Origin of the sequence: Streptomyces sp. NPDC002588 (assembly GCF_040295925.1) — a bacterium.
GTDB lineage: Bacteria > Actinomycetota > Actinomycetes > Streptomycetales > Streptomycetaceae > Streptomyces.
The window spans coordinates 57,672-159,349 of record NZ_JBEOWF010000024.1 but is presented as its reverse complement, the minus strand read 5'-3'; the positions used below and the strand labels follow the sequence as shown (position 1 = coordinate 159,349).

87 protein-coding genes (1 of these 87 only partly in view) are annotated in these 101,678 nt (G+C 72.0%); 48 read left to right on the top strand and 39 right to left on the bottom strand.

The features are described from left to right. Positions 1 to 122: 122 nt before the first annotated feature. Entirely contained in the window at positions 123 to 1,454 is a 1,332-nt protein-coding gene (locus ABT057_RS26965; protein WP_352346169.1) for an ABC transporter substrate-binding protein, read from the bottom strand. A gap of 118 nt (positions 1,455 to 1,572) precedes the next feature. Here ABT057_RS26965 and ABT057_RS26960 point away from each other — a divergent pair, with 118 nt between their 5' ends. Both ABT057_RS26960 and purU read left to right on the top strand, forming a co-directional pair. Beyond that, on the top strand, positions 1,573 to 2,082 hold the full coding sequence (locus tag ABT057_RS26960; RefSeq protein WP_352346168.1) for an SCO4402 family protein: 510 nt from the start codon (positions 1,573 to 1,575) through the stop codon (positions 2,080 to 2,082). A gap of 80 nt (positions 2,083 to 2,162) precedes the next feature. Further along, positions 2,163 to 3,047 carry a formyltetrahydrofolate deformylase gene (gene purU / locus ABT057_RS26955; RefSeq protein ID WP_352346167.1) on the top strand — a complete coding sequence of 295 codons (885 nt, stop codon included), beginning with the start codon at positions 2,163 to 2,165 and terminating at the stop codon, positions 3,045 to 3,047. A gap of 13 nt (positions 3,048 to 3,060) precedes the next feature. Here the strand turns inward: purU and ABT057_RS26950 are convergent, their stop codons facing one another. Further along, positions 3,061 to 4,428 carry a zf-HC2 domain-containing protein gene (locus ABT057_RS26950; RefSeq protein ID WP_352346166.1) on the bottom strand — a complete coding sequence of 456 codons (1,368 nt, stop codon included), beginning with the start codon at positions 4,426 to 4,428 and terminating at the stop codon, positions 3,061 to 3,063. Then, positions 4,425 to 5,003, bottom strand: a complete 579-nt coding sequence (locus ABT057_RS26945; RefSeq protein WP_352346165.1) for an RNA polymerase sigma factor — start codon at positions 5,001 to 5,003, stop codon at positions 4,425 to 4,427. Before ABT057_RS26945 ends, ABT057_RS26950 begins: the two co-directional genes overlap by 4 nt. 340 nt (positions 5,004 to 5,343) lie before the next feature. On the opposite strand from ABT057_RS26945, the gene ABT057_RS26940 reads away from it, so the two are divergent. Beyond that, complete coding sequence (locus ABT057_RS26940) at positions 5,344 to 5,727, top strand: STAS domain-containing protein (RefSeq protein WP_352346164.1); 384 nt, start codon at positions 5,344 to 5,346, stop codon at positions 5,725 to 5,727. 138 nt (positions 5,728 to 5,865) lie between these two features. Beyond that, positions 5,866 to 6,378, top strand: coding sequence for an EF-hand domain-containing protein (locus ABT057_RS26935; RefSeq protein WP_352346163.1), 513 nt, complete (start codon positions 5,866 to 5,868; stop codon positions 6,376 to 6,378). 9 nt (positions 6,379 to 6,387) lie between these two features. On the opposite strand, the gene ABT057_RS26930 is transcribed toward ABT057_RS26935, so the two are convergent. Next, on the bottom strand, positions 6,388 to 7,890 hold the full coding sequence (locus ABT057_RS26930; protein WP_352346162.1) for a class I adenylate-forming enzyme family protein: 1,503 nt from the start codon (positions 7,888 to 7,890) through the stop codon (positions 6,388 to 6,390). A gap of 170 nt (positions 7,891 to 8,060) precedes the next feature. Between ABT057_RS26930 and ABT057_RS26925 the strand changes: the two genes are divergently transcribed. From ABT057_RS26925 to ABT057_RS26910, 4 genes are all read left to right on the top strand, one after another. After that, positions 8,061 to 9,320, top strand: a complete 1,260-nt coding sequence (locus ABT057_RS26925) for an amidohydrolase family protein (RefSeq protein WP_352346161.1) — start codon at positions 8,061 to 8,063, stop codon at positions 9,318 to 9,320. Continuing rightward, complete coding sequence (locus tag ABT057_RS26920) at positions 9,320 to 10,450, top strand: acyl-CoA dehydrogenase family protein (protein ID WP_352346160.1); 1,131 nt, start codon at positions 9,320 to 9,322, stop codon at positions 10,448 to 10,450. The genes ABT057_RS26925 and ABT057_RS26920 overlap by 1 nt, the downstream gene beginning before the upstream one ends. A 1-nt stretch (position 10,451) precedes the next feature. Continuing rightward, on the top strand, positions 10,452 to 11,369 hold the full coding sequence (locus ABT057_RS26915; RefSeq protein ID WP_352346159.1) for an acyl-CoA dehydrogenase family protein: 918 nt from the start codon (positions 10,452 to 10,454) through the stop codon (positions 11,367 to 11,369). A 549-nt stretch (positions 11,370 to 11,918) separates the two neighbouring features. After that, complete coding sequence (locus tag ABT057_RS26910) at positions 11,919 to 12,521, top strand: ATP-binding protein (RefSeq protein ID WP_352346177.1); 603 nt, start codon at positions 11,919 to 11,921, stop codon at positions 12,519 to 12,521. 413 nt (positions 12,522 to 12,934) lie between these two features. Here ABT057_RS26910 and ABT057_RS26905 read toward each other — a convergent pair whose 3' ends face one another. After that, on the bottom strand, positions 12,935 to 13,861 hold the full coding sequence (locus tag ABT057_RS26905) for a cyclase family protein (protein ID WP_352346158.1): 927 nt from the start codon (positions 13,859 to 13,861) through the stop codon (positions 12,935 to 12,937). Positions 13,862 to 13,945: 84 nt separating this feature from the next. Here ABT057_RS26905 and ABT057_RS26900 point away from each other — a divergent pair, with 84 nt between their 5' ends. From ABT057_RS26900 to ABT057_RS26890, 3 genes are read left to right on the top strand one after another with little or no spacing between them, the layout of a single operon-like run. Further along, the gene (locus ABT057_RS26900) at positions 13,946 to 14,860 is read left to right on the top strand and encodes an SDR family oxidoreductase (RefSeq protein WP_352346157.1); all 915 of its coding nucleotides are present in this window, start codon (positions 13,946 to 13,948) and stop codon (positions 14,858 to 14,860) included. A gap of 41 nt (positions 14,861 to 14,901) precedes the next feature. After that, a complete protein-coding gene (locus tag ABT057_RS26895; protein WP_352346156.1) occupies positions 14,902 to 16,056 on the top strand; it encodes an acyl-CoA dehydrogenase family protein in 1,155 nt (384 codons plus the stop codon). Further along, positions 16,056 to 17,108, top strand: coding sequence for a Zn-dependent alcohol dehydrogenase (locus ABT057_RS26890; RefSeq protein ID WP_352346155.1), 1,053 nt, complete (start codon positions 16,056 to 16,058; stop codon positions 17,106 to 17,108). Before ABT057_RS26895 ends, ABT057_RS26890 begins: the two co-directional genes overlap by 1 nt. A gap of 20 nt (positions 17,109 to 17,128) precedes the next feature. Here the strand turns inward: ABT057_RS26890 and ABT057_RS26885 are convergent, their stop codons facing one another. The 3 genes from ABT057_RS26885 to ABT057_RS26875 form a co-directional block, all read right to left on the bottom strand. Further along, the gene (locus ABT057_RS26885; RefSeq protein ID WP_352346154.1) at positions 17,129 to 17,398 is read right to left on the bottom strand and encodes a hypothetical protein; all 270 of its coding nucleotides are present in this window, start codon (positions 17,396 to 17,398) and stop codon (positions 17,129 to 17,131) included. Positions 17,399 to 17,463: 65 nt separating this feature from the next. Continuing rightward, positions 17,464 to 19,797, bottom strand: coding sequence for a sensor histidine kinase (locus ABT057_RS26880; protein ID WP_352346153.1), 2,334 nt, complete (start codon positions 19,795 to 19,797; stop codon positions 17,464 to 17,466). Between the two features lie 93 nt (positions 19,798 to 19,890). Beyond that, a complete protein-coding gene (locus ABT057_RS26875) occupies positions 19,891 to 20,922 on the bottom strand; it encodes a GlxA family transcriptional regulator (protein WP_352346152.1) in 1,032 nt (343 codons plus the stop codon). Between the two features lie 71 nt (positions 20,923 to 20,993). Between ABT057_RS26875 and ABT057_RS26870 the strand changes: the two genes are divergently transcribed. Then, positions 20,994 to 22,304, top strand: coding sequence for an MFS transporter (locus ABT057_RS26870; protein ID WP_352346151.1), 1,311 nt, complete (start codon positions 20,994 to 20,996; stop codon positions 22,302 to 22,304). Positions 22,305 to 22,339: 35 nt separating this feature from the next. Here the strand turns inward: ABT057_RS26870 and ABT057_RS26865 are convergent, their stop codons facing one another. From ABT057_RS26865 to ABT057_RS26855, 3 genes are all read right to left on the bottom strand, one after another. Further along, on the bottom strand, positions 22,340 to 22,690 hold the full coding sequence (locus ABT057_RS26865) for a hypothetical protein (RefSeq protein ID WP_352346150.1): 351 nt from the start codon (positions 22,688 to 22,690) through the stop codon (positions 22,340 to 22,342). 60 nt (positions 22,691 to 22,750) lie between these two features. Then, complete coding sequence (locus tag ABT057_RS26860) at positions 22,751 to 23,368, bottom strand: hypothetical protein (RefSeq protein ID WP_352346149.1); 618 nt, start codon at positions 23,366 to 23,368, stop codon at positions 22,751 to 22,753. Between the two features lie 65 nt (positions 23,369 to 23,433). Beyond that, the gene (locus ABT057_RS26855; protein WP_352346148.1) at positions 23,434 to 24,030 is read right to left on the bottom strand and encodes a flavin reductase family protein; all 597 of its coding nucleotides are present in this window, start codon (positions 24,028 to 24,030) and stop codon (positions 23,434 to 23,436) included. An 89-nt stretch (positions 24,031 to 24,119) separates the two neighbouring features. On the opposite strand from ABT057_RS26855, the gene ABT057_RS26850 reads away from it, so the two are divergent. Beyond that, the gene (locus ABT057_RS26850; protein ID WP_352346147.1) at positions 24,120 to 25,031 is read left to right on the top strand and encodes a hypothetical protein; all 912 of its coding nucleotides are present in this window, start codon (positions 24,120 to 24,122) and stop codon (positions 25,029 to 25,031) included. A gap of 13 nt (positions 25,032 to 25,044) precedes the next feature. On the opposite strand, the gene ABT057_RS26845 is transcribed toward ABT057_RS26850, so the two are convergent. From ABT057_RS26845 to ABT057_RS26825, 5 genes are all read right to left on the bottom strand, one after another. Continuing rightward, positions 25,045 to 25,824 (bottom strand): enoyl-CoA hydratase/isomerase family protein, encoded by a 780-nt coding sequence (locus ABT057_RS26845; protein ID WP_352346146.1) that lies wholly within the window; start codon positions 25,822 to 25,824, stop codon positions 25,045 to 25,047. Positions 25,825 to 25,918: 94 nt separating this feature from the next. Further along, complete coding sequence (locus ABT057_RS26840; RefSeq protein ID WP_352346145.1) at positions 25,919 to 28,144, bottom strand: acetate--CoA ligase family protein; 2,226 nt, start codon at positions 28,142 to 28,144, stop codon at positions 25,919 to 25,921. Between the two features lie 178 nt (positions 28,145 to 28,322). Further along, positions 28,323 to 29,816 (bottom strand): flavin monoamine oxidase family protein, encoded by a 1,494-nt coding sequence (locus ABT057_RS26835; protein ID WP_352346144.1) that lies wholly within the window; start codon positions 29,814 to 29,816, stop codon positions 28,323 to 28,325. A gap of 122 nt (positions 29,817 to 29,938) precedes the next feature. Then, complete coding sequence (locus ABT057_RS26830) at positions 29,939 to 31,138, bottom strand: flavin-containing monooxygenase (RefSeq protein WP_352346143.1); 1,200 nt, start codon at positions 31,136 to 31,138, stop codon at positions 29,939 to 29,941. 246 nt (positions 31,139 to 31,384) lie between these two features. Continuing rightward, entirely contained in the window at positions 31,385 to 32,986 is a 1,602-nt protein-coding gene (locus ABT057_RS26825) for a subtype B tannase (protein ID WP_352346176.1), read from the bottom strand. Between the two features lie 237 nt (positions 32,987 to 33,223). On the opposite strand from ABT057_RS26825, the gene ABT057_RS26820 reads away from it, so the two are divergent. The 3 genes from ABT057_RS26820 (at position 33,224) to ABT057_RS26810 (ending at position 35,258) form a co-directional block, all read left to right on the top strand. Further along, a complete protein-coding gene (locus tag ABT057_RS26820; RefSeq protein WP_352346142.1) occupies positions 33,224 to 33,637 on the top strand; it encodes a Zn-ribbon domain-containing OB-fold protein in 414 nt (137 codons plus the stop codon). A 106-nt stretch (positions 33,638 to 33,743) separates the two neighbouring features. Beyond that, on the top strand, positions 33,744 to 34,346 hold the full coding sequence (locus ABT057_RS26815) for a GNAT family N-acetyltransferase (protein WP_352346141.1): 603 nt from the start codon (positions 33,744 to 33,746) through the stop codon (positions 34,344 to 34,346). A 51-nt stretch (positions 34,347 to 34,397) separates the two neighbouring features. Then, a complete protein-coding gene (locus ABT057_RS26810; RefSeq protein WP_352346140.1) occupies positions 34,398 to 35,258 on the top strand; it encodes a GNAT family N-acetyltransferase in 861 nt (286 codons plus the stop codon). 37 nt (positions 35,259 to 35,295) lie between these two features. Here ABT057_RS26810 and ABT057_RS26805 read toward each other — a convergent pair whose 3' ends face one another. The 6 genes from ABT057_RS26805 to ABT057_RS26780 form a co-directional block, all read right to left on the bottom strand. Further along, positions 35,296 to 35,964 (bottom strand): pyridoxine/pyridoxamine 5'-phosphate oxidase, encoded by a 669-nt coding sequence (locus ABT057_RS26805; RefSeq protein ID WP_352346139.1) that lies wholly within the window; start codon positions 35,962 to 35,964, stop codon positions 35,296 to 35,298. A gap of 24 nt (positions 35,965 to 35,988) precedes the next feature. Then, entirely contained in the window at positions 35,989 to 36,969 is a 981-nt protein-coding gene (locus tag ABT057_RS26800; protein ID WP_352346138.1) for an expansin EXLX1 family cellulose-binding protein, read from the bottom strand. A 167-nt stretch (positions 36,970 to 37,136) separates the two neighbouring features. Further along, a complete protein-coding gene (locus ABT057_RS26795; RefSeq protein WP_352346137.1) occupies positions 37,137 to 39,338 on the bottom strand; it encodes a bifunctional serine/threonine-protein kinase/ABC transporter substrate-binding protein in 2,202 nt (733 codons plus the stop codon). A gap of 12 nt (positions 39,339 to 39,350) precedes the next feature. Beyond that, entirely contained in the window at positions 39,351 to 41,594 is a 2,244-nt protein-coding gene (locus ABT057_RS26790; protein WP_352346136.1) for a bifunctional serine/threonine-protein kinase/ABC transporter substrate-binding protein, read from the bottom strand. Next, positions 41,591 to 42,382, bottom strand: a complete 792-nt coding sequence (locus tag ABT057_RS26785; RefSeq protein WP_352346135.1) for a hypothetical protein — start codon at positions 42,380 to 42,382, stop codon at positions 41,591 to 41,593. Before ABT057_RS26785 ends, ABT057_RS26790 begins: the two co-directional genes overlap by 4 nt. A 110-nt stretch (positions 42,383 to 42,492) precedes the next feature. Then, positions 42,493 to 43,662: a thiolase C-terminal domain-containing protein gene (locus tag ABT057_RS26780; protein ID WP_352346175.1), complete on the bottom strand. Its 1,170-nt coding sequence runs from the start codon at positions 43,660 to 43,662 to the stop codon at positions 42,493 to 42,495. 91 nt (positions 43,663 to 43,753) lie between these two features. On the opposite strand from ABT057_RS26780, the gene ABT057_RS26775 reads away from it, so the two are divergent. Both ABT057_RS26775 and ABT057_RS26770 read left to right on the top strand, forming a co-directional pair. Beyond that, positions 43,754 to 44,932 carry an acyl-CoA dehydrogenase family protein gene (locus ABT057_RS26775; RefSeq protein ID WP_352346134.1) on the top strand — a complete coding sequence of 393 codons (1,179 nt, stop codon included), beginning with the start codon at positions 43,754 to 43,756 and terminating at the stop codon, positions 44,930 to 44,932. Beyond that, a complete protein-coding gene (locus ABT057_RS26770; RefSeq protein WP_352346133.1) occupies positions 44,929 to 45,399 on the top strand; it encodes a nitroreductase family deazaflavin-dependent oxidoreductase in 471 nt (156 codons plus the stop codon). The genes ABT057_RS26775 and ABT057_RS26770 overlap by 4 nt, the downstream gene beginning before the upstream one ends. A gap of 147 nt (positions 45,400 to 45,546) precedes the next feature. Here the strand turns inward: ABT057_RS26770 and ABT057_RS26765 are convergent, their stop codons facing one another. After that, on the bottom strand, positions 45,547 to 46,182 hold the full coding sequence (locus ABT057_RS26765) for a TetR family transcriptional regulator (RefSeq protein WP_352346174.1): 636 nt from the start codon (positions 46,180 to 46,182) through the stop codon (positions 45,547 to 45,549). A 134-nt stretch (positions 46,183 to 46,316) separates the two neighbouring features. On the opposite strand from ABT057_RS26765, the gene kbpA reads away from it, so the two are divergent. Then, positions 46,317 to 47,066, top strand: a complete 750-nt coding sequence (kbpA, locus tag ABT057_RS26760; protein WP_352346132.1) for an AfsK-binding protein KbpA — start codon at positions 46,317 to 46,319, stop codon at positions 47,064 to 47,066. A 214-nt stretch (positions 47,067 to 47,280) separates the two neighbouring features. Further along, entirely contained in the window at positions 47,281 to 49,653 is a 2,373-nt protein-coding gene (afsK, locus tag ABT057_RS26755; protein WP_352346131.1) for a protein serine/threonine kinase AfsK, read from the top strand. Positions 49,654 to 49,757: 104 nt separating this feature from the next. On the opposite strand, the gene ABT057_RS26750 is transcribed toward afsK, so the two are convergent. After that, complete coding sequence (locus ABT057_RS26750) at positions 49,758 to 51,608, bottom strand: glycoside hydrolase family 76 protein (protein ID WP_352346130.1); 1,851 nt, start codon at positions 51,606 to 51,608, stop codon at positions 49,758 to 49,760. Between the two features lie 650 nt (positions 51,609 to 52,258). Here ABT057_RS26750 and ABT057_RS26745 point away from each other — a divergent pair. Next, positions 52,259 to 54,502: a M4 family metallopeptidase gene (locus ABT057_RS26745; RefSeq protein ID WP_352346129.1), complete on the top strand. Its 2,244-nt coding sequence runs from the start codon at positions 52,259 to 52,261 to the stop codon at positions 54,500 to 54,502. Between the two features lie 144 nt (positions 54,503 to 54,646). On the opposite strand, the gene ABT057_RS26740 is transcribed toward ABT057_RS26745, so the two are convergent. Further along, positions 54,647 to 55,687, bottom strand: coding sequence for an SDR family oxidoreductase (locus tag ABT057_RS26740; protein WP_352346128.1), 1,041 nt, complete (start codon positions 55,685 to 55,687; stop codon positions 54,647 to 54,649). A gap of 164 nt (positions 55,688 to 55,851) precedes the next feature. On the opposite strand from ABT057_RS26740, the gene ABT057_RS26735 reads away from it, so the two are divergent. After that, a complete protein-coding gene (locus tag ABT057_RS26735) occupies positions 55,852 to 56,676 on the top strand; it encodes a helix-turn-helix domain-containing protein (protein ID WP_352346127.1) in 825 nt (274 codons plus the stop codon). A gap of 101 nt (positions 56,677 to 56,777) precedes the next feature. Here the strand turns inward: ABT057_RS26735 and ABT057_RS26730 are convergent, their stop codons facing one another. From ABT057_RS26730 to ABT057_RS26720, 3 genes are read right to left on the bottom strand one after another with little or no spacing between them, the layout of a single operon-like run. Next, positions 56,778 to 57,551 (bottom strand): enoyl-CoA hydratase/isomerase family protein, encoded by a 774-nt coding sequence (locus ABT057_RS26730; protein WP_352346126.1) that lies wholly within the window; start codon positions 57,549 to 57,551, stop codon positions 56,778 to 56,780. Then, a complete protein-coding gene (locus ABT057_RS26725) occupies positions 57,548 to 57,964 on the bottom strand; it encodes a Zn-ribbon domain-containing OB-fold protein (RefSeq protein ID WP_352346125.1) in 417 nt (138 codons plus the stop codon). Before ABT057_RS26725 ends, ABT057_RS26730 begins: the two co-directional genes overlap by 4 nt. Positions 57,965 to 57,967: 3 nt before the next feature. After that, the gene (locus ABT057_RS26720; RefSeq protein ID WP_352346124.1) at positions 57,968 to 59,113 is read right to left on the bottom strand and encodes a lipid-transfer protein; all 1,146 of its coding nucleotides are present in this window, start codon (positions 59,111 to 59,113) and stop codon (positions 57,968 to 57,970) included. A 104-nt stretch (positions 59,114 to 59,217) separates the two neighbouring features. Here ABT057_RS26720 and ABT057_RS26715 point away from each other — a divergent pair, with 104 nt between their 5' ends. The 4 genes from ABT057_RS26715 (at position 59,218) to ABT057_RS26700 (ending at position 62,817) form a co-directional block, all read left to right on the top strand. Beyond that, positions 59,218 to 60,807, top strand: coding sequence for a FadD3 family acyl-CoA ligase (locus ABT057_RS26715; RefSeq protein WP_352346123.1), 1,590 nt, complete (start codon positions 59,218 to 59,220; stop codon positions 60,805 to 60,807). A 102-nt stretch (positions 60,808 to 60,909) separates the two neighbouring features. Then, positions 60,910 to 61,563: an RNA polymerase sigma factor gene (locus ABT057_RS26710; RefSeq protein WP_352346122.1), complete on the top strand. Its 654-nt coding sequence runs from the start codon at positions 60,910 to 60,912 to the stop codon at positions 61,561 to 61,563. Next, a complete protein-coding gene (locus tag ABT057_RS26705; RefSeq protein WP_352346121.1) occupies positions 61,560 to 62,621 on the top strand; it encodes a CU044_5270 family protein in 1,062 nt (353 codons plus the stop codon). Before ABT057_RS26710 ends, ABT057_RS26705 begins: the two co-directional genes overlap by 4 nt. A gap of 1 nt (position 62,622) precedes the next feature. Next, on the top strand, positions 62,623 to 62,817 hold the full coding sequence (locus ABT057_RS26700) for a hypothetical protein (protein ID WP_352346120.1): 195 nt from the start codon (positions 62,623 to 62,625) through the stop codon (positions 62,815 to 62,817). 125 nt (positions 62,818 to 62,942) lie between these two features. On the opposite strand, the gene ABT057_RS26695 is transcribed toward ABT057_RS26700, so the two are convergent. Beyond that, a complete protein-coding gene (locus tag ABT057_RS26695) occupies positions 62,943 to 63,110 on the bottom strand; it encodes a hypothetical protein (RefSeq protein ID WP_352346119.1) in 168 nt (55 codons plus the stop codon). Between the two features lie 202 nt (positions 63,111 to 63,312). Further along, positions 63,313 to 66,276 carry an SARP-family global regulator AfsR gene (gene afsR, locus ABT057_RS26690; protein WP_352346118.1) on the bottom strand — a complete coding sequence of 988 codons (2,964 nt, stop codon included), beginning with the start codon at positions 66,274 to 66,276 and terminating at the stop codon, positions 63,313 to 63,315. Positions 66,277 to 66,495: 219 nt separating this feature from the next. Between afsR and ABT057_RS26685 the strand changes: the two genes are divergently transcribed. From ABT057_RS26685 to ABT057_RS26675, 3 genes are all read left to right on the top strand, one after another. Beyond that, entirely contained in the window at positions 66,496 to 67,758 is a 1,263-nt protein-coding gene (locus tag ABT057_RS26685) for an amidohydrolase family protein (protein ID WP_352346117.1), read from the top strand. Between the two features lie 143 nt (positions 67,759 to 67,901). Then, positions 67,902 to 68,879: an LLM class F420-dependent oxidoreductase gene (locus tag ABT057_RS26680; RefSeq protein WP_352346116.1), complete on the top strand. Its 978-nt coding sequence runs from the start codon at positions 67,902 to 67,904 to the stop codon at positions 68,877 to 68,879. Between the two features lie 77 nt (positions 68,880 to 68,956). Beyond that, complete coding sequence (locus ABT057_RS26675) at positions 68,957 to 69,631, top strand: LuxR C-terminal-related transcriptional regulator (RefSeq protein ID WP_352346115.1); 675 nt, start codon at positions 68,957 to 68,959, stop codon at positions 69,629 to 69,631. 6 nt (positions 69,632 to 69,637) lie between these two features. Here ABT057_RS26675 and ABT057_RS26670 read toward each other — a convergent pair whose 3' ends face one another. Further along, complete coding sequence (locus ABT057_RS26670; RefSeq protein ID WP_352346114.1) at positions 69,638 to 70,432, bottom strand: hypothetical protein; 795 nt, start codon at positions 70,430 to 70,432, stop codon at positions 69,638 to 69,640. Between the two features lie 58 nt (positions 70,433 to 70,490). Continuing rightward, entirely contained in the window at positions 70,491 to 71,186 is a 696-nt protein-coding gene (locus ABT057_RS26665; RefSeq protein ID WP_352346113.1) for a hypothetical protein, read from the bottom strand. A 248-nt stretch (positions 71,187 to 71,434) separates the two neighbouring features. Here ABT057_RS26665 and ABT057_RS26660 point away from each other — a divergent pair, with 248 nt between their 5' ends. The 5 genes from ABT057_RS26660 (at position 71,435) to ABT057_RS26640 (ending at position 77,474) form a co-directional block, all read left to right on the top strand. Continuing rightward, entirely contained in the window at positions 71,435 to 72,205 is a 771-nt protein-coding gene (locus tag ABT057_RS26660; protein WP_352346173.1) for an SDR family NAD(P)-dependent oxidoreductase, read from the top strand. Positions 72,206 to 72,304: 99 nt separating this feature from the next. After that, complete coding sequence (locus ABT057_RS26655) at positions 72,305 to 73,423, top strand: LLM class flavin-dependent oxidoreductase (protein ID WP_352346112.1); 1,119 nt, start codon at positions 72,305 to 72,307, stop codon at positions 73,421 to 73,423. Between the two features lie 120 nt (positions 73,424 to 73,543). After that, positions 73,544 to 75,274, top strand: coding sequence for an N-acyl-D-amino-acid deacylase family protein (locus tag ABT057_RS26650; protein ID WP_352346111.1), 1,731 nt, complete (start codon positions 73,544 to 73,546; stop codon positions 75,272 to 75,274). Then, on the top strand, positions 75,271 to 76,731 hold the full coding sequence (locus ABT057_RS26645) for an aldehyde dehydrogenase family protein (RefSeq protein WP_352346110.1): 1,461 nt from the start codon (positions 75,271 to 75,273) through the stop codon (positions 76,729 to 76,731). The genes ABT057_RS26650 and ABT057_RS26645 overlap by 4 nt, the downstream gene beginning before the upstream one ends. Before the next feature lie 194 nt (positions 76,732 to 76,925). Further along, entirely contained in the window at positions 76,926 to 77,474 is a 549-nt protein-coding gene (locus ABT057_RS26640; protein WP_352346109.1) for a DUF3455 domain-containing protein, read from the top strand. Positions 77,475 to 77,546: 72 nt separating this feature from the next. Here ABT057_RS26640 and ABT057_RS26635 read toward each other — a convergent pair whose 3' ends face one another. Continuing rightward, positions 77,547 to 77,942 (bottom strand): nitroreductase/quinone reductase family protein, encoded by a 396-nt coding sequence (locus ABT057_RS26635; protein ID WP_352346108.1) that lies wholly within the window; start codon positions 77,940 to 77,942, stop codon positions 77,547 to 77,549. Positions 77,943 to 78,022: 80 nt separating this feature from the next. On the opposite strand from ABT057_RS26635, the gene ABT057_RS26630 reads away from it, so the two are divergent. Continuing rightward, the gene (locus tag ABT057_RS26630; protein WP_352346107.1) at positions 78,023 to 78,853 is read left to right on the top strand and encodes an endonuclease/exonuclease/phosphatase family protein; all 831 of its coding nucleotides are present in this window, start codon (positions 78,023 to 78,025) and stop codon (positions 78,851 to 78,853) included. On the opposite strand, the gene ABT057_RS26625 is transcribed toward ABT057_RS26630, so the two are convergent. Beyond that, a complete protein-coding gene (locus tag ABT057_RS26625) occupies positions 78,850 to 79,500 on the bottom strand; it encodes a TetR/AcrR family transcriptional regulator (RefSeq protein ID WP_352346106.1) in 651 nt (216 codons plus the stop codon). The genes ABT057_RS26630 and ABT057_RS26625 overlap by 4 nt on opposite strands. Before the next feature lie 514 nt (positions 79,501 to 80,014). Between ABT057_RS26625 and ABT057_RS26620 the strand changes: the two genes are divergently transcribed. Then, positions 80,015 to 81,211 carry an FAD-dependent monooxygenase gene (locus tag ABT057_RS26620; RefSeq protein WP_352346172.1) on the top strand — a complete coding sequence of 399 codons (1,197 nt, stop codon included), beginning with the start codon at positions 80,015 to 80,017 and terminating at the stop codon, positions 81,209 to 81,211. 64 nt (positions 81,212 to 81,275) lie between these two features. Here the strand turns inward: ABT057_RS26620 and ABT057_RS26615 are convergent, their stop codons facing one another. Further along, positions 81,276 to 82,223: an SDR family NAD(P)-dependent oxidoreductase gene (locus tag ABT057_RS26615; RefSeq protein ID WP_352346105.1), complete on the bottom strand. Its 948-nt coding sequence runs from the start codon at positions 82,221 to 82,223 to the stop codon at positions 81,276 to 81,278. A 173-nt stretch (positions 82,224 to 82,396) separates the two neighbouring features. After that, positions 82,397 to 83,887 (bottom strand): CehA/McbA family metallohydrolase, encoded by a 1,491-nt coding sequence (locus ABT057_RS26610; RefSeq protein ID WP_352346104.1) that lies wholly within the window; start codon positions 83,885 to 83,887, stop codon positions 82,397 to 82,399. 131 nt (positions 83,888 to 84,018) lie between these two features. Between ABT057_RS26610 and ABT057_RS26605 the strand changes: the two genes are divergently transcribed. The 3 genes from ABT057_RS26605 to ABT057_RS26595 all read left to right on the top strand — a co-directional run bounded on the left by ABT057_RS26605 (position 84,019) and on the right by ABT057_RS26595 (position 88,180). After that, positions 84,019 to 84,864 carry an LLM class F420-dependent oxidoreductase gene (locus ABT057_RS26605; RefSeq protein ID WP_352346103.1) on the top strand — a complete coding sequence of 282 codons (846 nt, stop codon included), beginning with the start codon at positions 84,019 to 84,021 and terminating at the stop codon, positions 84,862 to 84,864. Positions 84,865 to 84,941: 77 nt separating this feature from the next. Beyond that, the gene (locus ABT057_RS26600; RefSeq protein WP_352346102.1) at positions 84,942 to 87,545 is read left to right on the top strand and encodes a bifunctional FO biosynthesis protein CofGH; all 2,604 of its coding nucleotides are present in this window, start codon (positions 84,942 to 84,944) and stop codon (positions 87,543 to 87,545) included. Positions 87,546 to 87,595: 50 nt separating this feature from the next. Beyond that, entirely contained in the window at positions 87,596 to 88,180 is a 585-nt protein-coding gene (locus ABT057_RS26595) for a L,D-transpeptidase (protein WP_352346101.1), read from the top strand. On the opposite strand, the gene ABT057_RS26590 is transcribed toward ABT057_RS26595, so the two are convergent. Next, positions 88,181 to 88,702 carry a DUF2165 domain-containing protein gene (locus ABT057_RS26590; protein ID WP_352346100.1) on the bottom strand — a complete coding sequence of 174 codons (522 nt, stop codon included), beginning with the start codon at positions 88,700 to 88,702 and terminating at the stop codon, positions 88,181 to 88,183. A 102-nt stretch (positions 88,703 to 88,804) separates the two neighbouring features. Here ABT057_RS26590 and ABT057_RS26585 point away from each other — a divergent pair, with 102 nt between their 5' ends. Beyond that, positions 88,805 to 92,122, top strand: a complete 3,318-nt coding sequence (locus ABT057_RS26585) for a tetratricopeptide repeat protein (RefSeq protein ID WP_352346099.1) — start codon at positions 88,805 to 88,807, stop codon at positions 92,120 to 92,122. Between the two features lie 111 nt (positions 92,123 to 92,233). Continuing rightward, entirely contained in the window at positions 92,234 to 93,352 is a 1,119-nt protein-coding gene (locus ABT057_RS26580) for an ADP-ribosylglycohydrolase family protein (protein WP_352346098.1), read from the top strand. Positions 93,353 to 93,375: 23 nt separating this feature from the next. On the opposite strand, the gene ABT057_RS26575 is transcribed toward ABT057_RS26580, so the two are convergent. Together ABT057_RS26575 and ABT057_RS26570 are read right to left on the bottom strand one after the other, a co-directional pair. Then, positions 93,376 to 94,941, bottom strand: coding sequence for a sodium:solute symporter family protein (locus tag ABT057_RS26575; protein WP_352346097.1), 1,566 nt, complete (start codon positions 94,939 to 94,941; stop codon positions 93,376 to 93,378). A 138-nt stretch (positions 94,942 to 95,079) separates the two neighbouring features. Then, a complete protein-coding gene (locus ABT057_RS26570) occupies positions 95,080 to 95,865 on the bottom strand; it encodes an SDR family oxidoreductase (protein WP_352346096.1) in 786 nt (261 codons plus the stop codon). Positions 95,866 to 95,941: 76 nt separating this feature from the next. Here ABT057_RS26570 and ABT057_RS26565 point away from each other — a divergent pair, with 76 nt between their 5' ends. The 7 genes from ABT057_RS26565 to ABT057_RS26535 form a co-directional block, all read left to right on the top strand. Next, positions 95,942 to 96,076: a hypothetical protein gene (locus tag ABT057_RS26565; RefSeq protein ID WP_352346178.1), complete on the top strand. Its 135-nt coding sequence runs from the start codon at positions 95,942 to 95,944 to the stop codon at positions 96,074 to 96,076. Positions 96,077 to 96,654: 578 nt separating this feature from the next. After that, positions 96,655 to 97,986 carry a transcriptional regulator gene (locus tag ABT057_RS26560; protein WP_352346095.1) on the top strand — a complete coding sequence of 444 codons (1,332 nt, stop codon included), beginning with the start codon at positions 96,655 to 96,657 and terminating at the stop codon, positions 97,984 to 97,986. Positions 97,987 to 98,027: 41 nt separating this feature from the next. Further along, positions 98,028 to 98,558: a helix-turn-helix domain-containing protein gene (locus tag ABT057_RS26555; RefSeq protein ID WP_352346094.1), complete on the top strand. Its 531-nt coding sequence runs from the start codon at positions 98,028 to 98,030 to the stop codon at positions 98,556 to 98,558. A gap of 169 nt (positions 98,559 to 98,727) precedes the next feature. Then, entirely contained in the window at positions 98,728 to 99,441 is a 714-nt protein-coding gene (locus ABT057_RS26550) for a ParA family protein (RefSeq protein WP_352346093.1), read from the top strand. After that, a complete protein-coding gene (locus ABT057_RS26545) occupies positions 99,438 to 100,295 on the top strand; it encodes a hypothetical protein (RefSeq protein ID WP_352346092.1) in 858 nt (285 codons plus the stop codon). The genes ABT057_RS26550 and ABT057_RS26545 overlap by 4 nt, the downstream gene beginning before the upstream one ends. Positions 100,296 to 100,461: 166 nt before the next feature. Further along, a complete protein-coding gene (locus ABT057_RS26540) occupies positions 100,462 to 100,734 on the top strand; it encodes a hypothetical protein (protein WP_352346091.1) in 273 nt (90 codons plus the stop codon). Between the two features lie 256 nt (positions 100,735 to 100,990). Then, positions 100,991 to 101,678: the start of a protein kinase domain-containing protein gene (locus ABT057_RS26535; RefSeq protein ID WP_352346090.1), read on the top strand. 5,660 nt of this gene lie beyond the right edge of the window; 688 of the gene's 6,348 nt are visible here — the first part of the coding sequence; the start codon lies at positions 100,991 to 100,993; the stop codon falls past the right edge of the window.

The following is a 101,678-nucleotide window of genomic DNA, read 5'->3' as shown; positions in this document are numbered from 1 at the left end:
AGGGCCTTTCTGTTGCTGGTGCAGATGTCGCAATCCACACCAGGCCAGAAGGCCCTCACCTATTTCAAGATCCCTCAGCCGAGATCTGCCTCACCCGTCCACAACCTCCCGGGACAGAACACCTAGCCGACGTCGGCGCGCTCCAGGGTCGTCGTCACGTCGACGAAGCCCTTCCTGGCGGCCGCCAGGCGGCCCTGCTTCACCTGCTGGACGGTCACCTCGGCGTTGGTCATGCGGGGGAACCCGATGGAGGCGAGGCGGCCGGTGAACTTCCAGCGCAGGGCGGGGGTGAGCCCGTCCGTGGTGAACGTCCGGCCGTTGTCGAGGGCGCCGCGCACGCTGTCGGCGGTCACCTCGCCGTCGCCGAGCGACTCCACGGCCTGCCGGAAGACGCTGTAGGCGATCCAGGTGGTCTGCACCCCGGTGTCCGCGGGGTCGATGCTGGTGTCGGTGAAGGCGGACTCGCTGATCACCTTCTTCATGCCGTCCCACCGCTTGTCGGTGGCCACGGGGTACCAGCCGGTGACGTACGCCCCCTCGTACGGCCCGGAGCCGCCTCCGCTCGCGTCGATGAGGGTCTGGTCGACGCTGCCCACCACGGTGCCGGTGCTCACGGCGGGGTAGTCCTCGCGGCTGCGGCGGAAGGAGTCCATGAAGGTGCTGTTGCGGTCGCCCAGCGCGGGCACCACGCAGCCCTTCCCGGTGCCGGTCGCGCTGCCGGTGGCCGCGTCCAGCGCCTGGTCGGCCTGCAGGGAGTAGTCGGTGGCGTCCTCCGCCGCCCGCTGGTCGGCGGCCTGGTCGTGGCCGCCGACCTTGAGCCCGGCGTCGAGCATCGGCGGCAGGGCGTCGCCGGCGATGGTGTCGGGCCGTACGAGGGTGACGGGGCCGGTGCAGGTGGTGGCGAGCTGTCTGCCCAGGCCGGCGAGGAGGGCGGGCTGGCCGCCGTTGACGGGGTAGGACAGCGGGCTGGTGAACTCCTCGTTGGTGACGCCGTAGCCGCCTATGTAGGGGATGCCGGAGCCTTCCAGGTGCGGGAAGAACGCGTCGGAGTGCTGGCTGTAGGAGCCGACGACGGCGACCGCCTTCTCCTTGACCGCGCGTCGGGCGCAGGCCGCGGCGGACACCGTCGTGTTGTGATCGTTGCAGGTCAGGACGGTGAGCTTATGGCCGTCGATGCCGCCCTTGGCGTTGATCCAGCGGGCGTAGGCGCGGGCGAAGGCGGGCATGCCGGGCTTGTTCGTCGCGGCGGTCCCCACCGGCGCCCAGGTCATCACGACGATCGGGTCGTCCCCGGAACCCCCCGTGATACCGGGGACGACCCCGCATCCGGCGGTGAGCGACGCCACGGCGGCCAGGGCACCCACCGAGAGGATGGCCGCCCTGGCGGAGCCCCTACCGCGGAGGAACCTGAGGAGGAAGGCGCTTCGCGTGAAGGTGTGTCGACTGCCGGTCATGGACAGGCACGATTCCGCCACATCGCTAACCTGGGAGTGACCCACGGTCAACGACGGGTGACGCGAGGGTGAATTGCAGGGGTCCGTGAGGCTCCGGTGGCGGGAAAACGTACGATCGATGACCGTGCAAGGTTCGGAGAACTCTGAGAACTCTTCCCGCCGCGGCGGTCGCTCCTCCACCATGGGCGGCATGCCACTCAACGACATGCCGTGGTGGCGCTGGCGCAGCAATGTGCGCTCCGCGCTGCACATGCTCTCCGATCCGGTGTTCCAGCAGAACGTCTGGCTGGCCGGCGTCGACGGCTACGGCGACGTCACCGACGCCGTCTACCGTCTCGTCGAGGACACCTGGCTCGACAACTGGTCCGCCGAGAAGTACGTCGGCACGATCTTCCGCGACTCCCAGGAGGCGGCCCTCGTCGACACCGCCGTCCTGCGCGTCCTGCGGATCATGCACCAGGTCGGCCCGGACGCTCCCGTCTCCGCCTACGTCGACCACCCCGCCTGGCCGGAGGCCGTGCACGCGGCACGCGACGCGCACGTACGGATGGCGGCGGCCGACGGCGAGGACCCGGACGCGCCGCCGCGCACCCTGGAGGTCCTGCGGATCATGACCCGGTCCGCGTGATCGGGTGGGCGTGGCCCTCGTAGGTCCGCCCTGCGGACGGCCTTCCGGCCGGCTCACCCGGACATGAGACCCTGTGCTGCATGAACGAGCAGTCCACCCGAGCCGCGGCGGCCCCCGCCGACCAGTACGTCCTCACCCTTTCCTGCCCGGACAAGCCGGGCATCGTGCACGCCGTGTCGAGCTACCTCTTCATGACCGGCTGCAACATCGAGGACAGCCAGCAGTTCGGGGACCACGACACGGGCCTGTTCTTCATGCGCGTCCACTACTCGGCCCAGGCGCCGCAGACCGTGGACAAGCTGCGCGCGAGCTTCGCGGCGATCGGTGACTCCTTCCACATGGACTGGCAGATCAACCGGGCCGACGAGCGGATGCGCATCGTCCTGATGGTCAGCAGGTTCGGCCACTGCCTGAACGACCTGCTGTTCCGCGCCCGGATCGGCGCGCTGCCGGTGGAGATCGCGGCGGTGGTGTCCAACCACACCGAATTCGCCGAGCTGGTGGGCTCCTACGGCGTCCCCTTCCACCACATTCCGGTGACGAAGGACATGAAGGCGGAGGCCGAGGCGAGGCTCCTGGAGATCGTCCGGGAGCAGGACGTGGAGCTGGTCGTCCTCGCCCGGTACATGCAGGTGCTCTCCGACGACCTGTGCAAGCAGCTCAGCGGGCGGATCATCAACATCCACCACTCCTTCCTGCCGAGCTTCAAGGGCGCGAAGCCGTACCACCAGGCGCACACGCGGGGCGTGAAGCTCATCGGTGCGACGGCGCACTACGTCACCGCCGATCTCGACGAGGGCCCGATCATCGAGCAGGAGGTCGAGCGCGTGGGCCACGACGTCACACCGGACCAGCTGGTCGCGGTGGGCCGGGACGTGGAGTGCCAGGCGCTGGCGCGCGCGGTGAAGTGGCACGCGGAGCGCAGAATCCTCCTCAACGGCCGCCGGACGGTCGTTTTCGCCTGAGAGCGGCCTGTCCCTACATCCGGCTCAGGCTCGCCGCGGCGAACAGCACGTCTCTGATCGCCTCCCGGTCGCCCAGTTGCCCCGCCGCTGCCTCCTCCGGCGACACGTGGCCCGCGGCCAGCCTGCAGAACTCGACGTCGTCCAGCGCCACATGGGCCACCTCGTGGTCGGCGGAGCCCACCGCGCCGGGGGAGTCCAGGGGGATCAGCCAGTGGCCGCCGCCGTCGCCCTCGATCTCCAGGCGGAGGCTGCGGCCGGGGCTCCCGGCGCTCACCAGATGGCGTCGGGAGACCGGGGCGGCGAGTCCCGCGCGCCGGCGGGCCGCGAGGGCCTGCGGCAGCATCCGCGCCGCGAGGTCGATCATGCCGCGCAGATGGCGCGGCGCGGGCGGCGCGTACGGGTAGTCGACCGCCTCCGCGATGTCCTCGGCGTGCACCCAGCACTCGAACGCCCGGTCCAGCATGGCGTCCCGCAGCGGCAGTTCGAAGTCGCCGTAGGAGATCGGCAGGCGGCCGGGGCCGGTGCCGGTGAAGGAGACCGTGCGTACGAGGGCGTGGGTCTGGTCGCGCCAGGGGCCGCGGACCGAGCGGGTGGGCGGGAAGTGCGAGGCCTCCCAGAACGCCTCCGTGCGCTCGGCGGGGGTGCGGGTCTCGTCCGGTTTCTCCTGCTCGCCCGGGTGCAGCGGGTCGTCGAGGCCCAGCCCGACGGCGATCAGGCCGTCCACCGCGAACAGGTGGGCGATGACCCCGGCGACGGTGGTCCGGCGGTTCGCCTCGCCGGTGCCGCCGAACCAGCGCAGCCGCACGGGCGCGTGCCACTCCGCGTCCCCGAAGTCCTGGAGCAGGGCGTCCAGTCGCGCGGTCTCGGCGTCGTACGACGCCGCCCACGCCGGTACCGGGATGCGCGGCGGGCGGTGGTCGAGGCAGGCCTCCAGGACGCGGGTGCGCAGGGCCGGGTCGAGGTCCAGGCTCTCCGGGCGCTGGAGCAGGCCGACCGCCTCGCGCAGCCGTCGGGCCTCGTCCGCGCAGGCGCCGCACTCGCCGAGGTGCTCCTCGACGGCCGCGGTCTCTTCCGCCGAGCAGGCGGCGAGTGCCCAGGCGCCCAGCAGGGCCTTCAGTACGGGGTGCTCGAGGCGCGGCGGCAGGGCGACCGTGAGGCCGTCCAGCGCGGGCAGCGGCAGCCCGGTGTCCTCGACGGAGGCGCGGGGCAGGGGTATGCGGGGCGGGGGCGTGCCGGTGCCGCGCGCGCCCCGGGTCTCCCGGTCCGTGCCGTCCCCGTGCTCCGCGCTCTTCTCGTGCTCCGCGCCCGCCGGGTTCTCCTCGCCTTCCTCGCCTTCGTCGCCTTCGTCGTCGTGGGCCTCGTATCCGTCCGGGCCGTTCACGCCGCACCCCCGTATTCCGGCGGGGCCCCGGAGGAGGGGGCGTCGTGGGCCGTGGACAGCAGTTGCAGGCCGAGGCGGAGGCGGCGGCGGGCCTCGTCCTCGGTGACACCGAGGTCGGCGGCGGTCTGGCGGTAGTCGCGGCGCTGGAAGTACGCCAGCTCCAGGGCGGCGCGCAGCGGGGCCGGCATGGCCTGGACGATGTAGTCGGCGCGGGCGGCGACCGAGGCGTGGCGCACCTTCAGCTCCAGTTCCTCGGTGGTGCCCGGGCCGCCCTCCGCCAGCGCGGCGGTCTCGGTGGCGCGCAGCCGCTGCACGGCGAGGCGGTGGGTCAGCGCGGCGACCCAGGTGCGCAGGGGGCCCTGCGCGGGGTCGTAGGTGTCGGGGTGCTCCCAGACGTGGGCGAAGACGTCGCGGGTGATGGAGTCGGCGGCCCGTTCGTCTCCGAGCACGCGGTGGGCGAGGCCGTGCACGAGCGAAGCGAACCGGTCGTAGAGCTCGCCGAGGGCGGCCGCCTCACCGCGGGCGAGTCGCTGCTGCATCTTGCGGTCCCAGCGGGGCGGTGCGTCCTTCGCCATGCGGCCCCCTCACCGTGCCCGTCCCTGTGTCGGGTCTGCGTCCACTGTCAACCTCGAATGTAGTCGGCACGTCCGACAGTGCACGCCCCATTGTCCCAATGTGCGCCCCCTGCCTACCCGTGGGTGGTATGGAGCCGCCCCTTCCCATGCTCTTTGCGATCAGGCTGGATCGAACGGGGTCCATCTCTGATTGATATGGATCGAACCGGACTCGATGCGATGGAAACAAGCCTCTACCCGCGGGTTCCTGTTTTTTCTGCGGCGTTTCGGGGCAACGCCGCTGGGCAGCCGCGCTGCAAGGAAGCGAAGGGACAGCTTCCGTTTTACGCGAGCGAAAGGCGTGAGGGTGGCCTTCAAAGTGACCGGCGGCGAGCGGGGCGGGTGGGCCGTGCTCCATGTGTCGGGCGAACTGGACCTGGTGACGTCGCCGGTGCTGCGGCAGCGGGTGCACGACGAAGTGGCCGAAGGGCGCCACAGTCTCGTGCTGGACCTCTCCGAGGTGTACTTCTGCGACTCCAGCGGCGTCGGCGTGCTCATCGCCGCCCGCCGTCTCATCCGCTCCTGCCGCGGGCGGCTGCGCCTCATCCTGCCCGCGCGCGGGGCCGCGGAGGATTCGCACGTCAACCGGGTCCTGGGCGCGCTGGGCGTCCGCCGGCTCTTCGACGTGTACGTCGACCTCGAGGAGGCCGTGACCGAGGACGGGCCGGAGCCGCTGTCGGCGTGAGCCGTGTGCCACACCTCTGTCCCAGAACGCCTCCGGTCCTGGTACAGCCGCCGTCATCCCGCTGCCGCGGAGCCCCCGGCGTCGTACGCTCCCAGCCGGAAGCACCCCACCTGACGACCTGAAGCGGCCGGAGGAGACATGGTCAGCAGCGAGCACGAACACAGGATCGCCCGCCGGTTCGCCACCTTCGACCAGGACGGCAACGGCTACATCGACCGCGAGGACTTCGGTACGGCGGCCAAGGCGCTCCTCGCCGAGTTCGGCACCCCCGCCCGGTCCGGCAAGGGCCAGGCGCTGTACGCGGGCGCGGAGGCCTTCTGGCAGGGCATGGCGGGCATCGCGGACCGGGACGGCGACCAGCGCATCACCCGGGACGAGTTCGTGGGCGGCGCGGTCAAGCGCCTGCACGACAACCCGGACCGGTTCGCCGAGATCGCCCGTCCCTTCCTGCACGCCGCCCTCGACATCGCGGACCCCGACGGGGACGGACTGGCCACGGTCGAGGACACCGTGCGCGTGCTCAGGGTGCTGGGCGTACCCGAGGACCTCGCCCGCACGATCGCCGGCGCACTGGACACCGACGCGGACGGCAGGATCGGCGAGGCGGAGATCGTGCCCGCCTTCGCCCGCTACTTCACCGTGCCCGAGTGAGTACCCGGCTCACCCGGAGAAGCGCTCGCGCAGCTTGTACTTCAGCACCTTCCTGAGCGTCTCGTTGCGGGGCAGCGCCTCCACCACCTCCAGCTGCTCCGGCAGCTTGTGCACGGACAGCCCCTCGGCGCGCAGATACGACGTCACCGCGCCCAGGGTCAGCGCCTCGGCCCCCGCGGGCTGTTCCACCACCGCGCACACCCGTTCCCCGCGCTCGGCGTCGGGCAGCCCGATCACCGCCACGTCCCCGACGGCCGGATGGGCGGCGAGCAGATCCTCGATCTCCTTCGCCGACACGTTCTCGCCCTTGCGGATGATCACGTCCTTCAGCCGCCCGGTGAGGACCAGGTGCCCCGAGTCCGTCACGTGCCCCAGGTCGCCGGTCCGCAGGAAGCCCTCCTCGTCGAAGGCCTCCGCGGTCTGCGCCGGATCCAGGTAGCCCTGGCACACGGCCTCCCCGCGCAGCCGCACCTCCCCGCCCGCCGCGATCCGGATCTCCATCCCCTCCGGCGGCCGCCCCTCGGTCGTCGCGAGGTTCTCGGCGGTGTCGTCCGGCGCTCCCATGGTGATCATCGGCACCTCGGTCATCCCGTACCCGTGCGTCAGCTGCACCCCCATCTCGCGCACGACCGCGTGATACACCTCGGGCGGCTTCGGCGCCCCGCCGCCCGCGAGGAGCCGCAGCGAGGGGATCACGGGCTCGCCGGGCCGCTTGCGCTGCTCGGCGAGGAACATCGAGTAGAACGCCGTGGACCCGCCCGCCACCGTCACCCCGTGCCGCCGGTACTCCGCCAGTGCGTCGGGCAGGGCGAACTGCTCGAACATGACCGCCGGGAACCCGTACAGCAGCAGCATCACCGTGTAGTCGGGGCCGGCGATGTGGGCGTACGGGAAGGCCATCGAGCCGACGTCGTCGCCGGTCAGCCGCAGCGCGTGGGCGAGGCAGGACCCGCCCGCGATGAGTGAACGGTCGGTGTGCAGGACGCCCTTGGGGTCGGAGGTGGTGCCCGAGGTCCAGTAGATCCAGCGGACCGAGGTGCCGTCCGCGGGCGGTGGGGGCAGCACGGCCGGATCGCCCTCGGGAAGGTCGTCGTACGCCTCGAAGACGCCCTTCGCGCCGAGCCGCACCGCCATCTCGCCGTGGTCGAAGCCGCGCCACACGCCCGGCACCGCGAAGAACTCCGCCTTCGACTCGCGCAGCGCGAACCCGGCCTCGCGGTCCCGGTAGAACGGGATCACGGGGCTCTGTACGGCGCCCAGCCGGGCCAGCGCGAAGGACAGCACGGCCGTCTCGATCCGGGTGGGCAGCTGCCAGGCGACGACGGTGCCCGGCCGGACACCCATGCCGTACAGCCCGGCCGCCGTCCGCTCGGCACGCGCGCGCAGCCCGCCGAAGGTCAGCGTGCGGTCCTCCTGGAGGAGCACCGGCAGGTCGGGGGTCAGGGCGGCCCGGCGGGCCACCAGCTCCCAGAGGGTGCGGGACGCGCTCAGCGCGTGGGCGGTGTCGTTCACGGCGGCCCCCTTCAGCTGACGGTCTGTCAGATGTGGGCAGAGCGTAGAGCCCGGTGCCTTGCTGGTCCAGGGGTGCCGCACTAGCCTTCTTGGTACGCCGAATCTGACGGTCCATCAGATATGAGTGGACCTTGAATGGATTCATGACTGGATTCATGAGTGGGGGTCCCATGACCGAACTGCCCCGCATCATCAGCGTCGACGACCACGTGATCGAACCCGCGCACCTCTTCGCGACCTGGCTGCCGAAGAAGTACCGGGACCGCGGACCGCAGGCCCTCACCGCCGGGATCGGCGAGCTGGCCTACGTCGCAGGCAAGTACCAGATCACGATGGATCCGGACGGCCAGCCCACCGACTGGTGGATCTACGAGGACCTCAAGTTCCCGTACAAGCGCAACATCGCCGCCGTCGGCTTCGACCGGGACGAGATGACCCTGGAGGGCATCACGCGCGCGGAGATGCGACGCGGCTGCTGGGACCCGAAGGCGCGCCTTGCCGACATGGACCTCAACCACGTCGAGGCCAGCCTCTGCTTCCCCTCCTTCCCGCGCTTCTGCGGGCAGACCTTCGCCGAGGCGCACGACAAGGAGGTCGCCCTGGCCTGTGTGCGCGCCTACAACGACTGGATGGTCGAGGAGTGGTGCGGCGACAGCGGCGGCCGCCTCATCCCGCTCTGCCTGATCCCCCTGTGGGACATCGGCCTGGCGGTGGCCGAGATCCGGCGCAACGCGGCCCGCGGGGTGCGCGCGGTCACCTTCTCCGAGATCCCGACCCACCTCGGTCTGCCGTCCATCCACTCCGGCTACTGGGACCCGTTCTTCGCGGTCTGCGAGGAGACCGGGACGGTCGTCAACATGCACATCGGCTCCTCGTCCCAGATGCCGGCCGCCTCCCCCGACGCGCCCCCCGCCGTGCAGGCGTCCCTCTCGTTCAACAATGCGATGGCCTCGATGATGGACTACCTGTTCAGCGGGGTCCTGGTGCGTTTCCCGCGCCTCAAACTCGCCTACTCCGAGGGCCAGATGGGGTGGATCCCGTACGCCCTGGAGCGCGCCGACGACGTCTGGGAGGAGCACCGGGCCTGGGGCGGGGTCCGGGACCTCATCCCCGAGCCGCCGTCGACGTACTACTACCGGCAGATCTACTGCTGCTTCTTCCGCGACAAGCACGGAGTGGCGTCCCTGGACGTCGTCGGGCGGGACAACGCGACCTTCGAGACCGACTACCCGCACGTCGACTCGACCTTCCCGCACACCAAGGAGGTCGCCCTCGACCACGTCAAGGGCCTCGACGACGAGACGGTCTACAAGCTGATGCGCGGCAACGCCATCCGCATGCTCGACCTGGACTTCGACCGCGACCGCGACCTCGGCCGCGATCGGGTCGGCGGTTCCGGCCGGGCTCTCGACCGGGACCCGGCCGCCTGATGGACCTCTCCGACACGCCCGAGGACGCCGAGTTCCGTGCCCGGCTGCGGGAGTGGCTCGGCAAGGCGCTGCCCACGCTGCCGCCGAAGCCGTCCCCCGACGACTGGCCGGGCCGGCGCGCCTACGACCTCGGCTGGCAGCGGATGCTCTACGACGCCGGGTACGCGCACGTGCACTGGGAGGCCTCACCGGGCGTCCGCCTGATCTTCCTGGAGGAGACGGAGAAGGCGGGCGCGCCCTATGTGGGCGCCAATTTCGTCGGACTGCTGCACGCCGGGCCGACGATCGCCGCGGAGGGCACGGCCGCCCAGCGGGAGCGCTGGCTGCCGCCCGTCCTGCGCGGCGAGGAGGTCTGGTGCCAGGGCTTCAGCGAACCGGACGCCGGCTCCGACCTCGCGTCGCTGCGCACGCGCGCGTGGCGTGACGGAGACGACTACGTGGTGATCGGGTCCAAGATCTGGACCTCCCACGCCGAGGTCGCCGACTGGTGCGAACTGCTGGTCCGCACCGACCAGACGGCCCCCAAGCACCGGGGCATCACCTGGCTGGCCATGCCCATGGACGCCCCGGGCATCACCGTACGGCCGCTGCGGACCCTCGCCGGGTCCGCCGAGTTCGCCGAGGTGTTCCTCGACGAGGTGCGGGTGCCGGCCGCCAACCGGATCGGTGACGAGAACGACGGCTGGCGGGTCACCATGGTGACGCTGTCCTTCGAGCGCGGTACGGCGTTCGTCGGCGAGGTCGTCGCCTGCCGGCGGGTGCTCGGCGAACTGGCCCGGGAGGCACGCGCCAACGGCCGCTGGGACGATCCGGCGCTACGGCGGCGGCTGGGCAGGCTGAACGCGGAGTTCCGGGCGCTGTGGCGGCTGACGCAGTGGAACGTGAGCGAGGCGTCGGTGAACGGCGTCCCCGGTGTCGGGGGTTCGGTTTTCAAACTGAGGTACTCGCACGCCCGCCAGGAGCTGTACGACACCGCAGCCGACGTCCTGGGCGACGCGGCCCTGGATCTCGACCGCCCCTGGGTGCTCGACCGGCTGTCGTCCCTGTCGTACACCATCGCGGCCGGTACCTCGCAGATCCAGCGGAACATCGTGGCGGAACGGATACTGGGGCTGCCGAGGGGGCGATGACGTGCGTTTCCAATTGACCGAGGACCAGCGGGCGTTGAAGGCGGGCGTACGGGAGCTGCTGGAGCGGCGGTTCGGCCGGGACGCGCTGCGGGCGGCCGTGGAGCGGCCCGAGCTGGACCGGGCGCTGTGGCGGGAGCTGGGCGCGGCCGGGTTCTTCGCGCTGCGGCTGCCGGAGGCGGACGGCGGGGTCGGACTCGGGCTGCCCGAGGCGGTGTTGGCCTTCGAGGAGGCGGGCCGGGCCCTGCTGCCCGGGCCGCTGGTCGCCACCCATCTCGCGGCGGGCGGTGTGTCCGGAGCGGCCGAGGGGGAGACGGTCGTCACGGCCGTGGACTCCGGCGGGCTGGTGGAGTGGCTGACGGCGGCGGACGTGGTGCGCGGGGTGGGGCCGGGGGTGCCCGGGGCGCCGGGTGCCCCGGACGCCGTACCGCTGCGTTCGGTGGACCCGTTGACGCCGCTGCACCAGGTTCCCGCGCGTGACGGGGTCTCTCCGGCTCCCGATCCCCTCGCGGTGCTCCTCACCGCCGCCGAGCAGCTGGGGACCGCCACGCGCGCGTGCGAGCTGGCCGTGCAACACGCGCGGACCCGGGAGCAGTTCGGGCAGCCGGTGGGCGCCTTCCAGGCCGTCAAGCATCTGTGCGCGGAACTGCTGGTGCGGGTGGAGGTGGCCCGGGCGGCGGTCTACGCGGCCGCCGTGACCGTCGAGCCGGCCGACATAGCGGCCGCCCGGCTCCTCGCCGACGAGGCCGCGGTGCGCGGCGCCCGCGACTGTCTCCAGGTGCACGGCGGGATGGGGTTCACCTGGGAGGCGGACGTCCATCTGCTGCTGAAGCGGGCCTGGGTGCGCACCCGGCGTGCGGGAGGCGGCACGGAGGGTGAGGAGCTGCTCGCGGCGGAGCTGCCGGCCGGCACCGGCCGGTAGCGCGTCTGCCTGCGGCGACGGCAGGGGGCGAGTCGGACTGCCGTGCGGTTGTCGCGGATTGTGGCATACCGGAATCACTGTGCGTTGATATCGGGTTGTGTCCGATGCGTGACCCGTCACGGGCTGGAGTCGGAGCGTCGCTCCGGTACCTTCTGTGGGATGCGAGTGGTTCCGAGCATGAGCCATGCCGGTGGTGCCCCTGGGGCGGTGCCGGATCCGGCGGTGCGCGCCGCCGCTCGCAGGGCGTACGGGCCCCCGGCCCGCGCCTGTTCGACTCCCCGGGGCGGGCGTCGCACAGTATGCCGCACGAGTACTCCTTCGCGCTGGAATATGCCCGAAGCGCTTGTTGAGGTGACTGTCCGTCAATCAAGCTGTCTCGTAAGGGATTCACGTTCCGTCACGCTGCCTCTGGCTGTTGTTCTGGCCATGCAGAAAATGGCTACGATCGTGGCCCCCGTCGTCATGGTGCGCACGCGACTCGCGTGGCTCGCGTGGCGCACGGCCATGTGTCCGCCGGTTCGGATGGTGTGAGCGGTGCAGGTGCTTCAAGTGCAGCTGGAGATCCGGCCCGACCCCGCTGAGGTGGGGCGGGCCCGGAAGTGGGCCCGTTCGCGCCTTGCCGGGTGCGGGATAGGGGACGACGAGCCGCTCGCCGAGACGCTGATCCTGCTCGTCTCCGAACTGGTCACCAACGCCGTGGTGCACACCGGTTGCCCGGCCGTGGTCCGGCTGTCCCTGCCGCTCGGCGGGCCCGGCGCGGCGGACAGGGCGGCCACGGTCCGGCTGGAGGTCGCCGACACCAGCGACCGCGCCCCCGTGCCCCGCTGTGTGGGCGACGACGCCACGGGCGGCCGGGGTCTGGCCCTGGTGGACTGTCTCGCGGACCGCTGGGGCTGGAGTGTGGAGGGCGGCGGCAAGCGCATCTGGTGCGAACTCGACCGCTGCGGGCAGCCCGCCGAGGGCGCCGCGGACCAGGGGAGTGTCGTGGGGCACGGGTCGGGTGCGGTGGCCGGTGCGGGCGGTCGTGGGCGCACGGCCCGACCGGAGCCGGTGTATCCCGAGTCGCCGGTGTGTCCAAAGCCGCCCGTGTATCCCAAGCCGCCGGTGTATCCGGCGCCCGCGTACGAGGGGTTCGCGTTCGAGGCCGTCTGACGGGCGGCGGGCTGCGCTGTGGCGGCCGTCCCGCGGCGGGCGCACGGGTGCGGCAAGCCCGTCGGCGTGCGGTGCACGGGTGGCGGAAAGCGCTGCCGGACAGAGCCGGGGCGGAATCGGTGCGCCCGGTGTGCTTCCGTGCGCGCCCGTTGCAAATAGGGCGTAAGTAATAAATCCCCGTTCGGGTGTTGACGCGGCCTGTCCGTTTGATCACGCTTGTGGTCAGCGATTCGCCGCGAGGGGACGACGAGGGCATCGGTGACGGCAGCCCTCGGCGAGTGTGGGTCGTGATTCGGCGTCGGGTCCCTCAGGGCCGGTGGGGACCCTCGGTACGCCGGAGTCGGATGGCGGCGCGCGGTGCCGTGCTCGGGGCGGGCAGCCGCGCGTCGCCGGCCGACGGGGGGTGTCGAGGTCTACAGGACGGCCACGGGCGCCACCGGGGTTCCCGTGCCGCCGACGAACGGCTCGGGCATCGCCGACAGCAGGAACGCGTACCGGCCGGTTTCTCCACAGGCTGTGGACAACTCTTCGAGATTCCAGTTCTGGCCCTGCAGCATCCCCATCTCCACCAGGTCCAGGGCGTGCACGGGCAGCCACAGATCCTCGATCTCCGGGGGAAAGATCTCGAACGTGAGGGTGTCGTTGGCGACGGCGGCCACATCGCGCGCGTGGAACCACTCCGGGGTGCGCACCGACAGCCCGGGCGACGGGAAGCCGTACCCCTGTTTGTCGCCGGCCAGGTAGACCTGGATCTGCCCCGTCCGTACGAGCACGACGTCACCGGCACGCACGCGCGTACCGGCCAGTTCCTCCGCCGCCTCGAGATCCTCGGGCGTGACGGCGTGCCCGCCCGCCAGCCGGTCCGTGCCACGCGCGCGTGCCACGTCCAGCAGCACCCCGCGCGAGACGATGTGCCGCGCCTTGTCGATCCCGCTGAACTCCGCGCCGCCGTGCGCGGTGACGGTGGTGGCCGGGCGGCCGTTGTAGAGCTTCCCCGAGTGCGAGATATGCGTCAGGGCGTCCCAGTGGGTGGCCGCCTGCAGTCCCATCGTCACGGCGTCGTCGCTGCACGCCACCGTGCCCGGGCCGAAGATCTCCTGGTTGATCTGCACCATGGCGTGCAGGGGGTTGACCCGTCCGGGGATCAGCCCGCTCTGTACACCGTCCTCGCGCAGCGGAAGGGCGAGCGGGACCCGACGGCCCGTGCGGACCTCGGTGACGGCGCCTCGCACCACCTCGTCGGTGATGAGGTTGAGCGTGCCGATCTCGTCGTCGGGACCCCAGCGTCCCCAGTTGTTGACGCGCTTGGCGATGTCGTGGAACGCCTGAGGCAGTGACATCGGTACTCCCCGGGGCTTGTCTCCAAGTATCTGACGGGACATAAAATCTAACGGTCCGTCAGAAACTGCGGGAAGGGGCCGGGCGTGGGGAACTTCTTGGCCGGCAAGGTCGTGGCCGTCACGGGGGCAGGACGGGGCATCGGACGGGCGGTCGCGCTCGCGGCCGCGGCCGAGGGCGCCCGCGTCGTCGTCAACGACTACGGGGTGGGCGTGGACGGCGCGGCACCCACGAGCGAGGTCGCCGAGGCCGTCGTCAAGGAGATCGAGGCGGCGGGCGGGGAGGCCGTCGCGGTCGCCGACGACATCTCCACGATGGCGGGCGGCGGGCGGGTCGTCGACGTCGCGCTGGAGGCGTACGGGCGGCTCGACGGGGTCGTGTGCGTGGCCGGGATCCTGCGCGAGCGGATGCTGTTCAACATGTCCGAGGAGGAGTGGGACCCGGTCGTCGCGACGCACCTCAAGGGCACGTTCACGGTCTTCCGGGCGGCGTCCGCGGTGATGCGGAAGCAGGGCTCGGGCACCCTCATCGGATTCACCAGCGGCAACCACCAGGGGTCCGTGTCGCAGGCCAACTACAGCGCGGCGAAGGGCGGGATCATCTCGCTGGTGCGCAGCGCCGCGCTGGGGCTGCACAAGTACGGGGTGACCGCGAACGCGGTGGCGCCGGTCGCGCGGACGCGGATGTCGGCGGGGGTGCCGATGGAGCTGGCGGAGATCGGGGAGCCGGAGGACGTGGCCGCCATGGTGATCTTCCTCTTGTCGGACCGGGCGCGGGAGCTGGGGATAACCGGGCAGGTCTACACGGTCGCCGGTGCGAAGATCGCGGTGTGGGCACAGCCGCGGGAACTGCGCGCCGCGTACGCCGAGGGCGGGTCCTGGACGCCGGAGCGGATCGCGGAGGCGTTGCCGGGATCGGTCGGGGTGGATCCGATGCCGATGCTGGCGCGGCTGGAGGAGATGCGGCGGGCCGCGGCCGACGGGAGCAGGCCGAACAGCTAGGGGGAGCACCGTCCTCACAAAGCGGGCGTCTGGAGGGCACCGTGGATTTCGAGTTCACCGCGCGGGACGACGAGTTCCGTACTGAAGCACGCGCCTGGCTCGACGCGAACACCGGCGGCGAACGGGACCGCCGAACCTGGGAACGCACCCTCGGCGCCGCGGGCTGGATCGGGCTCGGCTGGCCGGAGGGCGGGTACGGCAACCGCACCGCCACCCTCACCCAGCAGGTCGCCTGGGCCGAGGAGTACGCGCGCTCCGGCGCCCCGCCCCGCTCGGGGCACATCGGGGAGAACCTCCTCGCGCCCACCCTCCTCGCACACGGCACGGACGAGCAGAAGGCCCGGTTCCTGCCCCCGATCGCCGCGGGCGCCGAGCTCTGGTGCCAGGGCTACAGCGAGCCCGGCGCCGGGTCCGACCTCGCGGGCGTCCGCACCCGGGCCGAACTCGCCCCCGACGGGCAGACATACCGTCTGACCGGCCAGAAGATCTGGACCTCCCTCGCCCACGAGGCCGACTGGTGTTTCGTCCTGGCCCGCACCGACCCCGCCTCGACGCGCCACCGCGGACTGACCTTCCTCCTCGTCCCCATGGACCAGCCGGGCCGCATCGAGGTGCGGCCCATCCGGCAGCTGACCGGCACGAGCGAGTTCAACGAGGTCTTCTTCGAGGGGGCACACGCGCGCGTGGAGCACGTCGTGGGCGCCGTGGGCGACGGCTGGCGGGTCGCGATGAGCCTCCTCGGCTTCGAGCGCGGGGTGTCGACGCTCGCCCAGCAGATCGGTTTCGCCGCGGAACTGGGGCGCGTCGTCCGGACGGCCGTCGCGACGGGCGCGGCGGACGACCCCGTCGTACGGGACCGGCTGGTGCGGCTGTGGGCCGAGCTGCGGACCATGCGGTGGAACGCGCTGCGGACGCTCGGGGGCTCCGGCGGACCGGGCGCGCCGAGCGTCGCCAAGCTGCTGTGGGCGGGCTGGCACCAGCGGCTGGGGGAGGTCGCGGTGCAGGTGCGGGGCGCGGCGGCGACCGCGGGCCCCACGGACTGGACGCCCTCCGCACCGTACGAACTCGACGAGACACAGCACCTGTTCCTGTTCTCCCGGGCCGACACGATCTACGGCGGTTCGGACCAGATCCAGCGCACGATCATCGCCGAGCGCGTGCTCGGCCTGCCCAGAGAGCGCAAGGGGGTCGTCTGATGCGAGGCGTGGTGTTCGACGGGAAGCGGGCCGAGGTCGTCGACGATCTCGTCGTACGCGACCCGGGGCCCGGCGAGGTGCTCGTCGCGGTGTCCGCGGCCGGGCTGTGCCACAGCGATCTGTCGGTGGTCGACGGCACGATCCCCTTCCCGGCACCCGTGGTCCTGGGCCACGAGGGCGCGGGCGTGGTGGAGGCGGTCGGCGCCGGCGTCACCCATGTCACCCCCGGGGACCACGTGGCCCTCTCCACCCTCGCCAACTGCGGCACGTGCGCGGAGTGCGACCGGGGCCGGCCGACGATGTGCCGGCAGGCGATAGGACGGCCGCAGAAGCCGTTCACGCGCGCGGGACGGCCGGTGTACCAGTTCGCGTCCAACTCCGCGTTCGCCGAGCGGACGGTGGTGAAGGCCGTCCAGGCGGTCCGGATACCGAAGGACATCCCGCTGTCGTCCGCCGCGCTGATCGGGTGCGGGGTGCTGACCGGGGTGGGCGCGGTGCTCAACCGCGCGCGGGTGGGGCACGGCGAGAGCGTCGTCGTCATCGGGACGGGCGGCATCGGGCTCAACGTGCTCCAGGGCGCGCGGATCGCGGGCGCCCTGCGGATCGTGGCCGTGGACGCCAACCCGGCGAAGGAGGCGATGGCGCGGCGGTTCGGTGCCACCGACTTCCTCACCTCGGCTCAGGGCGTGCGGGACATCCTGCCGACGGGCGCGGACCATGTCTTCGAGTGCGTGGGGCGGGTGGAGCTGATCCGCCAGGCGATCGACCTGCTGGACCGCCACGGCCAGGCGGTCCTCCTCGGTGTCCCGCCCGCGACGGCGGAGGCGTCCTTCCTGGTCTCCTCCCTCTACCTCGACAAGTCCATCCTGGGCTGCCGCTACGGCGCCTCCCGCCCCCAGCGCGACATCGCCCTGTACGCCGACCTGTACCGCGACGGCCGCCTCCTCCTCGACGAACTGATCACCCAGACCTACCCGATCGAGGACTTCGAGAAGGCGGCGACGGACGCGGAGGCGGGACGGGTGGCGCGGGGAGTGCTCACGTTCCGGTGAACCCGGAGGGCGGGCGGCGGTCAGATCTCCTCGGTCCGCCAGCGTTTGGGCAGGACGAGTGTCAGCACCGCCTCGCCCGCGAGGCAGATGGCGAGGCGCAGACTCCAGGCTCCGACGGAGGAATCGGCGACCTCGGCGAGGGCCGGCATCCGGAGCAGTACGGTGCTCAGCACGGCGGCGATGACGACGCCGGCGACCACCAGCCATGCCGGTGGCTCGTTGACGATGGTGACCAGGAGGCCCGCGAGAGCCACGACGAGGCAGAGCACGGTGACCAGTGTGACGTTCATGCACCCCAGTGTTCCGGCGGCCGGCGCGGCTCCCATCCCCTTCGGGGACGAACCCCGTCTGCATCTCAGGATAGAGACGCGACGGGCAGGGAGACCCGGACCGTACCGGCCGCCGGTTCCAGCGTGAGACGCCCCTCTCCCGCGGTCACCTGCACCTTCAGACGTTCGGCCACCGGTCCGACGACGGCGAGGCGGACTCCGCTGATCGTCAGGTGCAGCGTGTCGCGCCGCCGGCGCAGACGGATGCGGGCGTGCTCCCGGTCGCCGGCGCCGAGGGCCGTCTCGACGATGCGGTACACGGACAAGGCGACAGCCGGCCCCATGCCCGCCGCGGCCGACGCGCCCGCCCTGAAGGTGACCCGTCGGCCCGTCGACCGCAGCGAAGCGCACAGCGCCTCGAGGTCGGCGGCCGCCGGCGCCGGCGCGACGGTCTGCTCCGCCGGTACGTCCAGGCTGTGCAGCAGTTCACGCATGGCGCCGAGAGCGGAGCGGGCTTCGGCCGCGACGTCGTCCGCCCGCCCCGCCCGGGCGAGCTCCACGAGACGCTCCGTGCGGTGCAGCACGGCATCGCCCAACCGCGTGGCCAGCAGCTGCCGTTCGGCCCCGGCGGACCGACTCGCCTGCCACGCCGAACTGGCGAGCGCGAAATCGTCCCGCGCCAGCACCCGCAGCCGGCGTCGGCGGACCAGCAGACCGGCGCCCCAGAGGGCCACGAACAACGAGCCCAGCAGAATGCCCGACAGCACGGCCACCACCGCGCCGACGGCCCACGAAGGCCCCGCAGAAGACTCCGGGCCCGTCAGTTCTCCGGCGGCGGCCTCCGACACGGTCAGCACACAGGCACTCACCGTCGCCGCCACCGGCACCCAGAACCAGGTACGCGCCGCGCTGCGACCGTAGGCGCCCAACGCGTACACGGCGAACGGCTCGGCGATCAGGCCGGCGGCGAAGTAGGCGGACAGCCTCGGCGACAGCGGGGACAGCGTGGCCGCCACCGGCCAGAGCGCGGAAGCAGCAAGGACACCCGTGAGCGAAGCCAGGGGCGCCCGCCGCCGCCACAACAGCGGCAGGCCGTGGAGGGCGAACAGGGCGCAGACCAGGACGATGCCGAAGGTCTCGTCGTGTCCGGCCCGCCGGCTCCAGTCCTCGGCCCCGAGGAGCAGGAAGAAGACGGGCACCACCGCCGCGGTGAAGGCGAGGGCGGGATCGACCAGCCGCTGCTCCTGCAGCGGGTCCCGCCGCCATCCCCCCGGTGTCCGGGTGCTGCTGCCGGAGTCCGGCAGTACCGCCTCGACCTTCCAGCCGCCGTCGTCCGTCGGACCGGCGCAGAGCTCGCCACCGACCGCGGCCGCGCGCTGTCTCATGCCTGCCGTGCCACGACCCGATCCCAGGTCGCCGGCCGTGCGTGGTGCCGCCGACCCCGGGGCGTCGTTGACCACCGTCAGCAGCAACCGCCCCCCGTCGCGCAGCACACGGACGCGCACGGCCGCCCCGGGGGCGTACCGGATCGCGTTGGTGAGGGCCTCGCGCACGATTCCGTGCACCGCTTCTCCCGCCGGACCGGTCAGGTCCGGCGGAAGTTCCGTCGCGATCGGGCGGCCCAGCCGGCCGAATCCCGCGACCAGCTCCTGGACGCGGCCCGTGACCGCTTCGGCCTCGCGTGGTTCAGGGGCCTGCATGAGGCCCACCAGCCGCCGCAGCGCCGTCTGCGTCTCGACGCCGGTACGCTCCGCGAACTCCAGGGCCTGGCCCGTCAACTCCGGCCTCGTACCCCCGAGTCTGCGCGCCGCGTCCACGGTGACCACCACCGACGTCAGATGGTGGGCACTCACATCGTGCAGCTCACGGGCGAGACGGTGCCGTTCGTTCTCTCCGGCCCGCCGCCGGTGTTCCTCCGCGCCCGCCAGGCGCCGCGCCGCGGTCAGCCGCCCGGCGGACCACTGCCGTCGTGCCTCGCCGAGACCCGCGCAGAGCACGTACACCAAGGCCGCGACCGCCCAGTCCGCCAGCGGCGCGGTACGGAAACCCGCCTGGACGAAGGAGAGAAGCCACTCGGCGCCGATGCCGACGGCGACGGCCCGCAGGGTCAGGGGAAAGGGGCAGCGGACCGCGACGGAGTACATGGACACCAGGGAACCCAGGGCGAAGTAGCCGTTCCGCCACGCGACAAGGCCCACCCCCATGGCACCGATCGACCAGGCCAGCGAGCGCACGGGGGTCCGCCGCCGCCGGCCGAGCGCCGCCGTCTCCACCGCGAGAGCGCACACGACGGCCACCGTCGCGACCGCTCCCGGGACGTCACCGTCCTGCCAGGGACCCGCGACCCCCAGCCAGCCGAGCTGCGCCGCCGCCAGCACCGCCGGGAGCAGCCAGTCGCGGACCGTCTCTGTCTCAGGCATGACTCCGTTCGCACTCCGACTCGACGGAAGCTCTTTGGGGGCAGAAGCATCTTGGCACGGCGAAACCACTGCGCCACCGTCGTCCCATGACGGTCAGCGCAGGGCGCCGGCCTCGCCGTGGGTCTCGGATTCGCCGCTGCCGAGCCCGGTGCGGAAGGTGCGTCGATACGCGGTCGGGGTGACGCCGAGCGCCGTCTGCAGGTGCTGGCGCATCGACTGGGCGGTGCCGAAGCCGGCGTCCCGGGCGATCTGGTCGATGGACAGGCCGGTGGATTCCAGCAGGTGGCGGGCTCGTTCGACGCGCTGCTGGGTGAGCCAGTGGCCGGGGCTCACGCCGGTCTCCTCGCGGAAGCGGCGGGTGAAGGTGCGTACGGACATCGCCTCCTGCGCGGCCATGTCCCGCAGTTGGATCGGCTTGTGCAGCCGGCCGAGGGCCCAGGCGCGGGCGGCCGTCGTGCCGGACTGCTGGGGGTCGGGGACGGGGCGTTCGATGTACTGCGCCTGACCGCCGTCGCGGTGCGGCGGGACGACCGTGCGGCGGGCGACCTCGTTGGCGACGGCGGTGCCGTGGTCGCGGCGGACCATGTGCAGGCACAGGTCGATGCCGGCCGCGACGCCCGCCGAGGTCAGGATGTCGCCGTCGTCGATGAAGAGGACGTCCGGGTCGACGTCGATCTGCGGGAAGAGCTGTTGCAGGTGCTCGGCCTCGGCCCAGTGGGTGGTCGCGGGGCGGCCGTCGAGACGGCCGGCGGCGGCGAGGACGTAGACGCCGGTGCAGATGGAGGCGAGGCGGGTGCCGGGGCGGATGTGGGCGAGGGCGGCGGCGAGGTCCGGGGTGAGGACGCCCTCCTCGAAGACCGGGCCGAGTTCGTACGACGCCGGGACGATGACCGTGTCGGCCGTGGCGAGGACCTCCGGGCCGTGCTCGACCGTGATCGTGAAGTCGGCGTCGGTCCGCACCGGCCCCGGCGGCCGGATCGAACAGGTCACGACCTCGTACAGATGCCTGCCCGCGGCGTCCTTGGGGCGGCCGAAGATGCGGTGCGGGATCCCCAGTTCGAAGGGGAGCAGGCCGTCGAGGGCGAGGACGACGACGCGGTGCGGGGTCCGGGCACGAGGGCTCATGGCCCGATCCTAGCGAATGCTGTCCTTCGGGCCACTCGCTGTCCGGAGCCGGACATCGGAACCTTTATGGCGTGACCCAGACAAGCGAGGCTCCCGCAGCCATAGAGGAACAGAAGCCCACCCGTACCCGTAAAAGCATCCACCGCGCCTGGTTCGTCGCCGCCGTCACCTTCGTCACGATCATCGGCGCCGCCGCCTTCCGCTCCCTGCCCGGTCTGCTGATCGACCCGCTGCACGAGGACTTCGGCTGGTCACGCGGCACGATCGGCGCGGCGGTCTCCGTCAACCTCGCCCTCTACGGGCTCACCGCGCCCTTCGCGGCCGCGCTGATGGACCGTTTCGGCATCCGCCGGGTCGTCGCCGTCGCCCTCACGGTGATCGCGCTCGGCTCGGGCCTGACCGTGTGGATGACGGCGGCCTGGCAACTGCTGCTGTGCTGGGGTGTGCTGGTCGGTCTGGGCTCCGGCTCGATGGCGCTCGCCTTCGCCGCGACGGTCACCAACCGCTGGTTCACCGAGCGCCGCGGCCTGGTCAGCGGCATCCTCACCGCGGCATCCGCCTCCGGCCAGCTGATCTTCCTGCCGCTGCTGTCCTGGATGATCACGCGCCACGGCTGGCGCCCGGCGGCGGTGACGGTCGCGCTGGCCGCCCTGGCCGTGGTCCCGTTGGTGTGGCTGCTGCTGCGGGACCATCCGGCGGACGTGGGGCAGAAGCCGTACGGGGCCCGGGAGTTCGTCGAGAAGCCCGCACCGGTGACGGGCGCCGCGCGCCGGACGGTCACGGTCCTCCTGCGGGCTGTCCGCACCGGACCGTTCTGGCTGCTGGCCGGCACCTTCGCGATCTGCGGTGCCACGACGAACGGCCTGGTCCAGACCCACTTCGTGCCCGCGGCCCACGACCACGGCATGCCGGTCACCGCGGCGGCCTCCCTGCTGGCGGTCATCGGCGTGTTCGACGTCGTCGGCACGATCGCCTCCGGCTGGTTCACCGACCGCTTCGAGCCGCGCCGGCTGCTGGCGGTGTACTACGCGCTGAGAGGAGTCTCACTGCTCTTCCTGCCTCTGTTCCTCGCCCCGTCCGTGCACCCTCCGATGATCTTCTTCATCGTCTTCTACGGCCTCGACTGGGTCGCCACCGTGCCGCCGACCCTCGCCCTGTGCCGCGCGCAGTACGGCGAGGACAGCGCGATCGTCTTCGGCTGGGTCCTCGCCTCCCACCAGGTCGGGGCGGCGCTGATCGCCTTCCTGGGCGGTGTGGCACGGGACGTCTTCGGGTCCTACGACATGGTGTGGTACGCGTCGGGTGCGCTGTGCGCGGCGGCGGCGCTGATGGCGTTGGTGATCCGGCGGCGGGAGGCGGCCGGGGCGGTGGCGGTGGCCTGAGGGGCGTTCCGCGACGGGCCGCGGTGGCACCCGGTTCACCGGACCGAGCGCGCCCGCGTCCCCGTCCCGGACTGTCGCCGAACCGACGCGGGACCGTCGGTGGGGCGGTAGTCGTCGCGTCCTCCGCCGTTCCCGCCGCCGCCGAAGAAGCTCGAGGCAGTGGTGAGGGTGGCGGCGACCGTGAACCGCACGGCCCATGCGCTGACGGTGCCGTTCCCGACGGCGGAGGCGAGGGTGGGCGTGCCGAGCAGGACGGTGCTCAGGGGCCAGGAGCCCAGACCGGCCAGGAGGCAGACCCACAGCGGAGGCTGGTTGGAGGCGGTGAGGACGGCGGCCGCGATGATCACGACCACGCTGAGTGCGACGGTGAGCGACGTGATGTCCATGGCCGACAGCATTCCGTCGGCCGGTCGGTGAGTCGTCGGCGCAGCGGAGGAGCGGTGCCTCTATCGGAGGGTGGAGATCCGGGGCCGGTCCTGCCTCCGTCTCCTGACGAACCATCCGACCGGGGCCAGAAGGGCCAGTCCGCCTGCCGCCAGCGCCCAGCGGTGCCAGTTCCAGAGCGGGTTCTGCCACCGCCAGAGCGGCGCCGGCGCGGCCTCGACGGGGATCGCCGCACGGTCGTTGCCGGGCACGGGGTCGTTCGGACCGTACGCGGTGACGGAGCCCTTGGCGCCGGGGATCCGCTTGTCGATGCGGATGTGGAAGCCGATGGTGAACGAGGATCCGGCCGATGGCGAGGAGTCGCACAGGAAGAAGTGGTTGTCCTCGTCCTGCGGAGGCCGGCAGGAGTATTTCCGATCGTCGTCGTCCCCCTCCCAGGGAATGGACGTGACGGTGGTCCCTGGCGGCGGTACGACCGCGAAGGATCCGGTGTCGCCGGCGGGGGAACCGGGGCCCAGGTTCGTCACACCGAGCCGGACCACGACGGTGTCCCCCACCCTGCCCTTGACCGTCTCCGTGACGGGGGCGTAGTCGGCGGCCGGCGACGACGGGGACAAGCCGGCGGCGAGGGCCGTGCCGGGGTGTGCCGAGCCGAGCGCCCCGAGCGCGGCCAGGGACACGACGGCAGTGCAGGTCCGGCGCCCGGCAGCACGGCGCAGCCGCGCCGCCGATGTCGTGGCGGGGCTCAGAGGAAGCGGCCCTTGTGGAACAGCAGGGGCGGCTCGTCGTCGTCCGTCGCCCCCAGAGCGTCCACACGGCCCACGACGATCAGGTGGTCGCCGCCCGTGTGGACCGCGTGGATCGTGCAGTCGATCCAGGCCAGGGCCCCGGTGAGGAGGGGAGAGGCGGAGACGGGGGACGGGGTGTGGGCCACGCCCGCGAACTTGTCCGTGCCGCTCCTCGCGAACGCGCGGCACAGTCCGGCCTGCGACGCGCCCAGCACGTTGACGCAGAAGACGCCGGCGCGGGCGATGCGCGGCCAGGTCGTCGAGGTGCGGGCGACCATGAACGCGACCAGGGGCGGATCGAGCGAGAGGGAGGAGAAGGACTGGCAGGCGAAGCCGGCGGGACCGGCGGAGCCGGTGTCGGCCGCGTCGGCGGCGGGGGCCGTGACGACCGTGACGCCCGACGCGAAGTTGCCCAGGACACGCCGGAATTCGGCCTGGTCGACCGGGGCCCGCTCGTCCTCGCGGACACAGCGCAGTTCGGGGCGGGGCAGCGGTTCGACCGGGCCCGCCCTCAGATAACGGACGGCGGCGGCCGCCATCCCCGCATGTCCCATCACGCCTACCATTGAAGCTGACGTCATGTCAGATGGGAAGGGGAGCGGGGCCCGGAAGGCCCCGTCACGCGCGTGCGTACGCTTTCGTCATGGGGGAACGGCAGGGTGACGCGCGTACGAGGGCATGGCTGGAACCTGCCGGGGCCGAGACGACCGCGGCCGCCGCGGCCGGGGCGGCGCAGCTGCCGGCGGTGTTCCTGGTGTGGTACGTCTCCGCCACCGCCCAGGACGACTACGGCGCATCCATCGCCTGGGGCATGGCCTGCCTGGTCGTCCTGGCGCCCCTGTATCTGCCCGTGCTCGGTGTGCTGCACGCGTTCGTGCACGTGCTGCCCGGCGCCGTCCTCGCCGACCGCACCCTCGGCCGGCTCCGATGGCCGGTCCGGGCCCGGCATCTCGTGGGCGCGGCGCTGGTCGGGGCGGCGTGGGCGGCGGTGGCCGCCGCCCTGTGGGACCGGCCGTTCGTCACCACCGGCCTCGTCCTCGCGGGGCTCGGTGTGCTGCCCGTCCTCGCGATGGCGTACGCGCGAGGGCGGAGTCTCGGCACCTGGGGTGTCTGGTGGCGCGCGGGGGTGGTCTCCGTCGCGCTGTTCGTGCTCACCTTCGCGGGCGGGGTGCTGGCCACGGTCACCGGCCTGGTGGAGGAGTACGAGCCTCCGCGGCTGTCCGCCGCCCAGGTCACCGGTGTCTGGCGCGGCGAGGGCGGGGCGGAGCTGAGGCTGCTCGGGGGCGGCCGGGCCGAGGCGGCCGCGCTGCCCGCGGTGAGGGAGAACGCGGGGGTGTGCGACGGCAGCGGCACCTGGGGCTTCGAGGAGGGCGACGCGGCCGGCGAGCGGGACCGCGTCGTCGTACGCCTCGCGTCCGGCAGCGGTGCAGGCAGCGGGTGCGGGGACGAGACGTCCTGGGCGGTGGGCGGCACCGGGCACGCACCCGAGCTGTTCGTGTTCGTCGGGGACCCGGACTCGGGGGATCTGCGGATCCTGAGGCGGACGGCCGGCTGACCTCTGCCCGTCCCTACCGGCCTCTGAACCGCGCTCCCCGCCGCTCCACGAAGCTCGCCACTCCTTCCTTCGCGTCCGCCGTCGTCATGTTGATCTCCTGCGCCGCCGCCTCCGCCGCGAAGGCCGTGCCGCGGTCGGTGTCCAGGGAGGCGTTGACCAGCTGTTTGGTGAGGGCCAGGGCGCGGGTGGGGCCTGCGGCCAGGCGGGTCGCCCAGTCGCGGGCCGTCTTGTCCAGGTCGGCGTCGGGGACGACCCGGTTGACCAGCCCCAGGCGTTCCGCGTCCGGCGCGGTGAGCGCGTCGCCGAAGAACATGAGTTCCTTGGCGCGCTGGGGACCGATCAGACGGGGGAGGAGATACGCCCCGCCGCCGTCCGGAACCAGTCCCCGCCGGACGAACACCTCGATGAACCGGGCCGATTCGGCGGCCAGGACCAGGTCGCAGGCGAGCGCGAGATGCGCGCCCAGGCCGGCCGCCGTGCCGTTCACCGCCGCGATCACCGGCTTCTCGCAGTCGAGGACCGCGGCGATCAGGCGCTGGGCGCCCAGGCGGAGGGTGCGGGCCACGTCGCCGGCCACCCGCTCGCCGGTCGACGACCCGCCCCGCAGGTCCGCTCCCGTGCAGAAGCCGCGGCCGGTGCCGGTGAGCACGACGGCCCGCACGTCGGGGTCGGCGGAGGCTTCGGAAAAAAGTTGGATCAGGCGTTCGCGCTGGTCGGGGGTGATGGCGTTGAGGGCCTCGGGGCGGTTGAGGGTGAGGGTCGAGACGTGATTGTCAGTGGTGTGCCGTATCAATGAGGAAGTGGAACTTTCCGGCTTCTCGGTGGTTCCGGGTGATGCCGACTTACGGGGGTAATCCGGCATGTTCATTTCAGCAGGCATGTTCATCTCAGCGACACACCGCCAACGCGTCCAAGGCCACAGCTCCCTGTCCCCGTGGCAGTACCACCAGCGGGTTGATGTCGAGTTCCGCCAGGTCGTCCCCGAGTTCCAGGGCCATGCGCTGGACCCGGAGGATCACCTCGACCAGAGCGTCCACGTCGGCCGGGGGCCGGCCCCGGACACCGTCCAGCAGGGCCCGCCCGCGCAACCGGCCGAGCAGGTCACGCGCCTGGTCCTCCCCGAAGGGCGGCACGCCCACGGCGACATCGCGCAGGACCTCCACCAGGACACCGCCGAGGCCCACCGTGACCGTCGGACCGAACAGGTCGTCATGGGTCACCCCGACCACCATCTCGACGCCCCGCTCCACCATCTGGCAGACCAGGACGCCGTCGAGCGCGACGCCCTCGTAGCGGGCGATGTCGGTCAGCTCGCGATAGGCGTCGCGGACCTGGCTCGCCGAGGTCAGGCCGATCTTCACCAGCCCCAGCTCGGTCTTGTGGGCGATCTGCGCGCCGGACGCCTTCATGACGACCGGGTAGCCGACGAGTCCCGCCGCCCGTACGGCCGCCGCCGCGCTGGTCACCAGCTGCTCGCGGGGGACCCGGATGCCGTACGCCCGCAGCAGTTGCTTCGCCGCGTGCTCGCTCAGCTGCTGGCCCGGCCGCATCAGCATGCGCGCCTTGCGGAAGGACGGGGACGGGGTGCGCGGGGCCTGGTCGAAGGGCGAGCGGTAGGCGCTCACGAAGCGGTGGTGGTCGAGATGGGCGCGGACGGCCGTGATGCAGTTGGCGAGGGAGCGGAAGGTGACCACCCGGGAGGAACCCAACAGCACCTCGCGGTAGGCCGGTTCGGTGCCCACCGGGGAGCCCCACACCACGCACACCAGCTTGTCCGTCTGCTCCGCCGCGTCCACCAGATCCTGCACCAGGCGGTCGCTCAGTGGCGGGAAGGGGCCCGTGATCGGGCAGATCAGGACGCCCACGGCCGGATCGGCGAGGATCGCGTCGATGATCTTGCGACCGCGCCAGTCGCCCACCGGGTGCCCGCCGTTGTCCACCGGGTTCGCCACGTTCAGGTACTCGGGGATCCACTGGTGCAGCTCCGCCTGCTTGGCGGCGGACAGGGGCGGCAGATGCAGGCCCGCCGCCGTCGCCAGGTCGGCGGCGTGGGCGCCGGTGCCGCCGGAGATGGAGTACACGACCACGCCGTCCGCCCGCGGAGGGCGGGCCCGGGCCAGCAGGGTCGCCGTGTCCTGCAGTTCGTCCAGGCCGTCGACGCGGATCACCCCGTACTGGCGCATCGCCGCGTCCACCACCTCGTCCGCGCCGGTCAGCTTGCCGGTGTGGGAGGCGGCGGTGCGGGCGCCGGTCTCGGTGCGGCCCACCTTGACGGCGACCACGGGGACTCCGCGCCGGGCCGCCCGGTCGGCCGCGAGCAGGAAGGCCCGGCCGTCCTTGAGGCCCTCGACGTAGCAGGCGATGGCGCCGACCTCGGGGCGCTCGGCGAAGTAGGAGAGGAAGTCGGCGGTCTCCAGGTCGGCCTCGTTGCCGGTCGGCGCCCAGTGGGAGAGGCGGATGCCGAGCTCCTGGAGGGAGAAGACCGGGCGGCCCTGGTGGCCGGACTGGGTGATGAGGGCTATCGACGGGCCCTCGAGGTCCTCCCGGAAGTGCTCGAAGGCGTTCAGGTTGGTGTTGGGGCCGAGGAGGCGGATGCCCGAGCGTTCCACGGCCGCCGCCAGCCGGGCCTGGGCCGCCGCGCCCGCCTCGCCCGTCTCCGCGAATCCGGAGGCGAAGACGACCGCGAACCTCACCTTCGCCTCCGCCAGTTGCTCGATCACGGGCAGCGGGTCGGCGACCAGCAGGACGGCCAGGTCGACCTGCTCCGGCAGTTCGGCGACCGACGCGGCGCAGGGGATGCCGAAGACGGACTCGCGGGTGGGGTGCACGGGATGCAGCCGTGCCCCCACCCGCTCGGCCCAGCCCACCAGCTGCCGGGTGACACCGGTGTTCGGGCGTCCTTCGGTGTCCGAGGCGCCGATGACCGCGACCGACTCGGGCCGGAAGAACCGGTCCAGATCGGGGACGGTCGAATACAGCGGGCGGCCGCCGACGTCCAGATCGTCGACGTCGGCCGGCCGCCCGTGGACGGCGGGTCCGGGCTGTTCACCGCATGCGATGACCCGGGCCCGGCGGGAGTCGGTGGTGAGGGTGCCGTGGGTTGATCCAAGCATCGGTCCGCCCGCTCCTGTGTGACTGCCAAGTAACTGACGAACTGTCAGGTTACATAACTGACGGAGTGTCAGGAATGGTCGTGCACACAGAAACGACGGACGAGGTCCAGACCTGGAGAGCCGGGCCGTGCGCCAGGAGTGGTCCCCTGGAGCCGTTCAGGAGCCGTCGAGAGCGGTCCTACAGCGCCGCCAGCACCTCCTTCGCCACCCTCTCGCCCGACCGCACCGCTCCGTCCATGAAGCCCATCCAGTAGGTGGAGGTCTCGGTCCCGGCCCAGTGGATGCCGCCCACGGGCTTGCGCAGGTTGGGTCCGTACTGGGTCAGGACGCCGGGAGCGGCGATGGAGACGGGGCCGCCGCGGCTGTAGGCCTCGTTGTTCCAGCGTTGCAGGACGAAGGAGGTGGGGGAGGCCGCTTTCTCGCCGAAGTACGTCACGTAGTCCTTGAGGACGGCCGCCTTGACCTCCGCCTCGCTCGCCGCGTCGTACGCCCGCGCCTCGTCGGCCTCGATGAAGCCCATCAGGGCGCCGTAGGAGGCGTCGGGCGGGGAGTTGTCGAAGGTGGAGCTGACCACCCCGGTGTCGCTGACGACCTGGCCGTTGAGGCCGTCGGCGCGCCAGAAGGGGGTGTCGTAGATCGCGATGGCCTTGGCGACCGAGGCCATCGGCAGCCGCTGGGTGAGCTGGTCGCGGCCGGCCGGCAGGAGGGGCGCGAAGGAGATCCGGGCGGCGAGCGGCGGGGGCACGGCGACGACGACCCTGTTGGCGGTGACGGTGATGCCGTCGGCCGTCACCACGTACCGGGAGCCGGACTGGGAGATCGTGCGCACCGGGGCGTTCAGCACGACCCGGTCGCCGAGCGTGGCGGCGAGTTTGAGCGGCACCTGCTGGGAGCCGCCGACGAAGCGCCGTTCCTGGGCGCCGTTCGCGGTCTCGGTGAGGCGCTCCAGGGTGCCTGCGGTGGACTCGTTGCCGGCGGCGGCGATGTAGAAGAGGACGAACAGGAGGGAGAGTTCGCGGGGTTCGGCCGAGAAGATCGAGGTGCAGGCCACGTCCAGCAGGAACTTGGCCGACGGGATCACGGCGTTGGCGCGCAGATAGGTCTCGAAGGTCTGCCGGTCCCACTCCTCGGCCTTGGCCGCGGTCCAGGGCGCGTCCACCGGGACGGTCTTGGCCATGTCGTCCAGCGAGGCCTGCACGATCGCCGCGTTGGCCAGCCCGGCCGCGTCGACCGGCGGGACCGAGCCGAGGATGCCGTCGGTGGCGTAGGGGGTCTTCTTGCCGTCCTTGTAGAGGAGGTTCTTGCCGGTGTTGTAGGTGGCGAACGTGTCCACGCCGAGGGAGTCGGCGAGCGCCTTGATGCGGTCCTGGGTGGGGCCGATGAACTCGCCGCCGCCCTCGGTCACCCCGCCGTTCGCCAGGGACAGGTTGAGGACCCGGCCGCCGACGCGGTCGCGGGCCTCCAGGACGGCGACCGTCTTCCCCGCCGCGACCAGGTCACGGGCCGCGGTCAGGCCGGCGAGACCGGCGCCGACGATCACGACGTCCACGTCCCGGGTGGCCGCCGCGGACGCGGATCCGGCGGCGGTCGCGGTCAGGGCGGTCGCACCGGCGGCCACGGCGGCGGTGCGGCCGAGCAGGGAGCGGCGGGAGAGCTGTCTTTCACTTGCCACGTGCGTCCTCCGTAGAGAGGGGGTGGTGCCGGGAAGGTGAACAGGGCTCACATTCTGGCGCCGTGCGAGGGCGCGCGACAACGCTCTCGTCACATCTGACACACGAGTAACTAGGGCAGCGGTTAACGGAGTTGGCGTCTCACGGCCTTCGCGATCCGTTCCGCGTCGATCGACAGCTCGCGGAGGGTGCCGCTGATGGGGGTGGTGAAACCGGTGAAGTGCAGGCCGGGCGCGTTCTTCGGGGTGCGCGGGCCGTGGGCGAGCGGGCGGCCGCGCTCGTCGAGCACGCCGAGGTGTCCGACCAGGCCCTCCAGCGCGCGGACGTAACCGGTGGCGGCGACGACCGCGTCCGGGGAGATCCGGGTGCCGTCGGCGAGGGCGACCTTGCCGCCGTCCTCGAAGCTCTCGACGGCGGCCACGACCTCCACCCGGCCCTTGCGCACGGCGTCGATCAGACCGACGTCCTGCACCGGGATCGCGCCCTCCTTCACCCGGCTGTAGAGGCCGGTGCCGGGGCGCGGCAGGCCGTGCGCGGACAGGTCCGGCACGCTGAGCCTCGCCATCGGGCGGGCCAGCCGGTCGACCAGGCCGACGGGCAGCCTGCGGACGAGGATCGCGGTGTACTGGGCGGCCCAGCCGGCGGTGGAGCGGCGGACGATGTGCGGGGCGGTCCGCACGGAGAGGCGCACCCGCGAGGCGCCGTTCTCCACCAGGTCGACGGCTATCTCCGCGCCGGTGTTGCCGGCGCCGACGACGAGGACGTCCCGGCCGGTGTACGCCTTGCCCGTGCGGTAGGCGGCGGCGTGCGCGAGGTCGCCGGCGAACTCCTCGCGTCCGGGCCAGTCCGGCAGGTACGGGGTGTGGTTGTAGCCGGTGGCGACGACGACCGCCGAGCCGGTCAGTTCGCGGCCGCCGGTGGCGTGCAGCAGCCAGCCGGTGCCGTCGGGGGTGCGTTCGATCCGGGAGACCTCGACTCCGGTGACGATCTCCAGCTCGTGCACCTCGGCGTACTTCTCCAGATACCGCACCACGTTGTCGCGGGCCACCCAGCGCCCGAACCGGCGGGGTATCTTCAGCCCCGGCAGGGCGGAGAGCCGGCGGGTGGTGTGCAGATGCAGCCGGTCGTAATGGCGCCGCCAGGACGCTCCGACGCCGTCGGCCCTCTCCACGATCACGGCACGGATCCCCTGGGCACGCAGGGCATATGCCGTGGCGAGGCCGCCGGGTCCGCCGCCGACGACGTAGACGGGGCGGTCCGCGGGGTTCGCGGAGGTGATCACCGAGGTCGCGGGGGCCGGTGCGGGTGGTGCGGAGTCTTCCATGAGCGCGAGCGTAATCACGCACAGGGTTGATGGGTCTCGGTCAAGCCCGGAATTGGTTGCGGATCGATCACGCTTGGGGGAGATGTGTGTGGAACCGGTGACGTACTTCACCCGGTTGTGCGGAAACAGGTGCGACGCCTGGTCCAGGTGCGCTTGGGCCAGGCGTCGCGGGCGACGGCGTCAGTGACTATGACGGGAAACGGACGCCGCCGCGTTCAGGGGTCCCAGGGTTCCGCCCGGGAAGGGTCACTTCCCACTCTTCCTGTGACCGGTCACCTTCGCGATCCACTCGATGAAGTCGCCGGGGTCGGTGTTGGCGCCGTGGCCCTGGTCCCAATAGTAGAGGTGGTTCACATCGTCACCGAGGCCGTGCGCGGCGGCGGCGATGTTGGCGGAGACCGTGTGGGCGGTGTCGGAGTCGTTGGTGCCCAGCCGGATCCACCAGTGCCTGGTGCGGCCCTGGTTGGGCTTGTCCACCAGGAAGAACATCGGGTTCATCAGGCGCAACAGCTCGGGGATGTCGCCGTCGAGGCGCTTGCTCGTCAGTCCGGTGGTGTCGTTCTTCTGGCCGTACGCCGTGAAGTGGCGGGCCTCGGTCGTACCCGTTCCGAATTCATTGTTTTCGCCTGTCGACAGGTCGAAGGCGTCGAAGGCCGGGGTGCTCTTCTTGCGGGCGCCGACATGGGTGAGGAAGTCGGCCCAGGAGAAGCCGGCCTTGCCGTTCTCGAAGGTGATGAAGGTGTTCGAGGCGAGGTAGGTCTCGCGGTCGGAGTCCGACAGGGCCGTGAGGTAGGTGGCGGCGGACGGCTCCAGGTACTGCTTGACCAGGTACTCGTCGTAGTTGCGGGCGGTCAGCCGGCCGAAGCCGCCGAGGCCCTTGAGCTTCAGGGAGGCCTGGTACTCGGCGAACTGCGACTGGAGTTCCTTCGACACGGTCTGGTCGACCTGGCTGCCGGTCTGGAGGGCGTTCGTGCCCCAGTTCCACTCGTAGGCGCCGTCGGCGTGCTCCAGGTCGGTGATCGGGCACCAGGCGCCGGTCGCGAAGATCGCGTCGGAGGCGTCCGCCGCGCCGAGCTCCTTCAGGTACTTGTCGTAGAGCGGGCTGTCGCCCGACGCGCCGAGCAGCGCGGACACGGCGCCGCCCGCGCTGGTGCCCGCGGAGACGATCCGGTCGGTGTTGCCGGGGATACGGCCCTTGTTGGCCCGTACGTACCGGACGGCGGCCTTGAGGTCGACGATCACGGCGGGGGCCACGCCGTAGTACTCGCCGTCGGAGTTCTTGAGGGTGCGGCCGCGGGCGCCGGGCTCGACGACGACGTAACCGGCGGCCAGAGCCAGCAGTTGGTTCGAGGCCGTGGCGCCGCCGGTGGCGTTGGTGTTGCCGTTCGCGTTGGAGGCCGCGGAGGCGGAGGCACTGGGCGCGGCGCTGCCGGTGGGCGCACCGCTCGGGGCGCCGCCGCCGGACATGCCCCCGGCACCGATGCCGGTGGCGTCGGCCACGGAGGAGGGCATGTAGCCGCCCACGGAGTTCGCGAACAGGATCGGCGCGTCGCTCGCGTCGACCGCGGTGCCGTCGATCTCGACGGGCACGCTGACGACCAGGCTCTGGTAGGTGGCGTCGACCGGGTCGGCGACGTAGGTGATCGCCTTCCAGAAGTGGTACTTCACGGTGTGCTCGTCGCCGTCGGTGTCCGTGACCGTCGTCGTCAGCTCGGTGTAGGCGTCCGGGTCGAACACCAGCGAGTCCGAGGGTGACGAGGAGGACGACGGCGAGGTGTCCTCGGAGGCCTGTGCGCTCAGCGCGATGCCGCCCGCCGCGGCGATGCCGGCGGTGGCTCCGAGCCCCATCACCACGGTCCTGCGCCTGACTGCCCTCTGCTTCACGGTTCGCTCCCTCGCTGCCTGTGGCTTGCGTCTGCGAAGCTAACCGGGTTGCGCACAAAATTGCCAACAATCTGCGGCCATTCATGGACGACCCACAGCTTCATCGCGAAGGCACAGGGTTCTCTCATCGGAACGGCGTCGGAATCGCCTCGGGAACGCGCGGGCTTCCGGGAACGGATTGCCTGACGTACCGTCAGATCCATGGGTGCGCAGGAGAAGAAGAGCACCGCGCGGTACGACCTCCCCGAGGCCGACGCCTTCACCCGCGCGTACTGGGACGCGGCCGCCGAGGGCCGGCTGCTGATCCGGCGCTGCGGGGGGTGCGCGCGGGCCCACCACTATCCCCGCGAGTTCTGCCCGTCCTGCTGGAGCGAGGACGTGACCTGGGAGGAGGCGAGCGGCCGGGCGACCCTCTACACCTGGTCCGTGGTGCACCGCAACGACCTGCCGCCGTTCGGGCAGCGGACGCCGTACGTCGCCGCGGTGGTCGACCTCGCCGAGGGACCCCGGATGTCGACGGAACTCGTGGAAGTGGCGGATCCGCGGGCGGGGATGGAACTGGCGGTGGCCTTCCGGGAAGGGGTACCTGTGTTCCGGACGGCCGGGAACGGGTGACGGTCCGGTCGGCCCCTTCCGCCCCCTCCGCCGCCCCCTCGGCCCCCTCCGCCGCGTTCGTGCAGGAGACCGCATGCCTTGCGGCAACGAGGTGTTGAATGGCCGGATGACCGACATCCGCGAGCCGCATCCCGTCCCCCTCGCCACCGGTCTCCACGGCCACGGCCTCGCGCTGCGGCCCTGGGACCCCGAGTCCGCCGCCGACGTGGACGCGTGGCTGCGCGGGCATCTCGACCCCGAGTTCCAGCGCTGGAACACCCCGCTGCGGACGATCGTCGACACGGCGAGCGCCCGGGAGTCCCTGGAGGTCAAGGCCGCGGACATGGCGGCCGGGGTCGCCATGGCGTTCTGCGTCACGGACGCCGCCGACGGGACGATCCTCGGGCAGATCGCCGTCAACGCGATCGAGCACCTGTTCAGTCACGCCGTCGTCGGCTACTGGGTGCTGCCCGAGGCGCGCGGCCGGCACGTCGCGACCCGCTCCCTGCTGCTCGCGTCGCGCTGGGCGTTCGACGAGGTGGGTCTGCACCGGCTGGAACTCGGTCACGCGCTCGGCCACGGCGGATCCTGCCGGGTCGCCGAGCGGTGCGGATTCCGCTACGAGGGGACGCTGCGCGGCGCGATGTGGGAGGCGGGGCGCAGGGACGCCTTCCGCGACGTCCACCGCCATGGACGCCTCAGGACGGACCCGGAGCCGGAGGCTCCGTGAGCGGGATAAATCACGGGTGGTGAAGGTCTGTCCTGGGCCATCATGCGGGCCATGCGCCCTGACGACTGGCACCTCACCCACGACCTCGACGCCTTCCTCGACCGGGCGGGGGACTTCCTCGCCTCCCGGCCCGCGCTGCACAGCGTCCCGCTCACCGTGACGGACGCCCTGCGCCGGCGGGGCCCGCACGTCTTCGGCGAGGAGGACCCCGTGTTCGGCACGCTGGAGACGGGCGGCGAGGTCGGCGCGGTGTTCCTGCGCACCCCTCCGTACTGGATCAACCTCACCCCGCTCACCGAGGAGCAGGCCGACGCCCTCGCCGCCCGGCTCGCGTCCGCCGGACACCGCCTGCCCGGGGTCTTTGCCGAGAGCGGGACGGCCACGGCCTTCGCGGAGGCGTGGCAGCGGCACACGGGCGTCGAGGCCAGTCGCCAGCGAAGCCAACGCCTCTACCGGCTGGGCAAGTTGACACCCCCCGAGCCGGTCCCCGACGGAGCCGCGCGTATCGCCACCGCCGCCGACCGCACTCAACTCGCCCGCTGGTACGACGAGTTCTGCGAGAGCATCGGCGAGCCCGGCCTCCAGGACAGCGGTGCCTGGGCCGACTCCCGGATCTCGCACGGCGGCGCCGCCTTCTGGGAGACCCCCGACGGCACGCCCGTCTCCCTGGCCTCCGCCGCGCCGGAGGTCGCCGGGCAGGTCCGGGTGTCCACCGTCTACACGCCGTCGCAACTGCGCGGCCGGGGCTACGCGGGCGCGGTGACCACCGAGGTCAGCCGAGCCGCACGGGCCGCCGGAGCCGCCGAGGTCCTCCTCTTCACCGACCTCGCCAACCCCACGAGCAACGGCCTGTACCAGCGGATCGGCTACCGCCCGGTGGCCGACTTCGCGGTGTACGGGTTCGAGGAGTAGGAGTCTTCGCCACCCGGACCACCGGCCGCCGTGGGAATCAAGGCCACAGCAGACCCCGTTCCCAGTCCGAGTCCGTGCGTCGGCGGTAGAGCAGGCGGGCGTGCTGTCGCCGTGCGTCGCCCTGGAAGAACTCCACCTCGTCCGGGCGCAGGTGGTACAGGGTCCAGGTCGGGGACTCGGCGGTCGGATCGGCCCGGGCCTGTTCCCAGGCGGCCTGTGAGGCCTCCGCGAGTTCCTCCGGGGAGGAGAGGGGCCGGCTCTGGCGGCCGGTCAGCGCCGCCGCGAGGGCGCCCGTCGAGCGGGCGTGCAGGTCCGCCTGGGCCTCCGCGGAGGGCGCGGACGTGACCGGGCCGCGGACGCGGACCTGGCGGCCGAGGACGGGCCAGTAGAAGGTGAGGGCCGCGTACGGGCGGGCGGCGAGCTGGCGGCCCTTGCGGCTGGTGGCGTGGGTCGCGAAGGACCAGCCTCCCGCGTCGGCGCCGTGCAGCATCACGATGCGGGCGTCCGGGAGGCCGTCCTCGTCGGCGGTGGCCAGGGTCATCGTGTGCGGCTCGCGCTGCCCGGCCGCGACCGCCCGCGCGAACCAGTCGGTGAACAGCGTCAGCGGGTCGTCCGGCGCCGCCGCCGTGTCGAACGGCGGCAGCTCGGTCACCTCCGGGTCCCACACCCGCAGCGACTTGAGCAGTTCATGGAGATCGGTGGCCATACGTCGAGTATCCGGCCTCCACGATCAGCGCTTGGCGAACTGGACCTTCGTCGGCTGTACGGCATCCGCGCGTACGGCGATTCCCTCAACCGTCAGCTGTTCCCCGTAGATGTCGGTGAGCCTGATCGCGCCGCCGCACCCGGTGCCCTGCTCGGAGAGGAAGTAGTTGTACTCGGTGCGCGGCAGCGCCACCCAGCCGCTGCCCGTGCGGACCTCCAGCCGGGCCAGCGGATTGCGGTGGCCGATCGCCTGGATGCCGCACCAGTACTGGGTGGAGCCGGTCTTGTAGCGGATCGAGATCGTGTCGGACGTGGCGGGGCTCAGCAGGCTCCAGCTGATCGGGATGCGGCCCGCCGAGAGGGGGGCGAGCTTGGCGAACGCCTGTCGGCTGAGGTCCAGTTGGCCTGCCTGGCAGGGCGCGGGGCACTCGTTGGTGATGCGGACCGTGATGGACTTCCCGCCCGAGGTGACCGACACGTACGCCCCGCACGCCTTCGACGTCTCGTAGTCGGCGGTGTTCATCGCCGCGGTCATGACGTCGGAGGTCGGGCCGTAGGAGCAGGCGCCGTCGCCGTTGCCGACGTCATAGGAGGTGGCGACGCCCGTGTAGGTCCTGCCGGGGGCGATGCGGCCGGCCAGGGAGCCGGTCGAGGACGGTTTCCGGGCGGCGGTCGTGGCGGCCGGGCGCGCCGATGCCCTGGTCGGGGTGGCCGAGGGGCGTTTCGTGCTCGTGCTCGGACTCGGCTTCGGAGCGGAGGACGAGGGCGATGGGCTCGGCGACGACGAGGACGGGTCCGTCGCCGTCGGGGAGACGCTCGCCTCCGCCCCCGCGACCGGCCTGACCTTGTCCGCTCCGGCGGCGGCGGCCGTCCCGCCGTCCGGGCGGAAGGCGACGACCAGGGACACGACCAGCGCCACGGCTGCGACGGCCCCCACGGAGATCGCGGCGGTGCGTGGCCCGCGGCGCTCGGGGCGGGTACGGCGGCGGTGCGAGGAGGATGCCACGGATGAGTCCTTACGCGGTTCGGCGGAGCACGACCTGCAAGTCCTGCGGACGGACAGAGCTTTCGTCTCGTCGGTCGCCGCCGGATACGGAAAGGTTGCCGCTCCGGTTCATCTCGCCCCCTCACTCCCTCTCGATGCCCATGCCTCTCAAGGCCTCTCGATTCCGCTTACTTCACCGTCTGGTACTGGCCCAGGAAGCGGGCCCGGCCGCTCTCCACGCGGTACAGGAACAGCCCGGGGTTCGAGGACATCTGGAGTGTCGTGCTGTCGAACGACAGTTCCTTGCAGACGCCTTGATAGGTGAGCGTGCGCAGTCCGCGGGTCATGCCGCCCCGCTCCACCCCGTCCGGGCCGAGCAGCCGCAGCCCCTCGGCGGCCAGGCCGAGCGCGTCGTACGCCTCGGCGGCGTACGTGCCCACCTCGTCGACGCCGTAGCGCTTCCGGTACTTCGCCGCGAAGTCCTTCGCCGTCTTCAGCGCCGGAGAAGCCGAAGGATCCACGTACGTGGTACCGAACGCCCAGCCCTCGGCGGCCGTCCGCGCCTCCGCCAGGAACGCGGGCCCCAGCACCGGCTCCATGGCCGAGCACGAACCGGTGAAGCCCGCCGCGCGTACCGCGCGGGCGCACAGGGCGGCCCGGTGGGCGGAGGTGCCGGTGTAGACGAGCGCCTCGGCCTTGGCGGCGATCGCCGCCTCCACGGCGGGGCGGAAGTCCTCGCTGCCGGCGGCGACGGTGTGGAGGGTGGTGGTGCCGCCGGTGCTTCTGGAGGGCGGGAACTCGTTCAGCGATCTGGCGCTCTTCCAGCTGGTCTGGCCGGCGGCCCGGTCGTCGATGACGGCGGTCCTGCGGGCGGGCTCGACGACGGTGAGATACCAGGCGACCGGTGTCGTCAGGGAGAGGTCGCTGGGCCTGAGCTGGAAGATCGCCGTGTTCGAGGTGTCGGACAGCCTGTCGTCGCCGGCGGAGACGATCAGCGCGGGCAGCAGAGCCTTCTGGTAGCTCTCCTGGGCGGCGACGGCCGTCGCGTTCGTCGTGGGACCGATCACCGCGTACACCGTGTCGTCCGCCACGAAGCGGGCGGCGGTCTTCACGGCCTGCTCGGGCTTCCCGCCGTCGTCCCTGACCTGGAGCACGAGGTCGAAGTCCCGGTCCGCGAGGGCGTTGTGCTCCTCGACGGCGAGCCGCGCACCCCGCTCCTGCGCCTGCCCGAGACTCTTCCGGCCGCCGCTCAGATCGGCGTGCAGCCCGATCGTGTAGGTGGGCAGCGGCGTCGGATCGCCCGTTCCCGCCCCGGGCCCGCCGCCCGCGCGGCGGGCCGCCCACGCCGCCACGCCGCCACCGGCCCCGAGCACCCCCACGACCGCCCCGAGGGTCATGAAGCGCCGCCGCGACGGCCCGGCCGCCACCCGGGTCTCCTCGGGGTCCGGCGTCCCGGACACCGGCACGGGCACCGGCAACTCCAGCACCCGTGCCGCCCGTTCGGCGATCAGGCCCGGCAGGGGAGCGGGCAGCCAGCCGCCCTCGGCCGTCGTGCCGGGTTCGAGACCGGCGCGGATCTCCTCCGCCGAGGGGCGGGCGCCGGGCTCCTTCGCGAGACAGGCGGTCAGCAGGGGCAGCAGCGGGTCCGGTACGCCGGTGAGGTCGGGGTCCTCGTGGACGGTGCGGTAGACGACGGCGGCCGGGGTGCCGGTGCCGAAGGCGCGCCGGCCGGTCGAGGCGAAGGCGAGGACGCAGGCCAGCGAGAAGACATCGCTCGGCGGGCCGATCCGTTCCGCCCGGCCCGCCTGGGCCTGTTCGGGCGAGAGATAGCCGGGGGAGCCGATCACCACGTCGCTCGCGGTGAGCGCGGTCGCGTCCGCCGAGCGCGCGATGCCGAAGTCGATGAGCCGTGGTCCGTCCAGGGCCAGCAGCACGTTGCCGGGCTTGACGTCCCGGTGGACCAGTCCGGCCGCGTGCACCTCCGCCAGTGCCTCGGCCAGCCGGGCGCCGAGCACCCGTACGCTGTCCGGCGGCAGCGGTCCATGGCGTGCGACCGCGTCGCCGAGCGACGGTCCGGGCACGTACGCCGTGGCCATCCAGGGCTCGCGGGCCTCCGGGTCGGCGGCGGTCACCGGGACCAGCCAGCGTCCGCCGGGCCGCTCCGCCAGGAGTTCCCCGAGCCGGCCCACCGCCTGCGCCTCGCGCCGGAAGCGCACCCGGAAGGCGGGGTCGGCGGCGTACTCGGCGCGGATCACCTTGAGCGCGACCAGCGCCCCGCCCGGCGTACGGGCCAGATAGACCACGCCCATGCCGCCCGCGCCCAGCCGGCCGAGCAGCCGGTGGCCGCCGACGGCCTGCGGGTCCCCGGGACGGAGAGCGGTGACGGGCACGGTCGGGCAGCCCTACGAGTCCGACCAGGACGGAATGGGTGCCGCGCCGAGGAAGCGGAATGTGCCGCCCTCGACCAGGTAGCCGAAGATCGGCCCGTTCGTGGGGGAGGAGGCCCCGGTCTTGGGATCGAAGGCGTACTTCTTCGTCACCCCCTGATAGCCGGCCTTGCGCAGGGCCGTGGTCAGCTGGGCGCGCGTCGGCCGCTTGTCCGCTCTGCGCAGGCTGTCCGCGATCAGGTTGACGACGTCGTACGCCTCCACCGCGTAGTAGCCGGGGGCGCTGCCGAACCGTTTGCGGTGGGCGGCGGTGAAGTCTGCGGCCTCGGGCAGGGCGGTGGGGTCGACGCAGGTGCTGGTGATCAGCCAGCCCTCGGCGGCCTCACCGGCCGCGTCGAGGAATTCCGAGGTCAGTACGGCTCCCGCGGTGTACCTCGGTCCGTCGAAGCCGGCCGCGGCCAGCTCGCGCGCGAAGGCCGCCGCGCCCGGCGCGTAGCCGCCGTAGACGAAGGCGTCGGCTCCGGCCGCCAGCATGTCGGCGACGATGGGCCGGAAGGCCTCGGTGCCGGCCGGGACGACCCGCGGATAGGGCACGCGGCCCTGCCCCCGCAGCAGCATGTTGACGGAGCCGACGGTCTCCCAGGCGTAGTCGCCGGCGGTGCGGTCCATGAGCAGCCCGGGCCGCCTGGAGGGGCCGGTGGCGGCGACCCCGGAGGCGTACTCCTCGCTCACCGCCTTCCCGCCCGCCGTCAGGAACACGGCGATGGAGCCGGTGGCCTCCACGTCGGCGGGGCGGGCGTGCAGGAAGGAGCGGTAGCCGCGGGAGGTCAGGGCGCCGGCTCCGGCGGACACGGAGATCAGCGGGAGCAGCGCCCCGTCGTACACGCTGACGACGGCGCGGGCGGGGTCGTCGGAGGTCGGGCCGAGGACGGCGAGTACGTCCTTGTCGGCGACGAAGGCGCGGGCGACGGCGCCGGCCCGGGTCGCGTCACCCCGGTCGTCGGCCGTCTTCAGGGTGAGGGTGAAGGGCTTGTCCTTGCGGGCGTTGAACTGCTCGACGGCGAGCCGCGCGCCCCGCTCCTGCGCCCGCCCCAGAGCCTTACCGGGGCCGCTGAGATCCGCCTGTAAGCCGATGATCCAGTCCCGGCCCTTCTTCGGGCCGGGCTTCTCGCGTTCGTCGTCCCCGCGCAGTGCGGCCCAGGCCGTCACCCCGCCGCCCGCCGCCAGGACCGCGCCTCCTGCCGCGATCAGGAACCGCCGCCGGCCGGGCGCGGGCGGCCCGGATCCCGCCGTCCCGGCTTCCGCGTCCGGCCCCGCCGTCCCGTCTTCCCCGGCCGGCCCCGCCTCGGCGACGGTCGGTTCGATGTCCGGCAGGGCGAGCATCGCGGCCGAGCGCTCGGCGACGATCCGTACGACGTCCTCCGGGAGCCACCCCGCCGGATCCCCCGGGGTGTCCTCGACGATCAGCTCGTGCAGCGCGGCCGCCGAGGGACGGTCGGCCGGGTCCTTGGCCAGGCACGGCCGCAGCAGCGCCGGCAGCTGTTCGTCGATGCCCTCGAGGTCGGGCTCGTCGTGGACCGTGCGGTAGAGCAGGGCGTCCACCGCGCCGGTGCCGAAGGGCGGGCGGCCGGTCGCCGCGTACGCCAGCAGACAGCCCAGCGAGAAGACGTCGCTGGGCGGGCCGAGTTCGTCGGCGCGGGCCTCGGCCTGCTCGGGCGAGAGGAAGCCCGGGGTGCCGACGACCATGTCGGCGGACGTGATCGCCGTGTCGTCGGCGGCCCGCGCGATCCCGAAGTCGATGAGCCGCGGCCCGTCGACGGCGAGCAGCACGTTGCCGGGCTTGACGTCCCGGTGGACCAGTCCGGCCGCGTGCACCTCGGCCAGCGCCCCGGCGAGCATCCTGGCCAGCACGCGCACACTGCGGGCGGGCAGCGGCCCGCACTCGGCGACGGCCTCGGCCAGCGAGGGCCCGGGGACGAAGGCCGTGGCGAGCCAGGGTGCGGCGGCGTCCGGGTCGGCGCCGGTGACGGGCACGACCCAGGGGCTGCTGATCCGGCGCGCGGCCTCGGCCTCGCGGCGGAAGCGGGCCCGGAACTGGGGGTCCTCGGCGTACTCGGCCTGGATCACCTTGATCGCGGCGAGCGCGCCCTCGTCCGTACGGCCGAGGTAGACCACGCCCATGCCGCCGGCGCCGAGCCGGCCGAGCAGCCGGTACCCGGCGAGGGAGGAGGGGTCGGAGGGCAGCAGCGCGCCGGTCATTTCTCCACCTCCAGCTCGTTCTCCAGCCGGAGCAGCATGCTGCTCTGCGTCTCGGCCACCGCCAGGCTCAGTTCCACGTATTCATGGCCCTTGGAGCCCCGGCCGGTGGCGGCGACGGTGACCTGCCCGACACGGCCCTGGGTCCATGTGTAGGCGAACGGGCCGCCCAGGGTGTCGCTCTGGTACTGGCCGGCCTCGAAGAGCGAGTCCTCGGCGTACTGGTTGCCGTTCTTGCCGAACGGCATGCCGAGGGACTGGAGGCCGGTGATCCGTTCCCCGGCGCGCAGCACCTGGTCGGGGCAGCGCAGCGCCTCTTCGAGGGTCGACGCCTGCTCCCAGTCGGCGGCGTCCACGTCCTTGTGGACGGTGACGGTCACGGCGACTTTGACCGGCCCCTTGCCGTCGGCGGCGGGGAGTTCGCTGTAGCGGGTGATGCTGGCGAGCACGTCGTCGGGCACGGGCTCACGCTGCCAGACGCAGTCGTCGTCGAGGACCGGCCAGAAGCCGGGATCGCTGTCCGGGGCCGCGAGGACATAGCCGGCCCCCCAGAGCTCGGGGCCCCCGGCGACCTTCTCGGCCAGCCGCACGGCGTCCGCGCGGGTCTTCGGGGCGCGGGCGGGGTCCGGGGTGAAGTCGAGTGCGGTCGGCGCGGCGGCGGGAGCGGGGGTGGCGGTGCCGCCCGCGTCGGCGGTGGCCGTGCGGCTCGGTCCGCCGGTGGCCTTCCCGCCGCCGGATCCGCCGCCGCCCGAGCAGCCGGTGACCAGCAGCAGGCCGCTCACCGAAAGCACGCACAAGCCCCGTAAAAGCCCTCTGTCCACCGCTTCCGCCCCCCGGCATCCGGCAGCTGTCCCGGCCCTCTCCCGGGCCTCACTCAGGCACGACGAGAGTACGGCAGACTTCAGTTCCGTCCCAGTACCACGGTCCCGGAGGAGCAGAACCATCCGCCGGTGCCGGAGGCCACTCCCAGCCGGGGCAACTCCCCGTCTGCGGCGCGCACTTGACGGTCCCCCGCCTCCCCTCGCAGCTGCCGTACCGCCTCCACCAGCAGGAACAGGCCGCGCATACCGGGGTGTTGGGCCGACAGGCCGCCGCCGTCGGTGTTCACCGGCAGTTCCCCGCCGATCCGCAGCCGTCCCTTCTCCACGAACGCGCCGCCCTCGCCCTTCGCGCAGAAGCCCAGGTCCTCCAGGGTCACCAGCGTCATGTAGGTGAAGGCGTCGTAGATCTCGGCGAAGTCCATCTCCTCCGGCCGCACCCCCGCCCGCTCGAACGCCAGCCGGCCGCTGACCGCCGCCGGGGAGACCGTGAAGTCCTCCCACTCCGACAGGCTCGCGTGCGAGAGGTGCTCGCCGGTGCCGAGGATCCACACCGGGGCGGTGCGGCAGTCCCGTACGTACTCCTCGGCCGCCAGCAGGACCGCCGCGCCGCCGTCCGAGCGGATGCAGCAGTGGAGTTTGGTGAAGGGGTCGGCGATCATCGGGCCGGACAGGACGTCGTCCACCGTCACCGGCTCGCGGAACATCGCCTCCGGGTTCAGCGCGGCGTTCGCCCTGGCCTGCACCGCGACCTCCGCGAGCTGCTCGATCGTCGTGCCGTACTCCACCATGTGGCGGCGGGCGGCCATCGCGTACTTGGCGACGAGCGTGTGGCCGTACGGCACCTCGAACTGGAGCGGGCCGCGGCCGCCGAATGCGAAGGTGCCGGTGCGGCGGCCCGCCCGGATGTCCGCGCGGGCCGTGGAGCCGTAGACCAGCAGGACGGCGTTCGCATGTCCGGCGGCGATCGCGTCGGCCGCGTGGGCCGCCATGACCTCCCAGGTCGCGCCGCCCACCGAGGTGGAGTCGACCCAGGTGGGGCGCAGGCCCAGGTAGTCGGCCACCTCGACCGGGGCGAGGGTGCCGAGGCCGGCGGAGGCGAGTCCGTCCACCCGGGAGCGGTCCAGCCCCGCGTCCGCCAGCGCCCGGCGGGCCGCCTGGGCGTGCAGGGCGTACGGGGTCGCCTCGTCGACCCGGCCGCAGTCGGACAGCGCGACGCCGACGACGGCCACCTTCCGGGTACCCGCTGTCATGAGGGCCGTCATGAGAGGCCACCTCCCTCTGTGCATCTCGTTCCTGGACTCCTAATATGACGGACCGTCAGATCTGGAGGAAGGGGTAGCCATGGACCCCGGCTTCACCGCCGAGCAGGACGAGATCCGCCGCACCCTGCGGGAGTTGCTCCACAAACGCTGCGGCCCCGAGGAACTCCGGGCCGCCCTCGCCGCCCCCACCGGACACGACCGTGCCCTGTGGACCGCCCTCGCCGAGCAGCTCGGCCTCCCCGGCCTCGCGCTCCCCGAGTCGTACGGCGGTGTCGGCTGCCCCCCGACCGACCTCGCCCTCGCCGCCGAGGAGACCGGCCGGGTCCTCGCCCCGAGCCCGCTGCTCGCGACCTCCGTCCTCGCCGCGCCCCTGATCCTCGCCCTCGGCACCGACGCCCAGCGGGCCGCCCTGCTGCCCCGGATCACCGACGGCACCCTGACCGCCGCGCTCGCCGTGCCCGCACCGGCCCTCGCCGCCGCCCTCGCCCTCACCGGGCCGGGCGGCGGCGACTGGGCCGGCGGGGGGCGTGCGGGGGGCGTGCAGGCCCGGCGTGCCGGGGCCGGCTGGCGGCTGTACGGGGAGGTCGCCCAGGTGCTCGACGGGCACAGCGCCGGGCTGCTGCTCGTCGCCGCGCACGCCGGGGGGTTCGCGCGGTCGCGGACCCTGCTGTTCCTGGTGGCGGGGGACGCCGCCGGGGCCGTACGGGCGCGGCAGACCTCCCTCGACGCCACCCGGCCGCAGGCGCGGGTCCAACTGCGCGATGTGGACGCCGAGTTGCTGGGCGGGGAAGAGGAGGACGTCTCAACTGCCCTGGCTCGCGCAGGTGACTTCGCCGCCGCCTTCCTCGCCTGCGAGGCCGTCGGGGCGGCCGGGCGGGCGCTGGAGCGGACCGTCGGGTATCTGGGGCAGCGCGAGCAGTTCGGGCGGGCGATCGGGTCCTTCCAGGCCGTGCAGCACCGGCTGGCCGACGTGTACGTCGAGGTCCAGGCGGCCCGGTCCGCCGCGTACTACGCGGCCTGGGCCCGGGAGGAACGCGTCGGGGGGCTCGCCCTCGCCCAGGGGCTCCAGGCGCTGCGGCGGGCCGCGGCCGAGGGCATCCAGTTGCACGGGGGTATCGGGTTCACCTGGGAGCACGAGGCGCACCTGTACTTCAAGCGGGCCGCCGGGGACGAACTGCTGTTCGGGCCCGTGCACCGGCTGCGCGCCCACGCGGCCGACCAGGCCGGGCTGTTCGACCGGACGGAGGTGACGGTGTGATCGGCGTCAGGGTGGTGCAGAGGGTGTCCTCGACCCGGACCTTCGCGAAGATCGCCCCGCATGTGATTCCGGCCCTGGACCGGGCCGTCCACCGGCTCACCCGGGGAAAGGTGCTGCTCAGCGCGCAGATGCTGCCAGGGGTGATCCTCACCGCCACCGGCGCGCGGAGCGGGCAGCCCCGCCGGACCCCGCTGGCCTGCATGCCCGAGGCCGGCGGGCGGAGCTGGATCCTGGTCGGCTCCAACTTCGGCCGCACCGGACATCCCGCCTGGACCGCCAACCTCCTCGCCCGTCCCGACGCCGAGATCAACTGGAAGGGCACGGACGTCCCGGTCACCGCCCGGCTCCTCGAAGGGGAGGACCGGGCCGCCGTCTGGACGGAACTGCTGACGTTCTGGCCGCCGTACGCGACCTACCAGGCCCGGGTGGACCGGGAGATCCGCCTGTTCCGGCTCACCGCCCGATAGGTCACAAGGCCCGCTGGACCAGCAGGAGAGTCGGCTGACGTCGACGCCGGTGATGAAACACGTGGTGAAGGACCGGTTGCTGCCGGCAAAAGGCACGGGCGGTGGTCCACCCCAGTGAACCACCGCCCGCCAGACAGGACTTGGGAACTACTTCGTCGGCTTCCTGCCGGTGATGCCCAGGTGCACCAACAGCGCCAGGTTCGGCTTGAGTTCAGCCTGCTTGACGCCCCACGTCTGAAAGCCCTTCTGGTGCGAGGCGACGGCCGCGAGCATCGCGACGAGCGAGCCGGCGACCGCGGCCGGGTTCACGTCCTTGTCCACCCTGCCCTTGGACTGCAGCTCGGCAACCGCGTCCACCAGGGAGTTGTTCACCGAGTTGAGGATCTTCATGCGGAGTTTGTAGAAGCGCTTGTCGCCCTCGGCGGCGCCGAGGTCGACGACCCTGAGGATCGCGTCGTTCTTCTTCCAGAACTCCAGAAACCCGTCGACGAGTTCCTGCGCCGTCTGCCAGCCGGCTTTGCCGACCCAGGAGCGGCCCTCGAGCAGCTCGGTCAACCCGGCGCCCTCGGCGGCCATTTGCTCCGCGATCTCCAGGACGGCGCCCTCGACGTCCGGGAAGTACTGGTAGAAGGTCGCGGGCGAAGTACCGGCCTTCCGGGCGACGTCGATGACCTTGACGTCGCGGTACGGAGAGGAGCTGAGCATCTCGCTGAGGCAGTCCAGCAGCTTCTGCCGCGTCGCCTGCCCGCGCCGACCGGCCACGCGGCCGTCGACGGTACGCACTTGTCCTGTCATGCCGTCAGCTTACCGAGGGGTGATCGGAGCGCTATTCGGCCGACTGCAAATGGGGTGCAAGGTGCTGCAAAGACGGGTGTGCCTGGTCTGCGCGGTGCGTGTACGGCCGTTACGTTGGCTGCATGGCCGAAAACAGGGCATCGGTGAACACAGCGGGTGGCGGGGGCGGCGTCACGGAGGGTGTCCCCTGCTGGGTGGACGCGCAGCTCCCCGACGTGGACGCGGGCAAGCGGTTCTACGGTGAGCTCTTCGGGTGGACCTTCCGGGGGGAGGCGTACGGGTCCTCCGTGTGGGCCCGGCTGGACGGGGAGCCGGTCGCCGCGCTCGCCCACAAGACGGACGGCCGCATGCCCACCGTCTGGACGGTGTACTTCGCCACCCCCGACGTGCGGGCCACCGTCCGCCGCATCCGGACCGGTGGCGGGCAGGTGGTCATGGACCCGTTCCCGGTGGACGGGCTGGGCGTCGGCGCCCTCGCCGCCGACCCCGAGGGCGCCGTCTTCGGCCTCTGGCAGCCCGCCGCCCACCCCGGATTCGGTGTCCGGCACCGCCCGGGGGCCTTCGCCTGGGCGCAGCTCTACGCCCGGGACACCGAGGCCGCCAACACCTTCTACGGCCACCTGTTCCACGAGGCCCTCTTCGGGCCCGGCGCCGAGCCCGACTTCGGCAGGGCGCCGGTGACCGACGTCTTCCCGGAGGTCATGCCGCCGCACTTCCTGGTCCATTTCGGTGTCGAGGACTGCGAGGCGGCGGTGGGTGCGGTGAGCAGGCTCGGGGGGCGGGTGCAGGCCGGTCCGTTCTCGGCTTCGTACGGAATCGTGGCGGTCGTCACAGACAATCAAGGAGCGTCCTTCGCGCTGCTCCAGCGTTGAACAACGTACCGAGGACCCTTCGGAGTGCCGTCCGAGGTGCCGTTTCGCCGGGATATGAGATGAGACACCCTGATTGCCCCCGGGTTCGCAACCAGCCGCCCGGCCAGGAAGAATCGGGGTGCGTGCCGCCATGGCGGTGCGGTGGTGAGACGCTGCACTTCGGTCGCGTACACATAGATGGGTGACGTGGCCCGTACGGGGAGGTGGCAGGCAAGTGGTGGATCAGCTGACGCAGCACGATCCGCGGCGGATCGGGCCGTTCGAGGTGCTGGGACGGCTGGGGGCCGGCGGCATGGGGCTGGTCTATCTCGCCCGCTCGGCCTCGGGCCGGCGGGTGGCGATCAAGACGGTCCGGACCGAGCTCGCCGAGGACCAGCTCTTCCGGGTGCGCTTCACACGCGAGGTGGAGGCGGCGCGGGCGGTCTCCGGCTTCTACACGGCCGCCGTGGTCGACGCCGACCCGCGCGCCGCGGTGCCCTGGCTCGCCACGGCCTACGTCCCCGCGCCCTCCCTCGAGGAGATAGTGAACGACTGCGGGCCGCTGCCGGCCCAGGCCGTGCGCTGGCTGGCGGCGGGCGTCGCGGAGGCGCTCCAGTCGATCCACGGAGCCGGGCTCGTCCACCGGGACCTCAAGCCCTCCAACGTCCTCGTCGTGGAGGACGGCCCCCGGGTGATCGACTTCGGGATCGCGTCCGGCGTCTCGAACACGCGTTTGACGATGACGAACGTGGCCGTCGGCACCCCGGCCTACATGTCCCCCGAACAGGCGAAGGACTCCCGCAGCGTCACCGGCGCCAGCGATGTCTTCTCCCTCGGCTCCATGCTCGTCTTCGCCGCCACCGGCCACCCGCCCTTCCACGGCGCCAACCCCGTCGAGACCGTCTTCATGCTGCTGCGCGAGGGCCCCGACCTGGAAGGCCTCCCGGACGAGCTGCGCCCGCTCATCGAGTCCTGCATGCAGATGGAGGCCACGGCCCGCCCCAACCCGGCCGACCTCCAGGCCCAGCTGGCCCCGCACCTCTTCGGCTCCGGCTCCGACGACAGCGGTACCGCGTCGGCGTGGCTGCCCGAGAAGGCGGTCACCCTCATCGAGACCCGCCGCGGCGGACGCCCCGCGCCCAAACCGGCGCCGGTGGGCCCGCGCAGCGCGGGCCGGGGCGTCGCGGCGCCGCCCCCGCTCCCGGTCCCGCCCCCGCCGTCCCACGACCCCGTGATCCCGGGCCCCGGGCTTGTGCCCGTCGTGGTCGGCACGCCCGACACCGGCCCGGTCCGGCTGCCCGGCGCGGCCGTGCCGATCGGGCCCGGCCCGCGCGTCGCCGACGTGCGCGCCACCGCCGCCGTCAAGGCGCCCCTGCCGGAGCCGGGCCTGGTGGCCTCCTGGACCCGGGTCCGTCCCAGCCCCAACGGCGTCGACACCGCCCTCTCGGCACCCCAGCAGGCTCCGGAGACCACCCCGGCGGGCTGGCGGCCCTGGCGGTTCCGGATGTCCAACGACGTGTGGGGCACCCCGGCCGTGGCCGGCGACCTCGTCTACGTCACCTCCTTCGAGGTGCACGCGCTGGACGTGGCGACAGGCCGGCGCCGCTTCAAGACGCGGGACGTGGCCTGGTCGATGGCGGTCGCCGACGGCCGCGTCCACGCCTCCGACGGCCCCACGCTGTTCGCGCTGGAGGCCCGTGAGGGCGCCGACCTGTGGCGCCTGCAGACGGACGCCTGGGTGTACTCCCTCAAGGCCGAGCGGGGCACGGTCGTCACCGGCACCCGCGGCGGCGGCGTCCAGGCCTGGGAGGCCTCGAACGGCCAGAAGCTCTGGGAGATCAGCGGCTGCCAGACCGACTTCGAGTCCCCGGAGGCGGGCCCCGCCCTGCAGGACGGCACCGTGTTCGTCTGGCAGGACGCCCGCCTGAGGGCCCTGGACGCCCGCACCGGCGACGAGCGCTGGTCGTACCCCATCGGCGACGCGGCCTCCTGCGGCGGCGTCCCGGTGCGCGTCACCCCCGCGCCCGACGGCAACGTCTACCTCTCCGCCGGCACCCGCGTGATCGCGATGGACGTGGCGAGCGGCATGGTGCGCTGGCACTTCGAGGCCCCGGCGGTGTTCCTGTCCCCGCCGGCCTTCGTCCCCGGTCCGGCCGTCACCGGCGGCGGCGTCTACCTCGCCGACTACCTCGGTACGGTCTACGCCCTCGACGCCGCCGACGGCCGCGACCGCTGGCGTATCGCGACGGAGTCCCGGGCGTCCGTCGACCCGGTGCTCGTGGCCGCCGGCCACGTCCACGTGGGCAGCGGCAAGGGCCTCTACACCCTGGACGCGGTGACCGGCACGCCCAAGTGGCGCTTCCAGGCGGGCGGCGACATCGTGGGCGCCCCGGCGGTCGCGGAGGGCCGTATCCACTTCGGCTCCACGGACCACCTGCTGTACACGTTGAAGGCCGACGACGGCCGGCTGCGCTGGAAGCTGGCCACCGGCGGCGAGATCACCGGCTCCCCGGTGGTCCGTGACGGCGTCGTGTACGCGTGCAGCAAGGACCGCTGCGTGTACGCGCTGGACGCGGAGAAGGGCACGGGCACGGCCCGCACGGCCTGACCGTCCGCAACGGTCAGCCCCTGCGGGCCGGCGGGCTTCGCGGGACTCCCGCACCGACCAGGTACTCACGGCGCCTACGGGTGCCTACGGGTACTCACGGGTGCCTACAGACCGTCGGCGGCCGTCAGGGCGCCGAGCGCACCGGCCTGGGTGCGCCAGTCGGTCTGGTTCGGCGCGGTGCCGGCCCAGCGCTGGCCCAGCCGGTTGAGCGGGTCGCGGTCGGCGGCCCAGATCGAGTCGGCCTGCTTCTCGAGGTACGCCTTGTAGACGGCGGACCCGGTGGCGTCCGCCAGGTCGGCGAGGTGCCGTACGAAGACGCCCTTGAACTGCTTCTGGTTGTCGTCGCAGGAGCCGCTGCCGGTGTCACAGGACTCGGTCAGGATCCCGTCACGGGTCAGCGAGGACGAGGAGAGCGCGGCGTCGGCAAGACGCCGGGCGGTGTCCAGGTAGCGGCTCTCGCCGGTGGAGCGCCACAGCTGGGTGAACGCGCCGATGGCCAGGCCCTGGTTGTAACTCCACACGGTCTGCCCGTTGTTGGCGCACCCCGTGGTGATCCCGTCGTTGACCAGCCCGGCGGAGTTGATCAGCCCGCTGCCCAGGTACCAGTTCGCGGCCGTGGTGGCACGGGTGCCCCACACCGTGTCGCCGGCGATCCGCTGGTGCAGGGAGGTGGTCAGCCACAGGTACAGCCCGTTGGTGACGGCGTTCTTGTACGTCCGCTCCCGGTCCCACCACACACCGCCGCCGCACGTACCGGTGTCCCAGTACTGCTGCACGTAGTTCGTGATGGTGACGGCCTCGTCCAGATAGCGCCGCTCACCCGTGTGGTCGTACGCGGCCAGCCAGGCCACCGCCCACCAGCCGGCGTCGTCGACGGCGCGGCTGACGAAGTGCCCCTCGATGGCGTCCGAGCTGCGCACGCCCGCCGCGAAGACGCCCTTGTTCTGGTCGAAGGTCCGGGCGATCATCCAGTCGTAGTCCCGCCGCCCGGTGCGCTCGGCGAAGTCGATCACCGAGGTGATCGCGACCGCCGAGTTCCACCAACTGCTGCGCCACCAGCCCTCGTTGGTCTGGTACGACGCCACGAGCGCGTCCGCCGCGGCCCGCGCCCGGGTCGGTGCGGGCCGGACCCAGGCGGTGCAGCTGCCCTCCTGGTGCGAGGCCTCCCGGCCGCAGGCCCGCACCGCCCCGCCGTACAGCAGTCCGCGCGGGTCCCGGGTGGCGAACATGACCGTGCGTGTGGAGGTGGCCCCGGCCGGCACGCTCGTACGGCCGAGGGAGGAACCCTCCGGCCAGCTCGCGCCGCCGTCCCAGGACCGGTCCAGCCAGATCTCGTCGCCCGGGCCGCCGCCCGAGACGACACCCCAGGCCATGGCGCCCTGCTGGTCGACGTGCAGACTGATCGTGCGTCCGAAGAGCGTGGTCGACGGCACCGGGGTGTCGTCGCCCGCCGCGGTCGCCGGGTCGGCACCGTCGCAGGAGGTGCCGTCGCACACCTTGGGATACACCCAGTCGGTGCAGGTCACCGCGGCGGCGTCACCGCAGGCACGGATCCAGCCGCGCCGGTGGCCCACCGGGTCGGTGATGTTGTACATGAGGGTGCGGGTACCGGTCCATGTGCTCGGGATGCTGGCCTTGCCGAGCAGGGGCTCCCAGGTCGCGCCGCGGTCCCAGGACCGGTCCAGCCAGACCGCGTCACCGGTGACACCGTTGTCAATGCTTGCCCAGGCCATGCTGTCCGGATCCGAGACATGCAGCCGCAGGATCCGCCCGTTGATGTTCCGGTCGGCCACCGGGAAGGTTTCCTGCTGCGCCTTCGACGGATCGAGTGTGTCGCACGCCAGCGCGCAGACGGCCGTCGCGGCATGGGAGGTGAAGGGGAGGGCGACGAGGCCGGCCAGAGCGAGAGCCAGGACCAGCAGCCCGCCGAGGACATGGCGAATCCGCGATGACATGGCGTACTACGCCTTTCGGTGAAGGGTCGTGCGCGGAGTGGCGGGTAAGGAGCGGAAGCGCGGGCGGAACGTCGATCTCGATTCCCTTTCTCGGGGGAATCGAGTGCGCTCGGGGCCTGGAGATCCCCCTCGCCATCGTGCCGGTCAGGATGCGTCCATGACAATGGGCTTGAGCCTTATTTGAGGTTGGTCTCCGAGGCTCGCCGGACAATCCTCGGCGGAAACGTTTCGCCATTGCGTAATTGTTGTTCAGGGTCGTTTCATTATTGCCTCCATGAATGCAAGTGCCCGGTGAATGCGCGGTTTCGACGGGCGTGACGGGCGCGGCCCGGCCGTCCGGTCGGTCCGGGACGGCCGCCGTACCGGGCCTCGGAGGATGTGTTCCCTGGCAGGTCGGCTGTTTCGATTTGGTCATGGCCCGAGCCAATTGCGATCACATTGCGGACACAGCCTGAACAGCCATGGCCGCGCACCATGCGACGCCTTGGACATCCCGACCCCGGGAGCGGCGCGGCTGCAGGCACGCGGCACCAGCAGCGAGAAAGAGAGCACAAGTGACGCGCAGATTACCTGTCCGCACGACCCGCGGTACCCGATCCCCCCGGATACGCAGAAGCCTCACGGCAGGCGCGACGGGCGCAGCCATTGCGGTGCTGGCCGCGGCGTTTCTGGCCGACGCCGCGAATGCCGGGACCGCACAGGCGCAGAACCGGCAGGAGCAGCAGCGGACGAAGCGCATCGCCGACGAGGCCCGGCCGGGTGCGGCCCCGGTCGATCTCACCCCCACCGAGCGCCGCGCCCTGCTGAAGGCCGCCGACGGCAGGAGCTCCGCCACCGCCGGCGCCTTGAAGCTGGGAGCCAAGGAGAAGCTGGTGCCGAAGGACGTCAGCAAGGACGCCGACGGCACCGTGCACACCCGTTACGACCGCACGTTCGCCGGTCTCCCCGTCCTCGGCGGCGACCTCGTGGTGCACACGCGTGGCGAGAGCCGGACCGTGAACAGGGCGACGAGCGCCCGGATCTCCGTACCCACCACCGAGCCCGCCGTCGCCGCGGCGACGGCGAAGAAGACCGCGCTGAGCGCCGCGAAGGCCGAGGGCGACACGCAGGGCCGGGCGGACGGCGCGCCGCGGCTGGTGGTCTGGGCGGCCGACGGCACGCCGGCCCTGGCCTGGGAGGCCGTCGTCACCGGCGTCCAGGACAACGGCAGCCCCAGCGAACTGCATGTGATCACCGACGCCACGACCGGCAGGAAACTGCGGGAGTTCCAGACCGTCCGGTCCGCCGTGGGCCACGGCCAGTTGAACGGCCGGGTGGACATCGACACCACCCGCAACGGTGACGTGTTCGAGTTGTACGACGGCGTGCGCAACCACAAGACGTACGACATGAACGGCAGTGGTGGGGAAGGTGAGGAAGACACCACCACGCTCTTCACCGACGGCGACGACGTCTGGGGCGACGGACTGCCGGGCAACCGCCAGACCGCGGCGGTCGACGCCGCCTACGGGGCGAAGGAGACCTGGGACTACTACCACGAGACCTTCGGCCGCAACGGCATCGCGGACGACGGCCGGGAGACGTCCTCCCGCGTCCACTACGGCGACAGCGTCTCCGCCGCCTTCTGGGACGACGGCTGCTTCTGCATGACCTACGGCGACGGGGAGAACAACGAGCGCCCGCTGACCTCGCTCGACGTGGCCGCCCACGAGATGAGCCACGGGGTCACCTCCAACACCGCGGGCCTGGACTACGAGGGCGAGTCCGGCGGCCTCAACGAGGCGACCTCGGACATCCTGGGCACGAGTGTGGAGTTCTACGCGGCCAACCCCAACGACCCCGGTGACTACCTCATCGGCGAGGAGATCGACGTCAACGGCGACGGCACCCCGCTGCGCCACATGGACAAGCCGTCCAAGGACGGCTTCTCCCAGGACTACTGGACTCCCGAGACCAAGGACCTCGACCCGCACTACTCCTCGGGCGTGGCGAACCACTTCTTCTACCTGCTGTCCGAGGGCAGCGGCGCCAAGACCGTCAACGGGGTCGCGTACGACAGCCCCACCTATGACAACCTGCCGGTCCCCGGCATCGGCATCCAGAACGCGCAGAAGATCTGGTACCGGGCGCTGACCACGTACATGACGTCGACGACCGACTACGAGGGCGCCCGCACCGCCACCCTCCAGGCCGCCGCCGACCTGTTCGGCCGGACCAGCGGCACGTACGAGGCGGTCGGCGACAGCTGGGCGGCCGTCAACGTCGGCCCGCGCTTCGTCGACGGCATCGCGTTCACCCAGCCAGCCGACCAGACGGACGCCGTCGGCCAGCCGGCCGAGCTGCGGATCGTGGCCGCCGGCAGCGCGGCGGGCGACCTCTCCTACTCCGCCACCGGTCTGCCCGACGGGCTGTCGGTCGACGCCGCCAGCGGCCTGATCTCCGGACTGCCCGCCAAGGCCGGTGACTTCACCCCCACCGTCACGGTGAGCAACGCATCCGGGCAGTCGGACCGCAAGAGCTTCGCATGGACCGTCATCCCCTCCGGCGGCGACTTCTTCGTCAACCCGACCGACCTGGCGATCCCGGCCGAGGGGGACCCGGTCGAGTCCCCGCTCCTGGTGACCGGCCGCACCGGCAGCGCCCCCACCGCCCTCGAGGTCTCGGTGGACATCGTGCACAGCTACCGCGGCGCCCTGGAGATCGACCTGGTCGGGCCGAGCGGAGCGGCCTACCGGCTCAAGGACGCCAACAGCCGGGACGACGAGAACGACGTGCACGAGACGTACACGGTCGACGCCTCCGCCGAACCGGCCGAAGGCACCTGGAAGCTCCGGGTCCGGCAGAAGTTCCTCGTCGGCTCCGGCTCCATCGACAGCTGGAAGCTGACCTTCTGACAGCCACGGAACGGTTCTGCCCTGCGCCCGCCCACACACCGGCCCGGCGAACCGTTCCGTCCGGTGAGCCGGCAACGCGGAGGCGACCGGGGGCCGGCCGCCTCAGGGGCGGTGCGGGAACTCGAGAGGTTCGCCGGGTGGCCGTCAGCTCTTGATGAGGTTCTTGGCGAGCATGCTGCGGGCGGAGGAGATGACGGCTTCTTCCGGTGACCGGGGCTGCCAGCCCAGTACCCGGCGTGCCCGGTCGTCCGAGACCTTCTTGACGTGGTTGAGGTCTGCCGCGACCGGCCGGAACTCCGCGGAGAAGAGAGCAGCCAGCCGGACCACCAGGTCGGGGATGGTGCGGGTCGGCACCCGGTGGGCGGCGTCGCCGAGACGCGATCGCAGGATCGATCCGATCTGGCGCATGGGCAGCGCCGGTCCGCCGGCGAGCAGGATCCGCTGACCGGCGGCAGCAGGGCTGGTCATGGCTGCGACGTGGGCCTGGGCCACGTCACGGACGTCGACGACGGGGACCCACATGTTCGGATAGCCCGGCATGTCGCCGTTGAGGCTGCGCTGCACGATGTGGCCGGCGCCCGAGATCTGCGTGCCCAGCACGGGGCCCATGACCGCGACCGGCAGCAGCGTCACGAGCTCCATGGCACCGGCCTGCGTGGCCGCGAAGTCCCAGGCGTCGCGCTCCGCCAGGATCTTGCTCTTGCCGTAGGCGTCCACGCCCGGTCCGTCGAGCACCGACCAGTCGTCTTCGGTGAACGTACGGTCGGTGTGCTTGTGTCCAAAGCCGACCGCGTGGAACGCCGAGGTCATCACCACCCGCCCGACGCCTGCGTCGCGTGCTGCGCGCAGCACGCGCAGGGTGCCCTCGCGGGCCGGGCCGATGACGTCCTGCTCGTTCTTGACCTTCCCGGTGTGCAGGGGCGAGGCCACGTGGAGGACGAAATCGCATCCGCTCATGGCGTCGGCCCATCCGGCATCGCCCGTCAGGTCGGCGGCGACGAAGCCGAGACGCTCGCCGCGGGTCGTTCCGGCGTCGGTGAGGGCCGCACGCACAGCAGGTTCACGCTCCAGGGAGCGCACGGTGGTGCGCACGAGGTATCCCTGCTCCAGCAGCTGGAGGATGCAGTGCCCGGCGATGAAGCCGGACCCGCCGGTGACGAGGACACGCTGTTCGGGGTTCGGCATTGCGGCCGCCCTCACTTCCAAGGGTTCGTGGCCTGCCTGGCGGCAGCCGGAGGATCGTGATGCTCCGATCGTTGCCCCGGCCTCCGTGCCGAGCCAGATCCCTGGACATCCAGGGGAGTGGCAGGACCCCCTCACGCGAGCCGGAGGCGGCATAGCGTGGAGGCATGAGTGAACGGCCGAACCAGCTGGGAGAATTTCTGCGAGCTCGGCGCGAGCTCGTCACCCCGGAGGAAGCAGGCATCCCCGTCGTGGGCGTGCGCCGGGTGCCGGGGCTGCGGCGTGAGGAAGTGGCCATGCTGGCCGGCATCAGCGCCGACTACTACCTGCGCCTGGAACGCGGCCGGGACCGCCGCCCCTCCCGGCAGGTCCTCGAGTGCCTCGCCGGCGTCCTGCGCCTCGATGACGACACCAGGTCCTATCTGTTCGGCCTGACTGCCGACCGTCCTCGCCGTGCCCGGCGCCGGCGACGGGAAACGGTTCCGCCCAGCACGGCGCACTTTCTGTCGCTGCTGCCCGTCCCCGCCTTCATCGAGGGACGCCATCTCGACGTCCTCGCCGCCAACCCGCTCGCCACCGCCCTCTCCCCACGCCTGGTGACGGGCGGCAACCGGCTGCGGGACGTGTTCCTCGACCCCGGCGAACAGAGCCTGTTCTCCGACTGGAAGGGGGCCGCGGCAGCGCTGTTGGCCGGCTTCCGCGAGGCCGTCGGCACAGACACGGACGACCCGCGCTGCATCGAACTCGTCGGGGAACTCTCCCTCGCCAGCCCGCTCTTCCAAAAGCTGTGGGCCCGGCACGACGTACGTCCCCGTGGCAGCGCGACCGTGTGCTTCCGGCATCCGCAGATCGGGGACATCACCCTCAGCCGGGAGAAACTCCGCATCACCGGAACCGACGGCATGATGCTCGTCGCTTTCCACCCCGCTCCCGACACTCCCGACCAGGACAAACTGGTCCTGCTCCGGTCGATGGCCGAGCAGCCGGCCTGAGCCCGTCACACCCCACCCGCAGCGCCCCGCGAGCACGCGGACGGAAGGCACGCGCCCGGCGGCGTCGCGGCGCCCCGGCCGCTTCGCTGTCGGCACCGCGCTCAGCGGATGCGTGGCCGTGCCGTCGACCGCGCCCCGAACAGCTCCGCCTGGCGTTCGTCCGGCAGGTTGCCCAGGGAGATGAGATGCGGCGACTGCGTGAAACCCGCCGCGCGCGCCGCCTCCTTCGCCGCCCACAACGCCCGTACGGTGCCCTGGACACCGGTGGCCGGGTAGCCGGCGACGGTCGCGGCACAGGCGGTGGCGGCCCCCAGCGCCTCACCCGTGGCGGTGAGTTCGGAGACCAGGCCGATGTCATGGGCCCGCCGGGCGGAGATCCGCTCGGCGGTCCCCATCAGCATCATCCGGGCGACCTCGCCGTACGGCATCCGCTGGGCCATCAGTACCGATTCGTACGCGCTGACCATGCCGTACGTGGTGTGCGGGTCGAAGAAGAGAGCCTCTGCGCCCGCGACGATGAACTCGCATTCGCCGAGGAGGTAGAAGGCGCCCCCGCAGGCCATGCCCTCGACCGCGGCGATCACCGGTTTCCACAGGTCGTTCGCCTTGGGTCCGATGGTGAGGAGGGGGTCGTCCTGCATGTAGGGGGAGGCGGGCTGGGGGACCACCGCGTCGCGGTCCAGGCCGGTGCTGAAGGCCCGGTCGCCCGCGCCCGTCAGGACGACGGCCCGGACCGAGTCGTCGAAGCGCAACCCCCGCCACACCGACCGGAGTTCGTCAGCGGTCTTCAGATCGATCGCGTTCAGCTTCTCGGGGCGGTCCAGGGTCACGACCGCCACGCCCGTGTCCTTGTCCACGTCCAGGCGCACGCTCACGGCCGCTCCAGGACCCACTGCGGCAGCCCGTCGTCGGTGAAGACGACCTGGACCCGGGCGCCGATGCGCACCCGGTCCGGGGGCAGCGAGTCGAGGGGGGCGCCCGCCGCGCTGACCAGGTTCCCGACCAGGCGTACGCGGGGCGCGTCGGCGAGTTCGACGACGATCACGTTGTACGGGGCCTGCGCGGCGTAGTCGGGGAGGAGGGGTGGGTGCGGGACGACGTAGGACCAGATACGGCCGCGCCCCGACACCGGACGCCAGTCGCTCGTGAAGGACCGGCAGTGCGGGCAGCAGGGGCGGGGCGGGAAGCGGAACTCGCCGCAGTCGGCGCAGGCCTGGAGGCGTAGTTCGCCCTGGGAGGTGTAGTGCCAGAAGGGGGCGCCGTCGGGGTCCGGGACCGGGGTCAGCACAGTTCAGCTCCTGAGCAGCAGGGCGGAGGTGGGCACGCCTTCACCGGCGGTGACCAGGCAGGTGGTGGCGTTCGGGACCTGGGCCGTGCTGGTGCCGCGCAACTGCTTCACGCCCTCGTTGATGAGGTTGAAGCCGTGCACGTACGCCTCGCTGAGGCCGCCCCCGCCGGTGTTGAGGGGCAGCCGGCCGCCGGTCTCCAGCGCGCCGCCCTCGGTGAACGCGCCGCCCTCGCCGCGCCCGCAGAAGCCGTAGCCCTCGAGGGAGAGGGGGACCAGGGCCGTGAACGCGTCGTAGATCTGGGCGACGTCGACGTCCGCGGGGGTGAAGTCGGCGTGTTTCCACAGGTGGCGGGCGGCGGCCCAGGCGGGGCCGGTGAGCGGGTCGTCGTTCCAGTAGTTGACCATGCCGTGGTGCTGGGCGGGCAGGCCCTGGGCGGCGGAGTGGACGTAGACGGGCTTCTGGCGGCAGTCACGGGCGCGTTCGCGGCTGACGATCACGCAGGCCAGCGCCCCGTCCGTCTCCAGGCAGTTGTCGTACAGGCACAGCGGCTCGCTGATCCAGCGGGCGGTCATGTACATCTCGCGGGTGAGCGGGCGGTCGTACATGACCGCGGCCGGGTTCTGGTTGGCGCGGTTGCGGCAGGCGAGGGCGACGTTGAAGAGGTGGTCGCGGGTCGCGCCGTACTCGTGCATGTAGCGGCGGGCCAGCATGGCTATCTCGTCGGCGGGGCGGAGCAGCCCGAACGGGCGGGTCCACTGGGCCGGGGTGGGGAGCTGGACGGTGGTGTTGGTCCAGGGGCGGGGGCCGCTGCCGCGCTTGCGGGAGCGCCAGGCGACGCCCACCGAAGCCTGGCCGGCGGTGATGGCCGCCGCCAGATGCGCGACGGTGGCGCACGAACCGCCGCCGCCGTAGCCGACCTTGCTGAAGAAGGTGAGGTCGCCGAAGCCGACCGCCTTGGCGAGCTCGACCTCGTCCGTCTCCTCCATCGTGTAGGAGGCGAGCGCGTCGACCTCGCCGGGGTCGATCCCGGCGTCGTCGAGGGCGGCGAGGACGGCCCGGCAGGCGAGGGTCTTCTCGCTCTCGGGGAGGTGCTTGGCGAACGCGGTCTGGCCGATGCCGACGACGGCGGTGGCGTCCTTGAGGGTCACGCTGCACACACCTCCATGTGAGGACCTGGCGGCTGACAGTCCGTCAGGCTACCGCTAATCTGACGGGTAGTCAGCTAATGGTGTCGTCGGTGGGGAGGCTCGTGATGCGCGGTGACGTGGAGTGGGGCAGCATCCCGGGTCTGGTCCGTGCGGCGGCCGAACGGTACGCGGACACCGAGGCGGTGGTGGAGGGCCGCACCCGGATCTCGTACGGCGAACTCGGCGCCCGGGTCGAGCGCGCGGCGGCGGCCTGTCTGGCGAACGGGACGGAGGCCGGCGACCGGGTGGGCATCTGGGCACCCAACTCCCTGGACTGGATGGTCGCCGCGCTCGGCGCGGTGTCGGCGGGGGCGGTGCTGGTGCCGCTCAACACCCGCTTCAAGGGCGCCGAGGCGGCGGACGTGCTGCGCAGGAGCGGGGCGCGGCTGCTGTTCGTGACGGGCACGTTCCTCGGGACGTCGTACGTCGCGTCGCTGCGGCGGGCGGCGGGGGAGGGGAAGCGGGAAGGAGCGGGGCCGCTGCCGGGGCTTCCCGCGCTGGAGCAGGTGGTCGTCCTCTCCGACGACGCCCCGGCGGACTTCCGTACCTGGAAGGACTTCCTGGCGAGCGGGGAGGGGGTGGGGCGGGCGGAGGTCCGGGAGCGGGCGGACGCGGTGCGCGGGGACTCGCCGTCGGACATCGTCTTCACCTCGGGCACGACCGGCCGGCCCAAGGGCGCGGTGATCAGCCACGCGCAGACGCTGCGGGCGTACGAGGTGTGGAGCGAACTGGCCGGGCTGCGGCAGGGCGACCGCTATCTGATCGTCAACCCCTTCTTCCACACCTTCGGCTACAAGGCCGGTGTGATCGCCTGTCTGATGCGGGGCGCGACGATGATCCCGCAGCCGGTGTTCAACGTGGACACGGTCCTGGCGAACCTGGCCTCGGAGCGGGTGTCGGTGCTGCCCGGGCCGCCCACACTCCACCAGTCGCTCCTGGACCACGCCGCGCGGGACAAGTACGACCTGTCGGCGCTGCGGCTGGTGGTCACGGGCGCGGCGGTGGTGCCGCTGCGGCTCGTCGAACGCCTGCGGGGCGAACTCGGCGTGGAGACGGTCCTCACGGCGTACGGCCTCTCGGAGGCGAGCGGCGTCGTCACCATGTGCCGCCGGGGCGACGACCCCACGGTCATCGCCTCGACCTCGGGCCGCGCCATCCCGGGCACCGAGGTGCGGGTGGACGCGCCGCCCGGTGAGCCGGGGGAGGTGCTGGTCCGCGGCTTCAACGTGATGCGCGGCTACTACGAGGACGAGGTGGCCACGGCGGAGGTGCTGACGTCCGACGGGTGGCTGCGCACGGGCGACATCGGGGTGCTGGACGAGGCGGGCAACCTGCGCATCACCGACCGCCTGAAGGACATGTTCATCGTCGGCGGCTTCAACGCCTACCCGGCGGAGATAGAGCAACTCCTCGGCCTGCACCCGGATGTGACGGACGTCGCGGTCGTCGGCGTGCCGGACGCGCGGCTGGGCGAGGTGGGCAAGGCGTACGTGGTGCGGCGGGCGGGATCGGTCGTGACGGGCGAGGACCTGATCGCCTGGGCGCGGCGGGAGATGGCGAACTACAAGGTGCCCAGGGCGGTGGAGTTCCTGGCGGAGCTGCCGCGCAACGCGAGTGGCAAGGTGGTGAAGGGGGAGCTCAGAGGGCGGGTGTGACCCGGGGGGGCGGGTGCGGCGCGGGACCCGCGACCGGCGGGTGTGACGCAGGTCATGGGAACTCGCTGATCCGCACAGGCAGTTGAAGGCGTGACCACAGATATGCGAACCCGGGTACGGGCCGGGGATCCGGACGCCTTCGCGGAGCTCTTCGACGAGTGTGCCCGCGCGGTGTACAACCACGCCTTCCGGCTGACCGCGGACTGGACCGTGGCCGAGGACGTCATGTCGGCGACGTTCATGGAGGCCTGGCGGCGCCATGCCTCGATCGAGGCCGAAGGGGGCTCGCTGCGGCCGTGGCTGCTGGGCATCGCCACCAACGTCGCCCGCTCCCACTACCGCAGCAACCGGCGCTACCGGGCCGCCGCCCGGGCGGCGGCCGAGGCGGGCGAGGGGCAGACGGAGGTCGCCGACCACGCCGAGGAGACCGCCGGACGGCTGGACGACCGGCGCCGGATCAGCGCCACGCTGACCGCCCTCGGCTCGCTCAAGCGCCCCGAACGCGAAGTCCTCGTGCTGTGCCTGTGGGAGGGCATGGAGTACGCCGACGCGGCCCGCGCCCTCGGCGTCCCCGTCGGAACGGTCCGCTCACGGCTGTCCCGGGCCCGGACGAAGCTCCGCAAACTGGCGGATGCCGAACTCCGCACGAAAAAACCGGAACTCGGCATGAAAAAGCGGGAACTCGCCTCCCCGATCCGGCAGATAAGAGGTGATCGCGACTACGTGATCCGGTCCGCACAGGAAGGAAACCGATGAACGCCAGCCCCTCCCAGCCGCACCCGGCTGACTGGCCGGAAGCCCAGGAGCTCCGGTCTGCCCAGGAGCGGGATCTGCCGGCGGGCCGTCACCAGTTCCACAAGGAGCGCCTGATGGCCCAGATCCACGAAGACCTCCGCACCACCGCCCCCGAGGCCGCCGCGGTCCGCCGCCCCAACCCCTTCCTGCGCCGGGTGGTCCTGCTGCCCGCCGCGGCCTTCGGCCTGGCCGGAGCGGTCGTGGCCGGACTCGCCCTGTCCGGCGGCGGCGACGGCGGGAAGGCCCTGTCCACCCGTCCCGCGCTGACCACGCAGCTCGGCGCCGTCGACGCCAAGGGCGCGCCCCAGCTGCTCGACCGGATCTCCCTGGCCGCCGCCGACACCTCCGAGCCGACGCCGCACCAGGGGCAGTTCATCTACATCGCGTCGAAGGTGGCCAACACCTATCCGAAAACCGTCGACGACAAGACCACCGTGGTCAGCGACGAACTGCACTCCCGCCAGGTGTGGCAGTCCCTCGACGGGAAGGACGGCTGGCTGATCGAGGCGGGCGAGACGAGCGAGGAGGGCATCACCCTGGCCGGCGACAACTCGCCGAGTTCGGCGTACGCCCACCTGGCCGAGCTGCCCACCGACCCCGACGCGCTGCTGCGGCAGATCTACAAGGAGTCGGACGCGGTCCGCGACCACGAGGTGCCCCGCGACCAGGCGGCGTTCGTCGCCATCGGCGATCTGCTGACCGAGAGCTACCCGCCCGCGAAGCTGGGCGCCGCCCTCTACAAGGCCGCGGCGAAGATCCCCGGGGTCGTCGCGGTGGACGACGCGGTCGACGCCATGGGCCGCCACGGGGTCGCGGTGGCGCGGCAGAACGACACCGACGGGCAGCGCACCGAGTGGATCTTCGACAAGAAGACCCTGGAGTTCCTCGGCGAGCGCGAGGTCCAGGTCGAAGCCGACAAGGACGGGTTGTTCAAGCCGGGCACCGTCCTGTTCACCAGCGCGATCACCCAGCGCGCGGTCGTCGACGGCAACAAGCAGGAGCCGGGGGAGGCGAGCTGACGTGCGCTTCGGTTCCTCGGCGGCGGCACTGGCCGCCCTCCTGGTCGCGGGAGTGATGACGGGGGCCTCGGTGTCGGCGACCGGATCCGGTCTCGGGGTGCGGACGGAGGGGGTGGCCGACACCACCGGCACCGTCCCCCGCGCCCCGTGGGATCCCGCCGCAGGGCAGGACCCCGTCGTACGGCCGGCTCGGTGACGACCTCGGAGGCGTACCCGCTCGGGCGGCCGGGCGGATGGCCCGGCAGGCCCCGGACACGCCGAGACCGCGGCGGCATCCCCTCCGCGCCGCCGCGGTCGGTCCCCCTGCGGAGTGCCGCCTGATCAGGCGGTCTCGTCCGTGGCGTGGGTGTTGTCGGTGGTGACCTCGCCCGTGTCCGCCGCGGTCGCCGTGGCCGTCTTCAGCGGCTCGATGGTGGCGTGCGTGTTCAGCGTGGTCACCTCCTCGGCGTCCGTGGCCTCGGCCGTGGTGGTCGTCTGGTCCTCGCTCATGACGTCTCCCTGCGGGTCTGTGTGGTGGATCGGAAAGCGCCCGCCCGGCGACTCCCCCGTGCCCGGCCGGGCGGGCGCTCCTGGGCCGGTTCACCCTAAGGGCGCGGCCACTCGCCACTCCGTCTGCCCCCCGACGCGACGGAACGGCAGAACCGAGGGTGCCGGGTGGCGATAAACGAACGCTGAACGCGCCGGAATGCCCTCAGGTGAGCGCGAGCGGTGCGAGGAGGCCCCGTACCCTCGCCGCCTCGGGGGCGTCCAGGCTCTCGAAGACGGCCAGCGCCTCCTGCCAGCAGACCTGCGCGCGACCGCTCTGTCCGACACCGCTCAGCGCCTCGCCGAGGGTGACGAGGATGTTCGCCCGCCGCCACTCGCCCCCGATCCCGCGCAGGACGGTCAGCGCCGACTCCGCGTGCTTGGCCGCCTGCGCCGGACGTCTCGCCGCGATGTCGACCTCCGCGAGACGGAACAGGGTCATGCCCTCCCACAGCCGCATTCTGCTGTCGCGGAAGACGGAGAGGGCCTCCTGGAAACGGTCGGCGGCCAGCGGGAGCAGACCGGTCTGGGTGAGTGCCATGCCCAGCGCGTACCGGCCGTTGGCGCCCTTGAGGGTGTGGCCCATGGCGTCGTACATGTCCGTGCCCTGCTGGGCCAGCGACACGGCGGCGGCGGTGCGCCCCAGCGCCAGATGCATGCGGGACAGGTTGCACAACGCGCTCGCCTCACCGGGGCGGTCCCCGGCCGCGCGGAAGCTCTCGATGGCCCGCGTCAGATGGGTCTCCCCCTCGGCGTACCGGCCCTGGTAGAGCGAGATGACCCCCAGCAGGTTCAACGCCCAGCACTGGGGCAGGGGATCACCGGCCGACTCCGCCAGCCGCAGCGCCTCCGCGGCGTTCTGGCCCGAGGGTTCGAAGCGGCCGGACATGTGGAGCCCGTTGGCCATCGTGAGCAGGACCCGGGCCTCCGCCCGCCGGTCGCCGGCCGCCCGGGCCGCCGCCCGGACGGACGCGCCCGTGGCCTCGTACTCCCTGGAGTCGGCACCCGACTCGGCCAGATCGATGGACGCCCACAGCAGGTCCACGGCACGCCGCAACTGGTCGGGGCCAGTCGACTGACGTACACAGGCCAGGAGGCAGGTCGCCTCGGCGTACAGCCAGTCCCGGGAGCGGCGCCGGTCCTCGAAGACGAGCCCCGGATACTCGGTCGTCTCCAGGTGCTCCACCAGGCGGTCGCCGGGTCTTTCGATCGCGTAGACCCCGGCCGCGGTGGCCAGATAGAAGTCCAGCCGCCGCGACAGCGCCGCCTCCCGCTCGCCGGGCGACTCGTCCCGCTCCGCGCATGCACGCGCGTAGAGCCGGACCAGATCGTGGAGGCGGTAGCGGCCGGGAGCCGCGGACTCCAGCAGGGAGGTGTCCACCAGGGACTCGAGCAGGTCCTCGGTCTCCTGCGCCGGCAGGCCCAGCAGTGCCGCGGCCGCCGCCACGGAGATGTCCGGGCCGTCCGCGAGGCCCAGCAGCCGGAACCCGCGGGCCTGGGCGGGCTCGAGCTGGCCGTAGCCCAGCTCGAAGGTCGCCTTCACCGCCAGGTCGCCCGCCTGGAGTTCGTCCAGCCGCCGCCGCTCGTCCGCGAGCTTCGCGGCCAGCACCGACACCGTCCAGGTGCGGCGGGCCGCCAGCCGGGACGCCGCGATCCGGATCGCCAGCGGCAGGAAACCGCACGCCGCGACCACGTCCAGCGTGGCCTTGCGCTCCGACGCCACCCGCTCCTCGCCGACGATCCGGGTGAAGAGGAGGAGCGCCTCCTCGGGGGACATCACGTCCAGGTCGACGAGATGGGCACCCGCGAGGTCCACCATGCGGACCCTGCTGGTCACCAGGGCCGCGCAGCCCGCCGTGCCCGGCAGCAGCGGCCTCACCTGGGCCGCGTCCCGCGCGTTGTCCAGCAGGACCAGGACCCGGCGGCCGTCCAGGACCGAGCGGTACAGCGCCGCCCGTTCCGTCAGGGAGTCCGGTATCGCCGAGTCCGCGGTGCCGAGCGCCCGCAGGAAGGCGCCGAGGACCGTCTCGGGCTCGGCGGCCCGCGCGCCCACGCCCTGCAGGTCGATGTACAACTGCCCGTCGGGGAAGGCGGATCGCGCCTCGTGGGCCACGTGCACGGCGAGCGTCGTCTTGCCGACGCCCCCGATGCCGGCCACCGCGGAGACCGCCATGACCCGGCCGTCCGCCGAGGTCAGCGCCTCGCCGAGTTCCGTCACGAACGCCGCCCGGCCGGTGAAGTCGGGGACGGTCGCAGGGAGTTGCGCGGGCCGTACCCGCGTCACCGACGTTTCCCCTGTGGGCGCGGAGGGCCCGGACAACTCCGGGTCGGCCTGCAGGATCCGCCGCTGGAGCTCGCGCAGCCCCGCCCGCGGATCCACGCCCAGCTCGTCCGCCAGCAGCCGGCGGGTGTCCGCGTACACCGCCAGCGCCTCCGCCTGCCGGCCGCCGCGGTACAGGGCCAGCATCAGCAGTTCACGCAGCCGCTCGCGCAGCGGGTGCGCGGCCGTCAGTGCCGTGAGCTCGGAGACCGCCTCCGTGTGGTGGCCCTGTTCCAGGTCCATGTCGAGCCGGGACTCGAGGAGTCCGAGCCGCCACTCCTCCAGCCGGACGCGCTGGGCCTCCGCGTAGGGGCCGGGAACTCCGGCCAGCGCCTCGCCGTCCCACAGGCCGAGCGCATGGTTCAGCAGCTCGCGGGCCAGGGAGAGGTCTCCCGCGGCCCGGGCCTTCTCCGCCTGCCCGGCCCACTCCTGCGCCACCGACAGATCCAGGGCCCCTTCGCCCAGCCCGCGCACCGCGTACCCGCCGGACTCGCTGACCAGCACGTCGGCGTTCAGCACCTTCCGCAGCCGCGAGGCGTACGTCCGGACCGCCGCCAGCGCCTGCGAGGGGGGCTCCTCGCCCCACAGCGCGTCGATCAGTTCACCCGCCGTCGCGGTACGGCCCTCGCGCAGCAACAGGGCGGCCAGCAGGGCGCGTTGCTGGGGAGAGCCGGTGTTCAGCTGGATCCCGCCGCGCTGTGCCCGCACCGGACCGAGCACGTCGAAGCGCAGTGCCCCCGGCTCCTCGGGACGGCCGGGACGCCTCTGCTCCGGCACGCGCGCGTGGCCGGGTCCTACGCGGTCGTCCATCAGGGCTCCCTTTAGACATCCGAATTACCTGCTCAGTGTGCCGTGTCGGTGCTGGAGCCGTCAGCCGCGGAGGACACCGATTCCGGGCGACAAGTGTGAGTTCACACATTCCTCACATGCGGCACTCGCACGTCTCCACAGAGTCGATCAACTTCATCCCGTCCTGATACAGCCGCGACCGTTGCTGACGACCCGTCAGATCAGCGCTACCGTGCCCTCATGGAGAACGCACTGGAGAACGCACTGGAGAGCACGAAGGCCACCGGGACCCTCCCGCTGATCATCTCCGTCGACGACCACACCGTCGAACCCCCCACCGTCTGGCAGGACCGCATCCCGAAGAAGCACCTGGACACGGCCCCGCGCATCGTCCGCGCCCCGCTGAAGGAGATGACCTTCCTCGGCGGACGCTTCAAGCCCGTGATGGGCGAACCCGGTGACGACGGCCCGATCGGCGACTGGTGGGTCTACGAGGATCTGAGCCGCCCCCTCACCCGCCTGGACACCGCCGTCGGCTTCAGCCGGGACGAGATCAAGCTCGAGGTCATCACCTACGAGCAGATGCGGCCGGGTTCGTACGACGTGCCGTCCCGGCTCGCCGACATGGACGTCAACCACGTCCAGTCCGCCGTCTGCTTTCCCACCTTCCCGCGCTTCTGCGGCCAGACCTTCACCGAGGCCGCCGATCACGAGCTGGGTCTGCTGTGCGTGCGCGCCTACAACGACTGGATGGTCGAGGAGTGGTGCGGCCCGCAGGCGCGGGGCCGGCTCATCCCCCTCACCCTGATCCCCCTCTGGGACGCCGAGCTGGCGGCCGCCGAGGTCCGCCGCAACGCCGAACGCGGAGTCAGGGCCGTCGCGTTCTCCGAGATACCCCCGCACCTCGGCCTGCCCTCCGTGCACACCGACTACTGGGACCCGTTCCTCGCCGCCTGCGACGAGACCGGCACGGTCGTCGCCATGCACATCGGCTCCAGCAGCCGGATGCCGTCCACGTCGGAGGACGCCCCGCCGGCCGTCGGCTCCACCATCACCTTCGCCAACTGCTGCTTCTCGATGGTCGACTGGCTGATGAGCGGCAAGTTCGAACGCTTCCCCAACCTCAAGGTCATGTACGCCGAGGGCCAGATCGGCTGGATCCCCTACATCCTGGAGCGCGCCGACGTCGTCTGGGAGGAGAACCGCGGCTGGGGCGGGGTCGCCGACAAGGTCCACCGGCCGCCGTCCGAACTCTTCGCCGACCATGTCTTCGGCTGCTTCTTCGACGACGCCTTCGGGCTGCGCAACCTGGACTCCATCGGCATCGGCAACGTCCTCTACGAGACCGACTACCCCCACTCCGACTCCACCTGGCCCGATTCCCGCCAGGTCGGCGAGGCCCAGATGGGCCACCTGGACCCGGAGGTCGTCGAACGGATCGTGCGGGGCAACGCGATCGACCTGCTGGGGCTGACCCCCGAAGGACTGTGGCGCAGCAGCTGACCCCCGGCGTCCGCCGCCACCTCTGTTTCCTGGCGGCGGACGACGGAACGAACTCTTGTATGACGGACCGTCAGCATCGACCATGGGCCCCACACCGTCTATATGACGGCTCGTCAGATCAACCTCGCGAGAGGGGAAAAGCTGTGCCGGACTCACCGGACGGACGCCTCGACTACGGCATCCAGCTCCCCGTCCAGTCCCAGTCCACGCTCTACGCCGAACCCTGGGAGGCGGACGCGGGCCCGGCCGACCTGGTCGCCGTCGCCCGCGCCGCCGAGAGCGCCGGCTTCGCCTACATCGCCGTCTGCGACCACGTGGCGATCCCGCGGCGCCTCGCGGACGCCATGAGCACGGTGTGGTACGACCCCGTGGCCACCCTCGCCCACCTCGCGGCCGTGACCGAACGCGTCCGGCTGCTCGCCCACGTCGCCGTCGTCGGGCTGCGGCACCCCCTCCTCACGGCCAAGCAGTACGCCACCCTCGACCACCTCAGCGGCGGACGGCTCGTCCTCGGCGTCGGCGCCGGACACGTACGGGAGGAGTTCGAGGCGCTCGGGGTCGGCTTCGAACAGCGGGGAGCGGTCCTCGACGAGACGCTCGACGCGCTTCGGGCCGCGCTCGGCGAGGAGGAGTTCCCGGCCCACCACGGGAAGCTGTACGACTTCGAGGGGCTCGGGCAGCGCCCCAGACCGGCTCAGGCGCAGGTGCCGCTCTGGGTGGGCGGATCCTCCCCGGCGGCCGTCCGCCGCGCCGCCCTCAAGGGGGACGGCTGGCTGCCCCAGGGCGACCCCAGGGACCGGCTGCCCACGCAGATCGAGACCATCGAACGGCTGCGGGACGAGGCCGGCCGGGCCGGCCGGCCGTTCTCGATCGGCGCCATCACCGAACCCCTGTACGTCGGCACCCCCGCCTGGGACGTCGGCCGCCGTACCCTCACCGGTCCGCCGGAGGCCCTCGCGGAGTCCCTGCGCGCCTACGCCGCGATGGGCGTGGACCAGATCCAGGTCAGGTTCCGCTGCCGCGGCCGCACCGAACTCACCGACCAGCTGGCCGCGTTCGGCGGCGAGGTGGGCCCGCTGCTCCGGGGCGGGCCGCCGGACGGCACGGACGGAACTTCTTGAACATTTGAACACGTCCACGCCGGGCCGCGTATGGAGGAACGTACGGACGTGATGGCTGTGACGGAAGGACCCGTGCAGTGCGATCCACCGAGCCCCCCTTACGGCGGCTGACCGTCGCCGTCGTCTGCCCGGACGGCGACTGGCCCCACGACGACTGGCCGGCCCCGGACGACGCGTACGTGGGCCGGATCGTGCGCCCGGACCCGCCCTTCCGCGTCCCGGAGGGCACGGACGTCGTCGTGCTGCGGTGCGAGAACCCGTCGGTGTCCCTCCCGGAACTGCGGGCCGCCTCGGGCGACACGGACCTGCCGGTGATCGTCGTCAGCCCGCGCGGGGACACCGACACGGTGGTCGGGGTGTTCCAGGACGGCGCGGGCTGTCTGGTCGAGGACGACTACTGCACCCACATGCTGTCCTCGGCCGTGATGGCGGCCACCGTCGGCCACACGTACCTCTCCCCGACCGCGTGCGCCGCCCTGCGGGAGGGGGCCTGGCGGATGACGGCGGGCCCCCACCCGCAGGGCGCGATCGAGCGGCTGCGGGCACTCCTCTCGCCGCGCGAGCGGGAGGTCATGGAACTGCTGTCGACCGGCCTGGGCGCGCAGGAGATCGGGCTGAGGTTACGGCTGAGCGAGAAGACCGTCCGCAACAACCTCAGCAACATCTACGCCAAGCTGGACGCGCGGGGCAGCACGGACGCGGTCCTGCGCTGGCTCGGCGCCACACCGGCCGCGCCTGTGCTTCGCACCTGAGAACCGTCAGGGCGCCGGAACCTCGCTGAGCGGGATCTCCAGGTCGGTGACGTTGTCGCCGCCCTCACCGAATCCGGCTTCCGTGCGGAGGCTGTTGCCCGAGTTCAGGATGCCGTTCGCCTCGGGCGTTCCGCATTTCACGTTGCGCAGCCAGAGGCGGCCGTCCGGAGTTCCGTTCTTCAGGATCTGCGGGTAGAAGACATGGACTGTCGTTCCGCCCTCGCTCGGCGCGAAGAACACCTTCTGGCCGTTCTGCTCCTCCTTGTAGGTGGCCCGCAGGAATCCGCTGACATCGGTGCGCTTGGCGGACCACATGAAGAAACCGATGCTGTCCGGCTGGACGGTGTCGGAGCGGCTGAACGCAAGACCGGTCGTCTTGTCGTCGCGGGTGATGTTGATTTCCGAGGTGTTGAACTTCAGACCGATCTCGAAGAACGAGTTGCCCAGTTTTGTACCGGCGTCGGCGGTGAAACCGTCCTCCAGCTGAATGGTCCTGGTGACGGACGTGCTCACGCTGAACGTGTTCGTCGCCGCGGTCGTCGATCCGCAGTTCTGGGTCACGGGCGAGACGCGCTGATTGGGTCCGAGACTGTTCGCCTTGAACTGCACGTCGACGAACTCGCAGTTCTCCAGTCTCTCCGAGTCGGCGGCACAGTCGGCGGTCACCTCGGAGGGGGTGGCGGCACCTGCCTGGTTCATCAGCGGAACGGCCACGGCGAGCGCCGCGACGGGGGCCAGGGCGAGGGTGATGCGCTTCTTCCTGCTGCGGTGCCTTCTCGTGCGGGGGGTGGCGGCGGTCATGGGATCTCCTGACGGTGACGTACGTGGTGAGCGGGGAATTCCGGTGCTGTTGCCGGGGTCAGCAGTCCTCCAGGACCGCCTTCGAGGTGCCGTCCGCGACACCGGGCGCGCCCGCCGCGCCGGGCAGGATCACCGGCCCCTCGACGACGTCCGGCGCCACGAAGTTCTGCTCGGGTGAGGGGTTCACGGCGAAGCTTCCGGGATCGGCGTCGATCCGCACCCGCCATTCGCCGGTCATGCGCTGCATCCTCGGCGTGAACTCCATGTGGAGCACCTTGCCGACCGGCACCTCCCGCTGTTCGGTGGCGCCGGCCGTGGCCGACTTCACGGTCATGTCCAGCGTGCCCTTGTGCTTGAGCCAGGACCCGCTGAGGAATCCGAAGAGGCCGCCGCCACCGCCCTGCTGGGTCACCGTGTACTTGCCCTGGCCCTGGGCCGCCGAAGCCGACCAGGTGATGGAGACCTTCGCGGGTGCGGTGGCGTTGGGCTCGCAGTTGGGGAAGTCGACGGACGACTTCTCGGTGGGGCCGTCGAAGGTCTCGAACTTCGTCTCGGCGAAATCGCAGTTGTCGGCCATGAAGCCGTCCGCGAAGCCGCCCCCGAAATCCTCCACCGACTGCTGTTTCCCGTTCAGCACCGCGGACCGCTGGCACATGGTCATGATCTGCTCCGGTGTCTTCTCGTCGGCCGCGTTCGCCGACGGAAGCAGGGTGACGATCGCTCCGCCGGTCGCCAGCGCCGCGCCGATCGCCACATACCGGACTTTCCTGTTCCGCAGTTTTCTCCTGGCCACTCCGGACTCCGTCCTTGGTCTCTGCTTTACCTGGCCGTGAAGGATTATTGGGGTCCCGTACAGGCCGTGGACAGAGTCAAATGTCCCTACTTTCAAGTCACTTGATGTGTGCTTGTGCAATCCGGGTCCGGTGGTCACGACATCTGACGATTCGTCAGATGCGGCGCTACGATGCGGGAATCCAGCGATGCGACGCCAAGGAGGCCGGCATGGGCAAGCTCGACGGACGGGTGGTCCTCGTCACCGGATCGGCGCGCGGCCAGGGCGAACAGGAGGCCCGGCTGTTCCGGGAGGAGGGTGCCGAGGTCGTCGTCGCCGATGTGCTCGACGAGCAGGGCAGGGCGCTCGCCGAGGAGCTCGACGCGCTGTACGTCCACCTCGACGTCGGGGAGGAGGACGGGTGGCGGGCCGCCGTGCGGGTCGCCAAGCAGGCCTACGGCCACCTCGACGGCCTGGTCAACAACGCCGGCATCCTGCGCTTCAACGCCCTCGTCGACACCCCCCTCGACGAGTTCATGCAGGTCGTACGGGTCAACCAGGTCGGCTGTTTCCTGGGTATCCGGACCGTCGCGCCCGAGCTGGCCGACGGTGGAACCATCGTCAACACCGCGTCCTACACCGGGGTCACCGGCATGGCCGCGGTGGGCGCGTACGCGGCGACCAAGCACGCCGTACTCGGTCTCACCCGGGTCGCCGCCCTGGAGCTGGCGCCCCGCCGCATCCGCGTCAACGCGGTCTGTCCCGGGGCCGTCGACACGGCGATGTCCAACCCGGCCCGCCTCGACCCCGACGCCGACCCCGAGGAGACGACCCGCGCACTCGACTCCCTCTACCGCAAGCTGGTCCCGCTGGGCCGGATCGGCAGGCCGGAGGAGGTGGCGAGCCTCGCGCTGTTCCTCACCTCGGAGGACTCGTCGTACATCACCGGTCAGCCGTTCGTGATCGACGGGGGATGGCTGGCGGGAGTCAGTGTCATCTGACGGCTCATCAGCTCTTGACCCTCCATGCGGGTGGTGCGACAGTTCGTCGAAACTGACGGTACGTCAGAAATCTTCGTGAACCGGGGATGGTGAACCGCCTTGGAATTCGGGCTCTTTGTACAGGGATACGTGGGCAAGCGTGCCGAGACCGACCCCCTCGCCGAGCACAAGGCGCTGATGGAGGAGACCGAGTACGTCATCCAGGCGGACAAGTCCGGCTTCAAGTACGCCTGGGCGTCCGAGCACCACTTCCTGGAGGAGTACTCCCACCTCTCCGCCAACGAGGTCTTCCTCGCCTACCTCGCCCACGCGACCGAGCGGATCCACCTGGGATCGGGCATCTTCAACCCCCTCGCCCAGGTCAACCACCCCGTGAAGGTCGCCGAGAAGGTCGCCATGCTCGACCACCTCAGCGAGAACCGCTTCGAGTTCGGCAGCGGGCGCGGCGCCGGCTCGCACGAGATCCTCGGCTTCCTCCCCGGCATCACCGACATGAACTACACCAAGGAGATCTGGGAGGAGACGATCGCCGAGTTCCCCAAGATGTGGACCCAGGACGAGTACGTCGGCTTCCAGGGCAAACACTGGCAGCTCCCGCCGCGCAAGGTCCTGCCGAAGCCGTACGGCAAGTCCCACCCGGCGATGTGGTACGCGGCCGGGTCGCCGCCGTCGTACGAGATGGCGGCGCGCAAGGGCCTGGGCGTGCTCGGCTTCAGCATCCAGAAGGTCTCCGACATGGAATGGGTGCTGGAGAAGTACAAGACGGCGATCGTCGACGCGGAACCCGTCGGGGACTTCGTCAACGACAACGTGATGGTGACGACGACGGCGATCTGCGCGCCGACGCACGACGAGGCGATACAGGTCGCCGTCAACGGGGGGCTGCACTACCTGCCGTCGCTGGTGTTCCGGTACCACGACACCTTCCCGCGGCCCGAGGGCTTTCCGGTGTGGCCGGAGACGCTGCCCGAGTACACCCCCGAGTTCGTCGAACTCCTCGTGGAGGAGGAGCTGTTGATCTGCGGCGACCCGGACGAGGTGCTGCGGCAGTGCAAGCGGTGGGAGCAGGCGGGGGCGGACCAGCTGTCCTTCGGACTGCCGGTGGGGGTGCCGAAGGAGGAGACGCTGCGGACGATCCGGCTGATCGGGGAGCACGTGATTCCGAAGATCGACACAGATCCCGTTCACCGGACGACGCGGTTCCGGCAGGCCGTCTGATCGTCCGTCGGCGGGTGCGGGTCGGTTGTGGCTGGTCGCGCTCACGCGGCGGAGCCGCATGTCGGCACAGCCCCGCGCCCCTGAAGTACCTGATCTCCCCGGCGTCCGAGGAGGGGCCGCATGCTCGATCACGTCATCAAAGGTGCGACCGTCGTCGACGGGACCGGTGCGCCCGCCTACGTTGCCGACGTCGGGATACGGGACGGCCGTATCGCCGTGATCGGTACCGTCACGGAGGAGTCCCGGACGTCCGAGGACGCCGCCGGGCTCGTCCTCGCGCCCGGGTTCGTCGACCCGCACACGCACTACGACGCCCAGCTGTTCTGGGATCCGTACGCCACCCCGTCCCTGAACCACGGGGTGACCACGGTCGCGGCCGGGAACTGCGGGTTCACCCTCGCGCCGCTGAACCCCGCCCGTCCCCAGGACGCCGACTACACCCGCCGCATGATGTCCAAGGTGGAGGGGATGTCGCTGGTCGCGCTGGAGGAGGGGGCGCCCTGGAGCTGGAGTTCGTTCGGGGAGTATCTGGACGCGTTGGAGGGGCGGATCGCCGTCAACGCCGGGTTCATGGTGGGGCACTGCGCGCTGCGCCGGTACGTGATGGGCGCGGACGCCGTCGGCGGGCAGCCGACCGCGGAGCAACTGGACGAGATCGTGGGGCTGTTGCACGACGCCATGGACGCCGGGGCATGGGGTTTCTCCACCACGCAGTCCTCCAGCCACTCCGACGGCGACGGGCAGCCCGTCGCGTCCCGGCACGCCCGGCCGGAGGAACTGCTCGCCCTGGCGCGGGCGGTGGGCGAACACGAGGGGACGCAGATCGAGGCGATCGTCGCCGGCTGCCTGGACCAGTTCAGCGATGCCGAGATCGACCTGTTCGTGGAGCTGAGCGCGGCGGCCGGACGCCCCCTGAACTGGAACGTCCTGACGATCGACGCGGCCGTACCGGAGCGGGTGCCCCGGCAGTTGGCGGCGAGTGAGCGGGCCCGGAAGGCCGGGGGGCGGGTGGTGGCCCTGACCATGCCGATCCTCACGCCGATGAACATGTCCCTCGGCACCTTCTGCGCGCTGAACCTGATTCCCGGGTGGGGTCCGGTCCTCGGTCTGCCCGTCCCCGAGCGGATCGGGAAACTGCGGGACCCGGCCGTCCGGGCGGAGATGCTGCGGCGGGCCGAGTCCAAGGAGGCGGGCGTCTTCCGGCGGCTCGCGAACTTCGGGCGGTACGTCATCGGCGACACGTACAGCGCGGCGAACGAGGGGCTCACGGGCCGGGTGGTGCGGGACATCGCGCAGGAGCGCGGACAGGACCCGTTCACCACCCTGGTGGAGATCTGCACGGCCGACGAACTGCGTACGGTCCTGTGGCCCATGCCGAGCGACAACGACCCGGCGTCCTGGGCGCTGCGCGCCGAGACCTGGCAGCACGAGGACGTGATGCTCGGCGGCTCCGACGCCGGCGCGCATCTGGACCGGATGTGCGGGGCGCCGTACACGACCCGCTTCCTCGGCGACTGTCTGCGGGGGCGGAAGCTGATGGGGCTCGAGCAGGCGGTGCAGATGCTGACCGGCGACCCGGCGCGGCTGTTCGGGCTGCGCGAGCGGGGTCAGGTGCGGGAGGGCTGGCATGCGGACCTCGTCCTGTTCGACCCGGAGCGGATCGACGCGGGCAAGGCCACCCTGGTGCACGACCTGCCGGGTGACAGTCCGCGGCTGGACTCCCGGGCGGAGGGGGTACGGGCCGTGTGGGTCAACGGGGTCGCGGCCATCCGGGACGACGTGGTGACGGGCGAGGTACCCGGGCGGGTGCTGCGGTCGGGGCGGGACACCAGGACGGTGAGCACCAGGTGACGTCCTTCGAGGCCGACGGGCAGCGGCTGTTCGTCGGCGGGGCCTGGGTCGAGCCCGAGGGCGGCCACTACCCGGTGACCGACCCGGCCACCGAGGAGACCGTCGGCGGTGCGCCGGAGGCCTCGCGGGAGCAGGCGCTCGCCGCCTGCGCCGCGGCCCGTGAGGCCTTCGGGCCGTGGTCGCGCACGGCGCCGGAGGAACGGGCGGCCGTGCTGGGGAGGGCCGCCGACATCATCCGGGGGCAGCTTGAGCCGTACGCCTCCCTCGCCCAGGCCGAGACCGGGGCCACGACCGGCACCGCGCGCGGAATGCAGGTGGGGGTGGGCGCGGCCCGTTTCCGGCGGTACGCGCGCGTGGAGAGCGCGGAGTGGGCGATCCCGCCGCAGATCAACGAGGCGGGGCCGATGGGCAGGGCGGGGGTCATGGGGGCGGTGGCGGTCCGCCAGCCCGTCGGGGTCGTCGCCTGCATCACCTCGTACAACAACCCCTGGGCGAATCCGGCCGGGAAGATCGCGCCCGCGCTGGCCATGGGCAACACGGTGGTCGTGAAGCCCGCCCCGCAGGATCCGCTGTCCGTCTACCGGATGGCGGAGGCGCTGGAGGCGGCGGGCGTGCCGCGCGGGGTGGTGAACGTGGTCTCCGGGCAGGCGGTCGCGGTGGGCGAGGCGGTCGTGGAGTCGCCGGACGTGGACATGGTGAGCTTCACCGGGTCCACGGCCGTCGGGCAGCGGATCGCCGAGGTGTGCGGGCGGGAGATGAAACGCCAGCTGATGGAGCTGGGCGGGAAGGGCGCGGCGGTCGTCTTCGACGACGCGGACGTCGCATCGGCGGTGTCCGGGATCGGCACCACCTTCTCCTTCTACAGCGGACAGATCTGCACGGCGCCCACCCGGGTGCTGGCCCAGCGCGGGGTGTACGACCGGCTGGTGGAACAACTGGCCGCCTACGCGGGCCGGTTGCCGGTGGGTGACCCGCGGCGGCCCGGGACGGTCGTCGGGCCGGTGATCTCGGCGGCGCACCGCGACCGGGTGGAGTCGTACGTGGAACTGGGGCGGAAGGAGGGCGCGGTGGTCCTCGCGTCCGCCGGCCGACTGCCCGACAGCGGTTTCTACATCGGCCCGACCGTGCTCGCCGACTGCACGAACGACATGCGGGTGGCCCGGGAGGAGATCTTCGGGCCGGTGGTGACGGTCATCCCCTTCGACGAGGAGGAAGAGGGGATCGCCCTGGCCAACGACAGCGACTACGGCCTGATCGACTACGTCTGGTCGGGCGACGTGGCCCGGGCGTTCCGGGTGGCGCGGCGGCTGCGGGCCGGCGGGGTCGGCATCAACACGGTGGGCCGGAACATGGAGGCGCCGTTCGGGGGGTTCAAGAAGAGCGGTGTCGGGCGGGACGTGGGGTCGTACGCGCTGCACGCGTACAGCGAGGTGCAGGCGATCGTCTGGCCGGGATGATGTGCCCTTTGGAACCACGGGGACTGTCCCGGGCGTGCAGACAGTGCGGTGCCGGAGGTCCAAAACCGGGCGGTAGCCTCTGAATTGACCGGACGGACACGTAGCGTCCGGACGCGGGAGATACGGACAGTGGTTCTGTCCATTCGTCGTGTCTACCCCCGTAAGACATTCAGAAAACGTTCTGGAGACCACACTTGAAGCTCGCCAAGCGTCTCGCCCTCACCACCACGGCCGTCGCCCTCGGGGTCGCCGGTACCTTCCTGGCCACGACGGCCGACGCCGCGCCCGCGCAGCCGGCCGTCGCCAAGATCAGCGTTCCCGACGCCCTCAAGGTGCCCGACGGCAACAAGCTCACCGGCGTCTTCGACGCCAAGGGCGTCCAGACCTACACCTGCACCGACGGCGCCTGGAAGCTCCTGGAGCCCGCCGCCACCCTGTCGTACAAGAGCGACAAGTCGCACCGCCCCGTCGCCCTGCACTCCCGCGGCCCGGTCTGGGTCTCCACGGTGGACGGCAGCGCGGTCAACGCCACCGCTGTGGCCACCTCCCCCAAGACCGGCACCATCCCCGAGGTCCTCCTGCAGGCCACCGCCACCCGCGGCACCGGCGTCTTCGCCGACGTCACCTACGTCCAGCGTCTGAACACCTCCGGCGGCGTCGCGCCCACCACCGCGTGCACCGGCACCGAGCAGGTCGGCGTCCCCTACTCCGCGACCTACGCCTTCTACAAGCCGGCGAAGTGACACGGTAGGCGGACGACGCCACGGCAGTGGCCCCCGGTGCGCGAGGGGGCCGCTGCCGCTGTCGTGGGGGCGTCAGTCGGCCAGGTCCACCCGTACCGTGAGCAGTCCCGTCCCCAGGGCCCGTACGGCCGCGCTGTTGCCCTTGGGCAGGGTGCGCAGCCGGGCCACCGGGTCGTCGTCCGGCATCAGGTGGGCCGTACCGGTGTGCCAGCGCCCGCCGATCCGTACCCGCACCCGCGGGTCGGCCTGGATGTTGCGGACGTACTGCGACCGCTCCCCGAACTCGGAGACCAGCCAGAAGGTGTCGTCGATCCGCCGGCCGCCCAGCGGGGTGCGGCGGGGCAGGCCGGAGACACGGCCGGTGGTCTCCAGGAGCGTGTGGAACGGCAGACGGCGCATGAGCGGGTTGGCGACGTACCGCTGGAAGGCGGTGGTCGCGCGGAAACGGAGGTCGGTGGGTCGGGACATCGTCCGTAGTGCTCCTTCACACAAGGCGCTGTTGCTTGAATGGTCCCTGATGCCGGTGTGACGAGAGCGGGTGGCTGCGTATGCGAGTGGTGACCTGGAACCTGTGGTGGCGTTTCGGCCCGTGGCGCGAGCGGCAGAAGGCGATCCTCGCCGTCCTGCGCGAGCTGCGCCCCGACGTGGTCGGCCTGCAGGAGGTGTGGGCCTCGGAGGGGGAGAACCTCGCGGAGTGGCTCGCCGGCGAACTGGGCCTGCACTGCACCTGGGCCCCCTCCCCGGCACCGGAACGCTGGCGCCGGCGGATCGAGGACGAGGACGCGGACACGGTCGACGTGGGCAACGCGATCCTGAGCCGCCGGCCGGTCACCGAGCGGGCGACGCTGCTGCTCCCGGCCCCGCCGGAACTGGCCGACGGCCGCCAGGCCCTGTTCGCCCGCATCTCCACCCCGGCCTACGACATCCCCTTCTTCACCACGCACCTCACCTCCGCACCGAGCGCCTCCGCCGTCCGCTGCCAACAGGTCACCGCCCTGGCCGAGTTCGTGGCCCGGCACCGGGGCACGGGCCCGCATCCCCCGGTCGTCACCGGCGACTTCAACGCCGGCCCCGACTCCGACGAGGTGCGCCTCTTCGGCGGTTACAACACCGCTCCGGCGGTTCCCCGCCAAGTCCTCTACGACGCCTGGGAGTACGCGGATCAGTCCGCCCCCGCCGCCACCTGGACTTCCGAGAACCCCCATTCGGCGCGGGTGCTGACGCCTCCGGCCCGCATCGACTACATCCACGTGGGCCCGCCCGGCCCGGTCGGCGAGGGCCACGTCCGTGCGGTCCGCCGGGCGGGCGACGCCCCTGTGGACGGGGTGTGGCCGACGGACCACGCGGCGGTGGTGGCGGATCTGGCGGACGGCCCTTAGCGCGTGGCGTACGCGCGGATGAACGCGTGGACTCCGTCGATCATGGTCTGGCGGACCCTCTCCGGGTCGGGGTTGGCGGGGACCGGCTGGCGGTCGTAGGCCAGCAGGATGGTCAGCGCGAAGAAGTGGTCGCCGGCCAGGCGCGGGTCGTCCGTGTCCAGGAGCCCGGCCTCGACGAAGTGGGCGAGGCGTTCGGCGAGCGCTTCCTGTACCGCCGCCGTCGCGATGTCGTCCGTGGTCGTCGGCGTCCGCAGCCGCTCCTGGGCGACGAGGGCGAACCCTGCGGCGTAGTCGGCGGAGCCGACGATCGTCGTGCCGAGCTCGATCGCCAACGCGGTGAGCGCCGCCTCCAGTTGCGGCACGGTCGTGATCGGCGCGCCCTCCGGGAGATGCTCGTCGAGCGCCCGGCGCCCCGTGGCCGACAGTGACTCCGACGTGTCGCTGAGGATGGCCAGGAAGAGGCGCCGCTTGTCGCCGAAGTAGTCGTACACGGTGCGCTTCGAGACGGCCGCCCGGGCCGCGACGGCATCCATGCTGACGCGGTCCACGCCCTCGTGGACGAACAGATCCCGGGCGGCGGCGAGGATCGCCTTCCGCTTCTCCGAGGACCCCTCGCGCACCGTCTTCTCCGTACCGACAGCCTTCATTTCCACCTCCAGGAGCACTCTACACCGTGCAGTTTACTTACTGCACTGCACGGTGTAGTGTCGCCGTCCGGCAGCGCCGCCAGGCCCTCCCGGAGAGAGGAACCACGCCCATGCCACAAGCGCCCGCCGTCTCCGCCTCGGCGACGGCTGCGCCCTCGGCGCCCTCGACGCCTGCGCGCCAGAGGCGTCGATCGTGGCCGTCGAGGTCCCGGCGGGCGCCGTCGCGCCCCTCGCCGACCGCTGGCCCCGCCACCACTTCCTGCCCGCTGCGGGGGCGCCGGGTGACGCACTGCAGTCCTGGCTCGAACCTGCCGTGGCAGAAGGCGAGTTCATGGACGTCGACGGCGCCGTGCTGCTGGGCCACGCCCAGTCCGTCCAGCGCTGGCGGCGGGTGCTCACCGACACCCGAACCTGCCGCGCCGCGCCATCACCACGAGGCCGTACTGGGCCACCGGCAGGGCGGGACTGTAGCCCGACCGACCCCCGGAACCACAACGAACCCGAAGGACTGATCATGACCGAGACACACCGCCCCCGCCGCAACCGCTCCGTACTCGTCTCCGGCGCGAGCATCGCCGGCCCCGCGATCGCCTACTGGCTGCACCGCCACGGCTTCGACGTCACCGTCGTCGAGAAGGCCGGCACCGTGCGCGGTGGCGGCTACCCCATCGACATCCGCGGCAGCGCCCTCGAGGTGGTGCGGCGCATGAACGTCCTGCCCCAGCTGCAGAAGGCCCACGTCAACACCCGCCGCATCACCTTCGTGGACTCCGACGGCAGCACCATCGCCGCACTGCCCGCCGAGAACATCGCCATCGGCGCCGACGGCGACCTCGAGGTGCGGCGCGGCGACCTGACCGGGATTCTCCACGACGCCGTCCGCGAGTCCGTCGCGTTCATGTTCAACGACTCCATCGCCACGCTCGACGACCGCCCCGACGGCATCGAGGTGACCTTCCGCAGCGGCGCCCGCCGCACCTTCGATGTCGTCGTCGGAGCCGACGGAATCCACTCCCACACCCGCCGGCTGATCCTCGGCCCCGAGGAGCGCTTCCACCACTACCTCGGCGCCTGCTTCGCCGGCTTCACCCTCCCCAACCACCTCGGGCTCTCCCACGAGGGCATGCTGTGGAACACCCCGACCCAGCGTGCCGCCCTCTATGCCGCGGGCTCCGGCCGGCAGGTGTACGGACTGCTCTCCTTCAGGCGCCCCGACCTGCCCTTCGACGTCTTCCGCGCTCCCGACGCGCAGCGGGAACTGGTCGCCGCCGCCTTCCCGGAGGGCAGCTGGGAGATTCCCCGGATGGTCGCCGAGATGCGCGCCGCCGAGGACCTGTTCTTCGATGCCGTCACCCAGATACGGATGACGAGCTGGTCCCTGGGCAGGGTCGCGCTGGTCGGCGACGCCGCTTACGCGCCGTCGTTCCTGACGGGGCAGGGCACCGGCCTCGCCCTGGTCGGCGCCTATGTGCTGGCAGGCGAGTTGGCCGCGCATGCCGACCACGCGGAGGCGTTCGACGCCTATGACAGGGTGCTGAGGCCGTTCGTGACCCTCAATCAGGAGCTCGCGAACGAGGGCGACACCGAGCTCTTCCCCGCCACGGAGGAGTCCCTCCGGGAGCGCAACGCCGCCCTGCGCACGCTCTCCGCGCTCCCGGCCGACCCTCCGCACGCCACGTACAGCGCGCTCACCCTCCCCGACTACGACTGACCTTCACCTCCTCGGCCACCCGGACCGCCGAGAACCCCCGCTCGGCACGGTTGCTGACGTGCTGTCAGAGGATGGTGCCGAGGTCGGCGCCGGTCAGGTCACAGCTCGCCTCCCACAGCCGCGCCGCCACGGCGGTGTCGGTGAGGTGGTTCCACACCGGTTCACGTCGGGGCTCGCCGCGCAGGCCGAAGACGCGCGGTTCCCACAACTGGCCTCCCAGCACGGCCGGGTCGAGCACCGCCCGGACCGCGGGCCAGGCGCCGGCGTGCTTGCCCTGGACGAGGAGGGCCGCGGGTGCCGCGCCCAGTCGTGCGCCGGTGGTTCGCACATGGACCGGCGGCCGTGACGGGGTGAGGGAGTCCAGCGCGCCGCCGGGATGGACCACCACGCTCGCCACCGTGCTGCCGGCAGCGCGCAGACAGCGGTCGAGTTCGACACCGAAGTACATCTGCGCCAGCTTGGAGCGTCCGTAGGTGCGCTTGGGCCGGTAGTCGTTCCGGGACTGCAGGTCGTCGAGGTCGAGCCGCTCGGACTTCGCCGCGAAACTGCCCATGGTCACGACGCGGGCCGCCGGCGCGGCCGCGAGCAGCGGCATCAGCCACCGGGTCAACGCGAAGTGCCCGAGGTGGTTGGTGCCGAACATGAGCTCGTGCCCGTCCGCGGTCTCCCTGCGGGGCGGGTCGTCGAGCGCGACGCCGGCGTTGTGGACCACCGCGTCAAGGCGTTCCACCCCCAGCGATTCCACCACGGTCGCGAGCGACGAGAGGTCGGCGAGGTCCAGCCGCACGGCCCGCACCCGGGCGCCGGGGACCCGCGCACGTATCGAGGCCGTGGCGACCTCGGCCCTGGCGGGGTTCCGGCTGCCGATGACGACGGTGGCTCCGGTCTCCGACAGCTGCTCCGCGACGAAGTACCCGATGCCGGCATTGCCGCCGGTGACCAGGAAGACGCTGCCATCGGCGCGCGGCAGGCGGTGGACGTTCCAGGGCGGGGTGGAGGACGTGGACGGCATGGCGACGGGGCTCCCTCGCGGTCGAGGACGCCCGGCGGCTGCTCCGCCGGGCGACTGGACATCCACGGTTCCAGCGGCCACCGACACATCTCCCACAGCTCACCGACAACCCGCCGAGGGTCTGTCGGCGACACGGCGCAGAGCGCCGAACGCTCAGTCGCGTCCCGCCCTCCTCACCCCCGCCCCAGGAACACCGGATTCGTGAGCGCCGCCAACGTCCCCGGCAGCGGCGGGGCCGTCGCCTCGTGGCGTACCTCCGCGCGTACGTACGCCGCGTACGAGGGGGTCGTGCCCCACTCCACCACGCCCGCCCCCGACTCCGGCAGCGGGGCGCTCGTGAGGATGACGCCCTCGTCCGTGACGAAGCGGACCGTGCAGCCGGGTGCGCCGGTCACCTCCAGGCGGACGGTCACCGGGGCGTCCGCCGCCACCGCCAACCGCTCGCCGATTCCCGCCCGTCGGCCCCGGCCGCCCGACACCGACAGGGACAGCGACACCGCGCTCGACTCGGCCACATAGACCCGCCCCGCCCGGATGCCCTCCTGGATCGCCTCCCGGGTGAGGCCGTCGGCCAGGACCACCGTCTGCGGCAGGCCCACCACGTCCGGGTCCCGGTGCGCGTCGCTGTTGCCCACCGCCGGCAGCCATTTCCCGGTCCCGCCCCGGAGCGTCGCGTCCCACGCAGCCAGAGCCACCTCGTCGTCCGGGGTGTACGGGCCGTTCCACACCTCCACCGCGTCCGCCTCCCCGAAGCCGAACTTCCAGGAGCAGCCGACGCAGGTGGCGTGCGGGTGGGCGGGGATCACCAGTCCTCCCGCCTGCCGGATCTCGCGCGCGAACCGGCCGAAGCGGTTGTCCCGCGCCCGGTACCGCCAGTCCACGAACGTCCCCGGGCGGGTCCCCAGCGCCAGCACATGGCCGTTGCGGGTCGTCACCTCCTCGCCGAGCAGTACCAGCAGGTCGTCGCCGGCCACCTTCGCCCACGCCCCGTGTCCGGCGTGCGTGTTGTGCTCCGAGGTGTTGATGAAGTCCAGGCCCGCCGCCCGGGCGAGGGTCCCGATCTCCGCCGGGGTGCGGCGGCCGTCGGAGTACCAGGAGTGCAGGTGGCAGTCGCCCCGGTACCAGGCCCGGCCCCGGCCCCGCGCGGAGGAGGGCGGGTAGGACACGGGTGCCGTCGTGCCCGGTTCGCCGTACGTCAGGGTCACCGTGATCTCGTACGACAGTCCCCGCGGCGCCACCGCGTAGGGGCCGAGGGCGATGTGCCACACGCCGGGACGGACCGGGCCGGGTACGTATCCCGGCGTCGCCTCGTCGGCCCGCACGAAGAACTCCGTCCGCGCGCCTCCCGACCAGCCCCGGAAGCCCTCCCCGCCCAGCCCGGTGCCCCGTTCGTCGAAGAGGCCGATGTCCAGGGCGTTGCCGGGGGTGCCGGCCGGCACGGACGGCCTGTCGTACGTGTACGAGACGCGCAGTTCCCGCACTCCCCGCGGGACGTCCACGGGGACGTACACGAAGTCGGGGGCGCCGGGCGGCAGGGTGCCGCGTAACGTCCTCGTCTCCGGTGCGCCGTCCGCGGCGGCCGCGAAGCTCACCCTTCCCACGGTAAGCGCGGCGGCGGCTCCGGTCGCCAGCAGCGCACGGCGTGCGATCCGATCTTCCGGCATGACTCTCCCTCACAATGCCGACCGGTCGGTATGGACACCGACCGCTTCTCCCGGTACAGATGAACCGGAACAGATGAACCTGCAGATGAAACGCAGAGGACCGCAGACGAACCCGCACCGAAAGGCCCCCCATGCGCATCGCCGTCACGATCTTCCTCACCGACGAGACGATCACCCCGACCCGCCTCGCCCGTGAGCTGGAGCAGCGCGGCTTCGCGGGCCTGTACCTGCCCGAGCACACCCACATCCCGGTGGAGCGGGCCACGCCGTACCCCGCGGGCGGCGAACTGCCGCGTGAGTACGGCCGTACGCTCGACCCCTTCGTCGCCCTCGGGCAGGCCGCCGCCGTGACCGAGAACCTCGGCCTCGGCACCGGTATCACCCTCGTCGCCCAGCACGACCCGATCGACCTCGCGAAGCAGATCGCGACCCTGGACCACCTCTCCGGCGGACGGTTCACGCTGGGCCTCGGCTTCGGGTGGAACGTCGAGGAGGCCGCCGACCACGGGGTGGAGTGGCGGACCCGGCGGGAACTCGTGCGGGACCGGATGGCGCTCATGCGGGCCCTGTGGAGCGACGAACCCACCTCCTACGACGGCGCGTACGGGTCGGTCCGGGCCAGCCTCGCGCACCCCAAGCCCGCGCAGAAGTCCCGCGGGCCGGTCGTCGGGCCCCGGACCCTCGTCGGCGGCGGCGCCGGACCGAAGCTGTTCTCGCACGTCTGCGAGTACGCCGACGGGTGGCTGCCGATCGGCGGGCGCGGTCTGTCCGAGTCGCTGCCGGTGCTGCGCGCCGCGTGGGCCGACGCGGGCCGGGACCCGCAGGCGCTGGAGGTCGTCCCGTACGCCGTCCAGCCGTCGGCGGGCAAGCTCGCGCACTACGCCGAGCTGGGCATCGAGGAGGCCGTCGTGCAGCTCCCGCCGGCCGGCGAGGCCGAGGTCCTCCGGGTACTCGACGACCTCGCCCGATTCCAGTGACACCGTGTAACGACGTCCGGGAGGGACGAATCGGGCGCCCCCGTCGGCCCTGATCAGCCCGAACGTATCCTCAAAGGATGACGACCTCCGCGACCTCCGGAACCGGCCCCGGTCCGACCCCCGGCCCCACCGAGAACTCCATGCGTCGCGCCCTCAAACGTGCCCGGGACGGCGTCGCGCTCGACGTGGGCGAGGCCGCCGTCCTGCTCCAGGCCCGCGGCGAGGCCCTCGAGGACCTCGCCGCGTCCGCCGCCCGGGTGCGGGACGCGGGGCTCGAGGCGGCGGGGCGGCCCGGCGTCATCACCTACTCGAAGAGCGTCTTCATCCCCCTCACCCGGCTGTGCCGGGACAAATGCCACTACTGCACCTTCGTCACCGTCCCCGGAAAGCTCCGCAGGGCCGGGCACGGGATGTTCATGTCGCCCGACGAGGTGCTCGACATCGCGCGCAAGGGCGCCGCCCTCGGCTGCAAGGAAGCCCTCATCACCCTCGGCGACAAGCCGGAGGAGCGGTGGCCCGAGGCCCGGGAGTGGCTCGACGCGCACGGCTACGACGACACCATCGCCTATGTCCGGGCCATCTCCATCCGGATCCTGGAGGAGACGGGCCTCCTCCCGCACCTCAACCCGGGCGTCATGTCCTGGACCGACCTCCAGCGGCTCAAGCCCGTCGCGCCCAGCATGGGCATGATGCTGGAGACCACCGCCACCCGGCTGTGGTCCGAGCCCGGCGGCCCCCACCACGGCTCCCCGGACAAGGAGCCCGCCGTACGGCTGCGGGTCCTCGAGGACGCCGGCCGCTCCTCCGTGCCCTTCACCTCGGGGATCCTGATCGGCATCGGGGAGACGTACGAGGAGCGGGCCGACTCGCTGTTCGCGCTGCGGAAGATCTCCCGCGCCTACCACGGCGTCCAGGAACTGATCATCCAGAACTTCCGTGCCAAGCCCGACACCGCGATGCGCGGCATGCCGGACGCGGAGCTGGACGAACTGGTCGCCACGGTCGCCGTGGCCCGGCACATCCTCGGGCCCGCCGCCTGCCTCCAGGCCCCGCCGAACCTGGTGGACAGCGAGTACGAGCGGCTGATCGGAGCCGGGATCGACGACTGGGGCGGGGTGTCCCCGCTCACCATCGACCATGTCAACCCCGAGCGGCCCTGGCCGCAGATCGAGGAACTCACCCGGCGCTCCAAGGCCGCCGGGTTCGAACTGCGGGAACGTCTCTGCGTGTACCCCGAGTTCGTCACCCGCGGCGAACCCTGGCTGGACCCGCGGCTGCTGCCGCACGTCCGCGCGCTGGCCGACCCGGAGACGGGCCTCGCCGTGCCGGACGCCGTGGTGGAGGGGCGGCCCTGGCAGGAGCCCGACGAGGTGTTCGTGCCGTCCGGCCGTACGGACCTGCACGCGTCCATCGACACCGACGGCCGTACGTCGGACCGCCGCGACGACTTCGACGAGGTGTACGGCGACTGGTCCGCCCTGCGGGAGGCGGCCGCCCCCGGCATGGTCCCGGAGCGCATCGACACCGACGTTCGCCAGGCTCTCGCGACCGCCGCCGACGACCCGACGAAGCTGAGCGACGCCGAGGCCCTCGCCCTGCTGCACGCCGACGGCCCGGCCCTCGACGCGCTGACCCGGATCGCCGACGACGTGCGCAGGGCCGCGGTCGGCGACGACGTCACCTACATCGTCACCCGGAACATCAACTTCACCAACGTCTGCTACACCGGCTGCCGTTTCTGCGCCTTCGCGCAGCGCCGCACGGACGCCGACGCGTTCACCCTGTCCCTGGAGCAGGTGGCCGACCGTGCCCAACAGGCCTGGGACGTGGGCGCGGTGGAGGTCTGCATGCAGGGCGGCATCCACCCGGACCTGCCGGGGACGGCGTACTTCGACATCGCGAAGGCGGTGAAGTCCCGCGTCCCCGGAATGCATGTGCACGCCTTCTCGCCGATGGAGGTCGTCAACGGCGCCACGCGGACCGGCATGTCCGTCCGGGAGTGGCTGGGCACGGCGAAGGAGGCGGGTCTCGGCTCCATCCCCGGGACCGCCGCCGAGATCCTCGACGACGAGGTCCGCTGGGTCCTGACCAAGGGCAAGCTGCCGACGGCGACCTGGATCGAGGTCGTCACGACCGCGCACGAACTGGGCATCCGGTCGACCTCCACCATGATGTACGGCCATGTCGACCAGCCCCGCCACTGGCTCGGCCATCTGCGCACCCTGGCCCGCATCCAGCAACAGACCGGCGGCTTCACGGAGTTCGTGACGCTCCCGTTCATCCACACCAACGCCCCGGTGTACCTCGCGGGGATCTCCCGGCCGGGCCCCTCCATGCGGGACAACCGCGCGGTCACGGCGATGGCCCGGCTCCTCCTGCACCCGTACATCCCCAACATCCAGACCAGTTGGGTGAAGCTGGGCACGGAGGGCGCGGCGGAGATGCTGCGCTCGGGCGCCAACGACCTGGGCGGGACGCTGATGGAGGAGACCATCTCCCGGATGGCGGGTTCCTCCTACGGCTCCTACAAGTCGGTGAAGGACCTGATCGCGGTGGCGGACGCGGCGGGCCGGCCGGCCAGGCCCCGGACCACGCTCTACGGGGCCGTACCGGAGGAACGGCAGGCGGCCGCCCGGGCCTCGGACGGGCATCTGCCGGACCTCCTGCCCGTGCTGGAGTGAGTACGATGATCCGACCTCCTAGTGGAGGGGTCCCGTAGCTGAGGAGATGCGTGCCCGTGCCTGCCCGACGGCTTCCCTCGTGGGTCTGGGTCACCGGTCTGACGGCCGGCGCGATCGCCGCGGTCGCCGTGCTGACGGTGAAGGCCGAGCAGGGCCCGCACCCGACGGCGTCGGCGAGCCGGCCGAACGCGTCGGCGTCGGCGAGCCCGCGCCCCTCGGCGACTCCGAAGGCCTCGCCGTCCGCGGTGAAGACCGACGTCCCGGAGGCCTCGGGCTCGGGCCGCAGGATCGTCTACGACCTGTCCGACCGCCGGGTCTGGCTGGTCGACGCCGACGACACGTCCCGCCGCACCTTCACCGTCTGGCCGGGGACGGTCCACCCGGCCCCCGGCAGCTACACCGTCTCCGTCCGCAAGGACGCGACGACGGGCTCCGACGGCGTGGCGATCGAGCACATCATCTACTTCTCGGTCGTCTCGGGAGTCAACATCGCCTTCTCCAACGCGGTCGACGGCTCCTCCCCGCCCCCGGCCGCCTCGGGCGCCCAGACCGGCGGCATCCGCATGCCCAAGGATGACGGCTCGGCGCTGTGGGCCTTCGGCGACCTGGGGACGAAGGTCAGGGTCGTCGAGTAGTCAGCTGTTGTTCTCGTCCGCCCCGAACGGCAGATGGTTGACGATCAGCACGATCCCGCTGACCAGGAACACCCGCGTCGCCGCCTCCAGGCCGTTCCAGGTCTTCGACTGCCACATCGAGAACCACTCGCCGCCGATCGCGATGAACCCGGCACCGAAGAGCAGCATCAGCATCAACAGCCCGTAGGTGGAGTACGCCCGGCCCCGGACGTGGTCCCGGCGCGCCCACAGCCACGTCCCGGCGGCCAGCACGACCGCGGCCACCGTCTCCCACACGATGATCGCGACGTACGCGGCGTCCTGAAGCCCCTTGCTCGTCACCGCCCGCCACATCAGGTCGTCGTCCTTGAACGTGTCGTCCATGGCCAGCACATGGCGGACGAACTGCTGGTTCGTCCCGAAGTCCGTGATGTTCCCGAAAGCCACGAGGGCGATGTAGAGCGCGAGGGTCCCGGTGAGGAGCGCGGCCGTCAGGGGGAGAACGCGTGAGGTGTGTGGGATTCGTGCGGTCGGGGTAGTCATGCCGGTCTCCCTACCCCGTCAAGTCCCCGGTGTCCCTTCCGGATTGGGCAAGAATGGCGGGCACCCGGCGTCGGGGGACGCCCGGGGGGAAGGAGTGTGGGCATGGGGCGGGTCCAGCGGTCGATGCAGCAGCTGATCGCGCAGCGCAGACGGCAGGGCTTCGTGGGCCGGGGCACCGAGCGGGCCGCGTTCCGGGAGAACCTGGAACTGTCGCCGGACGACGAGCGGCACCGGTTCCTGTTCCACGTCCACGGCAACGCCGGGGTCGGAAAGACCTTTCTCGTAAGGGAGTTGGAGCAGCTCGCGCGGGAGCGCGGCGCACTGACCGCGTATGTCGACGAGTCGGTGGGTTCCGTCCCGGAGGCGATGGCCGAGCTGGCGGAACAGTTCGCCCGGCAGGGGCACCGGTTCAGGGAGCTGGAGCGGCTGCTCGCCGCGCACCGGGAGCGGCGGCACGAGGCGGCGGCGGTGGTGGAGGCCGGGCTCGAGCCGGAGGGGCCGTCGCCCGCGAGCATGGCGGCCGCCCGCGCGACCCTGGTGGGGCTCGGCCTGGTGCCCGGCGTCGGCGCCTTCGCGGGAGCCCTCGATCCCGCCCAGCTCGCCCAGGGCGCCGACCGGTTGCGGGCCGGCCTGAGCGCCCGCTTCCGCACCCAGGAGGATCTCCAGCTCGTCCTGGCCCCGGAGCGGGTCCTCACCCCCGTGCTGCTGAAGGAACTCGCCGAGGCCGCGGCCGAGGTCCCCTGGCTGGTCCTCGTCCTCGACACCTACGAACGCACCGGCCAGGTCCTCGACGGCTGGCTGCACGAGGTGATGACCACCACCCGCTACGGCGGAGCCCTGCCCGAGAACACCGTCGTGGTCACCGCGGGGCAGCTGCCCCTCGCCGCGGCCCGGTGGGGCGGCCTGGCGGACTTCGTCACGGAGGTCCCGCTCGGGCCGTTCACCGAGACGGAGGCACGCGGGCTGCTGGCCGGCAAGGGAGTCGTGGAGGAGTCCGTGGTCGAGGAGGTGCTGCGGCTCACCGGCGGGCTGCCCGTGCTGGTCTCGACCCTGGCCGAACAGCGGCCCGCCGACCCGGACGACATCGGCGACCCCAGCGCCACGGCCGTGGAGCGGTTCCTGAAGTGGGAGCAGGACCCGGTGCGGCGGGCGGCGGCCCTCGCCTGCGCGCTGCCCCGGCGCCTGGACCCGGATGTGCTGCGGACCGCCGCGGACTGCCCGGAGGAGGCGGCCGATCCGCTCTTCGGCTGGCTGCGCGGGCTGCCCTTCGTGGACGACCGCGGCGCCCAGGTGCGCTACCACGACCTGGTGCGCGAGCCGATGCTCCGGCTGCAGCGGCGACGCTCCCCGCGTGGCTGGACCCAGCGGCACGAGCGGCTCGCGGCGGCCTTCCGGCGGTGGCGGGAGGAGGCGGCGGACGGGCTGCGGCCCGACTACGAGTGGGAGCACGAGCCGTGGCGCGAACTGCGGCTGGAGGAGACGTACCACGCGCTGTGCGCCGGGCCGCGAGCCGCACTGCCCGGGGCACTGCACGACGCGGTGGCGGCCTGCCGGGAGAGCCCCGCCGTCGGCCGCCGCTGGGCGCGGATGCTGGAGGAGGCGGGCGGCGCGGCCGACGCGCCGGCCGTGCGGGAGTGGGGCCGCGAGCTGCGCGAGGCCCTCGCGGACGACTCCGCGGGGGAGCTGAGGGCGGCGGAACTGCTCCTCGCCCGTCCGGGACTCGACGACCGCGGCCGGGCGGTCGCCCACGCGCTGCTGGGCCGGGAACTGCGCAACGGCCAACGGTACGGTCCCGCGCTGACGGAGTACGACCGGGCGATCGCGCTCGATCCGGACCTGGTCCGGGCCCACTTCGGCCGGGGCCTCACCCTCCAGTCGACGAACGACCTCGCGGAGGCGCTGGCGGCCCTCGACCGTGCCGACGGACTGGCCCCCGACACCGACTGGATCCTCGGCGCGCGCGGGGAGACCCGGCGCCTCCTGGGCCGTTTCGAGGAGGCCGTCGCCGACTTCGACCGGGCGATCGCCCTCGACCCGTCGTACGAGGAGGCCCTGGTCGGCAGGGCGGTGTGCAGGCACGCCCTCGGACGGTACGACGAGGCCCTCGCGGACTTCGACCGCGCGGTCGCCCTCGACGAGGACGACGTGTGGGCGCTGGTGCGCAGGGGCCGGCTGCGGCGTGCGCGGGAGGAGTGGGACGAGGCGTTCGCCGACCTGGACCGGGCGGTCCTGCTCGCGCCCGACGCCGAATGGGTCGCCTCGGAGCGCGGGGACGCCTACCGGCTGGCCGGCCGCTTCGAGGAGGCGGTCGCCGAACTCGGCCGCGCCCTCACCCTCGAACCCGACTACCCCTCCGCACTGGCGAGCCGGGGCACGGCCCACCTCGGACTGGGCGGCGACGAGGCGGCGCTGGCCGACCTGGACCGCGCCGTCGAACTGTCCCCGAACTACGCCTGGGCGCTCAGGAAGCGGGCCGAGGCACGTCGTCGGCTGGACGACACGGAGGGCATGTTCGAGGATCTGCGGCGGGCGGAGGCGGTGGGCGCCGAGGACGGCTGGGCGGCCGCCGACCTGGGGGAGGCCTACCGGCTCGCGGACCGGCACGAGGAGGCGGTCGCCGCGCTCCGGCGCGCCATCGAGCAGAACCCGGAGTGCGACTACGCGCTGGCCTCCCTGGGGGCGACCCACCTCGCCCTGAAGGACTACCCGGAGGCCTTCCGCTGTCTGGACCGGGCCCTGACGCTCACACCGGACTACGGGTGGGCGCTCGCCCGGCGCGCGCGGGCCGGGATGGCGACCGGGCGGGTCGACGAAGCACTGGCCGACCTGGACCGCTGTGTCGCCCTCGGCCAGGAGACGGAGTGGGCGCGCCGCAGCGCCGTGGAGACGCTGATGCGGTGCGGGCGGTGGGACGAGGCGGCCGCCCGGCTGGCCGAGGCGGAGTCGGCCGAGCCGTCCGACGAGGAGCTGGAGTTCCTGCGCGCCGAGCTGCACCGGCGCACCGGGCAGCATGCCGCGGCCCGGCGGAGCGCCGAGCGGGTGCGCAGGGCGGACCCCCTCAACGGGAGCTACCTGCTGGCGCTGACCGTCGGCGGGACGGACGGAGCGCGGGCCGCCGAACCCCTCTGGCGGGAGTTCGCGCGGCTGCTCCAGGACGACGACCGGGTGGTGGCCGCGGAACGGGCGGTGGGCCGGTGCATCGTCGCCTGCGCCCTCGGGCACTGGCCGGAGGCCGAGCGGGAACTCGCCGAGGTCCTGGCCGGGGACCCGGCCTGGAGCGACCTGGCGGACCTCGGCGCCGCCCTCGCGGACCTCCTGCACAGCCCGGACACCGACCGGACCGCCCTCGCCCCGCGCCTGGCCGCGGTCATCGCGGCCCGCGACGCGTTCCGGACCCGCCACGCGCGACAGCCGGACTGAAAGACCTCCACGGCGCCTCCACCATCAGGCCTCGGCCCTCCGACCCCGTTCGATTACAGTGACGGACGTCGTACGTACGGACGGTGGCCGGGAGGACTTGGTGAGTACGACATGAGTACGCCGTCAGGTGTCGTCTGGGGCCGTACCGAACAGCAGGACTTCCGCAGCCGGGTACGCGGCACGCTGCTCGCCGCCGCCGTCGGGAACGCGCTCGGGGCGCCCGTCGACGGGCTCGGGCCCGAGGAGATCCGGCAGCTCCACGGGCCGGAGGGGGTCGTCGACCTCGCCCCCGCCCACGGCCGGCGCGGCGCCGTCACCCACCACACCCAGCTCACCCTGTTCACCGTGGACGGGCTGATCCGCGCCCAGGTCCGCCGCGACACCGGCGCCTGGCACCCCCCGACCGACCTGCACCGGGCGTACCTGAGATGGGCCGCCACCCAGCGCGACTGGGGCCCCGACCTGCGCCGCAAGGACGACGGCTGGCTGGCCCGCGAGGAGTGGCTGTACGCCCGCCGCGATCCGACCCGGGCCCTCCTCATGGGGCTCGGCGACGACCGCATGGGCACACTCGACTCGCCCAAGAACCCCGATGCCGACGGCCCCGAGCCCACCGCCCGCTCCGCGCCCTTCGGACTGCTCGTCGGCTGGGAGCCGCAGCTCGTCGCCCAGCTCGCGATCGAGTGCGCGACCCAGACCCACGGCCATCCGGCGGCCTACCTGTCGGCGGGCGCGTACGCCGTCACCGTGCACGCGCTGGCCCGCGGCGAGAGCCTCGACGGCGCGGTGCAGCGGGCCCTCGCGCTGCTGGCCGCGCGCCCGGGGCACGAACCCGTCTCGGAGGCCCTGCAACGCGCGCTGGGCGCGGTACGGCAGGGGCTGCCGATGCCGGGGAGAGTGGCGGAACTGGTGGGGGAGGGGAAGGCGCCGGGCGTGCTGTCCGGCGCCGTCTACTGCGCGCTGGTCGCGGAGGACGTCAGACACGGACTGCGCCTCGCGGTGAACCAGGGCGGCCCCGCCGCCCCGACCGCCGCCGTCACCGGCGGACTGCTGGGCGCTCTGCACGGCGAGACGGCCCTCCCGCCGGCCTGGCTGGCCGAGCTGGAGGGCCGTCCCACGATCCTGGAACTGGCCGACGACTTCGCCATGGAGATGACCCAGGGTCCGGCCCTGCACAGCCCGGCCGGGGCTTCACCGGGCTGGACGGCCCGCTATCCGAGGGGCGCCTAGGCGCCTCGCCCCTCGGATGCCCGCTAGTCCTTGGCGGGGGCCGCCACGGCGTCCCGGGGGCCCGGGACGACCGCTGCCGCACCCGACGAGTCCCCGTCCGTGTTGATCCTTTCGATGATCGCGAGCCGTTCCGGGGTGTCCTCGGGCTTCAGGAAGCCGATGAGGATGTAGAGGACGAGGGAGACGGCCAGGGGGACGGAGACCTGGTACTGGAGCGGGACTCCGCCGTCGACGTTCCAGTTGATCGGGTAGTTGACCAGCCAGAAGGCCAGCAGCCCCATCGACCAGCTGGTCAGGGCCGCGGTCGGGCCGGAGCGGCGGAAGGGGCGCAGCAGACCCAGCATCATCGGGATGGCCATCGGGCCCATCAGGCCGGCCACCCACTTGATGACGACGGTGATGATGTCCTTGAAGGTGGGGGAGTTGACCTGGGTCGCCGCCGCCATGGAGAGGCCGAGGAAGACGACCGTGGTGACGCGGGCCGCGATCAGGCCCGACCGCTGGTTCCACTCCCGGGCCCTGCGGGAGAGCACCGGCGCGCAGTCGCGGGTGAAGACGGATGCGATGGCGTTGGCGTCGGAGGAGCACATCGCCATCGTGTGGGAGAAGAAGCCGACGACGACCAGGCCCAACAGGCCGTGCGGCAGCAGCTGTTCGGTCATCAGACCGTAGGAGTCGGAGCCGTCCGGCTTCTTCGCGGTGACCAGCAGCGGGGACATCCACATCGGGAGGAACAGCACCACCGGCCAGATCAGCCACAGCGCCGCCGACAGCCGCGCCGACCGCTCGGCCTCCTTCGGGGTGGCCGTGGCCATGTACCGCTGGGCCTGGTTGAGCATGCCGCCGTTGTACTCGAAGAGCTTGATGAAGAGGAAGGCGAGCAGGAAGACGGTGCCGTACGGGCCGACGAGCGGCTTGCCGTGGCCCTGGAGGGCCGGCTCGTCCCAGGCGCCGAAGAACCCGATGCCCTTGTCGTTCAGCTTCAGCACGACGGCCACGAACATGGCGACGCCGGCCAGCAACTGGATGACGAACTGGCCGAGTTCGGTCAGCGCGTCCGCCCACAGGCCGCCGATCGTGCAGTAGACGGCGGTGATCGCGCCGGTGATGAGGATGCCCTGGTTCAGCGAGATGCCGGTGAAGACCGACAACAGGGTGGCGATCGCGGCCCACTTGGCGCCCACGTCCACGATCTTCAGCAGCATCCCGGACCAGGCCAGCGCCTGCTGGGTCTTCAGGTCGTAGCGGTTCTTGAGGTATTCGAGCGGGGAAGCCACACGCAGGCGGGAGCGCAGCCGGTTGATGCGTGGCGCGAACAGCTTCGAGCCGATGGCGATGCCCAGCGCGATGGGGAAGGACCAGGTGATGAAGGAGGTGACGCCGTAGGTGTAGGCGATGCCCGCGTATCCGGTGAACATCACCGCGCTGTATCCCGACATATGGTGCGAGATGCCGGACAGCCACCAGGGCATCTTGCCGCCCGCGGTGAAGAAGTCGCTGACGTCGTCCACCCGTTTGTGCGACCAGACGCCAATGGCGATCATCACGCCGAAGTAGCCGATGAGCACGGCCCAGTCGAGACCGTTCATGTGCCCTCCCAGGGTTCAGCCCGGCGCTCATCGTGGGCGCTGCCACATGAACACGACAAGTAAGCGTCGAGTCAAAGGGAGGTAAAGGTATTCGGTATGGTGGTTCACGTTCACCTACGTGAACTCACTCGAAAGGGGTCAGCGCATCAGTTCTCCCGCGTTGACCAGCAGTGACTGTCCGGTGATCGCCCGCGCGCGATCGGAGGCGAGGAACGCCGCCGCGTCGGCGACGTCCCCGTCGGTGGCCAGGTCCGGCAGGGCCACCCGCTCCGTCAGCCGCGCGAGCACCTCGGCCTCCGGCACCCCCTCGGTCTGTGCCGTGAACTGGACGTACGCCTGCACCGGCGGGCCCCACATCCACCCCGGGAGCACGGTGTTGACCCGAATCCGGTGCGGCCCGAGTTCCCGCGCGAGCGAGTACATCGTGCTGGTCAGCGCCCCCTTCGAGGCCGCGTACGCCGCCTGCCGCACCTGGGAGGGGGCCGCGACGGCCGACTGCGTCCCGATGAAGACCACCGCGCCGCCCCGCACCTTCAGGCCGGGCAGACATGCCCGGGTCATCCGCAGTGTCCCCAGCAGGTTCACGTCGATGACCGACTGCCAGGTCGCGAAGTCGGCGTCCTCCACCCCGCCGAAATAGGAGTCCCAGGCGGCCACCTGCACCACCGCGTCGATCCGGCCGAACCGCTCCCGTGCGAGCGCCGCCAGCGCCTCGCACTGCCGCTCGTCGGTGATGTCGGTCGCCCGCCACGCGGTGTGCGACCCGTCCGGATCGATCTCGGCCGCGCTCTTGGCGAGGTTCGCCTCGGTGCGGGCGCCCAGCACGGCGTTGCCGCCGTCCCGTACGACCGCCGCGGCGACCTGGTGGCCGAGCCCGGCCCCGACCCCCGAGACGACGACGGTCCGTCCGGTGAGCAGTGACATCGGGACCTCCTGACCCTGGCGCATTATCTGACGGAGCGTCAGAGTATGGGCCAGTCGCCGAGGAAGGGGAAGACGTGTGAGCGACGAGACCCGCAGCGAGACGTATGCCGAACTGGCCGCCGTGGGGCCCTACGGGGTCCCGGTCGGCCATGCCCTGATCACCATGGTCGAACCGCATCCCGGCCACGAGTACGCCTACAACCGCTGGTAATTTCGGTGCACCGCCCTGACCTGGACTTATGAAGGCCGAAACGGCTGTGACCTGCTAGGTCGGGTGGCAGAGGCGATCGGAGGCAGTCAGAGGAAAACGCTCTGATTCGACCCCGGTTCGACCCTGGCCGCCCGGAGGCAGTCAGAGGCGATCCCTCTGCAACTCGCTAACGAGTGGCCCGAGTTGACGGGTGTCGATCGGGAGTAGTGCTCTCGACGGTTCTCCGCTCCGACCTCGGTCGAGCTGCGATGGGGACGCCTGCCTCCGCACGGCGCCGGGCATAAGAAGACCCCCAGGACGGGTAATCCTGGAGGCTTCTCTGGCACCGATTGGAGGTCGGTTCCGGATGCCACCCGTGGTTTTAGCGGGCCTGGGTGGCGTCCACGTCCTTGCGAGACGACCCCACCGTGCCACACCACACCCATCAGACAGAATCACAGCGACAGACCTCTCACCCGATCGGCCGACCGCGCCTCCGTCCACTCCCTGCGGCGGCAGCCGATCTCCTCCTGCTCGGCGATCTCACCGGCCGCTATGCGGCAGGTAGTTACAGCCGGCTCGGCTCCGACGGCCGGACCGTGGTCCCGCGCGAGGACCGGCAGGGTGCGGCCGAGCACGGGCACCGGATCACGGCCGCCATCGCCTGCCACGTCGCCCGCGCCGGCGGCACCGTCGACGAGCTGATCCGGCTGTTGCTGCATCCCGAGCACGAGGGCGGCAGCCACGCCCGCAGTATCGCCGTGCGCTCCGGGGAGACGCGTGCCCTGGACTACATCCGCCGGGTGTGGGCCAGCGCCGAGGCAGCGGTCGGCAGCACCCGGCTGCTGGAGTCCCGCCACCAGGCGCACGAGGTTCTCGCCGCGCTGCGCGACCGTATCGAGACGACACCGTGGCGTGGAGTGCGGGGCCGGACCGCGTTGCGGGTGCTGCGGGCGCATCTGACCTTCGCCGAGAGTGCAGGTGGTTTGCTGCATCACGCCAGTGAGCGGCAGACCGCCGAGGAGGCCGGCATCTCCCGCACGACCCTGCGGGCGGTGTACGAGACGGTCCTCACGCCGCAGGGCTGGCTGCGCCGCCTGCGGGCTGGCCACGGCCGGGAGGGCTCCACCTGGTACCTCGACGACGCCTCGGCCGGTCGGGCTGTCCCGGCGCCGCCGTCTCGTTTCCGGACCACTCAGTACCCCCCCGACCCGGCACTTGAGGAGTGGCACACCCCTGAGACAGCCACGACCGCTGACATCGACTCCACCGTCATCGGCTGGCTGATGGGCCACGACGCCTTCGCCCACCACGGCCTGGGCAGCGCCGCCCTGATGCTCATCGGCGCGCTGCATGTCCGTCCGGCCCAGACCGTCGGTGAGCTTGTCGGCACCTCCTCCGTCTCCCGGGCCACCGCCTACCGGACCCTGCAGCGCCTGGCCGAGCACGGCCTCGTGCACCACCACGGGGAGACATGGTCCCTCGCGCCTCACGCTCTGGAGGGCATTGGTAACGGCCTGCCGGAGGCTGCGGACGCCCCGCGTCCGCGGTCGGCTAACGGCTGGGACGACGTTGCCGAGTTGCACGGCACCGTCGGTATTGCGGCCCGGCGCCAGGTGCTGCACGCGGCCGAGCGCGCGGCCTACCGCGCGAGGCTGGCACGCCTCGCCGAGCACCGCAGCAGGGCGGTGATCATCGTCCGCGACGGCCACGCGGTGCTGGTTCCCGCGCCGCGCCCCGACGAGATTTCGTCCGCCTGGCACGCCCCGGGCGGAGGCGTCCTCGATCCGGTCACCGGCTGTCCGGCCGCCGACTGGCGGGTGGCCACCGACGGCCGGCTGATCCTCATCACCCCCGCCGACCAGCGCACCTATGACGAACTGGCCGCTGCCCATGCCGAAGCCCTCAGCGAATGGAACTCCGCCGCATGACCCCACAACACAAGCCAGCCACACCGCCCGAGCACGATCGTGTGGCTCCGGAAACCTTGCGCACGCAGTACGAGTCCGGCGCGACGGTCGACGAACTCGTTGCCGCCAGCGGCCTGTCCTACGGCACCGTCATCAACCGGCTGCACGATGCAGGGGCCGTCATGCGCACGTCGTGGCAGACGCGCAGACTGCGCCAGAACCCACAAGCCCGCCGACGACTCGCGGCGCATCTGCGGACCCTGTACGTGCAGCACGGCGCAACTCTCACCGAGCTGGCCGTGGCGGCGGGTGGGACGAGGCGTGCCGCGCGACGGTTGCTGATCGAGGCCGGTGGACGCCCGCGCACCACGCAGGAGACCTTGCGGATGCGCTCCGCAGCGCGGGCCGTTGAGCGGCAGAGGCTCGCGGTGTCGTTGCGGGTGCGGTACGAGGCCGGGGCCACGGTGCCGGAGCTCGCTGAGGAGTGCAACTACTCCGTCGCCACCGTCTACCGGCTCCTGCACCAGGCAGGCACTCGCCTGCGTCCCCAGCACAGCCACGGCCCGGCCCACGCCACGAGGAAGCGGTCATGAGCACTCCCGTCCTGGCGGACATCCCCCGTCGTGCCCGGCAGATATACAAGCCGGCAGTCCGCCATCCCGGCCGCAGCCCTGCAGCGCGGGCACCCCCTGCCGGATGTCGGCCCTCTCGTCGACGCACATCAGCCAACGGCCCTTCCCCTATTCAGGAGATCAAGCACACGTGAGTGAGAACACCCGTACCAAGACCCTGGCCGCGGCTGCGGCCAGCGCCTGGGACGCCTTCGTCATCGTCGTCGGCATGCTCAAGGGCGGCACCGGCAAGACCACCTCCGCCTGGTTCATCGCCCTCTACCACGCCGTCGTCCTCGACCTACCCACCCTGCTGCTGGATGCCGACGCAACCAGCCAGTCCGCCTTCGACTGGTTCAAGGTCGCCCAGGCCGCCGGCTTCGAGATCCCCGCCAACCTGGTGGTCGAGCGGTACCCGTTCGACGACATCGCCGAGTACATCCGGGTCAAGCGCGCCGAGTTCGGCGCGATCGTGGTCGACGCCGGCGGCGGCAGCGCCCGCATCTTCCACGAAACTGTTACCGAGGCGAACCTGCTGCTCGTGCCGGTCGCCCCCACGAAGATCGAGCGTCGCAAGCTCGTGGCCACCTTCAACGAGGCCGAGCGCGCCGCCGCCCGCAACGAGCACGGCGTCACCGCCCACGTGGTCATGGTCAAGGCGGACGACCGTACCAGCCTGCCCGGCCGGGCAAAGGAGCAGCTGCTGGAGCCCGCCCGGGGCGAGGGCATCGGTCCGGACCGTGACGAGGCGTTCCCGCTCGCCGAGACCACCATCCACTCCTGGGTGCACTACATGGAGGCCTTCGGCGAGATCCCGACCGAACTGAGCGAGTACGCCGAGCTGATGAAGGAGCTCACGGCATGACCGAGCGCATGAAGCCCCCGGCCCGCCGCACGGGCGGTCGCACCCTGGGCGGTGCCAGGAAGGCTGCCCCTCCTCCGCCAACTGCCGAGCTCACCCCTGAGCAGTTCGCTGCTGAACAGGCTGCTGACCAGAGCGAAGACCGTCGTGCTGCCGGTGAGACGGAGGGGCAGGCAGTTCCTTCTGCCGTTCCTGCCGAGGGGGCGGCGCGGGTCCGGGCGGTGACAGTGTCCGAAGTGACGCAGGCTTCCGCCCAGCGGGCCGTTGAAGTCGCGCCGAGCGGCCCCATGCAGGATCCAGTCGCCGGTCAGCTGGCTGGCGCGGCCGTCGCCCCCGAGGCGGGGACGGAATCTGGTGGGGAGCCGGTGATGCGGCAGGCGCCGCTTGTGGTCTCGGCTCCCGAGGCTGCGGGACCGGCGCTCCAGCCCACACAGCTGGCCGAACCCGTTGCGCAGTATGGCCCGTCTCAGGTCGTCTCGTTGGCTTCTATTGCGGCCCCGACCGCCGAGGTGGTGGTTCGCCCGGCAGTTCCTCCGATCACAGGCAGTACGGCATTCCCGGTGAGGACTGACGTCCCGGGGCCTCGCCAGGAACAGGACGTGCGATCGCAGGAGCTGCCCAGCGATGGAGCGCCGTATGCTCACGGTCCCGGCCGTCCTAAGGACGTTCCCGAGGTCGCCGTCGTACTGAACCAGCGCATCATCACGCGGGAGAGTCTCGACTCGTCGGTCCCCGCCGCGCTGAGGCTGAAGAAGCGGATCAAGCGCTTCGCGCTGGACAACGAACTCGACCACCTGCCCATCGGCGACATCGTCTCGGTCGCGCTGGACGATTGGCTCACTACCCGCGGCTTCTGACACGACGTACATCTCCCCGGCTGGCCGCGAGCGCTTTTCTCGTTCACGGCCAGCTGTCCCGCCGACTATTTCACTAGCCCAATAGGCGGCTAACTAGCCGCCTAGCCGGACCGACCGGAGCAACCCCGTGCCCGATCTCACCCATCACGTCCGACGACTACGTGAGTTGGCCGACGCATTGGAAGCGCAGTCGCGGCCCACCGAAGACCCACTCACCCCCCATCCCGACACGCTGGAGGTCATCAGCCACCGCCATACCAAGCGCGGACAGCTCAACTACGCCGTCCCCGATGCGCTCCAGCTCCAGAAGCGCATCCGCCGCTACAACGCCGACCACGACAAGCCCCACGGCGACATCGTCGCCCTCGCTCTCGACAGCTGGCTGCGCGCCGAGGGCTACCCGCCTGATCTGAAGTCGCAGACGCCGGAGAAGCCGTAGGCAGCCTTTCGCCATGCGGCATCAGCCCACGGTAGCTTCACGTTGGTAGACGCCTTACGCAATCTTTCTCTGTACGTTCAGCTTTACCCAGTGGCATGTTGACGTCGTCAACGGACTGTGTATGTAGCCATATTGCTCCACTTCGTGTACGATTCCCGAGCCGAAGGTGTTTCCTGACTACGCAGGGCGCCGGGGGCCGCCGTGGGGAGTCCCGCGCGCCCGAAGGGACCGCGGGGAGAAGGCAGAGGAGTGGGCCGTGGAACGGGAGACGATCGCCGGTCGGTTTCGACTGCTGGGGGCGATTGACTCGGGCAACATGGGCGAGGTCCACCGGGCCGAGGACCTGCAGGTGGCCGAGGCGGACGCCGACCGGATCGTCGCGGTGAAGCTCATTCTGCGCCGCCGGTCGGGCGCCCACGTCGGCACTGCGGCGGACGACAAGACGGTGCTGCGTTTCGCTCGTGAAGTGCGCATCATGGGCATGCTCAGCCACCCCAATCTGCCCCGGACCATCGGCGGCGGTGTGGACCGCGCCGACGGCACGGAATCCGGTCTGCCCTACCTGGCCATGGAATTCCTGGATGGCCATCCGCTCGCCGACCTCGTCATCGAGGAACCGCAGCTGCCCGTGTCCTGGGTAGCCGCCATCGGCGTACAGATGGCCGACGGGCTGGCCGCCGCCCACGCCGTTGATGTGGTCCACCGGGACCTGAAGCCTCGCAACGTCATGCTGACGCGCGGTGGGCTGGTGAAGGTCCTGGACTTCGGCATGGGCCGCATCGTCGACGACCCCGACGGCACCCAGCTCACCAGCACGGGCGTCACCGTCGGCACCGCCCGCTACATGGCGCCCGAGCAGTTCCAGGGAAAACTGGTCACGCAGGCCGCCGACCTCTACGCGTTGGGCTGCGTGCTGTACGAAATGCTGGTCGGCGTCCCTCCCT

Coding starts and splice junctions, on each gene's coding strand:
- ABT057_RS26965 (WP_352346169.1), bottom strand. CDS start 1,454: ATGACCGGCAGTCGACACACCTTCACGCGAAGCGCCTTCCTCCTCAGG.
- ABT057_RS26960 (WP_352346168.1), top strand. CDS start 1,573: ATGACCGTGCAAGGTTCGGAGAACTCTGAGAACTCTTCCCGCCGCGGC.
- purU (WP_352346167.1), top strand. CDS start 2,163: ATGAACGAGCAGTCCACCCGAGCCGCGGCGGCCCCCGCCGACCAGTAC.
- ABT057_RS26945 (WP_352346165.1), bottom strand. CDS start 5,003: ATGGCGAAGGACGCACCGCCCCGCTGGGACCGCAAGATGCAGCAGCGA.
- ABT057_RS26935 (WP_352346163.1), top strand. CDS start 5,866: ATGGTCAGCAGCGAGCACGAACACAGGATCGCCCGCCGGTTCGCCACC.
- ABT057_RS26925 (WP_352346161.1), top strand. CDS start 8,061: ATGACCGAACTGCCCCGCATCATCAGCGTCGACGACCACGTGATCGAA.
- ABT057_RS26920 (WP_352346160.1), top strand. CDS start 9,320: ATGGACCTCTCCGACACGCCCGAGGACGCCGAGTTCCGTGCCCGGCTG.
- ABT057_RS26905 (WP_352346158.1), bottom strand. CDS start 13,861: ATGTCACTGCCTCAGGCGTTCCACGACATCGCCAAGCGCGTCAACAAC.
- ABT057_RS26890 (WP_352346155.1), top strand. CDS start 16,056: ATGCGAGGCGTGGTGTTCGACGGGAAGCGGGCCGAGGTCGTCGACGAT.
- ABT057_RS26885 (WP_352346154.1), bottom strand. CDS start 17,398: ATGAACGTCACACTGGTCACCGTGCTCTGCCTCGTCGTGGCTCTCGCG.
- ABT057_RS26880 (WP_352346153.1), bottom strand. CDS start 19,797: ATGCCTGAGACAGAGACGGTCCGCGACTGGCTGCTCCCGGCGGTGCTG.
- ABT057_RS26875 (WP_352346152.1), bottom strand. CDS start 20,922: ATGAGCCCTCGTGCCCGGACCCCGCACCGCGTCGTCGTCCTCGCCCTC.
- ABT057_RS26865 (WP_352346150.1), bottom strand. CDS start 22,690: ATGGACATCACGTCGCTCACCGTCGCACTCAGCGTGGTCGTGATCATC.
- ABT057_RS26855 (WP_352346148.1), bottom strand. CDS start 24,030: ATGGGACATGCGGGGATGGCGGCCGCCGCCGTCCGTTATCTGAGGGCG.
- ABT057_RS26850 (WP_352346147.1), top strand. CDS start 24,120: ATGGGGGAACGGCAGGGTGACGCGCGTACGAGGGCATGGCTGGAACCT.
- ABT057_RS26840 (WP_352346145.1), bottom strand. CDS start 28,144: ATGCTTGGATCAACCCACGGCACCCTCACCACCGACTCCCGCCGGGCC.
- ABT057_RS26830 (WP_352346143.1), bottom strand. CDS start 31,138: ATGGAAGACTCCGCACCACCCGCACCGGCCCCCGCGACCTCGGTGATC.
- ABT057_RS26825 (WP_352346176.1), bottom strand. CDS start 32,986: ATGGGGCTCGGAGCCACCGCCGGCATCGCCGCGGCGGGCGGCATCGCG.
- ABT057_RS26820 (WP_352346142.1), top strand. CDS start 33,224: ATGGGTGCGCAGGAGAAGAAGAGCACCGCGCGGTACGACCTCCCCGAG.
- ABT057_RS26815 (WP_352346141.1), top strand. CDS start 33,744: ATGACCGACATCCGCGAGCCGCATCCCGTCCCCCTCGCCACCGGTCTC.
- ABT057_RS26810 (WP_352346140.1), top strand. CDS start 34,398: ATGCGCCCTGACGACTGGCACCTCACCCACGACCTCGACGCCTTCCTC.
- ABT057_RS26805 (WP_352346139.1), bottom strand. CDS start 35,964: ATGGCCACCGATCTCCATGAACTGCTCAAGTCGCTGCGGGTGTGGGAC.
- ABT057_RS26790 (WP_352346136.1), bottom strand. CDS start 41,594: ATGACCGGCGCGCTGCTGCCCTCCGACCCCTCCTCCCTCGCCGGGTAC.
- ABT057_RS26780 (WP_352346175.1), bottom strand. CDS start 43,662: ATGACAGCGGGTACCCGGAAGGTGGCCGTCGTCGGCGTCGCGCTGTCC.
- ABT057_RS26775 (WP_352346134.1), top strand. CDS start 43,754: ATGGACCCCGGCTTCACCGCCGAGCAGGACGAGATCCGCCGCACCCTG.
- kbpA (WP_352346132.1), top strand. CDS start 46,317: ATGGCCGAAAACAGGGCATCGGTGAACACAGCGGGTGGCGGGGGCGGC.
- ABT057_RS26750 (WP_352346130.1), bottom strand. CDS start 51,608: ATGTCATCGCGGATTCGCCATGTCCTCGGCGGGCTGCTGGTCCTGGCT.
- ABT057_RS26740 (WP_352346128.1), bottom strand. CDS start 55,687: ATGCCGAACCCCGAACAGCGTGTCCTCGTCACCGGCGGGTCCGGCTTC.
- ABT057_RS26735 (WP_352346127.1), top strand. CDS start 55,852: ATGAGTGAACGGCCGAACCAGCTGGGAGAATTTCTGCGAGCTCGGCGC.
- ABT057_RS26715 (WP_352346123.1), top strand. CDS start 59,218: ATGCGCGGTGACGTGGAGTGGGGCAGCATCCCGGGTCTGGTCCGTGCG.
- ABT057_RS26710 (WP_352346122.1), top strand. CDS start 60,910: ATGCGAACCCGGGTACGGGCCGGGGATCCGGACGCCTTCGCGGAGCTC.
- ABT057_RS26705 (WP_352346121.1), top strand. CDS start 61,560: ATGAACGCCAGCCCCTCCCAGCCGCACCCGGCTGACTGGCCGGAAGCC.
- ABT057_RS26695 (WP_352346119.1), bottom strand. CDS start 63,110: ATGAGCGAGGACCAGACGACCACCACGGCCGAGGCCACGGACGCCGAG.
- afsR (WP_352346118.1), bottom strand. CDS start 66,276: ATGGACGACCGCGTAGGACCCGGCCACGCGCGCGTGCCGGAGCAGAGG.
- ABT057_RS26685 (WP_352346117.1), top strand. CDS start 66,496: ATGGAGAACGCACTGGAGAACGCACTGGAGAGCACGAAGGCCACCGGG.
- ABT057_RS26670 (WP_352346114.1), bottom strand. CDS start 70,432: ATGACCGCCGCCACCCCCCGCACGAGAAGGCACCGCAGCAGGAAGAAG.
- ABT057_RS26660 (WP_352346173.1), top strand. CDS start 71,435: ATGGGCAAGCTCGACGGACGGGTGGTCCTCGTCACCGGATCGGCGCGC.
- ABT057_RS26650 (WP_352346111.1), top strand. CDS start 73,544: ATGCTCGATCACGTCATCAAAGGTGCGACCGTCGTCGACGGGACCGGT.
- ABT057_RS26635 (WP_352346108.1), bottom strand. CDS start 77,942: ATGTCCCGACCCACCGACCTCCGTTTCCGCGCGACCACCGCCTTCCAG.
- ABT057_RS26630 (WP_352346107.1), top strand. CDS start 78,023: ATGCGAGTGGTGACCTGGAACCTGTGGTGGCGTTTCGGCCCGTGGCGC.
- ABT057_RS26625 (WP_352346106.1), bottom strand. CDS start 79,500: ATGAAGGCTGTCGGTACGGAGAAGACGGTGCGCGAGGGGTCCTCGGAG.
- ABT057_RS26620 (WP_352346172.1), top strand. CDS start 80,015: ATGACCGAGACACACCGCCCCCGCCGCAACCGCTCCGTACTCGTCTCC.
- ABT057_RS26615 (WP_352346105.1), bottom strand. CDS start 82,223: ATGCCGTCCACGTCCTCCACCCCGCCCTGGAACGTCCACCGCCTGCCG.
- ABT057_RS26610 (WP_352346104.1), bottom strand. CDS start 83,887: ATGCCGGAAGATCGGATCGCACGCCGTGCGCTGCTGGCGACCGGAGCC.
- ABT057_RS26605 (WP_352346103.1), top strand. CDS start 84,019: ATGCGCATCGCCGTCACGATCTTCCTCACCGACGAGACGATCACCCCG.
- ABT057_RS26600 (WP_352346102.1), top strand. CDS start 84,942: ATGACGACCTCCGCGACCTCCGGAACCGGCCCCGGTCCGACCCCCGGC.
- ABT057_RS26590 (WP_352346100.1), bottom strand. CDS start 88,702: ATGACTACCCCGACCGCACGAATCCCACACACCTCACGCGTTCTCCCC.
- ABT057_RS26585 (WP_352346099.1), top strand. CDS start 88,805: ATGGGGCGGGTCCAGCGGTCGATGCAGCAGCTGATCGCGCAGCGCAGA.
- ABT057_RS26580 (WP_352346098.1), top strand. CDS start 92,234: ATGAGTACGCCGTCAGGTGTCGTCTGGGGCCGTACCGAACAGCAGGAC.
- ABT057_RS26575 (WP_352346097.1), bottom strand. CDS start 94,941: ATGAACGGTCTCGACTGGGCCGTGCTCATCGGCTACTTCGGCGTGATG.
- ABT057_RS26570 (WP_352346096.1), bottom strand. CDS start 95,865: ATGTCACTGCTCACCGGACGGACCGTCGTCGTCTCGGGGGTCGGGGCC.
- ABT057_RS26545 (WP_352346092.1), top strand. CDS start 99,438: ATGACCGAGCGCATGAAGCCCCCGGCCCGCCGCACGGGCGGTCGCACC.